The organism is Bacteroides sp. LFL-34, from assembly GCF_027257075.1.
GTDB lineage: Bacteria > Bacteroidota > Bacteroidia > Bacteroidales > Bacteroidaceae > Bacteroides > Bacteroides ovatus.
On the sequence record NZ_JAPQKZ010000012.1, the window covers coordinates 57,672 to 156,211 of the forward strand.

Sequence of the window (98,540 nt, forward strand, 5' to 3'; positions counted from 1 at the left end):
TCATATATTGGAGGCTGGCAAGACTGAAACGAATATCTTTTTCATCGAGAAAGGGATTGCCAGAGCTTATATTCCCGTAGACGGAAAAGAGGTAACGTTCTGGATTGGGAAAGAAGGGTCAACCATTGTCTCATTGAAAAGCTATGTAAATAATCAACAGGGGTATGAGTCAATGGAACTGATGGAAAACTCGGTATTGTATCTATTAAAGCGCAAAGACTTACACGAATTATTCAAGGAAGATATCCATATTGCCAACTGGGGGCGCAAGTTTGCCGAATCAGAGTTCCTGCAAGCAGAGGAAAGACTTATTTCTCTCTTATTCACCACCGCGTCCGAACGGTATATGAAGCTGATACAAAATAATCCGGAGCTATTACAGAGAATACCATTGGAGTGTCTTGCTTCTTATCTGGGAATAACTCCGGTAAGTTTAAGCCGGATAAGGGCGAAATTGAAACGGGTACTTTGAGATAGAAACATGTTTTTCAAAAGCAAACAGAAAGTGATATATTTGTACAACGAATGAATCAAAAAAGAGAAGTCATGAATATCGAAGATTATAGAGAATATTGCCTGTCAGTCAAAGGAGCAACAGAATGTATGCCGTTTGATGAACATACTTTGGTTTTCAAGGTTATGGATAAAATGTTCACTTTTGCTACATTACGTCCTAAAAACGGAAGATTCTGGGCGGATATGAAATGTAATCCTGATAAATCAGAAGAGCTCATAGAACAATACGAAGACATTTTTTGGGGACCTTTTTCGGATAAGAAACATTGGATAACCGTTTACTTGGAAGGAGATGTTCCCGATAAACTCATAAAGGAGTTGATTAGCCACTCGGTAGAAGAAGTTATAAAGAAGTTACCCAAGAAAAAACAAGAGGAATACAAGAACATGATTTAGGATTCGAAAAATAGACATATCCGGCACTACTATTATTGCTAAAAGTAGAGCCGGATAAAATCACTATACACCCCAAAACGCACACACGGATAAAATCATCGTATATTTAAAAACGTATGTCCCAGGAACACTTGCATTCTTCATTCCGGCAATCATGAATCTGGAGAAAAAATAAATGACTAATTTTATTAACTAATGCTTTTTTAGAAGCATTTTTTTAGGTTATTTTGCGGAACAAATATCACGAACTCGTCAAATTATGGATTGGATTGGCCTTGATTTAACATTCCCTATCACCGACCCTACATGGATATTTCTCCTTGTACTCTTGATTATATTGTTTGCTCCGATATTATTGAATAAACTGCGCATCCCTCATATTATCGGTATGATCCTGGCAGGACTGGCTATTGGCGAACATGGATTTAATATCCTGGCACGAGACAGCAGCTTTCAGTTATTCGGGAAAGTCGGACTCTATTACATCATGTTCCTGGCTGGTCTGGAAATGAATATGGGAGATTTCAAAGAGACGCGAAACAAAGCATTGGTACTGGGATTACTGGCTTTTATCGTTCCTATCGGGATTGGATTCATGGCAAATGTATCTTATCTGAAATATGGTGTAATCACCTCTGTATTATTAGCCAGCATGTATGCCTCCCATACGCTCGTGGCCTACCCCATCGTCACCCGCTTCGGCATATCACGCCATCGTAGCGTAAGTATTGCCGTAGGAGGAACGGCCGTAACGGATACACTCACGCTGCTGGTACTGGCTGTTATAGGCGGATTGTTCAAAGGAGAAACCGGAGGATTGTTTTGGATTTGGCTGGTGGTAAAAGTAATCTTTCTAGGGGCACTAATTATTTATTTCTTTCCGCGCATCGGTCGTTGGTTCTTTCACCGGTACAATGACAACGTGATGCAATTTATTTTCGTGCTTGCGATGGTCTTTTTAGGAGCAGGGTTGATGGAGCTTGTTGGTATGGAAGGTATCTTGGGAGCTTTCCTCGCAGGATTGGTACTTAACCGGCTCATCCCCCACGTCTCTCCATTGATGGATCATTTAGAGTTCGTTGGTAATGCACTTTTTATTCCTTATTTCCTTATCGGAGTGGGAATGTTAATCAACTTACGTGTTATTTTCGGAGAGGGGGATGCCTTAAAAGTTGCCGCCGTGATGATAACCATGGCGCTGACAGGCAAATGGATTGCTTGCTGGCTCACTCAAAAGATATATAAGATGTCTGTTCTTGAACGAAATCTAATGTATGGTTTGAGTAATGCACAGGCGGCAGCCACATTGGCGGCTGTATTAGTTGGATACAACATTATTCTGCCCACCGGCGAACGTTTATTGAATGATGATGTACTGAACGGAACAGTCTTGCTTATCCTGGTTACTTGCGTAGTGAGTTCACTGATTACCGAACGGGCAGCCAGAAAAATGGCGATGGATGATTCACAACCTGAAAATGAATCGTCGAAAGAAACAGAGAAGATTTTAATATCCATAGCCAACCCGGACACTATCGAGGACATGGTAAATCTTTCTCTAGTCATACGTGACCCCAAATTGAAAGACAATCTCCTGGCATTAAATGTTATCAACGACGATAATAACTCTGATAATCTACGAATTCGAAGCAAACATTATCTGGAAAAAGCCGAAATGACAGCAACGGAAGCAAATGTACCACTCAAAAAGGTCACCCGGTATGATTTGAATATAGCTTCCGGTATTATCCATTCAGTCAAGGAGAATGAGATTACGAGTATTATCACCGGCCTGCACCACAAGAAAAACATCACAGATTCATACTTTGGAATACTTGCCGAACACTTATTGAACGGATTAAACTGTGAAATAATTATCTCTAAATTTCTGATACCGGTCCATACAATCAAACGGATTGTCGTTGCCGTCCCTCCTAAAGCCGAATATGAATCCGGTTTTCCTCATTGGATGGAGCACTTTTGTCGCATGGGGAGCACTCTTGGATGCCGCGTACACTTCTTTGCCAATGAAAAGACTACCATCCGCCTACAAGCGTGGATAAAGAAAAGGCATAAACAGACGCTTACCGATTTCTCTCTCTTAGAAGACTGGAATGACCTGCTGGTATTGACAGGACAGGTAAGTTACGATCATTTATTGGTTATTATCAGTGCACGACCAGGAACTCTTTCGTATGACAGTTCTTTTGAGAAGTTACCGAGACAGCTCGGGAAATATTTCTCCAACAATAGCTTTATCGTGTTGTATCCCAATCAGTCGGGAGAGCCATTGGATACGTCTTTCTTCTCTAAGCTATATACTGATACCGAAACCCGACATTACGAAAAGGTCGGTAAATGGTTTTACAGGTGGTTTAAGAAAGAGGGATAAAATTAGAATTGAAAAGTTCCGTTTAATTTATAAATATCGACACATTTATCTATATTTGTACCATTAGCAATTTTGCTATAAACACCTAAAGGAAAAGAATGGTATGTCAAACGTCGATTTTTCCAAAATAACAGAAGGAATCTATCATGTGATAGAAACTGAAGAGAAAATACTAACCGGGCTACAAAATGATACGATCACGTTGAAACGTAATAAACAAAATCGTACCATCAAACAGATTCTCGGACATTTGATTGATTCGGCATCAAACAATCACCAACGCATGGTCAGATTGCAATACAGTAAAGATTTGCTTTTCTTTCCCGATTACCGTCAGGATAATGATCTGTGGATAGCATTACAAGATTACCAAAATGAAGATTGGAACAACCTGATTCAACTATGGAAGTTTTTTAACCTGCATATCATTCAGGTTATAAAATCTGTAGACCAGACAAAACTGGATAGCTACTGGTGTGATTTTGAAGGAACAAAGGTTACGCTACAAGACATGATAGAAGGTTATCTAAGTCATTTGCACCTGCATATTCATGAAATCCATGAATTAATGAATGCCTAAAAAGGATAGCGGTTGCAGTTCTTTTATATTCTATAAATATTAAGATGTACCCACATGGCAACTTACACTCATTTCGCAAAACAACCCGATGTACTGAAACATCTGATACTCTGTGAAGTTCTTAGAAATGAAGCCCCACAAGTATATGTAGAAACCAATTCCGCATGTGCCATCTACTCCATGACGCAAACTCCGGAGCAGCAATATGGTATCTATCATTTCCTGGAGAAAGCAGATGATGACAAATCTCTAAAAGATTCCATTTATTACCAACTGGAAAGTACAGAAATGGCAAAAGGAAATTATCTGGGTTCTCCTGCCCTGGCAATGAATGTATTAGGAAAGCAAGCAAAAAGGTTTGTATTCTTTGATTTAGAAAAGAGTGCGTTGGAAAATGTGGGTACCTATGCCAAACAAGTCGGATTAAGTGCATCTGTAGAGATGCATCATGCCGACTCTTCGAGAGGTACCATAGAGCTATTGCCTTCACTTCCTTCATCCTCTTTCATTCATATCGATCCTTACGAAATAGACAAGAAAGGAGATTCAGGAGTAACCTATCTCGATATCCTGATACAGGCTACTCAATTAGGAATAAAGTGTTTATTATGGTATGGATTCATGACCGAAGATGATAAAGAATCTTTGGACAACTATATTGTATCCAGTCTGGAAAAGGCAGGTATCAAGGATTACATAGGTGTAGAGCTTACTATGAATTCAATAAGAAAAGACAGTATATTATGTAATCCGGGCATTTTGGGAAGTGGTATTTTGGCTACAAATTTATCACAAATCTCCAAAGATACCATTCTTGATTACAGTAACAAACTGGTTGATATATACAAAGATGCTAAATACAAAGATTATGATGGAAGTTTATATATTCAGCATCTTTGATATCCACTTATTAATTTAATTACCTAGAACATTACTCTACAAACAGAGCGTCAGAAAGCCGGAGCTTTTAAAATCAGTTTCCGGCCTTTTGGCTATAAATTAACTTATTTCTTTGGCTGATTGTCCACAAACCATCTATTAGCCGTACATTTTTCGTATCGTCATCTTCCACGTTCCATGCATAACCTCCTGAAGGCAGGCCACGTCTCTCCAATATTTCATTGGGCTGATTATTGGAAAAGAAAAGTTCCAGTTGCGTAGAGTCAGGACTAAACACAATAAAGGCAGAAGCATTGCTATCGTCCACCGATTCCGTGCGGATTCCTTTCTCAAACAAGCGGATACAGTCTTTTTGCACTTCACACCATACATATCCGGCAGAACCGATACAGCCATGTTCATCCCGATCACCTCCCACAATCGGAGATTGCGGATACTGAACTAATTTAGAAGCCGGCATTCCCGGTGTATATTTTCCGGTATAGAACACTTCCAGCGTATCATTCAGAAGCAAACCGTTGACTTCATCTTTATTTGCATCCATCGTACTGAACGAAAGGGTATCATTCTTATCAGTAACAATCGTTACCGTATTCATGGTTGCATCACTAACGATTCCTTTTGAGCTTGCCACTTTTGACGAGCAACCTGCCATGAGGCAGAGCGTACCTACTGCTAATAATATTGTTTTCATTTTCTTTAATTGGGGCTTTGTTTTAAAATTAATGCAAAGATAAAGGTTATACAGCCAATATTTCGCTTTTACAAAATAAATTAATTTCCGGGCAGATTGTTCACCAGCTACACACAAAATGCCTATATTGGACAACGATCTATTAGAAAATCAGCCTACCTTTGTGATATGGATAATCAAAAGTAAATACAGAATACCATGAAAGAAACTTTGCAGATTCCCACTCCCGAAACACTGGAAGCCTTGATAGGTAAGGAACTTTATGATATATGGACTTCACTTTGCCAGCTTATCGAGCAAAAGTACAATATGGAACAACTATGGAACCATGGAGGGAAAAAATGGATATACGAATATAAATATCGCAAAGGCGGAAAAACGCTGTGTGCCCTATACGCCAAAGAACAAACGATTGGCTTCATGGTCATTTTAGGTAAAGATGAGCGTGCCAAATTTGAATCTCTGCGAGAAGTATTCTCCAATGAGACTCAAAAGATATACGATGAGACGACGACTTTCCACGATGGGAAGTGGCTTATGTTCGAATTGAAAGACACTTATTTATTTAATGATATGGAGCGACTGCTATCCATCAAACGAAAACCCAACCGATGATTGAATCAGATATAAATAAAAGGTATTGTCAAAGTTGCGGGATGCCTCTCCGCTTTGATATAGAGAAATATCTGGGTACTAACTCCGACGGTTCCCGAAGTGATGAATATTGCTACTACTGCCTGAAAGATGGAAAATATATCGTCGACATTCCGATGTCGGAAATGATTAATATCTGGATAAAATACACCGATAAGTACAATGAATATGCAGATACCGCTTATTCGCCGAAGGAACTTAGACGAATACTCAACGAACGGCTCCCCAAACTGAACCGATGGAAACAGAAGTTGGAAACCAGTAATATCCATCACCAAAAGATTCAGGATATAGTCGTTTACATCAACAATCATTTATTCGATAGTTTAGATGCAGATATACTTAGTACGATAAGCGGACTTTCCAAATATCACTTCAGAAGAGTGTTTCAAACCGTTGCCGGAGAAAATATTGGAAGCTACATACAACGTTTGCGCCTCGAACATATAGCACATCTGTTAGTATCCACCGACTTTACATTAAATCAGATTTCGGAGCAAACAAACTATCAGACTAAATTCAGTCTGGCAAAAGCCTTCAAAAAACATTTTGGAGTGTCAACCTCTCAATATAGGGAGAAGTATAAGCCGATGTATGACGAACAGCATGCGGTTATCACTCCTGAAATCCGGTCGATTCTGCCGATGAAAGTATTTTGTATCGAGGTGGGTGAAAAGTATAAGGATGAACTCCGATACAAATTAATATGGGACAGGCTCACCAACTATGCTAGACAGCGCAATGAAGAAAAGTCGAATGATAAGTTTGTCAGCCTTAGTATGGACGACCCGGCCATCACCCCAATAGATAAATGTCGCTTCTATCTCGGGGTCATAATCGATAACAAAGAAAATGATTTCCAGCCGGGAGTGATAGAAGTTCCCGGTGGTCGTTATGCTATATTCAGGCATATCGGTGACTACTCTTTATTGCATAAATTCTACCGGACTATTTATGAAGAGTGGTTCCCGGAAAGTAAATATCGTCCTCAAAGCACCTTTAGCTTTGAAATGTATATGAACCGCCCTGCCTCCACCCTTAGAACAGAACTAATTACCGACATCTATATTCCGGTCATCAAGAAATAATTAATTATCAACCCTCTAAAAACAATGTATTATGGGAAAAATTTCAGAAATCATGCTATTGAAGCAACCGAAACAGCCCGCTTTGGCTGTTGAAGTACAAACAGATATGAACGGAATGTCGGAAGCTATCGGAAAGAACTTTGTAAAAATAGACTCTTTATTTAAGGAACAGGGTGAAGTCACTACCGACATCCCCTACGTTGAATATCCCAACTTTGAAAGTCTGACGGAACACAATATCAAAATGATTATTGGTCTAAAGTCATCCAAAGAATTACAGGGTGAAGGGGATATACGCTCCATAACGATACCGGAAAGAAAAATAGTTTCCTGTCTGCATAGAGGAACTTACAGCGAACTGGCTGTCCTGTACAACGAGATGATGGAATGGATAAAAGCCAACGGTTACAAACCTTCGGGAACATCCATTGAATATTATTACAGCAATCCTAACGTACCCGAAGAAGAACAGGTGACGAGAATAGAAATGCCACTATTATGAATGTTTTCTTCATCTAGTTATTTCTTTCTTCCTATCAATAACTATCGAAGATACATTCCAGTTTTCGTTTAACTTAAGTCAAACTAACGCTTGACTTAAGTTATTCTTTCGCTTGACTTAAGTCAAACGAAAACTCATTAGGCAACGAAAAAGATATTCCATTCAAGGAAAACAACTAAAAACAGCATAGCGGCAAATTACTTCTTATGCGCTGAAGTACCCCACAAAACAGATTAAACACAACAGATACAGACATCATTTTTGTATCTTTGCCGGATACAGAATAAACATGAAAAAAGAAATCCTATATCAAAAGATAGCCGGCACTATCGCCTGGCAAATAAAAACAGGTATATGGAAAGCAGGCGAGAAATTACCTTCTTTACGTACTATCAGCAATGAATATGGCGTAAGTTTAAATACAGCCATTCAGGTATATTATGAACTGGAAAAGGAAGGATTCATCATTTCCCGCCCCAAATCAGGGTACATTGTCAATTATAAGCCACTAAATTTGTCTGCGCCGGCAACAACGCAGCCTTCCGCTCAATCTCCGGGAAAGGAAGAAGCAGACTTAATCATGGAAGTATATCATTCCATCGAAGATTCGTCTATCACCCGTTTTTCGCTGGGAATACCGGAAGATGTTTTATTGCCTATTGCCAAACTCAATAAAGAACTGACCAAGGCCATGTATTCACTTCCGGGGAACGGCACTAGGTATGAAGACCCTCAAGGAAACATTCGTTTGAGAAACTATATTGCCCGTTTTGCGTATAGCTGGAATGGAAATCTGACCGAAGATGATATTGTTACTACCACAGGAGTAACCAATTCCATCTCTTTAGCATTATCTGTTATTGCTCAAAGAGGAGACACGATAGCTGTTGAAAGTCCTGTTTATTTCGGGATATTACAGTTGGCCAACAGTATGGAGCTTCATGTGCTGGAACTGCCGACCAATCCTGTAACAGGCATCGAACCCGATGCTTTAAGAAAAGTATTGCCGCAGATCAATCTATGCCTGCTTATCAGTAATTTCAGTAATCCGCTTGGGAGTTGCATGCCCGATGAACATAAGAAAGAGATAGTACAGATGTTGGCGGAACACAATATTCCTCTGATTGAAGATGATTTATACGGCGATGTATTCTTCGGACATTCACGCCCTAAGCCATGCAAAGCTTTCGATGAAAAGGGACTTGTGTTATGGTGTGGTTCTGTATCAAAGACGTTAGCTCCCGGTTATCGGGTAGGCTGGATTGCCCCCGGTAAGTTTAAGGATGCTATTATTCGTCAGAAACATATTCATTTAATATCCACTCCTACCCTCAACCAAGAAGCCATTGCCAACTTCATGGAGAACGGCAGGTATGAGAATCATTTACGCAAGTTGCGCCATGAGCTACATTCCAATAGTCTTCATTTGGCACAAGCTATTACCGACTATTTTCCCGAAGACACTAAAATCATCACTCCACAAGGAGGTTTTATGCTTTGGGTGGAACTGAATAAAAAGATTGATACCACGGAGCTATATTACAAAGCGATGCAACATAAGATCAGCATTGCTCCCGGACGCATGTTTACTCTGCACGACCAGTACAGAAACTGTATGCGCTTGAGTTTCGGTCAGCAATGGAGTGCTTTCATTGAAGAACGCTTGCAGGTTTTGGGAAACATTATCAAAGAATCATTTTGATTGACTGATATACTCCTTTACCACTTCGCCGAGGGTTTTAAGTCCTTTCTCTATTTTGTCTTCGGGCATATTAGAGTAGTTGATCCGAAGCGTATTTTCCTTGTTTCCGTTCGGATAAAAGGAGCCTCCCGGAACAAAAGCAATCTTTTTCTCCAGGCTTCTGACTAAAACATCACGTGCCGAAATCCCTTCGGGAAGTTCTATCCATGTAAATAATCCGCCTTCGGGACGAGTAAACTTTATAGTATCAGGAAAATAACGTTCTATACTTTCAATCGCCACATTTCTGCGTTTTCTGTATACTTCTACTATTTTGGCAATATGTTTATCAATATCATAGCGCTTCAGGTATTCGGCGATGGTCATTTGGGCAATAGTGTTGCATTGTAAATCCGTACCTTGCTTGACCAATACGTATTTGCGGATAATCTCTTTATCCCCCGCAATCCAGCCAATCCGGAAACCGGGACAGAATATTTTCGAGAAACTACCTGTACACAGGATATTTCCAGCCTCATCAAAAGACTTTATAGATGGCAAAGACTCTCCTTCAAACCTTAACTCGCCGTACGGATTGTCTTCAATAACCGCAACACCATACTTTGCGGATAATTCAGCCAGCTTCCTGCGTCTTTCCAAACTCCACGTTTTTCCTGTAGGATTTTGAAAAGTAGGTATTGCATATATCAGCTTTATATGAGGAGTATTGCTCAAAACATCTTCCAAAACATCCATCATCATACCGTCCCCATCCGTAGGAAGTTCAATAAAGCTACATCCATACGCTCTGAATGCACTGATTGCAGCCAAATACGTAGGGCTTTCGCAAAGTACGATGTCTCCCTCGTCCAGGAAAACTTTTCCGGATAAGTCCAATCCTTGTTGCGAGCCATGGGTAATCAGAATATTATCTTTATCGAAAGTCGTGCCCAAACGTTCGTTCATCCGGTTGGCAATCCATTCGCGCAAAGGGACATAACCTTCTGTTGTGGTATATTGGAGCGCTTTCGTACCTGCCTCTTTCAATACGATCTGATTGATCTCATTGATTTCATCTATCGGAAAAAGTTCCGGAGCAGGCAGACCACCTGCAAACGAAATCACATCTTCCTGTTCGGTAACTTTTAATATTTCTCTTATTTCCGAAGCCTTTATATAAGACATTCTTTTAGCAAAATTCAACTTCATAACCTTTAAGTATATTAGGAGATTAAAACAACACTGCAAAGTAAATCAAAAAAGAAAGACGAGAACAGATACACTTTTTTATATATTGACAGGTACAGATGACTGACTTTTCAAAGGATAAGTATATGAAGTTAATCTCCCCGATTACTTATTTCGTCATGAGTAATCAGGGCATTCGTCGAATAATCCTATACAGAACCTTGTTTAAACCTACCTTTGCACTGAAAACAAAAGTAATTGATAGTAACTATGGAAGAGCAAATACTAATTTTTCGCACCTCGGTAAAGAATGTACGGGATATCAAACATATCGCAGCGCTGTTCACCCTATGTCCCCAAATCTACAAATGGAATGTAGATATGGAGGACTAGGAAAAAGTGTTGAGAATAGAATGTCAGGGAATCACCCCGACTGAAATATCAAAGGCATTACGCGCTATCAACATTTATGCGCAGGAACTGGAATGAAGGGGCAATGCGCCCCTTAATAAATTCACCATCCACCTTTTTCATTTTCACTCTTCAATCATTAATTCCATCTGTATGTCTCCTCTTTCATAAGTCGTGTGATATTCGGGAAGTTCCTTGAAGCCCAACTTATGATAAATATGGATAGCCGGTTTCAGACGCGTATTGCTCTCTATAAAGATTCTTTTACCACCAAGCTCCTTCGCTTTATTTACAACTGCTTCGCAAAGCAGTACTCCAATACCTTTGCCCTGAACCTTAGGGCTGACAGCCAGTTTGGCCAACTCATAATCATAAAGCGGATGATCCATCTTACACAAAGCACATACACCGACCGGCTCATCTTTATAAAGAGCCACCAAAATAGCTCCTCCCTTATCCAGAATATATTCCTTTGGATGATCCAAAGCCTTGTAATCGGCCTCTTCCATCCGAAAATAAGCAGTTATCCACTCTTCGTTAAGGGTCCGGAAGGCAGATTGATAGCAAGGTTCATAAGGAACTATTTTGATGTCCTTACTCTCTCGTTCCTTTTTCGCTTCCTTCACCCGCTCCAACAGGGATTTATCCAACAAAAGATTCTCCCATTCTTCGATAGCCTCCCAAAGGTCATTCCGGGTTTGCTGCGTGATTTGCTCAATAGCTGCCGTAACATCTATACACTGTTCCGAAAAAGAGTCGGACATTCTTTTTCCTTTGGCAGATAACATGACCATGTTTCTTCTCCCGTCGGATTTGTCCTTTGTCTCCTTCACTAATCCTTTAGCTACCATTTCTTTAATAATATTACTCACGGAAGGATGAGAATGACCAATCTCTTTGGCTATGGACGTAATGGTTTTTGCCTCCCCACGTGATAATACAAAAAATACAGGAAACCATTTCGGTTTGAGGTCTACTCCAAACATTTTATAGATGGCGGCTGCATCTACTGTTATTTTATCGGTCAACATGCGTAATCTGCTACCGATGGCTAATTTGCCTGTCTGATTAAAAAAGTCCATGTTTTTATTAGTTGCGTCACTAAATACGTAATTGATTACGCAAATATATTAGCTTTTTATAATATGAACAAACATTTTTCGCAAAAATACGTAAGCCGTTACATAATTAGTTATATTTATGGATAAACATCAGGAAATTTAGCTTATGTGCAAAGTGCTCCTTTGGATTTTTCCCAATATTTTGGGGAACTGCCAGAAGAACAACAAAGTACAACAAATTGCCGCTGTCGCATCGGATATTGCTTCAGCCGCATATACACCGGCTACTCCCATAAAATGTGGCAATATTAATGCCAATGGGATCAATAGGATTGCTTTGCGCAACAAGGCTATGAAAATAGAAATTTTTGCTTGTCCCAAGGCTACAAACATATTTTGGCAGGCTCGTTGCAATCCGAAAATAGTCATACCACCCAAGAAAACAGGCATTGCCCAGCGGACTGTTTCTATCAATCTTTCATCACTCGTAAAGGCGGAAGCTACTGTTGAGGGGAAAAGAATCATAAACAACATCAGCAGTAAGTTGAATGAGAACATGGTTATCAATGCGACACGGAAACAGTCTTTGACACGTTGTTTATCGCCGTGCCCATAATTATAACTCACAATAGGAACGAACCCTTGCGCAAATCCTGTTAATGGGACACTTGCAAATTGCATCGCACTTTGCAAGATGGTCAATGCGCTGACATAAATATCTCCAAAATCTTTCAGGCTGCTGTTCAGAACAAAGCCGACCAGGCTTTCGGTACTTGCCATAATAAACGGTGATACGCCCAAAGCAAATATAGAAAGTATTATTTCCCGGTTCAACGCCATATAACGTTTTTCTAAAGGGAGAGAGGCGTGCCGGGAGAAAAGGAAAGTTAAAACCCACACTGCACTACATGCCTGTGAAAGCACTGTAGCCAGAGCTGCACCTTTTACTCCCATATCGAGCCAAAAAATGAAAATCGGGTCGAGGACGATATTCAACAGTGCTCCTATTAATACCGAGTACATGGCGATAGCAGGACGCCCTTGTGCATTGATAAAAGAATTTAATCCTGTGGATATTTCTACGAAGATAGTTCCTAATAAATAGATAGAAAGATAGTCGACTGCATACTCCAATGTATTTTCTGAAGCTCCTGTAAAAAGTAGAACCGGCTCCATAAAGGTATATGCGATGAGAGAAGTAAACAAGGTGAATAGTATCAGCAGGATAAAACCATTACCCAGAATTTTTCCGGCACGTGAACGATCCCCCTGTCCGAGTGCGATAGCCGCTAACGGCGCACCGCCACCTCCTACTATCGCTGAAAAAGAAGAAATCAGTATAACAAGAGAAGTCGTTACTCCTACACCCGCCAATGCATCCGTACCAATCCCAGGGATATGACCAATATAAATACGGTCGACCATGCTATAAAGCAAATTAACAAATTGCGCTGCCACAGCCGGAAGTGCCATCTTAAAAACAAGCGGTAACATGCGCTCTGTCCCCAGTCGTTCTTCATATTTATTTATCATCCCAAACTTCTTTTTCTAAAATCAGTTGCAAAGTTATAAGAAAAACAGGCTTCCGATTTAAAACCATTGGATAAAATAAATATAATACATCAGTTATCTCCGTGTAAGAAATCCATAGATATACTGATTGATAAGGTTGTGTTGTTCTTCCGTTCCATTCTCCCCCATATTACTATGCGTTATTCCGTCCAATTTCACAACCTTCATCCGGAATTGTTCCTGCTCCTTTTCAGTGGGTAATACTCCTGAATCCGCATCATAATCGCATCCTCTTAACGTATAAAGTCGAGGATTCCGTGTTCTAGGCATTATCATTCTGCGATGATCCATAGATATGGCTTTATTTATCAACTGCGGATATCGGGTAGCAAATAACATGGTCATATCTCCGCCATTGGAATGTCCTATCAATATAAAGTCATTCCAATTTAATTGTGGCTTCAATTTCTTAAATTCCTGAATAGTAAAAAGAATATTTGCCACTCCCCTTTCCCAATTTGGCATGCGTGTTTCCATGAAATTACCTTCCATGGCCAAAAGAGGATCATCTGCCAATTCATGTTGTATGCTTATTACGTAAAAGCCTTTCTGGGAAAGGAATCGTGTTAGATAGGCATAAGTCTGATTGGACTTATTATTTTTATTTCCATCGTAGCCGTGGCTAAATATAATGACTTTTGTTTTCGAATTCACTTTGTGCGGCTGATAGACGGCTAGCGGTATCACTCTGTTTCTTGAAGCATCAAAAAGGCAAGTCGAAAACTCTATTTGTGAGAAACAAGAGAGTGCTGATAATAAAAGAACAAATACAATAATTAGTTTCTTCATGTCTATGATGTGATATTTATTATTCTATAAATCTAAGAGCAACTGAATTATAACAATGAATGCATAATGTAAGGAAGGGATTATAAAATGATTTTCTCATAAAGTTTGAACCACTCTAAACCGTAATGACCCAATCCTAAATCTACGGTATCAATGTATTCGAACCCACACTTTTCGTACAATGAAATAGCCGGAAGATTTTTCTCGTAAACATCTAACCGCACAGACTTTATCCCCGAACTTTGAGCCAATTCCAATGAATAATCCATTAATGCATGCCCTACTCCTATTTTCAAAAAAGAAGGATGTACAACAAAAGTATGTATCACAAAGATATGACTATAGTCCAGTTCTATTTTCCATTTGACATTCTCATAAGCCTTTTCCGGTTGATGATTTAAAATGACTGAACCGACAATTCTTCCATCATATCTTGCTACGTAAAGCGTTTCATCATTTACACCGGCAACCGCATCTTCCCGAACAGGATAAACACCTTTTATCCACCCGGGATAATTAGTCGTAGCAGCCAGATAATCATTCAGTTCATCATACAGCTTTTCCAGTTCATCTATATCAGCAGAAGTTCCGGGCTCTATTGTAAATTTCATATATACACACTGTTTATCTTTTTATCAGTTCTTCAATCTTTCCACCTGTAATATAAGGTATACATTCGGATATCTTCTCAATACTCCAATCCCACCATTGCAATTTCTGCAATTGGACAATCGTATTCTCATCAAAACGCTTCCGGATTTCTTTGGCTGGTGTCCCACCTACTATCGTATAAGGAGGAACATCTTTAGTAACCACTGCCCGCGACGCAATAACCGCTCCATCTCCGATATGAACTCCTGCCATGATAACAGCTTCATATCCAATCCAGACATCATTACCTATTACTATATCCCCTTTATTATCCCAAGCAGAAGTTACATCTCCTTTATCTAAATTCCATTCCTCAAAAAAGATAGGAAACGTATAATTGGATAAAGAACCCAATGTGTGGTTTGCGCTGTTAAAAAGAAATTTGGCTCCACAAGCAATGGAACAGAATTTGCCAATTATCAATCGGTCTTTATTAATCGGATAATGATATAATACATTGTTCTTCTCAAAAAGAACAGGATCATTTACAAAGTCATTGTATATTGTATAATCACCTACCATAATGGCAGGATTCTTAATCACTGTATTCAGATAAACAGTCTGGAAATCATTGGTGCGAGGATATGTTTTTGAATTCATTGTGTCAGCAGAAGAGGATTTATATTACATAGCAAATATACAAGATAAATTTCAGACTATCACACAACGAACTAAATATGTATCCCATATTGATGCTTCACTTCAGCCATTACAAACGTGCTTTCCAGTGATCCTAAGCTATCAATCGTCCCCAACACATTCAGAATAAACTCCTGATAGTATTTCATATTGGGAGCATGAATCTTCAACAGGTAATCATAACTTCCTGATATGTTATAACATTCGGTTACTTCAGGAATATCCTGTATAATCCGTGTAAACTCGGCTGCTATATCCCTGTTCAGACGTCTAAGCTTCACACTGCAGAATACGACAAATCCCTGATTCAGCTTTTCCGCATCCAATACGGCAATATACTTCTTTATATATCCTCCACTCTCCAACCGTTTAAGACGTTCAAAAACAGGAGTTGAAGAAAGGCTCACCCGTGCAGCCAACTCTTTTGTCGTCAATCGGGCGTTTTCTTGCAAAGTACGGAGTATTTGCAAATCGACTCTATCCAGTTTATCAAAAGTATCCATAAGAAAAATATTCTTCTAAAAGGTGATTTCTAGGAATAGCACAGTTGTATTATTCCATATAATGGCACAAAAATAGCATTATTTTCTATATTTCAGATATATATTGTTCGATATATCTTCATCCAATAACTTTGCAAGAAAATAAAGAAAGAATATTAAACTTAAAAAATATACGATTATGGCAACAAAGAATTTACATTTCGAGACTTTACAAGTTCATGTAGGACAAGAACAAGCAGATCCGGCAACAGATGCCCGTGCAGTACCTATTTATCAGACTACTTCTTATGTATTTCACAACTCCGCTCACGCAGCCGCACGTTTCGGCCTGCAGGACCCGGGAAACATCTACGGTCGTCTGACCAACTCCACTCAAGGAGTTTTTGAACAACGCGTAGCCGCTCTTGAAGGAGGAGTAGCAGGGCTGGCAGTTGCTTCGGGTGCCGCTGCTATCACTTATGCTTTCGAGAACATCACTCGTGCAGGCGACCATATTGTGGCAGCCAAAACTATTTATGGAGGAAGCTATAACTTACTGGCTCATACCTTACCCAGTTATGGCATCACAACAACATTCGTTGATCTAAGTGATTTATCGAACTTTGAAAAAGCCATTCAGGAAAATACGAAAGCCGTATTTATCGAGACATTGGGAAATCCGAACTCAAATATCATTGATATAGAGGCAGTAGCTGAAATAGCCCACCGCCACAAAATACCTTTGATTATTGACAACACATTTGGTACCCCGTATTTAATCCGCCCTATCGAACACGGAGCAGATATCGTAGTACATTCCGCAACAAAATTCATTGGCGGACACGGTTCGTCATTAGGAGGAGTCATTGTAGATTCGGGCAAATTCGACTGGGTAGCTTCCGGCAAATTTCCACAACTAACCGAACCTGATCCATGCTATCATGGCGTACGCTTCGTTGATGCAGCCGGTCCGGCTGCCTATGCCATCCGTATCCGGGCTATTCTGCTGCGCGACACAGGTGCCACCATCAGTCCATTCAACGCTTTTATCCTGTTGCAAGGCTTGGAAACTCTTTCCTTGCGCGTAGAACGCCATGTAGAAAATGCATTGAAGGTAGTGAATTTCTTAAACAATCATCCGAAAGTGAAGAAAGTGAACCATCCGTCATTATCCAATCATCCTGACCATGCACTGTATCAACGTTACTTCCCGAATGGTGCCGGTTCCATTTTTACTTTCGAGGTAAAAGGCGGACAAGAGGAAGCACACCGCTTCATCGACAGCCTGGAGATTTTCTCCCTACTTGCCAATGTTGCCGATGTGAAATCATTGGTGATCCACCCGGCAAGCACTACCCATTCACAGCTCAATGCACAGGAACTCGCCGAACAGGAGATTTATCCGGGCACCGTACGTTTATCAATTGGAACGGAACATATTGATGACCTGATTGCGGATTTGGATCAGGCGCTTGCCAAAATCTAACATTCAATCATTGAACTTTCCATGACTGCAAGATGTTATACCTATATAACATTAAAAACATTGCAGTCATGGAAAAATATTTAATACACAGCAACGAACTGCATCTGATAGACGCAGAGAAAATCCATCAAGCCGTAGAAAAAATGGTGGAATCACTCGATTTAGCCGCAGGATCAACCACTAACTTCGATCTCTATCAGGTTGTGGAAAACTACTTTAAAGATCTCGAGAAAAGGAGAAAAATTAATCATGTACTGGGAATCAAAGAAGATAGATATGAACTAGCCGAAGATTTCGGTATAAAATAAAAAAGAGATTTATTCAATCACACCAGACAAGTTTTCCAAAAAATAAGGGAGTTGCACGTTAAGTACAACTCCCTTATTTTTTGAATTATCAGAGTATAACAATCAATTTCCCTGATGCACAGTAAGCTGTGGGAAAGGAAAGTTAATACCTTTTTCATTGAAGGTTTCGTAAATTGCTTTATTGGTATCGAAATAAACACCCCAATAATCTCCGCTATTTACCCATACACGTACCACCACATTCACACTGCTGGCATCCAGCGCATGAAGAGCTATAAACGGAGCAGGTTCATTCAAGATACGTTTATCTTCAGCCAGAATATCACGAACTATCTGCTGAACCTTATTGTAATCTTCTCCATAATCTATACCAATAATCCATTCTACACGGCGGGTTTCCTGGTGACTGTAATTAATCACTACTCCACTACTTAATGAACCATTCGGTATATAAATCAGTTTATTATCCCCAGTAGTAAGGATGGTATGGAATATCTGAATTTCTTTTACTGTACCGGCTGATCCCTGCTGTGTTTCTATCCAATCGCCAACTTTATAAGGTTTGAACAAAAGAATAACCAGTCCGCCGGCAAAGTTTTGCAGATTACCGGATAAAGCCATACCGACAGCGACACCGGCGGAAGCCAATAAAGCCGCAAATGAAGTTGTCTCAACTCCCAAGGCACCGACAACAGAAATGATTAACAGGATTGTCAACAGAATATTGACCAGACTTCTAACGAAAGTTTTGATACTTACATCTACTTTTCGTTTATCCATCAGACGCCTGATGAATTTGTTGAGCAGCGAGATGAGGAAACGTCCGACGACAAAGACAAGGACCGCAATCAATATACGTTCTCCGGCACGAATACCGAAGTCTATCAATTGTTGAGTAATCAGCGAAAGCTTATCCAATCCGTCAGCATTGGCAATCGCCTCTTTCATTAATTCGTCTGCAGCCACTTGCACAGAGTCCGCAGCTTGTGTTGCTTGCAATAATAGTAGCATAATTAAATATATATTAAGTGAATAAATGCAGTTTTGTTATTTCAACAATTTACAAAGTTATATTGTTTTTAGTGAATCTAAAAGTTTTTTTTGCTTTCCTCCTGCAAAAGCAGTATTTTTGTCACCGATTCACTGGTAGGGGTGCCTTAACATGACGGGCTGAGAACATACCCATAGAATCTGATCCGGGTAATGCCGGCGTAGAGAACTAATTAGTAAGCAAAAATGAAAAGAATTGTATGGATGGCCGTCGCCTTATTGGGCGCAGGTATCACTGTTCATGCACAGACGAGTGCAAAGGATAGTATGAGAGTAGTAAACCTGCAAGAGGTGCAGGTAGTGTCCACACGTGCCACAGCCAAAACTCCCGTGGCATTCACCAATATAGGCAAAGCAGAACTCAAAAAGGTAAACTTCGGACAGGATATCCCCTATCTGCTAAGTATGACTCCTTCCACACTGACCACATCGGATGCAGGAGCTGGTATCGGCTATACGACACTTCGCGTACGTGGAACCGATGGCACACGAATCAACATCACGGTAAACGGCATACCGATGAACGATGCCGAAAGCCATAACCTGTTCTGGGTGAATATGCCCGACTTTTCTTCTTCCGTAAAAGATATGCAGGTGCAGCGCGGAGCAGGTACATCGACGAACGGAGCAGGTGCTTTCGGAGCCAGTGTCAATATGCAAACCGAAGGTGCATCTATGAAACCATACGCCGAATTCAATGGTTCATACGGTTCGTTCAACACGCACAAGGAAACAGTGAAAGTGGGAACCGGCCTACTCAATAACCACTGGACGTTTGACGCCCGCCTTTCCAATATCGGTACGGACGGATACATAGACCGTGCTTCGGTGGACTTGAACTCTTACTACCTGCAAGGAGGTTATTTTGCAGAAAACACATCTGTGAAGCTCATTGCATTTGCCGGAAAAGAAAAAACATATCATGCTTGGGGATACGCAACAAAAGAGCAAATGGAAAAATTCGGCAGACGCTACAATCCTTGCGGGGAAATGTACACTGATGCCAACGGCAAAAAATATTATTACGACGACCAAACAGATAATTATCTGCAAAAGAATTATCAGCTTCTCTTCAATCATACTTTCTCGACAGCCTGGAATCTGAACGTTGCCTTACATTATACCAAAGGTGACGGTTATTACGAAGAGTACAAAGACAGCAGATACCTGATAGAATATGGTTTAAAACCATTTACAATAGATGGAACCGAAGTATCTAAAAGCGATTTAGTCCGTCAAAAGAAGATGGACAACAAATTCGGCGGCGGCGTTTTTTCTCTCAATTACACGGCTAACAGGCTAAATGCGTCTCTGGGAGGTGGTTTGAATCAATACCGGGGCAATAACTTCGGAAGAGTTCCCTGGGTGAAAAACTACGTAGGTTCTCTATCTCCCGACCATGAATATTACCGCAACAAATCCAAGAAGACCGATGGAAATATTTATCTGAAAGCGAACTACGATCTTACTAGAGGACTAAGTGCTTATGCCGATCTTCAGTATCGCCACATCAACTATACCATCGACGGAAACAATGATAAATATGACTGGAGTAAGAATGCGCTGCGTCCACTGGCAGTAGATAAAAAGTTCGATTTCTTTAATCCGAAAGTAGGATTAAACTGGAACATCACTTCCAACCATCGTGTCTATGCCTCTTTCTCGGTTGCTCAAAAAGAGCCAACAAGAAACAATTATACGGATGGTGATCCGGACTCGTACCCCAAAGCAGAAAAGCTGCTCGACTATGAAGCGGGATATACCTTTGCCAACCAATGGCTGACAGCAGGTGCAAACTTCTACTACATGGACTATACCGACCAACTGGTTCTGACCGGAGCCTTAAACGATATAGGTGAAGCACTGACCGAAAACGTGCCGGACAGTTATCGCATGGGAATCGAAATCATGCTGGGAATCAAACCGTGCAAATGGTTTCAATGGGATATCAACGCTACATGGAGCAAAAACCGTATTCAGGATTTCGTAGAGAGCCTGCCGGGCTACCACTATAATGACGACGGTAGCTCTACTTCTCTCCCGACTATTCAGATAAAGCATAAAGACACTCACATTGCTTTCTCACCGGACTTCTTACTCAACAATCGTTTCTCATTCAATTATAAGGGATTCGAAGCTGCCCTGCAATCACAGTTCGTGAGCAAACAGTATATGACAAACGCAGAAGTTGAAGAACTGACTCTTGATAAGTATTTTGTCAGCAACCTCAATCTGGCGTACAGCTTCCGTCCCAAGAAAGTACTGAAAGAAGTCACCGTAGGATTTACTGTATACAATCTGTTTAATGAAAAATATGAAAACAACGGCTGGGCATCAAGTGACTACACCGATACGCTGGAAAATCGGGGAAACTATGCCGGATATGCTGCACAAGCAGGAACAAACGTTATGGGACATGTTTCTTTCCGCTTTTAATCACACAGAGTTATGGAATTGAATTTTCTGGAAATATTCGGTACGATTGTCGGGCTGATCTACCTTTGGTTAGAGTACCGGGCAAGTATCTACCTTTGGATAGCGGGCATTGTGATGCCTGCCATCTACATCTTCGTATATTACAAAGCCGGATTGTATGCTGACTTTGGCATCAATATCTACTACCTGATAGCTGCCATCTACGGCTGGTTCTTCTGGATGTGGGGACACAGGAAAAAGAAAGGTCAACTGACGACAGCAGATGCTTCAACCGGTGACACCCCTAAAGATCTTCCTATCGTACATACTCCGGGAAAATGTTACTTGCCTCTTTTTCTGGTATTCGTCGTTTCTTTCCTCGGTATTGCATGGATACTGATAGCATATACGGATAGCAATGTTCCCTGGCTAGATAGCTTTACTACCGCATTGAGCATTGTCGGTATGTGGATGCTGGCACGCAAATACGTCGAGCAATGGTTTGCCTGGATTCTTGTGGATATTGTCTGCTGCGGACTTTATATCTACAAAGACCTTTATTTTACTTCCGCTTTGTATGGACTTTACTCCATTATAGCTATCTTTGGCTATTTTAAGTGGAAAAAATTAATGAGCATACAATGAAATACGAACACTATACTCCCGAAGCCGTGATACTAGCCAATGGCGAATATCCCAGCCATCCTCTTCCCCTGCAAATGCTGAAAAATGCAGAATTTGTAGTTTGTTGTGACGGGGCTGCCAATGAATATATCCTGCGTGGGCATACCCCCGATGTAATTATCGGTGACGGGGATTCTCTTTCACCGGAATATAAAGAACTTTTCTCCCCTATTGTACATCAGATAGCGGATCAAGAAACGAACGACCAAACCAAAGCTGTTCATTTCCTGCAAAAGAAAGGATTCCGAAGAATTGCCATTGTCGGAGCCACCGGCAAACGGGAAGATCATACATTAGGAAACATCAGTCTGCTGATCGACTACATGAAAGATGGTATCGAGGTACGTACCATTACCGATTATGGTATGTTTATCCCCGCCAAAGACACGCAAGCTTTCGCCTCTCATCCGGGGCAACAAGTTTCTATTTTCAATTTCGGAGCGAAAGGATTGCAAGGAGAGGGATTAGTTTATCCTCTTAGTGATTTTACTAATTGGTGGCAAGGAACGCTTAATGAAGCAACAGCAAATGAGTTTACTGTTCATTGTACGGGAGAATATTTAGTATTCTTAGCTTCTATATAAACTATATTGCAATTATCCGGTTTATGCCACCCTATTGTCACAATTGTGCCACCTTGTTGGCACGACCGTGACACTTCGATGGCACAACCGTGCCAACAAGGTGGCACAAATTCATTCATAGGAAGAAGAGGATTAAAGCGTCAACAAATACTTCTTGAAGTCCGCAAAGTCTTTTGTCATTTGAAGGCTTTTTTTCTCGCCTTTCATAAATTCCTGCAATTTGGCAGGGATTTCTACCGCTTCTCCAATAATGCTTTCCACTGTTTCGAGGAACTTGGCAGGATGAGCCGTTTCAAGGAATACACCTGTTTCTCCCTCTTTCAAGCCTTCTACCAACGCACGATATCCACAAGCACCATGAGGATCAAGGAGATAATGATGTTCTTTCCAGGTTTCCTTCACCGTTTCGCGGATTTGCTCATCGGTATAAGTTGTTCCTGAAATCTCGGCAGAGATATCAGCATGTGAACCACTATATAAATCGAGTACGCGGGCAAAGTTACTCGGATCGCCTACGTCCATAGCATTAGCAATCGTTGCGATAGACGGACGGGGATTATATTTACCTGTCTGCAGATATTGATAGAAAATATCGTTGCGGTTATTGGCAGCAATGAAACGCTTCACGGGTAAACCCATCTTCTTGCCAAACAATCCGGCGGTGATATTTCCGAAGTTTCCACTAGGTACACAGATTACAGCATTATCAGCTTTTCCGGCACGTTTCAATTGTGCATAAGCATAGAAATAATAGAATGCCTGCGGCAAGAAACGGGCTACATTGATGGAGTTGGCAGAAGTCAACGAAAGGTGTTCATTCAATTCTTTATCCATGAAAGCAGATTTCACCAATGCCTGACAATCATCAAATGTTCCGTCCACTTCAAGCGCAGTAATATTCTGTCCGAGCGTAGTGAATTGCTTCTCCTGTATTTCGCTCACTTTTCCTTTCGGATAAAGCACATACACATGAATACCTTCCACACCCAGAAAGCCGTTGGCAACAGCACTTCCCGTATCACCGGAAGTAGCTACCAATACATTGACATTCTTTTGTCCTTCTTTTTTAATGAAGTATCCCAAAAGACGCGCCATGAAACGACCGCCTACATCTTTAAATGCTAACGTCGGTCCGTGGAAAAGTTCAAGTGAATAGATGTTATCTGCCACCTTAACCAAAGGTACATCGAAACTTAATGTATCATATACAATCTGTTTCAGCGTATCGGCAGGAATATCCTCACCGAAGAAAGCATCGGCTACGCGATAAGCAATTTCCTGAAAGGATAAACTATCAATCGTATCGTAAAAGTCCTGTGGAAGAGGTTTGATAGACATAGGCATAAACAGCCCTTTGTCGGCAGCAAGCCCTTTTACCACCGCTTCTTGCAGTGAGGCAACAGGTGCTTGTTTATTCGTACTATAATATTTCATAATCTGTGGTGACTTATTTCATGAATTCTTTTATAAACTCGTCTTCTTTCAGAAGTCCGTAACTACCGTTGCAAGCGGCTATTTCATCATACATCTGCACTTCGTCCGGCTCGATACCCGGATACCAGATAAGAAACGGAATGGGATCAGATGTATGAGTACGAAGCTCACAGGGAGTAGGATGATCGGGCAATACAGCAATGGCTACCGGTTCGTCCCAATCTTTCACTGCTTCATAAATAGGACCTACGGCACGTTTATCAAGATTCTCGATAGTGAGAAGTTTCAAGTCGATGTCTCCTTCGTGTCCGGCCTCATCACTGGCTTCGATATGCAGATAAACAAAATCATCCGTCTTCAATGCTTCCAAGGCAGCGGTCACTTTGTTTTCATAGTTCGTATTATAAAGTCCGGTCGCTCCCTCTACTGCGATGCGACGTAAATCAGCATAGTAACCGATTCCGTTTATCAGATCGACAGCCGAGATGACTACTCCTTTCTTTACCTGTGGGAAAGTCTCGGAGAAAGTAGGCATCTGCGGACGGTAACCGGGGCTCCAGGGCCAAATACTGTTCGCAGGATCTTTACCTTCTGCCATACGTTTCAGATTCAATGGATGATCTTTCAGCAGTTCCTGTGATTTCAGAATCAGGTCGTTAATCAGATCTGCCGTTTCTTGTGCTTCCGGAACCAATGGTTTCACCATCAATGGACGGAAAGGTTTCAAAGGTACATCATGCGGAGGTGTACAATCCAGTTCTTTATTACCTCCCTTGATAACCAATAGATGGCGGTACTGAACTCCTGTATGAAAGCGTACGCGGTCATTGCCCAGCTTTTCTTGCAGATATTGAATCAATACATCTGCTTCTTCTGTAGATATATGTCCGGAGGAGTGATTCTTCAGAATTTCTCCTTCCACACAAATCAAATTACAGCGCATTGCCATCTCGCCCGGTTTCAGATCCACACCAATACTGGCAGCTTCCAGCGGTCCGCGACCTTCATATACCTTTGGCAAATTATATCCCAACACGGACATATTGGCAACTTCACTACCCGGATGGAAACCTTCCGCCACAGTAATCAGGCGGCCGTTACGTCCCATGCGAGCTAGCTTATCCATATAAGGCGTCTTTGCATATTGCAGGAGCGTCTTGTCCCCTAATGACTTTACTGGCCAATCGGCCATTCCGTCTCCCAATATGATAATATGCTTCATAAATTGAAAATTGAGAATTGAGAATTAAAAAATGAAAGAAAGCCTTAGATCCGTTTCCGAATGGTATTTCTCAATTTTTAATTCTCAATTTTTAATTTATTAAACGTTTGCGATACTCATGATGTCGGCAAATACTCCGGCAGCCGTTACGCCGGCACCGGCACCGTATCCTTGAATCATCATCGGATATTCTTTATAGCGTTCCGTAGTGAGCAGGATAATATTGTTGCTGCCTTCCAAGCCGTAGAACGGATGGTTGGCTCCTACTTCCTGCAGGCCGACGGAGGCTTTTCCATTCTCCAGTTTGGCGACGAAACGCCAGTGCTTGTTTTCTTTTTCCAATACCTGGCGACGGGCTTCAAAGTCTGCGTCGAGACTTGGAACACGTTTCCAGAAATCTTCCAGAGAACCTTCGAAGAAGTCATTCGGAACAAAGAGGTTCTTTTCAACATCTTCCTGTTCCAGACGGTATCCGGCTTCACGTGCCAGAATCACCAGTTTACGGATCACATCTTTTCCACTCAAGTCAATACGTGGGTCCGGTTCAGAGTAGCGTTCTTCCTGTGCCATTTTGATGGTACGGCTGAAAGGAATATCGGCGCTGATTTTATTAAATATATAGTTCAGTGTACCGGAAAGCACCGCTTCAATCTTCAGAATCTTGTCACCGCTATGAATCAGGTCATTAATTGTATTGATGATCGGAAGACCTGCACCTACGTTTGTTTCGAACAGATACTTCACACCCCGTTGGCGGGCAATCGTTTTCAGTTCACGATAGTTTTCATAAGCGGAAGAAGCCGCAATCTTATTGGCTGCTACCACAGAGATATTGTGTTGCAGGAAATCTTTGTAAAGCGATGCGATGTCAGCGCTGGCCGTACAGTCTACAAATACAGAATTAAAGATATTCATTCCGATAATCTCGTCGCGGATGGTTTGCAAGCTGCTGTCCTTGCCCTTTTCCAACAGTTCTTCACGGAAGTTGGCGAGGTCGAAACCTTCACGGCTGAACATTGCCTTGGCTGCATCAATGATGCCTACTACATGGAGTTTCAGTCCGTTTTCCATCATCAGCTTTTGTTGCTGGCAACGAATCTGTTCTACCAGACTACCCCCTACCGTACCGACACCACAGATAAAGAGGTTCAATACCTGATATTCGGAGAGGAAGAAAGAGTCGTGGATTACGTTCAATGATTTACGCAAGGATTTGGAATCGACCACAAAAGAGATATTAGTTTCCGAAGCTCCCTGTGCACAAGCGATAACGTTGATACCATTACGTCCCAGTGTACCGAAAAGTTTACCTGCGATACCCGGTGTATGTTTCATATTCTCACCTACAATAGCCACTGTTGCCAGATTTCTTTCCGCCAAAATCGGAGAAATCTCCCCCATCTCTATTTCTTTCGCAAATTCTTCGTTCAGCACTTCACAAGCCAGGTCGGCATCGGCATTACGCACACCGATAGAAGTACTGTTTTCCGATGAAGCCTGTGAGACGAGGAACACGCTGATTCCATTCTTTGCCAATGCTTTAAAAATGCGGTAGTTTACACCGATCACACCTACCATACCAAGACCCTGAACAGTAATCAGACTTGTGTCGTTGATGGAGGAAATCCCCTTGATAGCCTTGCTCTGCGGGTTGGAAACTTCTTGTTTGATAACCGTTCCCACTCCATCCGGGTTGAATGTATTCTTTATTATAATAGGAATATTCTTGTGACATACGGGATAGATAGTCGGCGGATAAACCACCTTTGCGCCGAAGTTACAAAGTTCGGTCGCTTCTACGTAACTCAATTCCGTAATCGTATAAGCAGTCGAAATGACACGCGGATCAGCCGTCATAAATCCATCTACGTCCGTCCAGATTTCCAGACTTGCCGCATCCAGCGCCGCAGCAATAATGGCAGCCGTATAGTCCGAGCCACCGCGTCCGAGGTTTGTTACATCCCCTGTCGTTTTATCCGAAGAGATGAATCCCGGCACCAGCGCTACTTTAGGAATAGACTGGAAAGCCTCTTTCACCAGTTTATTAGTCAATTCTGTATCCAGCGTGTGCTTGCTATGCTTTCTTTCCGTCTTGATAAAAGTGCGCGAATCGAACCATTTTGCTCCGTCAATCAGTTCGGTAACGATGATGGATGAAAGACGTTCACCATAGCTGACGATTGTATCCGAAGTCTTCGGGGAAAGATCTTTAATCAGGTAAATTCCCTGAAAGATATCCTTCAATTCGTTCAGCAGCTCGCCAATCTGACGTTGCAACGATACTTGCTTTTCTCCGGCAGGAATCACCTCCTTAATCATCTCCACATGACGGTAAACGATTTCGCGAAACTCACCCTCATAGGCTGAATCTCCCACTGCCGCCATCTTCGATGTATTTATCAATTTGTCAGTGATGCCTCCCAATGCGGAAACAACTACAATTACCGGCTCATTTGCCGACTCTACAATTCTCTTTACGCTTAAAATGCTGTTCACGGAACCTACGGATGTTCCGCCGAATTTCATTACTTTCATGAAGATACTTATTTAAATGCAATGTCCTGCAGTTTGCTTTTTACAGAACGATTGGTTGTTTACGAATAAAATTGAATTTGAATTTTGCCTGCTTATACAAGCGTGAATCACGTAGATACACAAAAACTATCCATTAACCCCTAAGGGTCATGGTACACATGGATGTGACTGTATGTGGATAGTACTTCATCATAGTCCTTGTTTCTACTCTTGTTTTTGATAAGTGTCGCAAAAGTAATAATAAAAACGTTCAATCTATCACTTTTTTCGGTTTTTTTCTGATAAAAAGAATCTTTCGCCTGCGCTTTATCCGGTCATTCGCCTTCACTTTTATGACATTTTGTTACTTATTTATCAAATCTATTATTATATTTGCGAAAACAATCGCACAAAATCAGCTTATGAACCCATTAAATACTTCCGTATTGTTAATATACACCGGTGGAACAATTGGTATGATTGAGAATGCCGCGACAGGTGCTCTGGAGAACTTTAACTTCGAGCAACTGCAAAAGTATATCCCCGAACTGCAAAAGTTCAATTTTCCAATTGACACCTATCAGTTTGATCCTCCGATGGATTCGTCGGACATGGAACCGGATATGTGGCGGAAGCTGGTACGCATTATTCATGACAACTACAATCGTTACCACGGCTTCGTCATCCTGCACGGAACGGACACGATGGCTTATACCGCTTCCGCACTAAGTTTTATGCTGGAAGGACTGGACAAACCTGTTATCCTCACAGGCTCACAGCTTCCCATCGGCGTACTCCGCACGGACGGAAAGGAAAATTTGATGACCAGTATCGAGATTGCCATTGCACAAAACAAGGAAGGAAGGGCACTGGTGCCCGAAGTATGCATCTTCTTTGAAAATCACCTGATGCGGGGAAACCGTACGACAAAGATGAATGCAGAAAACTTCAATGCATTCCGTTCTTTCAATTATCCGGTATTGGCGGAAGCGGGAATCCATATTAAATATAATAATGTACAAATTCACGGAAATGGTGAAGAACGGGAATTGAAACCGCACTATTTGCTGGATACCAATGTAGTGGTACTGAAGCTCTTTCCGGGCATCCAGGAAAATGTAATTGCCACCATTCTGGGGATTGAAGGTTTAAAGGCGGTTGTGCTCGAAACATACGGTTCGGGGAATGCTCCCCGAAAGGAATGGTTTATACGCCGGCTCTGTCAGGCCAGTGAACGTGGAATTGTGATTGTCAACGTAACACAATGCAGCGCAGGAATGGTAGAAATGGAACGTTACGAAACGGGATACCAGTTGTTGCAGGCAGGCGTTGTCTCCGGATATGACAGTACAACGGAATCGGCAGTCACTAAATTAATGTTCTTACTGGGACATGGATATACTCCGGATGAGGTACGCGACCGGATGAACCGTTCGATAGCGGGAGAGATAACTCTGTAGGCTTCATCTATTTCTATTAGGCAGGGATAACTTATTTCTAATAAATTATCCCTATTTTTGTACCCTACAAGAAGAAAGGAATTTCGATGGCAAAAGAGAAAACCGTATATGTATGCAGTAATTGCGGACAGGATTCACCGAAATGGGTGGGTAAATGTCCGTCGTGTGGAGAATGGAATACGTATGTTGAAGAAATCGTACGGAAAGAACCCACTAACCGCCGTCCGGTATCGGGCATTGAAACACAAAAGCCCAAGCCACTGGCACTTAGCGATATAGAGGCAGACGACGAGCCACGCATCAATATGCACGATGATGAACTGAATCGTGTATTGGGAGGCGGACTTGTACAGGGTTCTCTTGTCCTGATAGGCGGCGAGCCGGGAATCGGTAAATCGACGCTCGTCATGCAGACCGTACTGCACATGCCGGAAAAGAAGATTCTTTATGTATCCGGTGAAGAGAGTGCACGACAGCTGAAACTTCGTGCCAACCGTCTCTCTGACACTTCCAGCGATTGCCTGATCGTTTGCGAGACTTCACTCGAACAGATTTATGTGCATATCAAGAATACGAATCCCGATTTAGTGATTATCGACTCTATACAGACTATTTCCACCGAAAGTATCGAATCGTCTCCCGGAAGTATAGCGCAAGTCAGAGAGTGTTCGGCGTCTATTCTTCATTTTGCGAAAGAAACACATACGCCTGTATTGCTGATCGGACATATTAATAAGGAAGGAAGTATTGCAGGACCTAAAGTGCTGGAACATATCGTAGATACTGTTCTTCAATTTGAGGGCGACCAACATTATATGTATCGTATTCTACGCAGTATCAAGAATCGTTTCGGTAGTACGGCAGAATTAGGTATTTATGAAATGCGTCAGGATGGGTTGCGCCAAGTGAGTAATCCTTCCGAACTTTTGCTAAGTCAGGATCATGAGGGGATGAGCGGGGTAGCCATTGCCTCCGCCATTGAGGGGATTCGCCCATTTTTGATTGAGACACAGGCTTTGGTAAGCTCTGCAGTCTACGGAAATCCGCAACGTTCGGCAACCGGTTTCGATTTGAGAAGAATGAATATGCTGCTGGCTGTTCTCGAAAAGCGGGTGGGATTTAAGTTGGCACAGAAAGATGTGTTCCTGAATATTGCCGGAGGATTGAAAGTGAATGATCCGGCTATCGATCTGCCGGTTATCAGTGCAATCCTTTCTTCCAATATGGATGCAGCCATTGAGCCGGAAGTTTGCATGGCGGGAGAAATCGGATTGTCGGGAGAGATACGTCCTGTGAATCGAATAGAACAACGTATCGGTGAAGCCGAGAAATTGGGTTTTAAACGGTTCTTGTTGCCAAAATATAATCTGCAAGGGATCGATACCCAAAAACTGAAGATAGAATTAGTACCGGTGAGAAAAGTAGAAGAGGCGTTCAGGGCTTTATTCGGATAAGACACTGATGCATAAATAGCCCGTTTTTCTAATTGGATAATCGAAAACAATATCAATAATAACTAAATGACACAAGAATACCAACTCCGTATACTTCCCGAAATCGCAGCAAACGAACAGAAATTAAAGGAATATCTTTCTAAAGAAAAAGGTCTGAATTTACGTGACATCACCGCTACCCGAATCTTGAAACGGAGTATTGATGCACGCCAGCGGACTATCTTCGTCAATCTGAAGGTAAGGGCATACATCAAGGAAATGCCGCAAGAAGATGAGTACGAACGTACTATATATAATAATGTAGAAGGAAAACTGCAAGTGATTGTCGTTGGCGCAGGTCCCGGCGGATTATTCGCTGCTTTACGCCTTGTTGAACTTGGGTTACGCCCTATCGTCATCGAACGTGGAAAAGACGTGCGCGAACGTAAAAAAGACCTGGCACAAATCAACAGGGAACACACTGTTGATCCGGAATCGAATTACAGTTTCGGAGAAGGAGGTGCAGGAGCTTACTCGGATGGGAAACTCTATACCCGTAGCAAGAAGAGAGGAAATGTGGATAAAATCTTGAACGTATTTTGCCAGCATGGAGCTTCAACTTCGATATTGGTGGATGCGCATCCGCATATCGGAACAGACAAATTGCCACGTGTCATTGAAAATATGCGGAACACCATTATCGAATGTGGCGGAGAAGTACATTTCCAGACACGAATGGATGCATTGATTATTGAGAACGATGAAGTCAAAGGTATCGAAACAAATACAGGAAAGACCTTTCTCGGACCTGTGATACTGGCAACCGGACATTCTGCAAGAGATGTATATCGTTGGCTGGCTGCCAATAATGTGACGATTGAAGCGAAAGGAATCGCTGTCGGGGTACGTCTCGAACATCCGGCAATGTTGATCGATCAAATACAATACCATAATAAGAATGGACGGGGCAAATACCTGCCCGCTGCAGAATACAGCTTTGTAACACAGGCAGAAGGCAGAGGAGTATATAGTTTCTGTATGTGTCCCGGCGGCTTTATCGTTCCTGCTGCCAGCGGACCGGAACAAGTGGTAGTAAACGGCATGTCTCCTGCCAACCGTGGGTCACGGTGGAGTAATTCGGGAATGGTAGTGGAAATTCAACCGGAGGATTTGGGAAATGAAGAATTAAAAATGAGGAATGAAAAATTGGCTGCCCAACAAGATGAACAGCTGATGGCACTGAATCCAAATTTGAAAAGTTCACAACTTTCAGAGATTAATTCACAGTTACTATCTGTTCTTCACTTTCAAGAGGAATTGGAACGTCAATGCTGGTTGCAGGGAGGCAGACGACAGACCGCTCCGGCGCAACGCATGCTGGATTTTACCCGCAAGAAATTGAGTTACGATTTGCCCGAGTCATCCTATAGTCCGGGATTGATTTCGTCTCCACTTCATTTCTGGATGCCATCATTTATTAGCAAAAGGTTATCTCTTGGTTTCCAACAATTCGGACGCAGCAGTCACGGATTCCTGACTAATGAGGCAGTAATGATTGGTGTGGAAACACGAACTTCTTCTCCCGTTCGTATCATACGCGATAAGGATACTCTGCAACATGTCACCGTTCGTGGATTATTTCCGTGCGGAGAAGGGGCAGGCTATGCCGGAGGAATTGTGTCTGCCGGAGTGGACGGCGAACGATGTGCAGAAGCAGTAGCCAACTATTTCAATCATTAATTAAACTTACACTAAAATGAATTATCAACCCGAAATAGCAATTGTAGAAGCCAATACATTGACCTGTCTCGGTCTGAAAGGAATCCTGGAGGAAATGATTCCTATGGCAACCATACGGACTTTTCATCACTTCAGCGAACTGATGGACGATACTCCCGATATGTATGCCCACTATTTCATTTCCGCACAGATTTACGTGGAGCACAATGCTTTCTTTCTCCCCCGGAAACGAAAAACGATTGTATTGGCAAGCGACAGTCCGCAATTCCAACTGTCCGGTGTACCCGTACTCAACATTCATGAATCCGAAGAAGAGTTGGTGAAAAACATATTGAAACTTCACCAACATGCTCACCATGACGGTTATCCGGTAAAAGATATGCCACCCATGCCTCCGATGCAGCCTCATCAGGAAATTCTATCCGCCCGTGAAATAGAAGTGCTCGTACTGATAACCAAAGGATTAATCAACAAAGAAATAGCAGATAAACTGAATATCAGCCTGACTACCGTTATCACTCACCGAAAAAATATCACGGAGAAATTAGGCATTAAGTCCGTCTCCGGGCTGACTATTTATGCTGTAATGAACGGATATATCGAAGCTGACCGAATCTGACTTCTTAAAAAATAAGTCATAATCCTAATAAATGAGGATTGACCGTCATCTATATTTGCCGTTACTTTGCACCAGATAAATTAACAGCAGATGAAGACAAAGAAGATTATGATTGCCCTCATGCTCCTGACGACAGGGACAGCATGGGCTGAAGATTTCCCCAAAGACTCACTAAAAATAGTAGACATCGAAGAGGTGGTAGTGATTGCTACTCCAAAAGAGAACCGTAAACTACGTGATCTGCCGGTAGCCGCCACCGTTTTATCGCAAGACAATATGCGCGCCAATCAGGTAAATTCCGTGAAGAACCTGACAGGTATTGTTCCCAACCTGTTTATCCCTGACTATGGCTCCAAACTGACTACTTCGATTTATATCCGTGGAATCGGTTCACGCATCAATACTCCGTCCGTAGGACTTTATGTAGACAATATCCCTTATATCGACAAATCCGCTTTCGACTTCAACTATGCTGATATCGAACGTATTGATATTCTTCGCGGGCCACAAGGTACTCTCTACGGGCGTAACACGATGGGAGGACTTATCAAGGTACATACTAAATCTCCTTTCACTTATCAAGGTACCGATATTCGCATGGGAGCAGCAACTTACAATAATTATAATGTTTCACTCACCCACTATCACCGCACATCCGACCGCTTCGCTTTTTCTACCGGAGGTTTCTACGAACACACAGGTGGCTTCTTTGAGAATTCTGCACGAAATAACGAAAAGGTCGACAAAAGCAACGCCGGAGGCGGACGTTTTCGTGGAATTTACCTACCGACATCTAATCTGAAAATAGATATAGCACTTAGCTATGAATATAGCGATCAAGGTGGGTATCCGTATTATTATATCGGTATTACTCCCAGTGCCATAGCCAAAGCTCAAAAAGACGGTAAAGAAATGACAGAAGACCGGGCAGACTACATCGGTAAGATTTCATATAACGACCGTAGTAGTTACCGCCGTGGATTGCTCAACTCTGGTGTTAACATCGAATACCAAGCCTGTAACTTTATATTAAGTGCCGTGACAGGTTATCAGCACCTGAATGACCGTATGTTTCTCGATCAGGACTTCACAGAGAGGGATATTTTCAACATCGAACAAAAGCAGAGAGCGAACACCATTTCCGAAGAAATTGTCTTGAAAGCCAAACCCGGAAAAAGATGGCAGTGGGCTACGGGCGCTTTCGGATTCTATCAATGGCTACACACTACAGGTCCTGTTCTGTTCAAAGAAGAAGGAGTGAAGTCAGTCATTGAAAACAACGCCAATTCCGCTTTTGAAGAAGTCTCTGCCAAACCCGGAGCTCCCACCATGGGAATGACCGTGTACAACCCGACATTAAGCGTAGGAGGAACCTTCGATACCCCAACCCTTAGCGGTGCACTTTATCATCAGTCCACTTTCAACAATCTGTTCATCGAAGGGTTGTCCGTTACAGCCGGACTCCGACTCGATTACGAAAAAATCAGTATGAAGTATAATTCTCTTAGCACTCCTATTGACTTTGGTTTCGACTTCCACATGGCAATGGGTCCCACGCAAATAAATCTGTCCGATCAGAATATGAAAGCTCCGGCCTCTTTCGTAGGTAAGCTCTCGACTGATTACGTACAACTTCTACCCAAATTTGCTATTCAATATGAATGGAAGAATCAAAATAATGTTTATGCCACCGTTACCCGGGGATATCGTTCGGGAGGATATAACATCCAGATGTTCTCTGATTTATCACAAACTGAATTGAAAAATTCGATGATGAATGCCATCAAAGAAAGTCCGACAATAGGGCAAGATGCCACATGGGGGGCAACCATTATAAAAATGATGGACCAAATGGTACCAGCAAAAGAGATCGACGTAAAAACTTCTACTACTTACAAGCCCGAATATTCGTGGAACTACGAAGTAGGTAGCCACCTTACTTTATGGGAAGGCAGACTTTGGGCCGACGTCGCAGCATTCTACATGGATACCCGCGACCAACAACTCTCCCAATTTGCAGAAAGTGGTTTGGGACGTATCACGATTAATGCAGGAAAAAGTCGCAGCTATGGTGCAGAAGCAGCTCTTCGTGCCAGTGTGACTAAAGAACTTAGCCTGAATGCCAGTTATGGATATACGTATGCCACCTTTACTGATTATGTAATCACCGAAGAGAAAAAAGATAGCACTCCCATAATTACGGATTACAATGGCAAATATGTTCCCTTTGTTCCCAAGCATACATTAAATATCGGTGGAGAATATGCCATCACCTGCAGCCCACGTTCTATCTTCGACCGGGTTGTATTCCAAGCGAACTATAACGCTGCCGGACGTATCTACTGGACTGAACAAAACGACGTCAGCCAATCCTTCTACGGCACACTCAACTGGAGAACGAATCTGGAAATCGGTGATGCAATGATTAGTTTCTGGGCACGCAACTTCCTGAATAAAGACTATGCCGCCTTCTATTTCGAAACAATGAACAAAGGTTTCATGCAGAAAGGACGCCCAATGCAATTTGGGGTAGATCTTCGCTGCCGCTTCTAATCATTTTTACTCATAAGGATATTATTTAGTCTTTTTATTGTCAGCTAAAGATTTCATCCATATAGAATAATGATTTTCAACGTATTAACAGCTGACAATAAGTGCTGACAATAACCCAAAACAGGCTGACAATAAAAGATTCGGACTTTTATTGTCAGCCTGTCTCTTTGTAGATTAACAGCATAGAATACGGGATAGAAGAACGTATGTCCCTATGAAGTTTGCATTATAAAGCCGTTATACTTGATTTACCCAATCGGTATTGTTCTGTCAGAGCTACGCTATTCTTAACTCTCCACGGCCGTGGTAGCATCTCTTCACGGCCATGGGAGGATCTCGTCACAACTGTGGGAAGAAGTTACCACGGCCGTGGGAAGGTAAAGATAGCGGTACCCTCACACAACTATACCGGCACCTTACCGGAACTTTATCAATGCTTCGGCATTAGTTTACCTACTGCTTGCTATCAGTTTGCTTATACCTAAGACTGCTTCGTTCATAATCCAACATGCCTGACCTATACTTCAGTACGATCAGATTCCTCCACCCCACCATGCAAACGCTTCATCTGATAAGCAATACGCTCCGTCCCATTCTTTACATAAATGATGCCGCAACGTTGAAAGCCATACTTTGTCAGTATATGTTGCATGACCTTATTATCCCGATGAGTATCTACCCGGACATTAGGCCAACGTTGAAAACACCAGTCCAGACAAGCTTCTGACACCCCTTTCTGCTTTCCGTTCGTTGCCAACCGGTGAATCACTCCATAAGGTTCGTCATTGAGCCATGCACCTTTATAAATTTGTTGATAAGTAGGATCTTCTCCCAAGATGAAACAAAAAGTTCCCAAGATTTCTCCTTGTTCACCGGTACAGACAAAGCTATGACCGTCTTCAATCTCCTGGCAGATCAATGCTTCCGACGGATAACCGTCAATCCACTGGGTAGTATTCCCGGTTGCACGCATAAAGGCACGGGCATAGTCATAAATCTCCATCACTAAAGGGAGATCTTTTATTTCGGTAGGTCTGATTTCCATCATTTGAAAAGTTATTCAGAAATAAAACAGATAATAAAATCACTCGTTAATCGCTCCACAATGGGGGCATATACCTTTCTCTTTTAGTTTCTCCCCGCAATGTCCGCAACGATACTTATACCCAATGTTTCGATAGACCTTCTTCGCAAAAACCAAAATAAAAAAGGCCAGGAATAGATAACCGATATAGATATGTGTCATCAGGATAAAGAAGAAATAACAGAAAATACAGCAGGACATCAGTCCCAGCAGATAAAAGATAGCCGCAGCGGGAGTCAATTGTCGGAACAAATCATCCAACACCGCCAAAGCTACTATCAGAAACAACCAAATACTCAACAGAAAAACAGAGAGAATGAAAGGAACTTTGAACGGTGACAAAGTTGGATTGAAATAAAAATGTTCCCACGTTTCCGGTACAAAGACCTGCATTGATTCGTAAATCGTTGCACTGAAAGCCATCAATAAACAAAGAAACAGGGGATAAACACTGTCAATATCATTAAAATAAACCATCTGCAACTGCTTCCGACGGAAAGCGCGAAACAAATAAGCTCCAACAAATAAAGCAAAAATAACCACAAAATAAGAGGCATGTGTATCGCTGAAAAGATGAATAGCCTGCGAAATACTATCAGTCGGTACAAATGACTTCTTGAGTTCTTTCTCACGTATCCAGCCCTGTTCATCTTGTGTATGTGCCAGTTTCACCCAAATGCTGTCTACACTATCGGCAGGATGAACCGCAAACTCTGCAACCACTACCCTATCCCCCCTATTCAACTGAATAAAAGTATCTTTTATTGGGAGGCATTCCAAAGAGATGGAATCATCGACTACTTCCAAGTTTGTATTCCATGTATAATGGCGTTCATACAGGTAAGTCAGCGAATCTTTTGTTTTCTTCGACAGCTCCTCCGAATCCAGAGCAGGCGTTTTATAATAACAAGACGAAAGCAGAAACAGACACAATAGCAAGCCCATGACAGACTTCACCATAGAGAATGCAGAGAACACAAAGTTACTATAAGACACGGATGACATAGAAGACACAGAGAACATGGAGAATAATTTTCCATCTCTCTTCCACAAACCGTTCAAACGACCGGTACCGGAAGAATGAGTTGAAACGTTGTCTCCTCTACGTCCTCTGTGACGAATGATTCCGTGATTAATTATCCTCATTGTGCCGCCTTTACTTTCATTTGACAATTCTTACAATCAAATTCCAGACGAAAACGTTTGCCGTCATTCGACACCAAATAATAGGGCTCTTTATAAGGCGAACGTACCTGTTGATGGATAGGACACCAGCCCATACTATAGCGCAAACAATGTTTGCAGAACATCAGTACCGCATCTTCCACTGCTTCTTTTTCGTATGCTGCCGCTACCTGTTGTACCCCATGTTCTTGATAGAAAGAAGCTGCACGGGTATTCATTACATTCCCCAGATATGTTAATGTAGTTTGTGGGAAAGCATGACTCGTTGGCTTCCATACTGCCAATTCCTGACGATAATTGATTCGACGGGCAGTTATCAATTGGTCGATTGCCTGTCTGCGGAAATCGGCTAACACTGAAGCCGGCAGAAACCAGTTCCCGGTAAAGGATATTTCTATTTCTTTTGCTTCAAAAGGTGTATTCCCCAGTTTGGACAGTTGCGTTTTCAGATTGTCCGTCTGTGGAGTGCGGGCAAGTTCTTTCTCACGAGGGAGAGTGATTGTGACGCTATTATCATCTTCATCAGTCAATGTCAGGGAGAAACCAAAATTATTGTCGGCAAGCAAGATTTTCACTGCGATCTTTCTTTCGGTAGATTTGCGGGAAAGGATTCGCTCAAATTCCTGGTCGAAATTACGATACAGTGTAGTGCGGGGTTTGATACGGGGCATTTCCTGCGGATAGAGTTTGTTGCTGTCCACCCGGTTGATACGGAAACCCTGCAAACGTCCCTGTTCGTCGATATAGCAAACACCGTCTCCATTGTTAAAGGATTTAAGTCCGGCAACTGTCAGATAGTTGCCCCGGACCTCTTTCATGGTTCCCATCTCTTCACCCAGCGACTTAGGAGTGTCGAAAGAGAAAATCTCTTTATCACGTCCATTCAGGAAATAATGCGTGAATCCACGACTGAAACTCTTATCGAGTTGTGGTTTAAATTCGAAACTACACGTACCCGAAGAAGCACGTACATATTCCGGACGACGGGCAAAGATCGCATCCAGTTTCTGGCGATAAGCGGCCGTCACATTCTTCACATAAGATACGTCTTTCAGTCGTCCCTCTATTTTAAATGAAGAAGCTCCGGCATCCAGTAGTTGCTCCAATTCGTCGCTTTGATTCATATCTTTCAGGGAAAGCAGATGTTTGTCTTTGACAATCACTTTCCCGTCCGCATCTACCAGACTAAAAGGCAGACGGCAGAATTGTGCACACTCTCCACGATTGGCACTACGACCGAAACAGGCTTGACTAACATAGCATTGCCCGCTATAACTGACACAAAGAGCACCATGTACAAATACTTCCAAAGGTACTTCCGGACAGCTTTCATGAATCTTCTTTATTTCACGCAACGATAACTCCCGCGCCAACACCACTTGACGGAAACCTGCTTCCCAAAGGAACTTCACTTTTTCCGGCGTACGATTGTCCATCTGCGTACTGGCATGAAGTGGTATCGGAGGAAGATTCAGTTTCGTGATTCCCATATCCTGTACAATCAGTGCATCGACACCAATCCGATAAAGTGCATGAATCATCTCCTCCGTCTCTTTCAACTCTTCTTCTTTCAGAATCGTATTGACCGTGACATAAATACGTGCATTATACAAATGAGCATGCTGCACCAATGCTTCAATATCTTCCAATGAGTTCACAGCTGCCGCACGGGCACCGAATTTCGGAGCACCGATATATACAGCATCTGCACCATGGTTGATAGCTTCAATACCACATTCCAGGTTTTTCGCCGGAGCGAGAAGTTCTATTTTACGCTGCTTTATCATTTAATATCATTGATGTTGTAAGGTGTTTCCTGATAAACAAAGTAGTTCAACCAGTTGGAGAACAACAAATTGGCATGAGCACGCCAACGTACCAACGGACCTTTTTCAGGATCATCGTCTACATAATAATTGCGGGGAATCTCTATTGGCAGGCCTTTATCCAAGTCACGGCGGTATTCCGTATCCAGTGTCAGCGGAGAATATTCAGAGTGTCCCGTGACAAAGAACTCACGTCCGCCCCGTGCCATCGCCATATAGACACCGGCTTCTTTCGATTCGGAAAGCAACGTCAGTTCCGGAACTTTCAGAATATCTTCCCTGCGCACTTCCGTATGACGGCTATGCGGCACATAGAAACAATCGTCAAAACCACGGAAGATGGAATGGAAAGGTTCCAGTACACGATGCTCAAAGATGCCGAACATTTTCTCTTCCAACGGATATTTAGGAATTCCATAATGATGATACAATCCGGCCTGCGCTGCCCAACATATATATAAGGTAGAAGTGACATGCGTACGTGCCCAATCAAAGATTTCCGTAATCTCATCCCAATAGGTCACTTCTTCGAAGTCCATCTGTTCTACAGGAGCTCCGGTGATAATCATACCATCATACTTCTCATGACGCATCTGATCGAAATCCGTATAGAACGTTTTCATGTGTTCTATCGGTGTATTCTTCGACGTGTGGCTCTTGATCTTCATAAACGAAATCTCCACCTGAAGAGGTGTATTCGAAAGTAAGCGCACCAAGTCTGTTTCCGTTGTAATCTTCAACGGCATCAGGTTCAGAATCACAATCCGTAGCGGACGAATATCTTGCTGCGTAGCGCGGGAAGTGTCGATCACAAAAATATTTTCTTCCTTCAAAAGCTCTATCGCAGGTAGTTTATCGGGTAAATTTAAAGGCATAATCGCTATATATTAGTAATTTGAGTGCAAAAATACGAAAAATATAGCAGATTATAGGGAGGTTGCTTATTTAGAAGACGTACAAATTAAGTCAATTTAATCATCGAAGCATAACAACTAATCAATAAAAGCCTTATTTTTGCCGAAGAAATTAGTACTAATAATTTAAATCTTAGAAAAATGGCTTACGTAATTAGTGACGATTGTATTGCTTGCGGAACTTGCATTGACGAGTGTCCGGTAGAAGCTATCTCTGAAGGTGATATCTATTCTATCAACCCAGATGTATGTACTGACTGTGGTACTTGCGCAGACGTTTGTCCGTCTGAAGCAATTCACCCGGCTGAATAATACAAGCTACAAAAAATGTACAGGCTGCTTTCTACGGAAGGCAGCTTTTTTTATTTCTTGTCTTCACCACAGATTACACAGATGGACACAGGTTATTTATATTCAACTAAATTGTAATTCCCTCACTACAACATATTGCAGCAAGGGAATTACAATTTAAACATATATTGAACAATAAAAAAATCTTTTAATCTGTGTTCATCCGTGTAATCTGTGGTGAACTCTTATTTCAATTTAGCTAATGCTTCCTTGATACGACGGATAGCCTCTACGATATTTTCATCGCTTGTAGCATAACTCATGCGGATACATTCAGGAGCACCAAAAGAGGTACCACCTACACAAGCCACGTGAGCTTCTTCAAGTAAGTACATTGCCAAATCATCCGAATCTGCAATCTTACGTTCGCCGTTGCTCTTTCCAAAGAAAGTATCGCATTTCGGGAACAAGTAGAAAGCACCTTGCGGAACGTTTACTTCAAATCCCGGAACTTCTTTAGCCAACTTCACAATCAGGTCACGACGACGTTCGAATGCTTTCTGCATCTCTTTTACCGGTTCTTGTGTTCCTGTATATGCAGCTTCAGCAGCTTTTTGAGAAACAGAGCAAGGACCTGAAGTGTACTGACCTTGCAACTTGTTGCAAGCTTTTACAATCCATTCCGGACCGGCAATAAAACCGATTCTCCATCCTGTCATAGCATACGCTTTGGATACACCGTTTACAATCACTGTACGTTCCTTCATTTCAGGGAATTGAGCGATACTTTGATGTGCGCCGATATAATTGATATGTTCGTAAATCTCGTCAGCGATTACGATTACCTGCGGATGTTTAGCCAATACAGCAGACAGTCCGGCCAATTCTTCTTTTGTATATACAGAACCTGTCGGGTTGGACGGGGAACAAAGAATCAACGCTTTCGTTTTCGGAGTAATAGCAGCTTCCAGCTGTTCCGGAGTAATCTTGAAATCTTGTTCGATACCTGCCGAAACGATAACAGGAGTACCTTCTGCCATTTTCACCATTTCCGGGTAGCTTACCCAGTAAGGAGCCGGAACGATTACTTCGTCACCCGGATTTACCAATACAAGAATCGTATTACAAACAGATTGTTTTGCACCATTTGCACACGAAATCTGGGCGGCTGTATATTCAAGACCGTTTTCTTTTTTCAGTTTCTCAACAATAGCATTGCGCAAAGCCGGATAGCCCGGTACCGGAGAGTAGCGGGAAAAGTTATCATCTACGGCTTTTTTCGCAGCTTCTTTGATGTGGTCAGGAGTATTAAAATCAGGTTCTCCTACACTTAAGTTAATAACATCAACGCCTTGTGCCTTGAGCTCGTTGCTCTTTTGAGACATGGCAAGCGTCGCCGACGGCGACAAGCTGTTCAAACGATCTGATAATTGATTCATTTTGTATCTATTTTATTGTTGTTGAGTGAAAATCGCTGCAAAATAAGCGATAATATTTGATATATGAAAACAAAATGGCAATTTACTTATTAAAATGTAAAGTATGTCCCATTCTTTCTTTCTTTGTTCTCAAGTATCGCTCATTATACGGATTAGGAACTGTTTCAACAGGCACATTTTCTACAATCTCCAATCCATAGGCTTCCAAACCAACACGTTTTACCGGATTATTTGTCAAAAGTCTCATTTTGTGTACTCCCAGCTCACGAAGGATCTGTGCACCTACTCCATAATCACGTTCGTCAGCAAGATGTCCTAAGCAAATATTCGCATCAACGGTATCCATACCGTCTTCCTGCAACTTATAGGCTTTCATCTTTTCCATCAGACCGATGCCACGTCCTTCCTGATTAAGGTAAACCACCACACCTTTTCCTTCTTTTTCGATCATTTCCATCGCTTTATGCAGCTGCTCGCCACAGTCACAACGCTGCGAACCAAGGATATCTCCAGTAGCACAAGATGAGTGAACACGTACCAGGATAGGTTCGTCTTCACTCCACGTACCTTTAAATATAGCCATGTGCTCCAATCCGTTTGATTTCTGGCGGAAAGGAATCAGACGGAACATCCCGTGTTCAGTAGGCATGTTTACTTCCACTCCTTTTTCCACAATGGATTCCTGTTTCAAACGATAGACAATCAGGTCATGGATAGAGATCAGTTTCAGTCCATGTTCATCTGCCATCTGGCGGAGTTCGGGCAAACGTGCCATTGTTCCATCTTCACTCATGATTTCCATCAAGGCACCTGCGGGGTAAAGTCCTGCCAGACGAGCCATATCAATCGTAGCTTCTGTATGTCCGGCACGGCGAAGTACTCCTTTTTCTTGCGCGTACAACGGATTGATATGTCCGGGACGCCCGAAAGTAGCCGGTGTAGAAGTCGGATCTGCCAACGCCTGAATAGTAGCGGCACGGTCGGAAGCAGAAACACCTGTTGTACAGCCTTCCAGTTTGTCAATGGTAACCGTAAAAGGAGTTCCCAACACGGAAGTATTGTCACTTACCTGATGCGGCAAATCCAACTCCTTGCAACGAGACACTGTGACAGGTGCACAAAGCACCCCACGCGCATGCTTCAACATGAAATTCACTTTCTCGGGAGTTATCTTTTCAGCGGCAATAATCAAGTCGCCTTCATTTTCGCGGTCCTCATCATCCACTACTATGACAAACTTGCCTTCTTTGAAGTCGGCAATCGCATCTTCTATTCTATCCATTTTAATAGTCTCTTTCATAACACTTATTCATTGATTTTCTGTATGATGAATTGAATTTGTTCATTGTTCTTTATAATCCGTTCCATATCCTTAGCCAGACGAACGCGGAACGCCCAGATGCGGAAATAGAAAAATAAACCGATAGGGAAAATAACTCCGGCTACCAGATTCAACCAATATATATGGAACGGGCGCACATGAGCAGAAACGGAAATAACCGGATAATTGTTTAATGCACCGATCAAAGTGGCAGATTTCGTATTGGACATTTCTTCAACCAACGCTTCCAGCTTCTCATTGATAGCCATTACTTCGTTGTCATCTTCGCTTGACATCCACAATTTAAAGTAATTGGGTGCTTTTTCCAATCGTTTCTTGGCAGCATACGCTCTGCACTCTGCTGTGAGTTGTTCCAAATCACCAGTCAGACGTGGATAATCAGGATCATGGATAATCACTTCTTTCTTAAATATATGGCGTACACTACGGATTCCCATAATCTTCTTGAACCAGTTGATATAGGCATCTGCATTAAGCACAACAGAATCCTTATTCGATTTATAGGTAAGGAAAACTCCTAATGGGGCAAGGACCGCACTACTTGTCCACATTCCCATCCATACTATCCACTTACCGTCACGGGCCATTTTATATCCTGTATTATCAATGATATAGTAAATAATAAATACCAACACGGATACAATTACCGGCATTCCCAACCCTCCTTTGCGGATGATTCCACCCAATGGAGCTCCGATAAAGAAGAACAGCAGACAAGAGAGTGAAATCGTTATCTTCTTATGCCATTCCGTCTTATGTTTGCGAATACTATAATCGTTGTTCTCCATCGTGAATTTCTTGAACCCAAGATCGTTGGCCACATTCTCCGCCCGACTGACAGCAGAAGAAAGCACCTTCTGTTTCTGCGTTAAAGAGGCTACTTCGTAAAGGCTGTCCACATTATATTCATGGATATCCGCCTTTTCTATTTTGACCGTATCTTCTTTTGTCAATCCATAAGAAGGACGGAAATTTCCTTCTGCCACTTCCCTGTAATACTGTCGTCCGATACTGTCTCCCACAACCGTCATCGAGTCAATGGAACTCTGCAACTGCGCCATGTCCTTAGCACTGGACTGCTTACCCATAATCTCACCGTCAACCATATTGAAATCGGAATTAAACTCAATAATGGAATGTTTTTCCCTGAATTCCTCGCGTCGATAAGGTACATTCTCCGATTTCATACTTTGAGCTTTCAGATTCTCAAATAAATCTCCGCTATACAAATGCAGCCAAAGATGCTGTTTATCCGCGGTCATCTCCAAACGCCCGGAATCAGCATATATAATACGTGCTTTCTCAAAGCCATCTTTCATACTATAAATCAGCACATCATATAGCATACCGGTCTTCCGGTTCTTCTTAGCTACCTTTAAATTATAGTCCTTGATTTCAGAATAGAAAACTCCTTCCGGAATGTCCAACTCCGGAGATTTCTGTTTCATCGAAAGAATCAGGGTTCCCAATTTAGCCTGGGCAATAGGACCTACTACATTTTGGAAATAGAATGAGACACCGACAAGCCCGCAAACGAAGAAAGCAAGCGGACGCATGATTTTAAGGAGAGAAATACCTGCGGCTTTCATCGCGAGCAATTCATAACGCTCACCAAAGTTACCGAAAGTAATCAAAGAAGCCAGTAGCACAGCCAATGGCAACGATACTGGCACTAATGTTAATGCAGAATAAAAGAAGAATTGAGCCATAACGCTCATCTCCAACCCTTTTCCGACTAATTCGTCTACATATCTCCACAGGAACTGCATCATGAATATGAACAGACAGATGAAGAATGTACCAATAAAGAGCATCAAAAAACTCTTTACGATGAATATATCTAATTTCTTTATGCGTAGCATCTTAATAGGTTCGTGCAATTAGGATGCAAAATTAGCACAAAAAAAGGAGCATCGAAAATTTTTAGTTGAAAGTTAACTAAAAACCACAAGTTCTTCTTAATTTAGCTACTTGCGACTCCCACAATTCTTTCATATCGGCTACTTCATCCGGCTCTGCGAAATCGGTAATTTCCAACACATAGTCACTAGTCAGCTCATTATAAGTCATCTTGATTTCAAAATAATCGCGTTCGTTTTCATCATCCTGCCAACGGAAGCGGATAAAAGAGAAAGAGCGAATGGCAATAATTTCTGCTTTCCTCTGTTCTGTCTTGCCCCAATGAAACTCTACTATTTTATCGTCAGAAATAACTTTGTCTGCAAACCAGTCCTCCAACCCGGTCGGTGTGCTAATAGCTCCCCAAAGTATATTTTTAGATGTTGCATTCAACAAATACTCCAAATGAATCTTTTCCTTTTTCATAGCAATTTCGAATTGTTTTTACGTGTGCCAAGATAAATACTTTTTTCTAAATACACCGCATAAATCAGACACTTTATTTAATTATTCTTTCATTATCGAGCCTCAAACTCCCTGTTTATAGGGAAAACCAAGACCCGTATTAAAGAAAAAACACAAAAAAGTTATGAATTGTTTTGGAGATTATAAAAAATCATCTATCTTTGCACCCGCAATCGAGAAACGATGGCGGGATAGCTCAGCTGGTTAGAGCGCATGATTCATAATCATGAGGTCCCCGGTTCAATCCCGGGTCCCGCTACTTGATAAGAATAAGGCATTTGGGAGGCTTCCACTTCTGGGTGCTTTTTTCTTTTATACATCAATTGGTGGCGGTTTACACTATGGTTTACACCAGTGCAAATCATATATCAATCAGATTAAACATTATTCATTATTAAACATATCAAATTGACTTTACCCAAACAAGTTCCAGTCAATATTATCCTTCCCACTTATCCATTAAACCATAATACTCCAGTTTCATCCAAAGGGATATTTGAGCAATGATAGATTAACGCTAATAAGCAACTTTACATCATTTATTTAAGATTCCATTCTTACATTATGTTCACCCCCCCTTCTTTGTAATTTTGTAGTAGATAAATCAATCACTAATCTATTAACATTAATTCTAATATGAGAGTAACAGAGAAGACTAACACAATTCATTATTTACCACAAGAGATTAAAGAAACCAAACTCACAGAAGTAACATACCTACCTATTACAAGGGAAATGTTAGAACAACTATTCTCAAATTCAGCTAAGAAGAATAAGCATAAATTAGTTAAGAAGAGAAGGAGGTAATTAATAAGGCAGCAAATGAATGTTACTTCAAATGCTGCCTTTATTTGTTGGATTAAGAGGTCAACCTCTCTTATAGGTCATCTTAGCATAATGTTCAGATGTTTCATCCTTATCATGAAATTCAAGTACTAACTTATTGGAACTGATTTCAAGAACCTTTAAATCATACTGTTCATATTCATCTTCAATAAGAGTTATAACATTACCATTCACTTCCCATTTCTCAATACTCTGCGGGTTACTTGTACCGTCCAAATCATATTCACTGTAAGTACCGTCTTCTCTAAAGGTGAAGTTACCGAAATATTCACATTCATCTTTAGGCGCATGACTCCATGCTTCATCATCTTCGGGATATTCAGAATCCTTAATGAATCCTTCCTCATAAGTAAGTACCCAATGCCCTATAATCTTCTCTGCAAGAGGTCTGTTGTCCTCTTCATCGTCATCACTACAAGCAACGAAATTTACACTCATAATAATGGCTACTATAGCCATACCAATAAATCTTAATGTCTTCATCTTTAAATTGTTTTAGTTAATTAATAAATTATACATTAGGGTTCACCTCATTATCATTTAAATCACCACCGTTGAAATTCATATCAACATTCTCGTTTCCCATTGGAGTATCATCCTCTTTAACTCCTAAAGAAGAATCTGTAGTACCACCATTCACATTTACATTGACAGTAGTCATTACATTGCGTTTTACAGTAATTACCTCCTCAAACGTTTGGGTTGCTCCATTAGCCCGTTTCCATTTTAACCGTATGGTGAAGTCTTTAGTATAGTTCTCTGCTTGCCAACATTCATAAACCTCATAGAAGGTGTACATAGAAGAAGATTCCAATATATTATCGTCTGCTGATACCTCCACATTGGAATTTATGGAATGGTAAGAGTTATCATTTGTTGTAATACTGCTAATATACAGTTTACCGTCTACAGGTGGAGTTACTATAAATTTAAGTCCAAAGGCTGTACGTTTTAGATCTATATTAGCAACTCCGTCTTTAGTAGGAATATAATCGGTTAACTCGCCATAGAATCTATCTGTTTTAGGATAATTGCTTCTGACAAAACTTGACTCCGTACATACGTCCGTAGTACCATATTTAATGTAATCTAAATATCGGTAAGTCGTTGTTGAGACATGGAATTTATTAGTCAGTTGGGTAACTGTGTTTGCGTTATAATCTCCATTATAATTATCTCCAGACATAAAAGGTCTTCCATAATATCCATTCTTATCATGATAAATTATATCATTGTCATTCTGTATCATGGTACATTCAAACTTATACCTATATCCACTAATCAGGGATATAGTCATATCTTGAATGTTGTCAAACAATCCATAGGCATAATTATCATACCACGTATTTCCGTCCTTCTTATAATACACATTAATCCCATATATCTTCTTTGGTGCAACTTCTGTTCTGCTTAAAGGAGTTTCAGAAGTGGAGATAAACTCTCCGCCCAAATTGAATGAGATAGTGTAGGTTTCTTGGTTAGTCTGCTCCTTAGGTGGTAGTTCATCCTCATTATTACTACAAGAGAATAGAGTACTACTTCCTATGAGAAGCATACCAATTAATCTGAATATCTTCATTGTAATAATCTGTTTGTGCTTCTACGTTCCCAATAGAGAGCGTTAATAATTTAGATATAAGTGTGAGGAACACAACACGGAGTTGCACACTTCTTTGATAAAGAACTGTTGAGTAGTAAAATAGACTGCCTGTTTCTTATATACCTGTATTTATGCCAACCTGTTCCCTATAGTTGGTTACTACATACAAGAAGCGTGGGAACTATTGAATATTACCTAATCCGAGGCTCTGGACTGCCCAAACACAAGTAATAAACAATAGCCCACGCCAAACGATATATAGACTATCTAATAAGATAGGTATATAACATTGACGTGAGCGTTCTTGCTTATTATCCTTGTGTTTTGAAATTGTCCAGATTTCAGATTAAGGATAATATCTTAAACGCTCTTCGTTAACTATGTCCCTTCAGCCCTAACACATTAGGTATCTGAAATTGCTACAAAGTTACGAATTTACGTTTGATTAGCAAGAACTGTTGTTTATTAAATGTTGAGAGCTGTCTCTACTCAATAAATCAAGGTTGGTATGAAACTTGCCAAATCCCCATATAAGTAGAAATTCTGAACTTCCATACCAACCTAATTATCAGAAGCTAAGGCAATCATAGGTATTTAATAATTCCTCTTGCCTTAATCCCAAGTATCTCTTAGTAATTGACACACTGGAATGATTGAATAGCTCCATGAGCTTAACAAGTGCAAGCTCTGAATTATCACTGTTCATATTATAGACCTGTCTGCCAAAGGTCTTCCTAAGAGAATGACAACTGAAATTGCCTATATGCAACCTGTACTTCTTCTTAATCTCCTTCAACATGACATTGATTCTCTGAACTGTGTAGACTGTTCCCTTCTGACTTATCAATACAGGAGCATTTATGCCAACTGGATTTATATGCTCATAACAATCTCTGATATGTTGTTGTAGCTGCATGTTAATCCTAATTGTCCTTTGCTTCCCTGTTTTAATCTCTGTAATGGTAAACTCTTCTGCATCTAGTATCAGATTCCACCTTAAGGCAAGAATATCAGAAATTCTTAGACCTGTGAAGCAACCCAAAGCGATAAGAAGTGACATCTTATAATTATTATCTCTTGCCAACTTTCTTATTAAGTTCATTGCTTCGCTCCATTGCAGATAATCTGCTGTTGTACTTGAATATTTAAGTGACATAATGTTCTGTTTTATAGTGAAACTAATATAAGTGAATATTAATTTTAAACTGGAATATCTAACTTACTGATTATTAGCTAAACATTCACTAATTAACAAAGTGAATATTATACTACTAGCTATAGCTAATAAAGAGTACCTATATATAGTATATAGATACCCTTATTAGTACTTCATATACTACCTCAACATAATAATTTGAAATATTGATATATAGTCCAAATAATCATGAAGAAGAATACAATAGGTGAAACCGCACATGCAATAAAGAACATAATAGTCCAAAATATAACAGCGAATAATGCTACTAACATAAATCTCTAATTATTAATTAAGTAATGAATAAATTAAGGGACACCCTTATTATATGGATGTCCCCTATTAAATACTGTATAATACCACTAACTAAGAAACCATTGGTATTTGTCATCACCGTGTAAAGCGGAACATATACCCGTTGCAAGTTCTGTAGCATTATAGGCTCTATCCAAGAATGAATCTATATAGCTACTCTTATTTGCACCTGTGAGCAAGTTGTAGAACTTCCACATAGACAAATCATTCCCCAAGCTGCCAAAGTTCTCATCATTGATATATGCTTTAGCCACATTGTTAACCTGTGTATCAGTAAGCAGCATTTTAGGTATATCTTTCTGATAGCCTTGCGGTAATGACTGATAAAGTCTCATTCTGCCTAATAGTTGGCAGAACTGATGCTCCGTCATACTGGTATTGCCTAAAGACTGCATCAAATGTATGTGTTTGGCTGCATCGTATTTGTGGAACATCTCCAATACCGCTTGATATAAATCCCTTGTATTGGTAACTTCCAAGCAACTAAGATAACCGTCCGTAGATACACATAGATTTGTGCAAACCTTACAAGTAAAGCCAATAAACACTTTAAACCGCTCCGCACCCTTCTTTGAATAAAGATTGGTGTGGTTATAAGCTCTGACACCGCCAATAGTAAGTGTTAGCCTGTTACCGTGTACTGTCTCATAGATAGTAGGAACTTCAATAACAAAAGCGCACCTCTCGTAGTAGATAGTCTTGTCACTCTCTAATAACTGGTTGGCTGGCTTATGAATTGCTTCGGGAATCCTACCCTTGATTACATGAGAAACACGAATATCTGGCGATTCAATTTGTTCACCGCTAAAGAATGTATTGGTTGCATCCTGTACCGCTTCAATGAAAGCCACATGAGATAATGTAGCTTCGTTGTCCTTTGCGAATACGGGTATAATACAATCATTCCTTAGATGCTCCAAACTGGCTTCAATCGTATTGGCTTCAATGAATAGAGGTCGTTTCTGCTTAATAATTGGCTCTTCAATTATTACCGCTTCTTCTGCATATTCACCAAAGTTTCTACTAGTTCTTTGTACTGGCATAATCTGTAATGTTGATTCCATAATCTGATAAATTATTAAGTTAATATGATTAGTAAATACTGCATTTGAGGACAAAATGAGGGCTTAACATGAAGTTCTATTCATTCACTTATCTTTGTGCATCTTTATATGTAGACATATACAAATCGTTGATAAGTCCGCACATTTCAGAAGTTCAAAGCGTTTGTGGACTGAATAGCGATTCATGTTATCCTTTCATTTCTCCAATAATGGGTAAGGGGGTGTTTTAGGGTAACAATAAAGCTTAGCGCATGATATACATCTGATATATGTCAGCCTGTTCACTGACAAATCAAATATTTTACTCTATAGCTGCATAAAGTCTAAATAGAAACACGACCTAAATCTAAAGGGGCGGGGGTATGATTTTAGATACCCTATTCTTGGGTTGGGGTATATAATAAGAAACTCCAAACCGTATTAGTGGTCTGGAGTTTTACTCTTATTCAATCAAAGCCTTGATAGCCTTCTTGGTTCTTGTTCTCCTTAGTTGGCTTAATCCAAGATGCTGATATCCCTGTTCTAATATTGGGTCTCTCTTCATAAGGCTTTCCAACTCCTGCCGCTCGTTATCAGTCAGAGCGGATTTCTCCTTCAAGTCACAGAAGCGTTTGAGCCTGTCTCTGAATTGGGGAGTGGTAAGTATGCCTTTGATAATATTCTCGTCTGCGATACTCCATTCATACGTCTGGACTATTGCCATGCCCAACTGTCTGTAGCCTTCCTGCAATGCTTCTGCCGACCTGTACACTATACGTGTAGTCCAGTGTTGGTAGAGTTTTAACTGGGCAACCATGTCATTGACTTCATACCTGTCACCCTTCTTGATGATATATGTATCAGCCCCCAATTTCTTAAGTTCATCGTCCTGCTGTTTCTTTGCAACTTCCCCTAACTTGCTCTCATTCAATACCTGTACCCGTTCCTCTGCTGCTGCAAGCTCCTTAGCTATCTTCTGCTTCATTTCGTCAAACGGAAGGTAGTAGTTCATAACCTTTGGATTGAAGATATGGACTATCTTGTTTCTGAACGGATTGGACTTGGTTCTGATACGTCCTGCAATCTGGGGAATATCCATATCAATGCTGATTAGGGTATGCTTGTTGTAACCGTTGCTGACAATGAAGCATATTGCCGTTTCAGAATAATAATCCACTCCTTCAAACGCCTTACAGGTTACAAATGTAAACCGTTTGGCGGGAGCTGTTGAACTGGAAATCTCAAAACCTTCCAGTTTGTAATGGTTCTTCTCATCATCCGCACATATAATTCTGCAATCATCATTAGTCAGTCTGGCTTCTTCAAGTATCTCCTTAATCTCTCTTACGCTATTAACAAAGAAGTAAGCTTCTTCACTCTTAATCCCGTCCAGTACAAAGTAACCGTTGTCTTTATAATGCCTTATAATCTTGGCAGCCGTACTGCTTGAGCTCTTACATGGATAGGGGTAGATTGTAATCTTATCCACCGTCTTCCAGTCAGCCACGTACTCTGTCATTTCAGCAAAGACTTTGGGCTTGAACAGTTCTGGGATAGGGGTTGCGGTCAGGAAGCAATGGGATTTGAAGCATTTGAAGTTCTCTATGATTTGATTTATCACCATTGTCCTAAACCCGTACTGTTTTAACAGGTTGTGGTATTCATCCACAAGTATTTTAAATTCCAGTGGATTGATAACAGGAATCAACTTGTCAACCTTGTCATAAGTGCAGATTATCTTCTTCACTCCGTCCTTATCAAGAAACTTCCTTAACTTGATTTGCAATGTCTTAGTGAAACTGCCATACAAGCCGAACAGTCTGTTATTAATAGGACTTACGCCTGCTTGAATCTGTGACCTCTTCCAAGTAATGTCCTTACCATTCTTATCCTTAGGTGGATAACACTTATTAATTACTAACTCTGTCGTAGGTACGGCTATAATGTAATTCTCGTCATTGGTAAGTGCTATCGTAGTAGCACCACATCCTGTCTTCACCTTGTTGAAGATACAGTTCTCTGGGAAGTCCTCCATAATGAGGAAGCCGTCCCGCTCTTGAATTTCTAACTTTACCATAAGTTATCTTTTGTGATTTTAAATATGTTACCTGTGCCCCTAATTATTGGACTTTAAATAATCCTAAACTCTGAATATTGGGGTAACTGACCGTTTTATATAGGGATAATTCACCACTCTTTGGAGATTCCAACTTTATCCCCACTTCTGCTTGGTGATTGGAAAACAGCTACCTGTCACCTCAATAATCAGACTTTAAGTTACTCTCAGCTTCATTTATTAGGGTAACCCGTATTATTATATAATGGAAATTCACCACTCTGGAAGAATCTGGAGTAGAAGAGCCTACCTGTCACATAGGCTCTTTACATGGTCAGACTTCTTCCGCTTCCAGATAAGGAATGTCCTCTGTGTCATCATTGGCGGTCACTTCCTTGCTGTCTTTAATTGAGATGACAGTAGTAGGGCGATTGTACCGTTCTCTTATCTTCTCAAACTGTTCCATTACTAAATTCTCGTCCAGATTTCCGTGTGTATTGAACATTGCCGCCTTGTCGTTCTGTGTAATGGACTGGAATATCTTGACAGCTTCCTTGACGTCTCCTGTAATTGTCTTGATATTATTGAATTGGTTACTTAAGTATCTCTTGGCAATATCCTTGTCATCAAAGCCTTTATCCTTGCAGATTTGGATGAACTTGTTACCTATCTCCATGTTATAGGCTGGAATGATAGGCTTCTTCACCTTCTTCCCCTTCTCATCCTTACCAGAGCATAATAAAGAGAAGTCAGACTTTGATATAGCGTTATTATTGCCACAAAAGATAAGGTTCAGTGTTGAGATTGGATAACCGTCTGGGTTCTTCTCGCTCTTTATTAATTCGTTGTACCGTTGCAGAAATTCATTGTCTGGGTTAATATTGGCTGCACCACGCACATAGTCTGGGGTAGTCCATTCCTTCTTGGTAATATTAATCTCGTTGATATATTCTGCAATAGTTTCATTCCCTTGCAGTTCAACTTCAATGGCGGGTACATTTATTGCTTCCTCTCCGTTCTCCGCTGCCCATTCATTATAGAGGGATGCGGCAATGGTTCTGTGCTGACCGTCCAATACAAGGAAGTATTTGGCTGCATCTTCTGGATTTATATCCTGTCCGTTAATGTCAACCAGACGAATGTCACCTGTTGTGATTACATCTTCTGCCTTAACGACCTGTACCATTTCTGCCTTTCTATAACCCTTGACCTTCATCATGGCTAATATCTTCTCTACATTGCCCAAGTTGATGGCACGGTTAATACCTTTAGCAAAAGCTACGTTTCTTACTTCATTATTTGCAACAACTTTAACTTCTAAATAAATCTTCTTCATGATAGTTTAAATTTAAATTAATAATTAAGTTTATAAATTGGTGCAATCTTCAACTTGGCGCCTTATCGTTTCTGATTACATTGCAAAGGTGAGGAATAGTCGGAAGGTGTGTTATAAAGAATAGAAGGCGATTTGAAGTGCATTCTTTAGATGTAAGAATATCAGCGAATTAGCTAATTTAAAGACATAAAAATAACTACCACGTGATTACATGGTAGTCTGTAAGGATTGGTGGATTATTAATTACCAGAGATGTTCTGTAGACTGATTATTGGGTGAGAAATTGTAGTCTTCTGTCTGTTTGGTCTTCCATTGCGGTTTATAGCCTTGTTTCACCAAATAGGCTATTGCTGCATTGGTGTAGTTCTCATCATTATTGAAACTGCCTGCTTCAAATAATAATTCCATGTAGTCTAAAGTCATACGTATCTGTTCACTCTTGGTCTTTATTGAGGAATATCTTTGTAACAGGTGGAATGTACCATACATGATTAGATTATGGGCTGCATTATTGGCTTTCCTGCCCTTCTTCTGTGAATATACTTCCTTCAATTCCTGTTGGGCTTCTTCCAAACTGTTTACTCCTAAATAGATGTGAAGGTAGTTATCCAATAAATCACTCAGCCAATAGCAAGAGTTATCAAGAGTAATCTTCTTAACTCCGTTATCAATGGTTATAGGACTGAATACCCTTAGCTCCTTCTTCTTGGAAGGTGAGTATCTCTTGGTATTCAGCAACTCATATAGCTTTAGCATTTCTGGACGGACTTGTTCCAGATAAGGCAGTGTGTTCTCTGATATGACAACTTCTGTGTAAAGTTCACCATTCTTATACTTCTCATATATGGCAGCTACAACAAGCATACTTATTCCAATTACTCCGTCATTATCAGTTTCACCATGCTTCTGTAATAAATCAATCAGCCGTTCCAATAAATTATCACTTGGCAGAGTGATAAGTATATTGTGTTCTGAATCCATAATGAAGCTACTTGGATTAAACGCCTTACTGGTAGAAGTCGATTTGGGAGCATACCGTTTATAATCAAATACTCCGTTATCTACTGCGATAGTGTTTAGAAATGAATAGTCTGTCATGTAGTTCTTACAAATATCTTCACTGATTCCGTTGGGATATTCATGGTAGTAAGTAGCTGACAGTTCATTCTCAAACATGGCACGCTTATAGCCAAAGTATTCCGTGAGTATGGGTTCTATCTTCTTTAATTCTGGAATTGGTAGTATGTAATCTCTCATATCGCTTCTTATTAGTGCTGTAAAGTTAACAAGAATAATCCCACCTGCAATAATTGCAAGTGGGATTAATTGAATGTACTATAATAAGTTCTTCATTGCATCATCTATCTGTTCGTTATCGAAACTATCCAAATAAAATTGCGTAGTTGATAAACTCGTATGCCCTAATGCTTCACTTATAATAGCAACATTGACTCCAGAACGTTTCAACACTGTGGCGAAAGAATGGCGGGCAACATAGGTCGTCAATGGAATATTTAACCCTAAAAAGCTACCAATCTTCTTAAGATTCCTATTAACTCCTTTAGTAACCTTACGGATTCTATCATATTGTTGTATCTCCGTTATATGAAATTTCTTATCTAATATTGGGAATATATAATCACTAAGAGAATAACCTTCATTCTTATACTTATTAATTATTTCAATAGTCTGAGGCAATAATCTAAATGTAATACCTTGCCCAGTCTTATGGCGTTTAAAACATATTCTATCATCTATAATATTAGAATAGGTTAAATACGCCATATCTATCATATTAATTCCACACCCAAGATAACTAAACACAAACAAATCTTTACTCAAATATAGTAATGGGCTATAGTAAGTAGTAATATTACTTAAATCCAGTGCCAAGACTTTAGCCATTTCCGACTTGCTGATAGCACGTTTAGTCGTCTTCTTATTAAAATGCGAAACCTTAAACTTCTTAAACGGATAATATTTCTCATCTACAATATCATCCTCTATCGCTTTATTATAGACAGCTCTTAGCGTCCTAAACCGAATCCCCATAGTATTATCAGAATTACCTCGTTCTCTTAAGAATCGTTCATACCGTTTCAACCAAGCAACATCAATATCAGTAAAAGGAATACACAGATTTACAGCGAAGGTCTTCAATGAATTATAGCAATGCGTATAAGATTTAGCATTTCCTAAACGCTTCTCATTAATCATTAATTCTATAATATTCCGTATATATGTATCAACATCTGATTTATTCTCTTTCTTCTCAACTTTACTTATCAAAGTTTGAGGAGTGAAACTCTTACCTAAAGCTCTTAATTCAAATATCAAGTTTAAATATTTCTGCTTCTCTTGAGATACAATCTTTAAAAGCCATTCGTAGTTAGGGTGGCTTCTCTTAGGTTCCTCTTTATTATAATTCCATAAACTATCCAGAACAGACAAACCCAAAGATTTATAAGCCCTCTCCTTCCCTTGAGTTATTCGTATCATTAATGGATATTCACCATTAGATAACTTCTTAGATTTAAAACAAACAATACTTACAGTAGCATCCATATAAGATAATTATTTATTATCAAGATATGGTTTACACTATGGTTTACACCAACAGTAAATTATCCTCATAAATTATTAGTCCAAACTAACAATGCGCAAGACATACCAAACGCTAAGCCATTAATTATAAATAAGTTATATAGCGAAGCTGGTAGCTTTCAAAGGCGTCAGCCTTTGGAAGACGCAGATTCATAATCATGAGGTCCCCGGTTCAATCCCGGGTCCCGCTACTTGATAAGAATAAGGCATTTGGGAGGCTTCCACTTCTGGGTGCCTTTTTCTTTTTATCTCTTCGCGAAATCATTGTGAAATCTTCAATTACATTTCTACCAGAAGCCAACGTTGAACAATAAAAATAGCCTCAACTTACAAAAAATTGAGGCTATCGAAATATCATTTAAAAAGTTTTTCTATTCCCATTCTATAGTCGCATTAGGTTTCGGCGACATATCATAACAAACGCGATTTACATTCTTCACTTCTTTCAGAATACGGTCTGTTATCTTCATCAGGATAGGCCAATCAATCGGCTCAATAGTAGCCGTCATAGCATCCACCGTATTGACAGCGCGAATAATAACCGGCCAATCAAAAGAACGAGCATTATCACGTACACCCACAGATTTAAAATCAGGCACTACTGTAAAGTATTGCCATACTTTTTTATCCAGTCCGGCAAGTTGGAACTCCTCACGCAGAATGGCATCGGATTCACGCACTGCCTCCAAACGATCACGTGTAATAGCACCTAAACAACGTACACCCAAACCAGGTCCAGGGAACGGTTGACGGTAAACCATTTCATAAGGTAAACCTAACTCCAAGCCACAAGCACGAACTTCATCTTTAAATAATTGGCGCAATGGTTCTACAAGTTGGAATTTTAAATCTTCGGGCAAACCACCTACATTATGGTGAGATTTCACCATTTTAGCCGTTTTCGTTCCACTTTCCACAATATCCGGATAAATAGTACCTTGACCTAAGAAATCAATACCGTTCAGCTTACGCGCTTCTTCTTCGAACACACGAATAAACTCGCCACCAATAATTTTACGTTTCTGCTCCGGATCTTCTACACCAGCCAACTTATTCAGAAAACGATCGGTTACATCTACATACACAAGATTTGCCTTCAACTGGTTGCTGAATACCTCAACCACATCTTCAGACTCTCCCTTACGCATCAAACCATGATTAACATGTACGCATACCAGATTGTTACCAATAGCTTTCAGAAGTAAAGCAGCTACCACAGAGCTATCAACTCCACCCGACAGGGCCAACAATACTTTCTTATCGCCCACCTGACGCTTAATCAATTCTATCTGGTCATTGACAAAGTTCTTCATGTTCCAGTTAGCTTCAGCTTTACAAGTATCGAAAACAAAAGACTTTACTGCAGCCTTTATAGCCTCGATATCATCTGTAAATTCTGCCAACTTCACTTCACAAGTTGCTTTATCATGCCCTGCAGCCATGACAGGAATTCCCAAAGTATAGATAGCCGGATTTATATCAATAGCAACGCCATCGATTACATTATTCGGGCCACCATTGATAATAATACCCTTTACATTGGGCAATGCTTTCAGTTCTTCTACTGTGATATCGTGAGGATAAATCTCACTATAAACTCCTAATGCACGGATGGCGCGAGCCAATACCGTATTCTCATGACTACCCAAGTCAAGGATAACAATCATATCCTGCTTCATCTGATTTTGGTTGTTTTTAAGTTATTGTATTGTTATTATTCACTATCATTTTTCAAACGGTCTGCAAATATAAAGATTTTTAGAGAGACTATAATGCATTGATTCTCTAAAGTTTCAGAACAGAGTAACGTTTTTTGCTGTAATATTATTCCAAATAAAAAAATGATGTTACAAACAGGCAGCAAGAACAATATTTTATAAAATAAGGAAAGGGCTATTTCTCTATAACAACATTATTATTGTTGTATGAACTAAAGAAAAAAGTAGCATTCACAAACACTATAGGGTTTGAAAGGCTGCTTTTATCCTAGATATTTTATACATTTGCTGCATAAAACATAATATTTCACCATGAACGAAGAGAAAAGTTCCTTTATAAAAGGTATAAATGAGCAACGCCCAACCGCTTATCATCAGCTTTATAATGAATATTATAAAGCATTGGTGTTGTATGCCATCAACTTTCTCTCTTCCCAACAAGCTGCCGAAGATATTGTACAGGATCTTTTTGCAACTATGTGGGAAAAGAAAATGAGATTCTTATCATTGCCTTCTTTCCGAACTTATCTTTATAATTCTATACGAAATGCCTCTCTTAATTATTTAAAACATCAGAATGTAGAATCTCTCTATCTTGAACGCTTGGCAAGCACTTATCGAGAAATCACAGAAGAAGAAGATACCAATGAAGAAGAAGTATACCGACTACTATTTCGTGCTATCGATAAATTGCCAGCACGCTGCCGGGAAATATTCCTATTGCATATGGATGGAAAAAAGAATGAAGAAATAGCTACTGTACTAGGAATTTCGATCGAAACAGTAAAGACACAAAAGAAAAGAGCTATACAATCTATCAAAGAACAGATGGGCACATGCTACTTCTTGCTCCCCTTATGTGACATTTTGTATAGTTCGAAGTTTTTTTCGTAATCAAAATAATCTTTTTTAGAAAGTTTGTACCTCTTTTTAATCTTCATGTTGTCTTATTAACAAATGATAAGACAATAGATATATGAAAATAAAATCTGGTACAGAAGAATTAATAGCCAAATATCTCCTCGGTGATATTACAGAGCACGAGAAAAAACAACTTGACAATTGGATCAAGACCTCTCCACAACACGAAGAGTTTTTCAATCGTTTACGAACAAGCGCATCGTTTCGTAAGCGTTACGAGGCATATACACAGATTAACTCACACCAGGCATGGAAACATTTCAAAAAGAAATATTACCAAGTATCAGTCACATCAATTCTCCTAAAATATGCAGCTATTTTAATATTACCTATAATAATAACAGCAGGAGGATGGTACTTTTATACTGCTTCTGAAAAACAAATATCTGACAATCTAGCCTTAGGAGATGCCATACAGCCAGGAATTCCTAAAGCGACATTAATTTTAGCCGGGAATGACAAGCAATCACTTACTCCAACATATCCAACACCAGTTAAAGTTAATCATTCCACAACTGCTATAGCTCAAAATGGTGCGCTCATCTATCCATCAACACCCAATATAAATATAGATATACCTCAAAAACAGCAGCCTGAAACAGTAGAAAAAAACACATTAACAACTGAACAAGGAAACGAATTCAGAGTAACCTTTGAAGATGGAACAACCGTACACCTCAATTATAATACAGAAATACGGTATCCTGTAAGGTTTAGTAAGTCTAAACGCATGGTTTATCTAAAAGGGGAAGCCTATTTTAAAATAGCCAAAGATACTCGTCCTTTCTACGTTGTCACTGACCAAGGAATAATCAAACAGTATGGTACAGAATTTAATGTTAATACATTCGCCTCTGGACGAACAGAAGTCGCATTAGTGAAAGGGAGTATCAGTATTATTCCTCAAGGAAGTACACAAGAACAACTCATAGAGCCGGGCCAATTGGCACACATTGAACAGAAAGGTAACAATATATCTATATACAATGTAGACCTCACTCCCTACATAGCATGGAATGAAGGACGACTTATTTTCGAAAATCGTACTTTAGAAAATATTGTCGAAATTCTAGAACATTGGTATAATGTTAATATTTCCTTTGGCACTTCCGAGCTTAAACAACTGCGATTTACTGGTAATATGGATCGTTATGCCACAATCAGCCCGATATTAAAAGCAATAGCACGTACTACGAATTTACAAATAAAAATAGAAGGAAGAGAGATTTTAATCACAGACAATTAATTACTAATTAAACAAGAAGAAAGAATGAGAAAGACAAAAAGTAGAGAAAGAATCCGAATACTTTCTCTGGTAGTAGTATTATTACTATTACCCACAATGATGTTTGCCATTCCAGAAAGTGGCAAAAAAGTAACTTTAAATCTGGAATCTGTCACTGTCAAAGATTTTTTCGATGCTTTAAGACAACAAACCGGATTAAGCTTTGTCTACAATACAGAACAGACAAAGTCACTGAAACCCATCACTATCCATGTAAAAGATGAAACTGTGGATAACGTACTACGTACTGTTCTTAATGGTACAGGGCTTACTTATAGTATGGAAAGAGATATTGTTACCATCTCTAAAGTGGAACAACAAGGGGATAAACGTTCCGCAACCGGTATTGTATCAGATGAAGAAGGATCCCCCCTGCCTGGTGTTAATGTTGTGATTAGTGATCTTCAACGATTTGCCATAACCGACAACAATGGTAAATATAATATAGAGATTCCAACTAATACCGCATGTACTATCACCTTTTCATATATCGGAATGTCTACTCAACAAGTGATGATTAATAGTGGTCGGAATGATGTACGAAAAAATATTACTCTAAAAAGTGATACTAAATTAGATGAGGTTATCGTTACTGGAATTTATACTCGTAAAGCGGAAAGTTTTACTGGAGCAGCAACTACTATTTCGAGCAAAGATCTGATGCGTGTCGGAAATCAGAATGTGTTCCAGAGCTTGAAAAATCTGGATCCTACAATATACATTGCAGATAATTTTGATATGGGCTCCAATCCCAACAGTGTTCCGGATATGTCAATGCGTGGAACTTCCAGTTTTCCAACGACAGAAAGCAGTTCTTTGCGCAGCAACTATCAAAATCAACCCAATCAACCTTTATTCATTCTTGATGGTTTTGAAACAACTGCTGAAACAATAATGGACATGGACATGAACCGAATTGAAAGCATTACAATTTTAAAAGACGCCTCAGCAAAAGCTCTCTACGGTTCTAAAGCAGCCAATGGTGTAATTGTTATTGAAACAAAACGTTTAACCGGAAATCAACAGCGTATTACGTATAATGGTAGTATTTTTTTGGAAATGCCAGATTTAACCAGTTATGACCTTTGTAATGCATTTGAAAAATTGGAAGCAGAACGTTTAGACGGAGTATATACAAGTAGTAGCGCCAATACACAAATCCAATTAGATCAATTATATAATGGACGACGAAAACTTGCATTAGAAGGATTAGATACATACTGGTTATCCAAGCCACTTCACACTGGCATAGGACATAAACATAACCTAAATATAGAATTAGGCGATTCCCAAAATTTACGTGCAATCTTAGACCTTACTTATAATCAGATTACTGGGGTTATGAAGGGATCTGACCGCCGCAATATATCGGGTGATATAAATTTATCATACAGACATAACAAACTATTACTAAAGAATATCCTATCAATCATATCTAACAAAAGTAATGAGTCCCCTTATGGAGAATTTAGCGAATATTCCAGAATGAATCCATATTGGCAAGCAACTGATGAAAATGGGAATATAGTTCAATGGGTAGAACAAATTGGCTCAACATCAACCAAAGTAGCTAACCCTATGTATAATTCTATTATCGGAACCAGCTTTACTTCCAGTTATTTACAATTCACCAATAATTTTTATGCAGAATGGCAAGTTGATAAAAATTGGAAAGCAACAGCACGTATAGGAGTCTCTGAAAAACGAAATGATATGGATGATTTCTATCCCGCCTCACATTCCATTTTTGCAAATGTTAATGATATACTTAAGCGTGGTAAGTATATTATAGAAAATGGTAAATCCAGTTCTATTTCCGGAGACTTGAATATAAACTATAATAATCAATTTGGTAAACATACTATCTTTGGAAATGCCGGTGCCTTTATCTCCGGAGAAAAATCATCAGCATATCGACACACGGCAGAAGGTTTCCCCAATAATCAGAAGGCAGATATTTCATTCGCAAAACAATATGCAGAAAACAGTACCCCTACTGGTTATTCCACAATTAACCGTGAAGCCAGCTTCCTATTAGCCGCTTCGTATGATTATGACAATCGTTATTTAGCCGATGCAACTGTGCGGGAAAGCGCATCTTCCTTATACGGTTCAGATAACCGTTGGGCTAATAGCTGGTCTTTTGGTATTGGATGGAATCTACACAATGAAGCCATCTTGAAAGGTGTTGGATGGATTAAACAGTTAAAACTTCGGGCCTCGATTGGTTTGACTGGAAATCAAAACTTTGATACCAACGCAGCAATTGCTACATATAATTATTACACAGGTGTCGTATATGGAGGCTTAGCTGGCAAATTTACAGGAGCTTATTTAGCTTCCATGCCTAACTCCAAATTAAAATGGGAACAGAAAAAGGATCATAATATAGGAATTGATATGAGAGTTGCCGGATTATCCCTTTCTGTTGACTATTACTCAGCAGATACCAAAAATATGTTAACCGATGTAACAATCCCAACTTCTACAGGATTCGCAATAGTAAAAGATAATTTAGGATTGGTACGTAATTCTGGAGTTGAAGCTAAAGCTAATTATACAATATGGCAAGGAAAAGAAGGTTTTGTAAATGTATATGGAACATTTGCCTATAACCGAAATAAAATAATTCGTTTGTCAGAGAGTATGCGGGCTTACAATGAAAAAATGATGAAACAAGCAGAAGATAATAATACCTCTGCACCTGTATTAATGTATCAAGACGGATTATCTATGAAAACAATATGGGCAGTCCCTTCAGCCGGTATTGATCCACAAACCGGACAAGAAATATACATTAAAAAAGATGGTACCTACACTTATACTTATTCAGCCAATGATATGGTTGCTGCTGGTAACTCCGATCCTAAGTATCGTGGTACAGGCGGTTTCACAGCCGAGTATAAAGGTATCGGATTAAGCGCTACTATAAGTTATCTTGCTGGCTGTCAAATGTATAATTCAACCCTCGTCAGTCGGGTGGAAAATGCAAATATTGCTTACAATGTGGATCGCCGATTGCTAATTGGTCGTTGGACTACTCCCGGACAAGTAACACCATACAAGAAATTTAATTCTGAAACAACCACACGTGCTACCACTCGCTTTGTACAGGATCGGCGTGAATTATCACTCTCTTCCATCAGTGCATATTATGAGTTTCCCAGTTCCATTTATAGGAAATTAAGTATGCAACGCCTGCGTTTATCATTCTATTTAAATGATATTGCAACGTTCTCTTCTATAAAAATAGAACGAGGTTTAACTTATCCTTTCGCAAGAAATATGTCGTTCTCATTAACAGCCACTCTCTAAATTTTATAAAGATGAAAAAATACATATTAATCCTATTAACATCCGTAGTAACATTATCCTCTTGCAGCGACTGGTTCGATGTTACTTCAGGATCTGAAATTCGAGAAAAAGATCATTATAGCACTCTAGCCGGATTCCAACAATCTTTAATAGGTTGTTATATTAGCATGACAGACAATGCCCTTTATGGTAAAGAATTATCCTGGTATGCAATTGAAATATTAGGTCATCAATTTAATCCTGTGACTTCCAATTCAAGTAATAGTAGAGAAATGCAAGAATATGAAAAATTCAATTACGACCACACACAAATATTCTCGGACATCGAAAATATCTGGGCTAAAGCATATTCTGTAATAGCCAATGCCAATGAAGCATTAACTAATATGGAAGGACAGGAGTCAAGTCTGAACGAAGTCTATTATCATGTTATCAAAGGAGAACTTCTTGCCATTCGTGCATATATGCATTTTGATCTGTTGCGCCTATATGGATATGGTGATTGGAAAAACCGTTCCGCAGAACTAAATTCTAAAAAAACGATTCCATATGTAACAACTTTATCATCGATCCCAACTCCTCAACGCACAGGAAAGGAGACACTTCAAATGATTATCAACGATTTGGAAGCCGCAGAAAAATTATTAAAGGAATACGACCCGATCACAAAAAAACATCCGGCTTCTTATTACACAAGTATAGATGCAGATGGTTTCTTCAAAGATAGAACTTTACGACTCAATTATTATGCAGTCAAAGCATTGGAAGCACGTGTATATTTATGGGAAGGCAGTAAAGAAAGCATAGACAAAGCTTTAAATGCTACTGAAGAGATAATCACAGCTATCGGTGATAATGGAATTGTTATGGACGATATGTACACTTACTCCTACCTGTTACCAGAAATTTCTCAATCTAACCGTTCTCTAGCATCCGAAGCTTTATTTAGCCTAAATGTTTCAGACGTTACGTCCAAAATTACCTCATATATAATACCCAACTTCGTCAACACAGACTATACAGCTATGTATATATCTCCAACAGATGTTGAAAATATATATGAAGGCATAAATTCAGATGTTCGTTTCACACGAATGTTAGATCAAACCCAAAGTGATTCCAGAGGATATGTCCCTATGAAAATTCATCAAGCAAGTTTAGACGAATTCAATAAGAACCGCTTGTCTCTAATACGCTTGCCTGAAATATTCTATATTGCTGCAGAATGCTATGCAACAAGTGCAACCCCAAATCTTGACATGGCATTACAAAGGCTAAATAAGATTCGCGAAAACAGAGGTATCAGCACCCCTCTTGAAAATCTAAATGCAGATCAAATCATAAAAGAAATACAAAAAGAATATCACAAAGAATTCATTTCCGAAGGTGTCATGTTCTATTACTATAAGCGAACAGGGTGTAAATCCATTCCTAATTATAGTGAAGAGATGACAGATACGCAATATTTATTGCCTTATCCTACCTTCGAAATACAATCCGGTCGTGTACAATAAACAATATTAATATGAAAAAAATAATTATAAAATCAGTCTTAGCGATAAGCTGTTTCTCTTTATGCCTCATTAGTTGCGGCAAGGAAGAAATACCATATTTTGACAGTCAATATAATGCTGTCAGATTCAATTCTACGAATGAGTACGATGCAGAAACCGACATATTTAAAGGGAATTATTCTTTTCTGGAGAATCCCTTTGATGAATATGGTGAATATGAATTGCCTTTAGTTTTGGTCGGAAATGTATCGACAGAAGACCGTACTGTGAATTATGTAATCAATGCGGAGGAAACCACTGCCCCCGAAAACAGTTATGAAATAACTGCTGCAGTGATTCCCGCAAATAGTTTAAAAGGAACAATAAAAATAAGGCTGTTTAATACTGATGAAATACAAAATGGAGCATCATATAAACTTTATATCCAGCTAAAGGAGTCATCAACTCTAGGGTTAGGACCTAAAGAATATATCACAGCAACAGTAAGTTGGAACAACAATATCATTGCCCCTCCGGCAACTGAACGATATGTATGGATGACATATAATTCACTAATAAAGTCATCTCTAACTCCAACTTCTTATTCTACAACGGCTTATAGTTCCAATGCTTTAAAAACAATTGTAACAGCTTTAGACTGGGATGATTGGGACGATATGACTGCGCATCCTGACCAACCACAGAGACCAACATATTTTACATATAAATATCTCGCCAATTATAGATTATTCGTAACCGACAAATCATATGAAGCTTATGCTGCAAAATTAGCGGATTATCTAAAAAAGTATCAGAAAGAACATCCCGATGCCCCCCTAGTTCATAACGAAGGTAATTTGAAAGGACAAATTATAGAAGCCAGAACATATTAATTTATATAATTCTATAAAATTATGAAGAAAAATAATATAACTCAATTAATAATATTACTGCTGCCTAATATTCTCTGGTTTACTTCTTGTTATGAGGATAAAAGTTCATTTGTAACAAACCTTATTCCAGAAGTACAAATTAGTATAAACGATAAGAATCAAGAAAATTCAATATACGTAGGTTATCAATCTCCTGTCGATATTGTACCATCTATTACCCAAGATGGTTTTGATGGTTCTAATTTGCGCTATGAATGGGCTGTAACCGAGGAACCCTCAACTAGCAATCCTGTTTATGAAATTATTGGTACAGAAAAAGACTTTCATGGTATTATAAATCGTCCTATATCAAATGGAGCCTATACGTTAAAATTGACTGTAACAGATGTAGCAAATGATAACTTACAATATATTTATTCTTGGGAATTATATGTACAAAGTAGCTTTCTAGACGGATTGTTAATCGCAGATAGTGAAAACGGAACAACAACAGATTTTACTTTGATTAACAATTCTCAAATAACAAATCAATATACAAAAGAAGAAAGAATATTTCGTCACATACTAGAAACTGCTAATGGAGCAGCATATGATGAATTATTGACTTCATTAACCTATGAGGTGATGGGGAACACAGCAATACTTGGTAGTTCTCACTTAAATCAGATTTGGGCTATTTCTTCCACAGGAAAAAGCATTCGTTTCAACTGTGAGGACTATTCAATAAACGGGACATGGGAAGATGAAAAAATATTTTTATATTGCCCCACCGATTTCCAAGTAAAATCTTATATTCGTTCTTCACAACTTTTCATCGCTTATACAAATAATGGACTATATTCATTCTTAAACGTAGCAGGTAACAAATTCTCTATGCCTAATTCTGTTTTTAATGGATTTGAAATCAATAACAATGTATATGCAGCAAATTCTTCATTTAGTATTGGTGACAATCATTTAGTATGGTTAGATAAACCCAAAGGTGCCTTTTATTCCTTAAATGGCACGAGTTATAACACATGTACTCCGTATATCTCAAATCCGGATTTCGATCCTAATGACATGGGGAGTCAAACAGCTATTGCCGCAACAAGTTCTCAAGATGGCTCATTGGCCACTTTCTTACTTAAAGACGATAATAGTGGAAATTATGCTATTTACACTTTAAGCCAATATAAAGCAGAAGAAGGCTACTATGAAGATCCTGATAATTGGGATGGATGGGTAGTTACCTCACCAGAACAACCAGCAGCTGCAAAAAACAAATATATTATTCCAGCGGCAGGCAAAAACTTATTAGACAAAGCTGTATCTATTTTCTTCGGACATACAAATAATGTATTATATGTAGTAACAGATGCAGCTATATACTCATTTACTTACGGTATGGGAAATGAAGTATCTGTCTCCACCACCTCACAGTTTACCCCCAGTAACGGAGAAAAAATTACAAAGGCCAAGTTATATCAACAAGGGCAATATACCAATCAAATTAATGTAATGACTGGTAATCCACCAACTATTGCCCCAAATGCATGGAATAACAAAGCCCTCATTATTGTGACCCAATCCGCAGAATTTAACGGAAAAGTCTCAATTGTTCCGATGAAACAGGCCGGTGCAGGAACCTTGGATATTTCTAAAGCCCTAATCTATGATGGTTTTGGTAAAATCCTAGATGTAACAACAACCGGATATTAATCTAATTTCATAAAAATACATTAAAGAACTGATATGAGAAAAAAAATCCTCTTACTTGCAGCAATGGTGGTAGCTTCGTCTACCACCATTGACGCACAACGTAGATTCCCGTTTTTCTGGAAAAAAAAGAAAGCTAAAACAGAACAGATAACTCCGGCTAAAAAAGAAAGTGAATATGACAAACTATTCAAGAAAAAGCATGAAATAGCCAAAGGACTGATTACTCTCCATCTGCTGGATGGAAAAGTATATTTTGAACTTCCTGTGGATTTAATTAATAAAGATATGCTTATTGGTTCCACCGTTACCAGTATCTCTGATAATGGTAATGCAGTAGTTGGTTCCAAGCCGACCGATCTTCTTCACGTAGTATTCACACGCAATAAAACACATGTACAGTTACGTCAGGTAAACACTGACTATATTACTGGTAACACACAAATTGATGAAGCTTTACGCAAAAGTACACTGGGAGCAATTTTAAGCAACCAAAAGATTCAAGCATACAATAATGACTCTACTGCTATCGTTTTTGATATGAGCAGCGTCTTCCTGGGCGACAATAAAAAGATGAGTCCCTTCGACAAAAATTCTATTTATGGAATGTACAATCGTACAGAGAATTATCAATCCGACTGCTCGTACATTTCACAAATCAAGGCTTTCAAAGATAATGTTTCTATTAAAAGCTGTCTGTCATATACATTCTCTGTCAGCAATTCACAAGGAACATCACTCATAAAAGACCGTCCATTCACCGCAGAAATGACACGTTCCATCATGCTGTTAAAAGAAAAGCCTTATCGTCCACGTATGGCAGATTACCGGATCGGTGTATTTTTTACCGGACGCGAACAACTAGGCGAAGGAGCTAAAACGACCGTACCCGTTTACTATGCCAATCGATGGGATATACAACCGTCCGACACCGCCGCCTACTTACGTGGAGAGAAAGTGAAACCCACTAAACAGATTGTCTTCTACATCGATAATACTTTCCCAGAGAAATGGAAACCATATCTGCGGGAAGGAGTCACCCAATGGAATGAATTATTTGAACAGATTGGATTCAAAGATGTTGTAGCAGCCAAAGATTTCCCGACAGATGATCCGGAATTCGATCCCGACAATATCAAATATTCATGTGTCCGCTATGCTCCATCAAGCATTGAAAATGCAATGGGACCATCATGGGTAGACCCGCGAAGCGGAGAAATCCTGAATGCCTCCGTATATCTATATCACAATGTCATCAAACTTATCAGCAACTGGTTGTTCGTGCAAACAGCACAAGCCGATAAAGATGTACGCACAGTCAATATTCCGGATGAAATGGTTGGAGATGCGTTGCGCTATGTACTTTCACATGAAATCGGGCACTGTTTAGGGTTTATGCATAACATGGGAGCTTCTTCCACCTTCCCGGTAGATTCTTTACGTTCACCGGAATTCACACAGAAGTATGGTACCACTCCTTCCATCATGGACTATGCACGCTTCAACTATGTAGCACAACCTGGCGATAAAGAACGTGGCGTTAAATTGACTCCTCCCCGCTTTGGTGAATACGACAAATACCTCATTAAATGGACGTATACTCCAGTATTCAATGTTAATTCTGCAGAGGAAGAAGCAATTATAACAGGCAAATGGATCAGTGATGCCATTAAAGAGAATCCAGTGTACCGATATGGAAAACAACAAGTATATGGAGTTGTTGATCCCCGTTCACAAACGGAAGATATTGGTGACAACTCTATGAAAGCAACTCGATATGGCATCAAGAACCTTAAGTATATCATGAATAATCTGGAAAGTTGGATTTCCGAAGGTGACGATACATACGAATACCGTGAAGATTTATTTATTGGTATCGTAGAACAACTTGCAATGTACGTTACCCATGTAGCAGGCAATGTAGGCGGCTATTTTGTCAACGAAGTTAAAGAAGGGGACACAATGCCACGTTTTGCACAGATCCCAAAGGCACAACAAAAAGAAGCCCTGAATTACCTATTCGAGATTTATAACGATCTGAATTGGCTTGACAACAAAAACTTGTTAACTAAATTCCCAATTTCCGGTTCCCCTAAACAAACTATTCAAAACTTCATGTTGAGATATATACTGCCTGTACCTTTTCAGGTATCACAATACGAAGGATTAGAAAAAGATTCATTTACTGCTGCCGAGGCTTTCAACATGATATACAATTTTGTATGGAAACCGACCATTTCCGGATGTACATTAACAGAATCCCAAATGAATCTCCAGAAACAATATATATACATGATGATGCAAACTGCCGGTTTCACAATCAAAGGAGCTGGGAAAGCATTGGCCGGAGAAAAACCACTTGACATCAATCACCGCCAGTTCGGATATACTTGTTGCCAAGGACATGCTATCAAAGAGGATGTTATACACAACCCTGTAGCAGGTTTTGAATGGAGACCGTTGAATCGTTTTTCTATGACGGCTAAAGTTACACAAGCAGATGTATACGCATATATAGCTAAAGCCAAACAACTGATGAAACAAAAGGCAGCCAGTGCATCAGGGAAGACGAAAGCTCACTATGAATTATTATTAAAGATGCTCGACATCAACTTAAAATAAGGGAGGGACAAAAGATGAAAATACTATTTTTATGGTTGATGCCAATTTTGTTGATTATCGGATCAACAAATGAAGCCAATGCCCGCTCCAAAAAGAAAAAAGGAAAAGCAAAAACCGAACAACAGACTGACAGTGTTCAAAAGAAAAAAAAGAGTGTCTACGACAAGCTTTTCAAAGATAAGAAGAAACATACAGTCAATAAAGGGACAATCACAGTTCATCAGTACGAGGATAAGATTTATCTGGAACTACCGATTGAATTAATGGGACGGGATTTTTTAGTAAACTCTGCCATCACTACTGCAAGTGACATTTCGCTGGCGGGCACAAAAGCTGCTCAAAGCAGGTATCTGATTATTGATAAAACCGATTCATTAATATTATTCCGAGATCCGAAATACAATGTTCGCCTCAACGAACAGGACGATAATCAAGAAGCGGCTTTTGCATTATCTCGTAGTAATGCTATTTACAAAGCATTTCCAATTGAAGGATACACCAGCGATTCAACGGCTGTTGTATTTAATGCCACTTCCTATTTCTCTTGTTCCAATAAAGATGTACTCAATCTTAGCGGACGCAGTTATGGAGGTATGCTCACAATTGCAAGCGCTTCCCCTCAAAGTAAAACATCTTTTGTGGACTCTGCAGATGCATTCGACAATTGTATCAGTATCACTCAAAACTGTACTGCAAAGTTGAGCATCAGCATCATGGGATTCGTCTCCAAAGAACAACCGGAATTAACCATGTCGGTACAAACGACACTAGCCCTACTGTCGAAAGAAAAAATGAACACCCGCGAAGCCAACCCACGTGTAGGAACAGGTTATATCTCATACACGGACTATCGTAATGAAAAACGTTTCAAGAAAGGATATTATGTTACACGGCGTAATATAACGACGCAACAACCTGTTGTCTTCTACATCGACACTCTGATTCAAGATAGCTGGGTAAAAGCCATCCAAAAAAGTGCAGATGAATGGAATATAATATTTGAAGATTTAGGAATAGGAAAACCAATCATAATAAAACCGTATGAGAAAGGTTCAACTTTCCGTGCTAATAACCCAATGATAAATACGATTGCTTTCCTGAATAACAACAACTCGGAAGTTACCGCGTACAATGTCACTGACTTACGCACTGGAGAAATCTTAAGTACCAAGATAGGAGTACCACGCGACCTTGCCGTCAGCGTACGTCGCAATGGAGTATACCAAATGGCAGAGATTGATCCGCGCTTCCGGACTTATTACATTGCCGATGAGGTGATCTGTGAGAATCTAACAGCACGTATGCTAAAAGCATTTGGGATTAGTTTGGGATTGGCAACTAATTTGGCTGGTTCTGCAGCATATTCCCCTGAAGAACTGCGTTCACCCGAGTTTACTCAAAAATATGGTATCACAGCTTCAGTCATGGACAACGTATTATACAATTATCTGGCACAGCCCGGTGATAAAGAAAAAGGAGTGGTATTGATTGTCGACAAACCGGGTGTATGTGATGCATTTACGCTCAAATATCTGTATGCCGCCACCAGTGAAAATGAATCAGACATGTTGAAGAAATGGGCTATGGAACACGATGGAGATCCACGCTATTTCTATGGAAAGCGTTCACCAGCTTATGCTACAGACCCGCGTTGCCAAAACTATGATTTAGGTAATGATCCGATAGCCTCTTTAAATGCACAAATCGCTCATGTGAAGTATGTAGTTAAAAATAGTCCTGCCTGGTTTCACGACAATAATATTCCCAATGATTACCGGGAGTTATTTCCTGATTTTGTGATTATTGAATTAATCAATAAAACATTGTCACCTGTATCTTCTTATATCGGAGGTATTTATATCAATGAAGCCAACGAAAAAAGCAATGTACCTTCATATCAACCGGTATCGGCAGATATGCAAAAGAAAGTCTTACAAAAGATATTCAGTACCTTCTATGATTTAAGTTGGCTAGACTCTAATAAGGATTTTTTGCGTTTAGGTGGTGTCAATCCTGATATGTCAACATGGATTTACAATAACGGGTATCCAATGATGTCATTAATGTTTCGTTTGATGCGCATGGGATTGAGCGTAGAGAAATCAACTAAACCATATACCCAGGAAGCATATTTGAATGATATAGAGAAACAATTATTCAAAGAAACTTTAAATGGGAAACCTTTAAGTGCTCCAATGATTGCACAACTGTCTGTATATATCAGTTCTTTAAAAGGAATGTGTCCTACATTAAAGGCTATTGATAAGGCTGTATCAACAAAAATTACTTCTATTGCTCTCAACGAGCAAACTAATCATAAGTTACAAGCATTAGGATTGCTGACAACTTTAGCCCCTATATCTGCAACAGAAAAACAATCTGGTATGGAACCTATGACTTCTGTTAATTTTTACTCCGGTACAGATATCGAAGCCATTTGCTATGATAAGTTGAAAAGTGCACGTCGCTATTTGATACAAGCTCGTTCTTTGGCTAGTAATGATATTGAACGTGGAAAATGCGATTATTTGATAGCGATGATTGACAGGGTAATTTAGCCTTTCCTCTACCATTCAACGTGTATGTTTATAAAAAGTTTAGTGACAGTAAAATGTATAACAATTAAAAAAAATTATATTATGAAGCAGATTATTTTATTCATTGTATTCATATTTACTATAATGATGTGTTCTTTTGCACAAGAAGCCCCGTCCTCTCCAATAATCAAGGGAAGAGACAATAAAAGTACTGAGTTTTTCAAAAACAAAAAACTTCAATCTCCGATCTCCCCAATGGTCCTTTTCAGTCAGAAAATCACAGGGGTTGTTTATACTGAAGGAGGAAAAGAGGTACTAATAGGTGCGAGCGTTATCGAAGTGGGTAGTACTAATGGTACTATAACTGATATTGATGGAGAATATAGTATAGGCATTTCTAAGGCCGACAAAAAAATTCTCCAAGCAAGTTATCTGGGTTATGAAACAAAACAAGAAAGAATTGGAAGCCGTAGGGTGGTGAACTTCTTCCTAAAAGAAAGTTCACAAGCCTTAGACAAATAAAACCACACACTATCACTAAACTTTTTATAAAACAGCAATATGAAAAAATTTATTTCTATTTTTTTATTGTTATACATTACTTTACCGATAAATGCTCAAGATAAAACAAATGAGCTATCGGGATTTATTATACACAAACAAGAAAATGGATCTAATGGTTCATTAGACGGTGCCAATATCTTTTTGATCTATGCAAAAGACACACTGAAAACAACAAGCATAAATGGAGTATTCCGTTTCAAACCCATAAAAACAGGAAAAGCCAAACTCATTATCACTGCAATAGGGTGTCGGAAAGTTGAAAAAGAATTAAATATAATAGCTGGAAAGAATTCTAATCTTTACATAGAAATTTTGGATGAATCCATCCAACTGGAGGAAGTCACCATCAAGGGCAGAATCCCCATTGTGACCCAAAATGGCGACACGCTAATATTCAACCCGAAGGCAGTCAACGTACAAGAAGGGGATGTCGCTATGAATATAGTCGAGCAACTTCCCGGAACAGAGACTGACGACCATTCCGTCAAAATCATGGGAAAACAAGTAACCAAAACTTATATAGACGGCAGACTAATATTCGGAAGTGACCCAATGGCAGCACTAAAGAATCTTTCTGCAACAGATGTATTAAAAATCAAGGCTTATGATGAATATGAAAATACGAAAACAAAAAAACTAATGTACAGAGGGGATCTCACCAGAGTGCTCAACATAGAAACCAAAAGCAAACTCATCAGCTCATGGAAGGCACACCTATTGGCTAGTACAGGCAGCAACATGGACTCAAAGAACGACAGAGGAAAGTTCCGTAAAGGGCTCGGACTCACCAATAACTTTTTCTCCGAGAAATTTTTACTCACAAGTAATGTATTTCACAATAATATCAACCGAAAATCAAATAATATCAAAAATGTTCTTTCCATTTCCGATCCTGGTAGTACTTACAACGAAACGACTTATGCAGATCTGGCTACGGAACGCTCATGGGACACAGAAAATGGAACATACGGTACATTTAGAGCATTTTACACTTTCGGATATAATCGCGATAATACAAATACACGATCCGAACAACATTATTTTCCTAGCAACAATTATCAGCAGCGCCTTTATGAAGAACAAAATAGCAACAGTGACAGAAAACAAAATCACTATTCCGAATTTTCTTTCTCCAATTCAAATGACAAATGGGGAGAATTCCGTTGGAACCAGCTTATAACATATAACAACAACAAAGATTGGCAATCGCTTTACATCTATAATGAAGAAAACAATCTTCAAACATCGAAAAGCCTGATGCATTACGATAATCTAAACAAGAATTTTCATGTGAAGGAAGATGTCAGTTATGTCAACAGTATTACCGACAGAATCGGATATACATTAGAAAGTTCAGTAGATATAAATAAAGGCAAAAATCATTCATTACGGATAGACACATTAGAAAGTTCGACAACACAAACTTATCTGACTATTCCATCAAAACTCCGCAATACGGAGTGGAACGGCAATGCGCAATTAATATATATACTGAATCCAGAAAATGACACCCAAATATCTTTTGACTATTCCGTTAAATACGAAAACGGATGGAAACACCAATTCGCCTGGAATATGTTGAGCCCCACAAATCCACAAACAGACGAAGCCAATACATATAGTTATAAAATAAATAACCTGACACAAAAACAGGAAGTTTCATTTCACTTTTTTCCCTTTCAAAAAACAAGTTGTGACATTTCAGCCGGACTGAAGGAAAGTACACTTAAGCGGAAAGAAAAAGAAATGGACAACTACCGTAAAACATTCATCTCTCCAACAGTAGCAATATCTTTTGTGCATACAGATATAACAAAGTCATGGAGTGCCGCTTACAGACTGCATAATTTTGCACCAAACATAGTGCAGTTACGCCCACAAATAGATAACAGCAATCCTTACATGCTGCGCAGTGGAAATCCCAACTTAAAACAATCATATCTACATTCGTTCCTCTTCAATTGCAATCGTATGTTAGGAAAACATAACCACACCATAGGTGTTATTATCAATGCCTCTATCCGCCAACATTCTCCTGTTGCAAAGACAACCTATTACAATGCCGAAACTTATCTACCGGAATTGCAATATACAGCACCTGCACACAGTTCTCTAATTAGTTTTGAAAACGTAGAAGGATATTGGGACATAAAAGGCAAATTGATATGGCAGGCGCCTATACGTAGCATAAAATCCAAATATACCTTATCTACCGGATTCAACTACGAACATAACCCATATTATATAGGAGAAAATAAGACAACAACACGTACCTATGCTCCATTGATCGAACATTTCCTACTTTGCAGCCTAACTAAAAGATTAAAAGTAACAATCAGTGCCAATACCCATTATGTACATAGCATCAATACTGAAAATTATACAGGTAAAACATTCTATCAGACGGCAGGAGCAATGTTAGATATAAGCCAAATATGTAAATACTTCTATCTAAGTAGTCATTATAATTTCATTTTCAGCCGTGATTATGGAATCAATAAAGAGATTAATCGCAATCACACCCTAAACTTGAATGTAGGCTGTAAAGTGTTAAATCGCAAAGGAGACATTAGTATTGCCGTATATGATCTACTAAATAGTCATCGGACTTTCAACAGCCAAATGTATTCCAACTACATTCAAAACACGTGGACAAATTATTATGGACGGTTTTTCACCATAAATTTTGCTTATCGGTTTGGTAAAGTGAAATCGAACTACGAAGGTACTACAAATGACGGAAGCATACGCGAATATAGGCCGATGTCCGGCAAAATATGAATCTTATATTAGTTTTTTCTTATATAGGTATACCTATGGAAGTTACAATTAAAGCAAATACAGGTGTCATTAGAGTACAGATGCGTTCTGATGCTCAACAGTTAGATTATACATCTGAAAACTTATTTCCATTTACAAAATCTAATTTTTAAATGTAGCCTTCGATGAAAAATGTAACTTCTATAATCTATATTTCATGTATATTACTCTCTCTGTAATATACACATACTGTATGCTCAAAAGATAACTCCACCAGATTCCACTACTATACAACAAAAGGTTACTAAATATGGAAAAGTAAAGCTGCGCACAAGTATTATGCAAGTAAGTCTTGATGCAGTCAAGGCAAATCTGATATGTGGTAAAGATACATTGAAAGAAGATTATAAAAGTTCAGTTTTTTTCTTTTGGAATAAAGTTCCCGTCGGTATCGCACGAGCCATCGTGTGGGCCGACGGATTCATCGCAGATTCCGATACACTTTATGTACACGAGGGACAAACTACACAAAAAGACTTTTATCTGACCGACCGCGTTATACAATTACAGGCCATAACAGTAAAAGGTAAAATTCCCGCTATGGTATATCGAGGCGATACTATCCGTTTTAATCCACAAGGAATCAACATATTGGAAGATGATGTGGCACGAAATATTCTGGAACAAATGCCGGGAGTAGAAGTTTCGGAACAGAGTGTAAAAGTAGCTGGAAAAGATGTGGAAAAGACATACGTTGACGGCAAAAAGATTTTTGGAGAGAATCCAATGAATGCATTGAATCACCTTTCTGCCAATGATGTTGTATATATATCCGCTTATGATGAAGATGAGCATAAAGAGCAAACACGTAAAAACAGAAAAGGTAAGAAACGCAGAGTTCTGAATATTGAGACAAAAAGCAAATTAGTAAACTCGAAGGAAGGGAATCTAATAGCAAGTATCGGAGGAAATATGGAAAAAAAACAACTTGCAGACCATGATGTACGCTATGGCATAGGAGGTACATTTAACTTCTTCTCCGAGAAAATGTTGGTAGCGATCAATGCCATGCACAACAATTTGAATAGAGCAACCAATCAACCGCAAATGTTCCTCAGTACCAAGAACCCATCGCAAACTTACAGTGAAAATAGCTTTGGAGGCATCAATCTGTCCCGTCGTTGGGAAAAAGAGACAGGATTTTATAAAGAAATAAAAGGCAGCTATCAGTTTGCACGAAGCGCAACAGAAGCAAATACCCGAACTGAACAAGAATACTTCGCTACAGATGCCTTCTGGCAAAAGAGCTATCTAAACCAATATCAGAACACAAATCAGTATAATAAACATACTATGAGTACTGGATTCAGTATGAATGATAAGAAATGGGGCAATCTGATTATTGATTATACATTATCGACTAATCATTCAAAACAACATACATTGCAACAAATAACAAATAGCATAGATGAGATCCAATCTACCGGCATTTTACAACAAAATGGCAATGGTAAATCTCAAGAGATGCAAGGAGCAGTTAGTTGGAATAAATTCTTCGGAGACTGGAACTATTCCGTCAACGCGAACTATTCGAATAGCTCGTCCAACGGAGAAGAAAACCGGGAAAACAAAACACAAAATGAGGCTAGTGGAAGTCTACAAGAGATCATAGCCATTCCAACAAATGGAAGAGGAAATAAATGGGAAGCCAAAACAGGATTAAAGCGCATGTTATCAAAAGATAAATATTCATTCATCGAATTAATATACAATTTTGTATCGGACAATCGCCATATCAATCAGCTTGCATGGAACAAAATAACAGGAGAAACAGACCCTACAAATACATATAATTACCGAAATTCCCTGATAGAACATACCCCTGAAACGACCGTTATTCTACCCGATTTGGGAATCTTCAACATTGATATTTCAGCAGGGTGGAAACATTCCATTATTAAGGATAGAAAAGAAACGGCACAAACAAAATTTGAAAAATCATTTAACGCATTAAAAGGAGAAGTACAAATTTCTTTAGGAGGAAGATTTAGTGAAAAAGCAGAGCACACAATCAAATATACCATAAATAGTCAACTCCCCAATATAGCACAACTACGTTCAGAAGTCAACAACTCTAATCCTTACTTTATCAGCAGTGGAAATCCAAATCTGAAAGCCAGTACCATACATAAAATTTGGTGGAAAGAACAGTATCGCTTTAATGACTACGGACATTTGATAAATTCGGAATTAACTCTAGCTTTCATAAAAAACAGCATCTCCAATAGGAGCACTTATTTTAACAAAGCAACTTACTTGCCTGATTTTAACTATACGGCTATTGCAAATAGTACGCTCAGCAGTTACGACAATCTAAATGGAGCATGGAATATAGATTGGGATATTTCCTGGATGTATCCCATCGTAAAAATCAAATCCAATTTAGATGTTAATATTAACAATAAGTATGAACATTTGCCTTACTACTATGATAATATACGGGATATAACGAAAATAAGCACAACAAGGATAGGAACCAGATTCGCTACCAATCTGATTCCTCGATTACGTGCATCAGCCTATTGGAGCATCCACTATCGACAAGCCTCCAATAAAGTGAATGACCAATCGAACCGGATATTAACAAATCGTTTAACGGTAGACATGACGTGCACTCCCATGTTGAAGTACTTCTTTACAAAGGTATCATATACCTATCAACATCAGAACAACAAAACCTATCATCAAATTGATAAAGAAAATATCTTAAATATTTATGCTGGAGCGAAAGTATTCAACCGACAGGCAGAAGTAAGCATTACAGCATTTGACTTATTAAATTCATATCATAACCGTATTATCCAAATGAAAGATAACCATACCAGTTATATTGACAGAGAGAACTTCGGGCGGTATTTTACCATAAATTTCTCCTGGAAATTCAGAAAAATCAAATCGAACCGGATGGATATTTCAAGAGGGGTTGCATGGTAATATGAATAAGAAATCTATTAATCATTTAAAATAAAAAGTATGAGTACTCCTATTGTCGAAGTCAAGCATTTATCCCATCGTTATAGTGTCGATTGGGCCATTCGCGATATCAATTTTTCTATTGAAAAAACAGGAATATTAGGTCTGTTAGGGTCTAATGGAGCAGGTAAATCCACCACTATGAATATCATCTGTGGAGTTTTAAATCAAACGGAAGGGGATGTATTTATCAATGGCATCGATCTACGAAAAAATCCGGTTGAAGCCAAAAAACATATTGGTTTCTTACCTCAAAAGCCACCTCTCCATCCAGACTTGACTGTCGACGAATATCTCATACACTGTGCCACATTGCGGAGAATAGAGAAATCAAAAGTTCGTGAAGCCGTAGAAATAGCCAAAGAACGTTGCGCTATTGCCCATTTTAGCAAACGGCTGATAAAAAATCTTTCAGGCGGATATCAACAAAGAGTAGGAATTGCACAGGCTATTGTACATAATCCTCCATTCGTAGTACTTGATGAACCTACAAACGGGCTTGATCCTAACCAAATTGTCGAAATACGCAATCTGATTAAAGAAATTGCTGAAGATCATTCTGTCCTACTCTCCACTCATATCCTGTCGGAAGTGCAAGCTACCTGCAATGATATTCGTATGATTGAACATGGTAAAGTCGTATTTTCAGGTAGCATGAAAGACTTTGACAACTATGTGGTTCCAAGTAGTTTCACCGTTACATTTGCCCTTCCCCCTTCTATAGAAGAACTAGCAAAGATAGAACATGTGTTGAATATAGAAGAACTCTATCCCGGTACATTCCGGATACGCTTTGATGACGATGAAAACATAACTGAACGAGTAGTAGCCTTAAGCATACAAAACGGATGGCGGCTGAAAGAAATCACGATGGAACGCTGCTCTCTTGACATAATCTTTGCACAACTATCGGGAAAACTTAAAAATAATATCTAACATGACGGATTTAAAGATTATAATGCGTATTGCCCGAACCGATCTGGCCATTTTATTCTATTCGCCGATTGCATGGTTCATATTGATTGTTTTCTCATTCCTGACAACATCAAGTTTTACGTCATTAATGGAGAATATAGTGACCGACTATGATCTGTCAGGAGGCAAAGAAGTTTCTTTGAGCGGTATCTGCTTCTTAGGTAGTTACGGTTTTTTGTCCTCCGTCGTATCAAACATATACATCTATATTCCATTGTTGACAATGGGACTCATCAGTCGCGAAACGGCATCGGGTTCAATCAAACTGGCATATTCATCCCCAGTCACCAGTGGTCAGATCGTATTGGGTAAATATCTTGCAGCCATCGGATTTGGTTGCTGTCTGATGCTTGTCCCGATAGCCAGTGCTATTTATGGCAGTTTGGTAATCCCTTCTTTTGATTGGGCTCCTGTACTAGTCGCCCTTCTAGGACTCTATTTATTAATATGCGCCTATTGCGCTATCGGGCTCTTTATGTCCTCACTCACGACTTATCAAGTAGTAGCAGCAGTTGGGACACTTATTGTATTAGCCATACTGAATTTTGTAGGAAATATCGGCCAGGAATACGATTTTATACGCGAACTGACTTATTGGCTGTCAATAAACAGAAGAACAATCGATATGCTGAATGGAGTAATTCGGAGTGAAGATGTGATTTATTTCGTGGTCGTAGTAACCCTTTTCCTGACATTTACCACTTTCAAACTTACATCCGACCGACGAACTATCAGTCGTTTCCGGCAAGCAATCAGTTATCTGGGATTTTTTGTCGCAGCAATGGCAATTGGCTATTTCACTTCACGTCCGGGAATGATCAAGGTATGGGATACAACACGCACAAAACTAAACTCACTTACCGAAAATAGCCAACACGTATTAGCTAAATTGACAGGACCGGTAACTATTACCAATTATGTTAACCTACTTGATAACAAATCATATCGCTACCTCCCTATCATGAAGAAAGCGAATGAAACAATCTTCGAACCTTATTGTCTCGCTAAACCGGACCTGCAAGTGAAATATGTCTATTATTATGATTTCGCCCCCAACGGCGTTGCAAATAATCCTAAGTTTCAAGGCAAAACAGTAGATGAGATGCGTGATTATATGACCATGATTTATAACTTGAATCCTCATTTATTCAAATCTCCGGAAGAAATCCGCCAAATCATCGACCTGCGTGAAGAACAAAATACATTTGTTCGCATTATGGAAACGCAAGATGGAAAACGTACCTTCATCCGTGATTTTGAAGATATGGATGCAACGCCATCCGAAGCGGAAATTACAGCAGCCATCAAAAAGATGATTTCAACTCCTCCCACTGTTGCCTTTATCAAAGGAGACGGTGAACGTGAGGTGTCCAAATCCGGTGACCGCGATTATAGCAACTTCTCCATTGAGAAATATTCTAGAGCCGCCTTAATTAATCAAGGCTTTGATGTCTGCGAGATCGACATTTCTCACGGAGACACCATTTCTTCCCTAATCAATATCGTGGTCCTTGCAGAAATGAGAACCCCGCTTACAGAAAAAGGAGAAAATCAACTGGAGGCTTACCTGGCTCGTGGAGGTAATTTATTTATTCTCACCGATACAGGCAGGCAAGAAGTTATGAATCCTTTTTTAAGCAAATTCGGTATCAAAATGGAAGAATACCAACTGGCACAATCTTCCGCTGATTTCTCTCCTAATCTGATTCTAGCCAAGGCAACCCATGAATCGGGAAAACTTACATTCGGATTCAAAGATGATTTTCCCAAATATGATTTACGTGTCTCTATGCCCGGATGTGTAGCCCTTACATGCTCCAACAACGATTACGGCTTCCAATATACTCCGATTCTTGAAACAAATGCCAAAGGTGTATGGATTGAAAAAGAACAAACAGATTTACAGGAATCACCAGTAGAATGTAATGCTTCGGCAGGAGAGAAAGAACAAACCTATATCACAGCCTATGCCCTTTCACGCCAACTGAAAGATAAAGAGCAGCGTATTATCATCTCTGGTGATGCGGATTGCATAAGCAACACCGAACTGACTCTTTCACGCGAAGGATATAGATCAGGAAACTTTAATCTGATTATCGAAAGCTTCCGCTGGCTTTCCGGAGGAGAATTTCCAATCGACATACGCCGTCCCCATTGTACCGACAATAAACTTTCGATCGGAGTGAAAGATATTGGTACAATGAAAACTATTTTCATAATCATTATACCAGCTATCCTCTTACTTATAGGAGTTGGCATCTGGTTTTTCCGCAGAAGAAATTAATAAGAGAAAAAGATGAACTTAAGACTTATACTTAGAATAGCCCGTACCGAACTAGCGGTACTCTTTTACTCACCGGTCGCATGGTTGCTACTGATTGCATTTACATGCCAGGTAGGATTCGATTTTATGAATATCCTGACGGAAATAGTAAAAATAAAAGCATTGGGCAACACGATCACTTTCAGTGTCACAGCCGGTTTTGTCCTTGGTCTCAAAGGAATATATGAAGTAATTCAGGAAACGATCTATCTGTATATTCCTTTATTAACCATGAACTTGATGAGTCGTGAATATTCATCAGGCTCTATCAAACTACTTTATTCATCACCGGTAAATAGTATCCAAATCATTACCGGCAAGTTTGTATCAATGGTGGTATTCGCCCTGATCTTTGTCATCATCCTTGCCCTACCGACAATCGTAATGTTTATCTCCGTGCCGCATGTCGATATTACACTTATCTTGGCGGGATTGTTATCCATGTTTCTGTTGATACTGACCTATTGTTCTATCGGTCTCTTTATGACCACACTCACATCTTACCAGGTTGTGGCAGCTGTCGCCACCCTTTCCGCATTAGCATTTCTCAATTATGTGGGAGGAATTGGGCAGGAGTCCATACTCTTTAGAGAAATTACTTATTGGCTATCCATTAAAGGACGTGCCAGTGAGATGGTTGGAGGATTGATATGTAGCGATGACGTTATCTATTTCCTTGCCGTAATTTTATTATTCCTCTGGCTATCGGTCATTAAACTGAACAACGAAAAAACACACCGTTCACTCCTTTCAAAAACAATGCGCTATGCCTTAGCTGTATGTACCATTATAGTTATCGGCTTTGTCAGTTCCCGTCCGGCAATGATGGGCTTTTATGATGCTACCCGCAGCAAACAACGTACACTTTCGGAAGAAAGTCAGAAAGTGATGAAGCAATTATCCGGACCTATGACAATCACAACTTACGTCAATATTTTCGATAAAGAATTTGATGTCGCTTCTCCAAAAGAGCAAAAAGAGGATATGGCACGCTTCAAAATGTACACACGTTTCAAACCGGAGATAAAGATGGAGTATGTTTACTATTACTCCACACCGAAAGACAGTGCCCTTTATCGCCAATATCCGAATAAGAACATTCGTGAGATAGCTTATGAAGTTGCCAAGAAAAAGAACTTCAATCCCCAAAAGCTGAAAAGTGCCGAAGAACTGAAAGAAAAAATAGACTTGGCAAAAGAAAACTACCGATTTGTGCGTGTTGTTGAGCGTGGATCCGGTGAACAAGCCCGCCTTCGCTTGTTCGACGATATGGAATATCACCCTTCTGAAACAGAAATCTCCGCAGCATTGAAGAAAATGCTTGTTACTCCTGTGAAGGTAGGCGCCATCACAGGACATCAGGAACGTTCCACCACTAAAAAGGGAGATCAGGATTACTCACTTTTTGCCACACATGGACGCTTTCGTTATTCCATGATTAATCAAGGTTTTGATTTGGTGGAACTGAATCTGAAGGATATGAATGATATACCAAGTAATATCAATATATTACTTATCGCTGAAATGCGTTCTTCCATGAGTTCCAAAGAACAAGAAATCATAGATCGTTTTCTTGAACGCGGAGGTAATATGATGATTATGGGAGACGTCGGACGTCAGGAAGTAATGAATCCTTTACTCCGGAAAGTTGGTTTAAAACTGTTGCCGGGAATCATTGCACAACCTTCTGATGTTAATCCCGGAGACCTCGTTCTCGCGAAAGCTACCCAGATAGCCGCCGACAGTATAGGAGGCTTCTACAAACGTATGGTTGACAGGCAGACGCATAGCGCAGTCACCATGCCATCGGCTGTTGCTCTGGAAGTTGTCGATACAACAAAATTCCATCCAATAGTTTTATTACAAAGCAACGCTCAACAAACATGGATTGAGTATCAAACAAAAGATTTTGTGAATGATTCCCTTTCTTTGGACTCTCTTCAAGGTGAAAAGCTAGGAGCCTATCCCACGGCAATAGCGTTAACCCGCAAGATAAAAGGCAAAGATAAAAAACAACGGATCATTGTGTTGGGTGATGCAGACTGTTTCAGCAATGCCGAACTACAAAAAAGCTCAAGACCGGGTATCTATTCATTCAACTTCAATATGATTCCCGGTTCATTCCGTTGGCTATGCTATAATGAATTTCCGGTATCTTCTTCCAGAGCCCCTTATCTCGACAAAGATATCAGCCTGACTCCTATGGATCTATCCACTATCAAAATTATCTATTGCTATGGCATTCCATTTATTATTGGTCTGTGTGGCATTTGGATATGCTGGAGAAGAAGAAAACGATAAAAAGAAAGAATAGAGAAACTTCCGGCAAGCAGATTTTGTGCCTGTCGGAAGTCTAATTCTTTCATAAACTCCTTCAAAACTATGCCTTCAACCGCATCACAAACCGACTTCCCTTCCCCAATTCACTCTCTACCGTCAGCGTACCACCATGAGCTTCCACAAAATCCTTCGAAATAGATAATCCCAAGCCACTACCTTGCACTTTCGTTCCGGGTACACGGAAATAACGGTCGAAGATGCTTTTGTGATAACGCGGGTCGATACCCTTTCCAAAATCCTGAACATAGAGTTCGATCATATTTTCATCCTGTTTGGCACCGATAATCACACGCCCGTTTTCTTTAGAATAACGGATAGCATTACTTAGCAGATTTGTCAATACCCAGGCAATCTTTTCACTGTCGACAAAGAGTTTGCCGATTTTCTCTTCCGGATATTCCACTTCTATCTGGATATTAAACTTATCCGCTTGCACCTGATTAGCTTTGATCGCATATTCGATCAACTCAATCGGTTTGGTGATCTTCGGCATAAACTGTAGTTTTCCGGCTTCCACCTGGGTCATGTTAAGCAATTCTCCGGTGATACTCAACAAACGCTCGCTATTCTCCTTGATACTCTTAGACAGTTGCTCCTGTTCATCATTCAATGCACCGACACGCTTATCTTCCAACAGCTGGAGGCTCATCATAATAGCAGCAATCGGAGTCTTCAGTTCATGAGATATCGTCGAGATAAATGTAGTCTTGGCAGAATCCAGTTCCTTAAATTCCGTGATATTCTTTAATAAAATAACATCACCCAGTTTGCGAGGTTCCCCTTTTTCAGCCTCCGTATTAATGATAGGGACATAAGAGGCCTTAAAGTAACTCTCTTTGTCGTCAGCATATATCTTCAATGGTTCCTTCTGCTCGCTTGGCGTCACCAGTTCACGGATCAACCGCCGCAACAGGTCATTCTTCAAAGCCAGTTCCTCCGCCGATTGACGAATCACATTCTCCCGTTTCAGATTCAAGACATTGAGTGCTTCCTCATTGATAAACAGAATTTCACGCTCCATATTCAAGCCGATCACCGGATCATCTATACTGTTTACAATTGCTTCAATAAATTTCTTTGCAGAAAGAATATCCGACAAAGTACTGGCACGATATTCGGTCAAACGCTCCGCCATCCGGTTAAAACTATCCGCCACATCCCGGAATTCTTCATTATTATTCATCTGCAGACGCTTCTCATAATTATGATTGGCTATTTCAAGAATTCCCTCTTTCAGTTCTTTAATAGGCTTACTGATAGTACGGGGCAACCAATAAAGCAATATCAGTCCGGTCAAGATACAGATTCCTCCCGTTACGGAAATCCATAACAAAGCACGTTCCAATCCGGGCGTAGCAGCAGGACTATCAGGTTCTGTCGCCGTCAGAATTTGAAGATTCACAACTGAAAGTGTTACCAGCAAAATAATCATTCCGGCCAGCATTCCGATACCGAGAATCAGTTTCGTTTTAATATTCATAACGTTCATACGATTAATATTATGCAAGTATAATCAAATCTACATTAGCTTGTGACAAATTATTTAAAAACTTTCTATATCCCAGTATAGAACAAATAGCGTATGGCAACCTTAAATTAGGAGTTCCCATGCAAACAGTCGATATCTGTTTCTCTTTACAAACCTTGACGATGCTCCCCAAAATATCCTTCGACTGCACCTGCACCACCTCTCCCCCAAGTTCCGCCACAAGCTTAAAATGGTTCAACAGATACCGTTGACTGGCTAGATCAATTCTATCCATACTCTCTTTCGGAGTCTGAACATACAGGGCTATAAAAGTAGTATTATACCGGGTTGCCAACTTTGCCGCCTTTCTGATAATTCGCCGAGGTGTTTTCTCATGACTACTGATACAAGCCATAAATTTCTCGTGCCGAAGTCCGACGGCTACTCCCATCACCACCTCATTCTCCACCTTTTTTTCTACCCGCAACGCTACTTCCTTCAAAGCCAACTCACGTAACTGAAGAATATTCTCTGTCCGAAAGAAATTGTCCAATGCCGTCTGAATCTTTTCCGGACGATAGATCTTTCCCGCTTTCAAACGTGCAATCAGTTCCTCTGCCGTCAAGTCAATATTCACCACCTCATCCGCTTCCTGAAGCACACTGTCGGGCACTCGTTCTTTCACTTCAATACCCGTAATCTCCTGCACTTCTTCATTCACGCTTTCGATGTGCTGAATATTGATTGCCGAGATCACATTGATTCCCTCATCCAGCAAAGTTATCACATCCTGCCAACGTTTCTCGTTCAAGCTACCTTCTACATTCGTATGAGCCAGTTCATCCACAATTACAATTTCTGGATGGACACGGATAATCGTATCCAGATCCATTTCTTCCAATTCTTTCCCCTTATAGAAGATTTTGCGACGCGGAATGACAGGGAGCCCTTGCAGCAATGCTTCCGTCCCGGCACGTCCATGAGTTTCGATATAGCCGATTTGCACGTTCACACCGTTCTCCAGCAGTTCATGCGCCTCCTGAAGCATACGATATGACTTTCCCACACCGGCTATCATACCGATATAGACCTTGAATTTGCCCCGGTGGGACTTCTTTATCAGATCCAAAAAATACTGTACACTATGTTCTCTATCATCCATTACGTCAATCTGTTATTTTAAACATCCTAACCCGTAGTAATCATCACGATCACCACGGGTTTCACAAAAATTCATGAGTTTATTTTATGGCCTTAAAGTTACGCCAAATACTAAATGGGCGTCCTCCAAACGTGGATTCCATATAGCCTGTACAAATATAGGCAATGAAAACTTATCATTAAAATTTATTGCTTTCGTTGCTTTCAAAGCTAGGTTCGTCACTGCAAACCCATTCACATTATACTGCGGAGTCTTATAAGGAACCACTCCACAAGTAGCATTCAGATCAACTCCTTTCACACTGAACGGATAATTCAGTTCTACGTAAGAAGAGTATGCCTGCTTTTCCTCCCCCTCATCAGTCGTTTTTCTGTCAGCACCGGCAAACATGGTATACCATGCGATAGATAACGGGAACTTTTCAATAGGAAGCGTATAAGCTAACCCTGCTTCAAAATGATGTCCGGTGTCTCCACTTTTAAAATGGAAATAATTATTGGTAAGTTCTCCATTAGCCACATCAGCTTGTCCGTCCCACCAAAGAGTGGCTACAGAAAGTGTCGGTCCCGCTTCACCAAACTTATAAGCTGCGGTTAGGTCAATTTCTTTATTACTCTCACTCAAACTGGTTGAGCCCCATGCAGTAAGCGAGAAATTACCTACGCTAAATCCCAAAGTCGGCTGAAAGGAAGCGGCTCCCCCCTGATAAATACCACGCCATACATACGAACTTACCAAATCACCTTGTATAGTAAACTCTTGTGCTTGTGCATTGCTAGTTCCCAACATACATACGGCTGCTACAGCCATTGTTCCTAAAATACTCTTTTTACTAAAAAAACTTTTCATACTTCTTATCTAATTCTATTTTATGTTCCTGTAAAAAAGCAGCGCCCCATCCAACCCTGTTAATTTGAACCGCGGCATAACCCAAACGGTCCGGACAGGAACGCTGCTCAATCTTCATCTACTTATTGCTTTCCTCTAAAGCGATATTCAATTTCAAGACATTCACCTTTTCTGTTCCCAACAACCCCAAAAACGGTTTTTCTATGCTTTTATCAACAATCGCTCTTACTTGTTTTTCTGTTAATCCACGTGCTTGTGCTACTCTCTTCACTTGTACATACGCACATTGAGGAGTGATATTAGGATCCAGTCCCGAACCACTGGCCGTAACCATTTCGGCAGGCACATCCGCACGATTCAAATAAGGATGATGTACAAGGAAAGTATCAATACGCGCTTTCACTTCATCCAGATATTCTTGATTCGTAGGCCCTTTATTACTACCTGCGGAACTCGTCGCATCATACCCGTCACCGGCAGAAGAAGGACGTCCCCAGAAATAAATATCTTTTGTAAACATCTGACCCACATTGGCTGCTCCCACTACTTTCCCATCCAGCGTAGCCACCTCGGCATTTCCTTTATTAGGACCTGCTACCTGTGCGAACACCCACAGGATAAGGATATAGAACACGGAGAAAAAGACACAAAAAGCAAGTGTTATTTTTAATGACTTCAATAAAGTTTTCATTGCTATTGTTTTTTAATTAAAAGAATAAACCTACTATTAAATCTATCAATTTGATTCCCACGAAAGGAGCAATCACACCACCCACACCATAGATCAGCAGATTACGGCGAAGCAAAGCACTTGCACCTATCGGTTTGTATTGCACACCACGCAAAGCCAGCGGAATCAGAATCGGAATAATAATCGCATTAAAAATGACTGCCGAAAGAATAGCACTTTCAGGACTATGCAGATGCATGATATTCAGAGCAGCCAGTTCGGGAATAGCGATCATAAACAAGGCCGGAACGATAGCAAAATACTTCGCTACGTCATTGGCGATAGAGAAAGTAGTCAGCGTACCACGTGTCATCAGTAATTGTTTACCGATTTCCACAATCTCGATCAACTTCGTCGGGTCGTTATCCAAATCGACCATATTACCAGCTTCTTTCGCTGCCTGTGTACCGCTATTCATGGCTACACCTACATTGGCCTGTGCCAGAGCAGGAGCATCGTTCGTTCCGTCTCCCATCATTGCAACCAATTTACCAGCCTGCTGTTCCTTCTTGATATATTCCATCTTATCTTCCGGTTTCGCTTCGGCGATAAAATCATCCACACCGGCTTTTTCAGCAATATATTTTGCAGTTAACGGGTTGTCACCTGTCACCATTACCGTCTTCACTCCCATCTTACGCAGACGTTCGAAACGTTCCTGAATACCCGGTTTGATAATATCCTGCAGTTCAATAACACCAGTCACCTTTCTGTTTACACATACTACCAGCGGTGTACCACCATTGCTTGAGATAGAAGAAATAATCTCTTCCACTTCTTTCGGAAATTCATTCCCGTCACCTTCCACCATCTTACGGATGGCATCAAAAGCACCTTTACGAATCTGCGTTCCATCTGCCAGGTCTACTCCCGAACATTTGGTTTCAGCCGTAAACTTAATCATACGTGCTCCTGTTGTATTCAGATTACGCATACGAATGCCCGACTCACGTCCCAATTCTACGATAGACTTACCTTCCGGCGTTTCATCGGATAAGGAAGACAACAGACAAGTCTCCACAAAATCGTGCAAATTGACACCCGGAGCCGTATGGAAATGAGTTGCTTTACGGTTACCGATTGTGATAGTACCTGTTTTATCCAGCAACAACGTATCAATATCACCGGCAGTCTCTACTGCTTTACCGGATTTAGTAATCACGTTGGCACGAAGCGCGCGGTCCATACCGGCAATACCGATAGCAGAGAGAAGTCCACCGATAGTTGTCGGAATCAGACACACAAACAAAGAAATAAGCGAAGCAATGGTGATGACCGTATTACTATAGTCGGCAAACGGTTTCAAGGTAACACACACTATGACGAAAACAAGCGTAAAACCTGCCAACAGAATAGTCAACGCAATCTCATTCGGGGTTTTCTGGCGGGAAGCACCTTCTACCAGTGCAATCATCTTGTCGAGAAAACTTTCTCCCGGTTGAGTAGTCACCATTACTTTTATATGATCGGACAATACCTTCGTACCACCCGTTACAGAACTCTTGTCGCCACCTGCCTCACGAATAACCGGAGCAGACTCGCCGGTGATAGCACTTTCATCAATAGAAGCCAAGCCTTCAATAATCTCACCATCGGAAGGAATCACGTCTCCGGCCTCACAAACAAATACATCTCCTTTCTTCAACTGTGAAGAACTGACAGTAACGATTTTATTGCCTTCCACTTTCTTAGCCGGTGTCTCTTCACGAGTCTTACGCAAGCTATCGGCCTGTGCTTTACCACGTGCTTCGGCAATAGCTTCAGCAAAATTGGCAAACAACAAGGTTGCAAACAGAATGATAAACACGGCAATATTGTAAGCAAACGAACCTTGTGAAGAGTTTACAATGGAGTAGAGCGTTACGAGCAGCATGACCACTGTAGCCACTTCTACTGTAAACATAATCGGGTTCTTTATCATCATCCGCGGGTTCAGTTTCACGAATGACTGTTTCAAACTTTCTATAACTTGCTCCTTTGGAAACAAAGAAGCTGATTTATTATCTTTCATATCTTCTCTAATTCAGTATTACAAACTTAAATGTTCAGCAATTGTGCTCAATGCATGTACCGGGAAGAATGACAGCGCAGCAATAATGAAGATAACCACAAATGTCATGACTCCGAAAGTCAAAGTATCGGTCTTCAATGTGCCGGCACTTTCCGGAATGAATTTTTTCTGTGCCAGTAACCCGGCAATGGCAACCTGTCCGACGATAGGAATAAAACGGCTCAAAATCAGAACGATACCACACGTGTAATTCCAGAAATAAGTATTATCTCCCAAACCTTCAAAACCGGAACCGTTATTGGCAGCACAAGAAGTGTACTCGTAAAGTTGCTCACTTAAACCGTGGAATCCCAAATTGTTCAACCATCCACCTTCACTTTCCACAAAATCAGGGTGGTGCACATAAATATAACTTGAGAGTGCTGTAAATACCAAAATTACAAACGGATGAAGCAGAGCTACAATCGTAGCGATTTTCATTTCGCGGGCTTCCACTTTCTTGCCGAGAAATTCCGGCGTACGTCCTACCATCAAACCGCTGATAAACACTGTAATGATAATAAATGTATAGTAATTCATCCATCCTACACCTACACCGCCAAACCAGGTGTTAATCTGCATATTCAGCATCTCCATCATTCCGGACAGCGGCATAGTAGAATCATGCATACCATTCACAGAGCCATTAGAGGTTACAGTAGTTACAATACTCCATAATGCCGTTGCTCCGGCCCCCAAACGAACTTCTTTACCTTCCATCGCACCATTATCCTGCGCAATTCCCAATTCATCAATGCGTGGATTACCGCCCATTTCCTGACTGACATTAATACATACACCTACCAGAAAAGCGAAAAGCATTACTCCGAATATACTGTAAGCCAACTTCTTTCTGCGGGTATAGAATCCTAGCGCAAATACCATTGCCATCGGGATAATCAGGATAGACCAACATTCTGCCATATTAGTAAGATAAGTCGGGTTTTCCAACGGATGAGAAGAGTTTACACCAAAGTAACCACCACCATTCGTTCCTAATTGCTTGATAGGAACAATTGCAGCCGTAGGACCTTGAGAAACCATTTGTTCCTGGCCTTCCATCGTAGTCACTTTCATCTTACCATCAAATCCCATCGGGGTTCCCTGAAGAATCAGGATAAAACCTACAATCAGAGAAAGAGGCAATAAAATACGTGTACAGCTTATTACCAGAAATTGCCAGAAGTTACCAATCGTTTTGGTTGTTTTTGCAGCAATACTCTTCATAATACCTGCCATAGCAGCCATACCTGTTGCTGCGGTAATAAACTGGAATAGCATGATGACGAACAGTTGAGTAAAATAAGTAAGTCCGCTTTCACCGCTATAGTGCTGCAAGTTACAGTTCACCATAAAACTGATACAGGTATTGAATGCCTGATCCGGAGTCTGCGGTCCGTTGCCGTCCGGATTTAAGGGCAACCATCCTTGTGAAACCAAGAGTACCATTCCCCAGAAAAACCAGAAAGCATTCAAAATCAACAATGCTTTCAGGAATTGTTTCCAGTTCATTTCTTCATTGGGGTCGATTCCACAAACTTTATAAATGACTCTTTCGATAGGAGCCATAAAATCAGACCAGGTCTTTTCTCCTCTGTAGACCTTAGCAATGTATTTTCCCAGTGGATAAGCCAGAATCACCATCAAGGCTATCTGAACAACCACGCCTAAAATTTCTGTATTCATATACTTTTTACCTTAAACTGTGTGTGTTACTTTAAAACTTTTCGGGTTTGACGAGCACGTACATCAAATAACCGAAGATCGCAATACCTAATACGAATAATGCTGTGTACATAATCAATTCTCCTTTTTCTTTAAATATTTTCAAACCAGTCTACACATTTCCAAAATAGCCAGAAACAAGCGAAACCGCTTAACAGGCAGAAAATAAATGATAGTGTTATTCCCATGTTTTTACCTTTTAAATGATTACTATTATTTTTTTACTCGCCACCCTTCATGCCAAATGCGTGCCACAAAAAACGCACAACAGATAACAGACTAATATTCAACAAAATACACATCACAAGAAACTTTCTATCCATCCAACATACCCTTCCATTTTGAAAAAAGGATTCTATTTTGAAAAGCTTTGTACTTTTCCGGAATTTCAGAAGAGAAAAAATAAGCAAATTATCACTTTGAAAGGGGGATTTTCATTTTGAAAAGGCAAGAGAAGGAAACATAATACTTATAATACACTGATAATAAGAGATTAACAACTAATATAGGTCTATTGGTATATGCTTTGCAAAGAGATAGATATGAAACTTTATATTATTGCAAACAGATTACCTGTCAAAGTAGCCGGCACAAACGGTAAATTCGCATTTTCGCGTAGCGAAGGCGGACTGGCAACAGGTTTGGATTCTCTTCAGACTTCTTATGAGAAGCACTGGATAGGTTGGCCCGGAATATGTGCCAATGAAGAAAAGGACCAACAGGAGATTAACGAGAAACTACAGGAAATGAATTTTCATCCGGTCTTCTTGTCGGAAAAGCAAATTGAAAATTACTACGAAGGATACAGTAACAGTACTATCTGGCCTTTATGCCATTACTTTTATGCTTATACCTTATATAAGAACTGTTTTTGGCAATCCTACCAGCAAGTCAACCGTCTTTTCTGTGAGGAGATTTGCCGACTGGTACGTCCCGGCGACAAAGTATGGATACAGGATTATCAGTTGATGCTACTTCCGGGAATGTTGAGGAAAATATATCCGGAACTCTGTATCGGATATTTCCATCATATCCCGTTCCCTTCCTACGAACTTTTTCGTATTCTGCCGGAGCGCGCCGAGATACTGAAAGGTTTATTAGGAGCCGACTTCATTGCTTTCCACACCCACGACTATATGCGTCATTTCATCAGTGCTGTAGAACGTGTATTACATCTCGATTTTAAATTGGATGAAGTACAGATCAACAACCGGGTGACCAGAGTAGAGGCATTACCAATGGGAATCAACTATGAATCTTATCATAAGGCCTCGGAAAATAAAGAAGTGCACCAAGCTATTGAACGTACCCGGAAACTTTTCGGCGAGCATAAACTGATCCTGTCAGTAGACAGACTGGATTACAGCAAAGGCATATTGCACCGTCTTCGTGGCTTTGCCACCTTCCTCGAACATCATGCTGAATATCACGGTAAAGTTACATTGGCAATGGTCATTGTCCCTTCACGCGACCATGTAGGCAGTTATGCGGAACTAAAAACAAAAATTGACGAAGAAATCGGCTCTATCAACGGACGTTACTCCACAATGAACTGGACTCCCGTCTGTTATTTCTATCATGGCTTTTCACTGGAAGAACTGACTGCCATGTACTATGTGGCCGACATAGCCCTCGTCACTCCACTTCGGGACGGAATGAACCTGGTAGCCAAAGAATACGTAGCTACCAAATGCGACAATCCCGGTGTACTTATCCTTAGCGAAATGGCAGGTGCCGCCGTAGAATTGACGGACGCTATCCAAATCAACCCGAACGATACAGAACAAATAGAAAATGCTATTTGCCAGGAGGCACTTGAAATGCCCGAAGAGGAACAAAAACAACGCCTGCAACGTATGCAAAGCATTCTGTCCGTACAGACAGTCAACAAATGGGCAGCCGACTTTGTCAATGAACTGAACGCGACATGTATGAAAAATGATATGTTACGGAAAAAACGCATCGTAGCTGCCACCATCGCACAAATCAAGCTCAAGTATAACCAAGCCAAACAACGCCTGATTCTGCTGGACTATGATGGTACACTGACGGCTCTCAAACCACGTCCCGAGGATGCACAACCTACACCGGAACTCATTTCTATTCTACAACAACTGGCTAGCGATCCCGCCAATCATATTGTTATCAATAGCGGGCGGGATCACTTTACATTAGAAAAATGGCTTGGCTCCCTTCCTGTGTCTATGGCTGCCGAACATGGGGCTTTCTACAAAGAGAACGGGGTTTGGCATAAAAACATAAAGAAGATAGAATGGGGAGCAGGTATTCTCTCTATTCTTCAAATGTTTGTAGACCGTACTCCCCGTTCCCATCTGGAAGTGAAGGAAACTGCCCTGGCATGGCATTATCGTGAAAGTGACGCATGGCTCGGCACATTAAGAGCCCAACAACTCGTCAACACACTGATTTCGCTCTGTACCCGGCAGAAACTACAAATTCTACAAGGAAATAAAGTGATCGAAATCAAATCACCGGATTGCAATAAAGGTTCCGAGGTGGGGCGTCTGCTAGCCAACAGACGTTATGATTTTGTTATAGCGATGGGAGACGACACTACAGATGAAGATATGTTTCAGGCATTGCCGATGAGCGCTATCACCATTAAAATAGGTAGCGTATCCGAAGCCGCCAACTATCACCTGTCTGCCCAATCTGACGTACTTCCTTTCTTACGGTCTTTACTAGGCAAACAAAAAACTGCCACAAAAGAAGGAAGTATTAAGAATCGCCTGACTTTCGCTTTCGACTTTCTCAAAGATCTATTAAAAACTCAATAAAAAGCAATCAATATGAATAATTTAAATTATGGAGTGATAGGTAACTGCCGAACGGCAGCTCTCATTTCGCAGAACGGAAATATCGAATGGCTCTGTTTTCCCGATTTCGATTCTCCTTCTATTTTTGCCAGTATGCTCGACCGGGAGAAAGGAGGAGCTTTCGGATTCGAAGTTTCCGGAGACTATCGCATCACACAAAATTATGTCCCCCACACCAATATTCTTTCTACCCAATTCTCCTCCGATGAAGGAGAATTCGTAGTGCTCGACTATATGCCCTGCTATCGTTCACAAGACGAAACAGGGCATTATTTACCTGCCGAATTATACCGCTACATACATTGGATAAAAGGGAAACCGCGTTTCAAGATCAACTATCATCCGGCCCCGAACTATGCGCAGGGACAAGTGATCCTTAATATCACTCCACAGTATATCGAATCCTACTGCTCCTTTGACAACAAGGACAGACAATATTTATATGCTTCCCTGTCTCTTCAGGACATCAAAGAGAAAAAAGAAATCATTCTTGAGAAAGACGAATTTCTCCTGCTCTCCTATAACGAGAAAGTGATCCCAATCGACATAGAAAGGGAGAAAATAGAATATTGCCGTACGCTGGTATATTGGCTGAACTGGACAGACAGAAGCAAGAAATACACTCTATATAATGACGTAATCGAACGGAGTTTATTGGTTCTGAAACTAATGTCCTACCACAACGGAGCTGTGCTGGCAGCACTAACGACAAGCCTTCCGGAAGCTGTAGGAGAAGTGCGCAACTGGGATTATCGTTTCTGCTGGCTTCGGGATGCTTCCATGTCCATCGAAACCATGTTTCAAATCGGACATACCGGTGCAGCCAAACGCTTTATGAAATTTATCCAATCCACATTCGTTTCCAAACATGATTATCAAATTATGTATGGCATCCGGGGCGAGCACCAACTAACCGAAGTGATACTCGACCATCTATCCGGTTATAAGAACTCCAAACCTGTACGAATAGGAAATGATGCATACCATCAGAAACAAAACGACTCTTTTGGTTACCTGATGGACCTGATTTACCAATATTATCGCCTCATGCCCGGCACACTGGATGAAATTGAAGACATGTGGGAAATGGTAAAGACCATTTTAGCAAAAGTAGTAGAAAACTGGAGAAAGCCCGATAAGGGAATCTGGGAGATCCGGGGAGAAGGACAACACTTTGTTTCTTCCAAAGTGATGTGTTGGGTAGCTTTAGATCGCGGAGCTAAAATCGCCCAAATGCTTAACAAATATAATTATAGCGAACGTTGGCAACTGGAAGCCGAAAAAATAAAGAAAGATGTGATGAAATATGGCTGGAATAAGGAACTTCAAAGCTTCACACAGACATATAATAATCAAGCAATGGATTCCTCATTACTATTGATGGAACCCTATGGATTTATAGAAGCAGATGATATACGCTATCATAAAACAGTGGAAGCAGTCAAGAAAGCCCTTTTCCATAAAGGACTTATGTATCGCTATAACAGCAAAGACGATTTTGGGTTGCCTACTTCTGCTTTTACGATTTGTACATTCTGGCTTATACGGGCATTGTTTGTAACCGGCCATAAAGAAGAAGCACGCTGCCTGTTTGACGAAGTTCTGAAATATTCCAATCACCTCGGATTGTTTAGTGAAGATATTGATTTCGAAACCAAAGAACAGTTGGGCAACTTCCCGCAGGCATATTCACATCTGGCATTAGTAAATACAGCTATTTTATTTGCAGAAGAAGAGAAGAGAAGAGGTTATCTTTTATCCGGCCTTAGAGAAGGCCCTAATTCAGAAGTGATAAAAAACAGAAAGCCCCTTGATTCATTTTGAATCAAGGGGCTTCTTAAAAACGGCGGCTACCTACTCTCCCACTGTTACGCAGTACCATCGGCGTGACGAGGCTTAACTTCTCTGTTCGGAATGGGAAGAGGTGGAACCCTCGTGCTATAACCACCTGAATAAGGTTATGACATGATGAAAAGTAAAATCCTAGTGTCTAGCAAGCTAAACGTATATACCCAACCGGTACATGTCCGAAAGAAAGTGAACGGGCAATTAGTAATGCTCGGCTTTGATGTTACCACCTTTACACCTGCATCCTATCAACGTC

At 40.1% G+C, this 98,540-nt stretch carries 71 protein-coding genes, 1 tRNA gene, 1 rRNA gene, 2 pseudogenes and 1 riboswitch (1 of these 76 only partly in view); of the genes and pseudogenes, 38 read left to right on the plus strand and 37 right to left on the minus strand.

Translation table 11 applies throughout. The features are described 5' to 3' along the window. From N5O98_RS09395 to N5O98_RS09415, 5 genes are all read left to right on the plus strand, one after another. Positions 1-472, plus strand: the 3' portion of a protein-coding gene (locus N5O98_RS09395) for a Crp/Fnr family transcriptional regulator (RefSeq protein ID WP_008640756.1). It extends 101 nt beyond the left edge of the window; 472 of the gene's 573 nt are visible here — the last part of the coding sequence; the start codon falls outside the window, past its left edge; it ends in the stop codon at positions 470-472. Between the two features lie 74 nt (positions 473-546). Beyond that, positions 547-912, plus strand: a complete 366-nt coding sequence (locus N5O98_RS09400) for an MmcQ/YjbR family DNA-binding protein (RefSeq protein WP_004306433.1) — start codon at positions 547-549, stop codon at positions 910-912. Positions 913-1,171: 259 nt separating this feature from the next. Beyond that, positions 1,172-3,304: a cation:proton antiporter gene (locus N5O98_RS09405; protein ID WP_118161423.1), complete on the plus strand. Its 2,133-nt coding sequence runs from the start codon at positions 1,172-1,174 to the stop codon at positions 3,302-3,304. Positions 3,305-3,407: 103 nt separating this feature from the next. Further along, entirely contained in the window at positions 3,408-3,884 is a 477-nt protein-coding gene (locus N5O98_RS09410; protein WP_004299152.1) for a DinB family protein, read from the plus strand. Positions 3,885-3,938: 54 nt separating this feature from the next. Further along, positions 3,939-4,784 (plus strand): hypothetical protein, encoded by an 846-nt coding sequence (locus N5O98_RS09415; protein ID WP_118161422.1) that lies wholly within the window; start codon positions 3,939-3,941, stop codon positions 4,782-4,784. Positions 4,785-4,857: 73 nt separating this feature from the next. Here the strand turns inward: N5O98_RS09415 and N5O98_RS09420 are convergent, their stop codons facing one another. Beyond that, on the minus strand, positions 4,858-5,478 hold the full coding sequence (locus N5O98_RS09420; protein WP_008777379.1) for a hypothetical protein: 621 nt from the start codon (positions 5,476-5,478) through the stop codon (positions 4,858-4,860). A 198-nt stretch (positions 5,479-5,676) separates the two neighbouring features. On the opposite strand from N5O98_RS09420, the gene N5O98_RS09425 reads away from it, so the two are divergent. From N5O98_RS09425 to N5O98_RS09440, 4 genes are all read left to right on the plus strand, one after another. Further along, on the plus strand, positions 5,677-6,093 hold the full coding sequence (locus tag N5O98_RS09425) for a DUF3788 domain-containing protein (RefSeq protein WP_004306427.1): 417 nt from the start codon (positions 5,677-5,679) through the stop codon (positions 6,091-6,093). Further along, positions 6,090-7,220: a GyrI-like domain-containing protein gene (locus tag N5O98_RS09430; protein WP_004306425.1), complete on the plus strand. Its 1,131-nt coding sequence runs from the start codon at positions 6,090-6,092 to the stop codon at positions 7,218-7,220. Before N5O98_RS09425 ends, N5O98_RS09430 begins: the two co-directional genes overlap by 4 nt. A gap of 31 nt (positions 7,221-7,251) precedes the next feature. After that, a complete protein-coding gene (locus N5O98_RS09435; protein ID WP_032845242.1) occupies positions 7,252-7,722 on the plus strand; it encodes a GyrI-like domain-containing protein in 471 nt (156 codons plus the stop codon). A gap of 289 nt (positions 7,723-8,011) precedes the next feature. After that, positions 8,012-9,424, plus strand: a complete 1,413-nt coding sequence (locus N5O98_RS09440; RefSeq protein ID WP_118161421.1) for an aminotransferase-like domain-containing protein — start codon at positions 8,012-8,014, stop codon at positions 9,422-9,424. Here the strand turns inward: N5O98_RS09440 and N5O98_RS09445 are convergent. After that, positions 9,416-10,612 (minus strand): aminotransferase-like domain-containing protein, encoded by a 1,197-nt coding sequence (locus N5O98_RS09445; RefSeq protein WP_004309073.1) that lies wholly within the window; start codon positions 10,610-10,612, stop codon positions 9,416-9,418. The genes N5O98_RS09440 and N5O98_RS09445 overlap by 9 nt on opposite strands. A 249-nt stretch (positions 10,613-10,861) precedes the next feature. Here N5O98_RS09445 and N5O98_RS09450 point away from each other — a divergent pair. Next, positions 10,862-11,080: pseudogene (locus N5O98_RS09450) on the plus strand (hypothetical protein). 47 nt (positions 11,081-11,127) lie between these two features. Here N5O98_RS09450 and N5O98_RS09455 read toward each other — a convergent pair. From N5O98_RS09455 to N5O98_RS09480, 6 genes are all read right to left on the minus strand, one after another. After that, positions 11,128-12,084 (minus strand): bifunctional helix-turn-helix transcriptional regulator/GNAT family N-acetyltransferase, encoded by a 957-nt coding sequence (locus tag N5O98_RS09455; protein WP_004299140.1) that lies wholly within the window; start codon positions 12,082-12,084, stop codon positions 11,128-11,130. A 138-nt stretch (positions 12,085-12,222) separates the two neighbouring features. Then, positions 12,223-13,596, minus strand: coding sequence for an MATE family efflux transporter (locus N5O98_RS09460; protein WP_004309072.1), 1,374 nt, complete (start codon positions 13,594-13,596; stop codon positions 12,223-12,225). Between the two features lie 93 nt (positions 13,597-13,689). After that, positions 13,690-14,424 (minus strand): alpha/beta hydrolase, encoded by a 735-nt coding sequence (locus N5O98_RS09465; protein WP_004299138.1) that lies wholly within the window; start codon positions 14,422-14,424, stop codon positions 13,690-13,692. Positions 14,425-14,504: 80 nt separating this feature from the next. After that, the gene (locus N5O98_RS09470) at positions 14,505-15,035 is read right to left on the minus strand and encodes a GNAT family N-acetyltransferase (RefSeq protein ID WP_004306419.1); all 531 of its coding nucleotides are present in this window, start codon (positions 15,033-15,035) and stop codon (positions 14,505-14,507) included. Between the two features lie 13 nt (positions 15,036-15,048). Beyond that, positions 15,049-15,675: a CatB-related O-acetyltransferase gene (locus tag N5O98_RS09475; RefSeq protein ID WP_004306418.1), complete on the minus strand. Its 627-nt coding sequence runs from the start codon at positions 15,673-15,675 to the stop codon at positions 15,049-15,051. Between the two features lie 71 nt (positions 15,676-15,746). Next, the gene (locus N5O98_RS09480) at positions 15,747-16,217 is read right to left on the minus strand and encodes an Lrp/AsnC family transcriptional regulator (protein WP_004299136.1); all 471 of its coding nucleotides are present in this window, start codon (positions 16,215-16,217) and stop codon (positions 15,747-15,749) included. A 178-nt stretch (positions 16,218-16,395) separates the two neighbouring features. Between N5O98_RS09480 and N5O98_RS09485 the strand changes: the two genes are divergently transcribed. Then, a complete protein-coding gene (locus N5O98_RS09485) occupies positions 16,396-17,682 on the plus strand; it encodes an O-acetylhomoserine aminocarboxypropyltransferase/cysteine synthase family protein (protein WP_118161420.1) in 1,287 nt (428 codons plus the stop codon). 68 nt (positions 17,683-17,750) lie between these two features. Beyond that, complete coding sequence (locus N5O98_RS09490; RefSeq protein WP_004306417.1) at positions 17,751-17,990, plus strand: hypothetical protein; 240 nt, start codon at positions 17,751-17,753, stop codon at positions 17,988-17,990. 102 nt (positions 17,991-18,092) lie between these two features. Here the strand turns inward: N5O98_RS09490 and N5O98_RS09495 are convergent, their stop codons facing one another. Beyond that, positions 18,093-19,001, minus strand: coding sequence for a mechanosensitive ion channel family protein (locus N5O98_RS09495; RefSeq protein WP_004299133.1), 909 nt, complete (start codon positions 18,999-19,001; stop codon positions 18,093-18,095). Between the two features lie 127 nt (positions 19,002-19,128). Further along, positions 19,129-19,225, plus strand: a riboswitch (TPP riboswitch). Position 19,226: 1 nt separating this feature from the next. Between N5O98_RS09495 and N5O98_RS09500 the strand changes: the two genes are divergently transcribed. The 3 genes from N5O98_RS09500 to N5O98_RS09510 are packed head-to-tail and all read left to right on the plus strand — an operon-like array spanning position 19,227 to position 22,723. After that, positions 19,227-21,476 (plus strand): TonB-dependent receptor, encoded by a 2,250-nt coding sequence (locus N5O98_RS09500; RefSeq protein ID WP_118161419.1) that lies wholly within the window; start codon positions 19,227-19,229, stop codon positions 21,474-21,476. Positions 21,477-21,488: 12 nt separating this feature from the next. Beyond that, positions 21,489-22,100, plus strand: a complete 612-nt coding sequence (pnuC, locus tag N5O98_RS09505) for a nicotinamide riboside transporter PnuC (protein ID WP_004306415.1) — start codon at positions 21,489-21,491, stop codon at positions 22,098-22,100. Continuing rightward, positions 22,097-22,723: a thiamine diphosphokinase gene (locus N5O98_RS09510; protein WP_004306414.1), complete on the plus strand. Its 627-nt coding sequence runs from the start codon at positions 22,097-22,099 to the stop codon at positions 22,721-22,723. The genes pnuC and N5O98_RS09510 overlap by 4 nt, the downstream gene beginning before the upstream one ends. A gap of 132 nt (positions 22,724-22,855) precedes the next feature. Here the strand turns inward: N5O98_RS09510 and thrC are convergent, their stop codons facing one another. The 3 genes from thrC to thrA form a co-directional block, all read right to left on the minus strand. After that, the gene (gene thrC, locus N5O98_RS09515; RefSeq protein ID WP_004309069.1) at positions 22,856-24,157 is read right to left on the minus strand and encodes a threonine synthase; all 1,302 of its coding nucleotides are present in this window, start codon (positions 24,155-24,157) and stop codon (positions 22,856-22,858) included. A gap of 13 nt (positions 24,158-24,170) precedes the next feature. After that, the gene (locus N5O98_RS09520) at positions 24,171-25,379 is read right to left on the minus strand and encodes a cofactor-independent phosphoglycerate mutase (RefSeq protein ID WP_004326439.1); all 1,209 of its coding nucleotides are present in this window, start codon (positions 25,377-25,379) and stop codon (positions 24,171-24,173) included. Positions 25,380-25,478: 99 nt separating this feature from the next. Then, on the minus strand, positions 25,479-27,914 hold the full coding sequence (gene thrA, locus N5O98_RS09525; protein ID WP_004309067.1) for a bifunctional aspartate kinase/homoserine dehydrogenase I: 2,436 nt from the start codon (positions 27,912-27,914) through the stop codon (positions 25,479-25,481). 401 nt (positions 27,915-28,315) lie between these two features. Between thrA and N5O98_RS09530 the strand changes: the two genes are divergently transcribed. The 5 genes from N5O98_RS09530 (at position 28,316) to N5O98_RS09550 (ending at position 35,698) form a co-directional block, all read left to right on the plus strand. Further along, entirely contained in the window at positions 28,316-29,353 is a 1,038-nt protein-coding gene (locus tag N5O98_RS09530; protein ID WP_004309066.1) for an asparaginase, read from the plus strand. A gap of 86 nt (positions 29,354-29,439) precedes the next feature. Further along, complete coding sequence (gene radA, locus N5O98_RS09535) at positions 29,440-30,807, plus strand: DNA repair protein RadA (RefSeq protein ID WP_118161418.1); 1,368 nt, start codon at positions 29,440-29,442, stop codon at positions 30,805-30,807. A 66-nt stretch (positions 30,808-30,873) separates the two neighbouring features. Next, a complete protein-coding gene (locus N5O98_RS09540) occupies positions 30,874-32,526 on the plus strand; it encodes an NAD(P)/FAD-dependent oxidoreductase (protein ID WP_004309064.1) in 1,653 nt (550 codons plus the stop codon). A 16-nt stretch (positions 32,527-32,542) separates the two neighbouring features. Further along, positions 32,543-33,145 (plus strand): response regulator transcription factor, encoded by a 603-nt coding sequence (locus N5O98_RS09545; RefSeq protein ID WP_004306407.1) that lies wholly within the window; start codon positions 32,543-32,545, stop codon positions 33,143-33,145. A gap of 90 nt (positions 33,146-33,235) precedes the next feature. Continuing rightward, complete coding sequence (locus N5O98_RS09550; protein ID WP_004309063.1) at positions 33,236-35,698, plus strand: TonB-dependent receptor; 2,463 nt, start codon at positions 33,236-33,238, stop codon at positions 35,696-35,698. Positions 35,699-36,215: 517 nt separating this feature from the next. On the opposite strand, the gene N5O98_RS09555 is transcribed toward N5O98_RS09550, so the two are convergent. Genes N5O98_RS09555 through metA form a run of 4 tightly spaced genes read right to left on the minus strand, consistent with a single transcriptional unit; the run spans position 36,216 to position 40,668 of the window. Continuing rightward, positions 36,216-36,746 (minus strand): GNAT family N-acetyltransferase, encoded by a 531-nt coding sequence (locus N5O98_RS09555; RefSeq protein ID WP_004309062.1) that lies wholly within the window; start codon positions 36,744-36,746, stop codon positions 36,216-36,218. 36 nt (positions 36,747-36,782) lie between these two features. Next, on the minus strand, positions 36,783-37,928 hold the full coding sequence (locus N5O98_RS09560) for a zinc ribbon domain-containing protein (RefSeq protein ID WP_004309061.1): 1,146 nt from the start codon (positions 37,926-37,928) through the stop codon (positions 36,783-36,785). After that, entirely contained in the window at positions 37,925-39,754 is a 1,830-nt protein-coding gene (locus N5O98_RS09565; protein WP_004309060.1) for a peptidase U32 family protein, read from the minus strand. The genes N5O98_RS09560 and N5O98_RS09565 overlap by 4 nt, the downstream gene beginning before the upstream one ends. Continuing rightward, on the minus strand, positions 39,751-40,668 hold the full coding sequence (metA, locus tag N5O98_RS09570; RefSeq protein ID WP_022199591.1) for a homoserine O-acetyltransferase MetA: 918 nt from the start codon (positions 40,666-40,668) through the stop codon (positions 39,751-39,753). The genes N5O98_RS09565 and metA overlap by 4 nt, the downstream gene beginning before the upstream one ends. Before the next feature lie 180 nt (positions 40,669-40,848). Here metA and N5O98_RS09575 point away from each other — a divergent pair, with 180 nt between their 5' ends. Next, complete coding sequence (locus N5O98_RS09575) at positions 40,849-41,019, plus strand: DUF362 domain-containing protein (RefSeq protein WP_002559159.1); 171 nt, start codon at positions 40,849-40,851, stop codon at positions 41,017-41,019. 224 nt (positions 41,020-41,243) lie between these two features. Here N5O98_RS09575 and N5O98_RS09580 read toward each other — a convergent pair whose 3' ends face one another. The 4 genes from N5O98_RS09580 to N5O98_RS09595 form a co-directional block, all read right to left on the minus strand. After that, positions 41,244-42,437 carry a pyridoxal phosphate-dependent aminotransferase gene (locus N5O98_RS09580; RefSeq protein ID WP_008649988.1) on the minus strand — a complete coding sequence of 398 codons (1,194 nt, stop codon included), beginning with the start codon at positions 42,435-42,437 and terminating at the stop codon, positions 41,244-41,246. A gap of 82 nt (positions 42,438-42,519) precedes the next feature. Then, complete coding sequence (locus N5O98_RS09585; RefSeq protein WP_004299085.1) at positions 42,520-43,737, minus strand: bifunctional 3,4-dihydroxy-2-butanone-4-phosphate synthase/GTP cyclohydrolase II; 1,218 nt, start codon at positions 43,735-43,737, stop codon at positions 42,520-42,522. 5 nt (positions 43,738-43,742) lie between these two features. Beyond that, the gene (locus N5O98_RS09590) at positions 43,743-45,641 is read right to left on the minus strand and encodes an LptF/LptG family permease (RefSeq protein WP_118161417.1); all 1,899 of its coding nucleotides are present in this window, start codon (positions 45,639-45,641) and stop codon (positions 43,743-43,745) included. A gap of 76 nt (positions 45,642-45,717) precedes the next feature. Next, positions 45,718-46,104 carry an START-like domain-containing protein gene (locus N5O98_RS09595; RefSeq protein ID WP_008999058.1) on the minus strand — a complete coding sequence of 129 codons (387 nt, stop codon included), beginning with the start codon at positions 46,102-46,104 and terminating at the stop codon, positions 45,718-45,720. A 224-nt stretch (positions 46,105-46,328) separates the two neighbouring features. Between N5O98_RS09595 and N5O98_RS09600 the strand changes: the two genes are divergently transcribed. Continuing rightward, a tRNA-Met gene (locus N5O98_RS09600) sits at positions 46,329-46,402 on the plus strand. A gap of 608 nt (positions 46,403-47,010) precedes the next feature. Here N5O98_RS09600 and N5O98_RS09605 read toward each other — a convergent pair. The 9 genes from N5O98_RS09605 to guaA form a co-directional block, all read right to left on the minus strand. Continuing rightward, complete coding sequence (locus N5O98_RS09605) at positions 47,011-47,472, minus strand: lipocalin family protein (RefSeq protein WP_061448247.1); 462 nt, start codon at positions 47,470-47,472, stop codon at positions 47,011-47,013. 28 nt (positions 47,473-47,500) lie between these two features. Further along, the gene (locus tag N5O98_RS09610; protein ID WP_225483723.1) at positions 47,501-48,568 is read right to left on the minus strand and encodes a hypothetical protein; all 1,068 of its coding nucleotides are present in this window, start codon (positions 48,566-48,568) and stop codon (positions 47,501-47,503) included. A 589-nt stretch (positions 48,569-49,157) separates the two neighbouring features. After that, positions 49,158-49,745: a tyrosine-type recombinase/integrase gene (locus N5O98_RS09615; RefSeq protein ID WP_118161416.1), complete on the minus strand. Its 588-nt coding sequence runs from the start codon at positions 49,743-49,745 to the stop codon at positions 49,158-49,160. Positions 49,746-50,146: 401 nt separating this feature from the next. Beyond that, positions 50,147-51,163, minus strand: a complete 1,017-nt coding sequence (locus N5O98_RS09620) for a DUF3871 family protein (RefSeq protein ID WP_004323047.1) — start codon at positions 51,161-51,163, stop codon at positions 50,147-50,149. A 442-nt stretch (positions 51,164-51,605) separates the two neighbouring features. Further along, on the minus strand, positions 51,606-53,219 hold the full coding sequence (locus tag N5O98_RS09625) for a hypothetical protein (RefSeq protein ID WP_022198964.1): 1,614 nt from the start codon (positions 53,217-53,219) through the stop codon (positions 51,606-51,608). A gap of 313 nt (positions 53,220-53,532) precedes the next feature. Continuing rightward, a complete protein-coding gene (locus tag N5O98_RS09630) occupies positions 53,533-54,534 on the minus strand; it encodes a hypothetical protein (RefSeq protein ID WP_004323956.1) in 1,002 nt (333 codons plus the stop codon). Between the two features lie 243 nt (positions 54,535-54,777). Continuing rightward, positions 54,778-55,791, minus strand: coding sequence for a hypothetical protein (locus N5O98_RS09635; RefSeq protein WP_008646575.1), 1,014 nt, complete (start codon positions 55,789-55,791; stop codon positions 54,778-54,780). A 78-nt stretch (positions 55,792-55,869) separates the two neighbouring features. After that, the gene (locus N5O98_RS09640; RefSeq protein ID WP_008025307.1) at positions 55,870-57,099 is read right to left on the minus strand and encodes a site-specific integrase; all 1,230 of its coding nucleotides are present in this window, start codon (positions 57,097-57,099) and stop codon (positions 55,870-55,872) included. Between the two features lie 410 nt (positions 57,100-57,509). Then, entirely contained in the window at positions 57,510-58,817 is a 1,308-nt protein-coding gene (gene guaA / locus N5O98_RS09645) for a glutamine-hydrolyzing GMP synthase (protein ID WP_004299035.1), read from the minus strand. Between the two features lie 351 nt (positions 58,818-59,168). On the opposite strand from guaA, the gene N5O98_RS09650 reads away from it, so the two are divergent. The 14 genes from N5O98_RS09650 (at position 59,169) to N5O98_RS09715 (ending at position 85,576) form a co-directional block, all read left to right on the plus strand. Then, positions 59,169-59,750 carry an RNA polymerase sigma-70 factor gene (locus tag N5O98_RS09650; protein ID WP_004309044.1) on the plus strand — a complete coding sequence of 194 codons (582 nt, stop codon included), beginning with the start codon at positions 59,169-59,171 and terminating at the stop codon, positions 59,748-59,750. Positions 59,751-59,832: 82 nt separating this feature from the next. Beyond that, complete coding sequence (locus N5O98_RS09655) at positions 59,833-61,023, plus strand: FecR family protein (protein ID WP_022198963.1); 1,191 nt, start codon at positions 59,833-59,835, stop codon at positions 61,021-61,023. 24 nt (positions 61,024-61,047) lie between these two features. After that, on the plus strand, positions 61,048-64,377 hold the full coding sequence (locus N5O98_RS09660) for a SusC/RagA family TonB-linked outer membrane protein (RefSeq protein WP_022198962.1): 3,330 nt from the start codon (positions 61,048-61,050) through the stop codon (positions 64,375-64,377). Between the two features lie 11 nt (positions 64,378-64,388). Beyond that, positions 64,389-65,891, plus strand: a complete 1,503-nt coding sequence (locus N5O98_RS09665) for a RagB/SusD family nutrient uptake outer membrane protein (RefSeq protein ID WP_009040620.1) — start codon at positions 64,389-64,391, stop codon at positions 65,889-65,891. Positions 65,892-65,902: 11 nt separating this feature from the next. Then, positions 65,903-66,763, plus strand: coding sequence for a DUF4843 domain-containing protein (locus N5O98_RS09670; RefSeq protein ID WP_008777360.1), 861 nt, complete (start codon positions 65,903-65,905; stop codon positions 66,761-66,763). Between the two features lie 21 nt (positions 66,764-66,784). Further along, positions 66,785-68,464, plus strand: coding sequence for a PKD-like family lipoprotein (locus tag N5O98_RS09675; protein WP_004309037.1), 1,680 nt, complete (start codon positions 66,785-66,787; stop codon positions 68,462-68,464). A gap of 33 nt (positions 68,465-68,497) precedes the next feature. Continuing rightward, positions 68,498-71,083, plus strand: a complete 2,586-nt coding sequence (locus N5O98_RS09680; RefSeq protein WP_022198961.1) for a zinc-dependent metalloprotease — start codon at positions 68,498-68,500, stop codon at positions 71,081-71,083. A gap of 14 nt (positions 71,084-71,097) precedes the next feature. Further along, complete coding sequence (locus N5O98_RS09685) at positions 71,098-73,641, plus strand: zinc-dependent metalloprotease (protein WP_022198960.1); 2,544 nt, start codon at positions 71,098-71,100, stop codon at positions 73,639-73,641. Positions 73,642-73,722: 81 nt separating this feature from the next. Further along, positions 73,723-74,142 carry a carboxypeptidase-like regulatory domain-containing protein gene (locus N5O98_RS09690; protein WP_022198959.1) on the plus strand — a complete coding sequence of 140 codons (420 nt, stop codon included), beginning with the start codon at positions 73,723-73,725 and terminating at the stop codon, positions 74,140-74,142. Positions 74,143-74,181: 39 nt separating this feature from the next. After that, on the plus strand, positions 74,182-76,965 hold the full coding sequence (locus tag N5O98_RS09695; protein WP_118161550.1) for an outer membrane beta-barrel protein: 2,784 nt from the start codon (positions 74,182-74,184) through the stop codon (positions 76,963-76,965). A gap of 318 nt (positions 76,966-77,283) precedes the next feature. Further along, the gene (locus tag N5O98_RS09700; RefSeq protein WP_195664291.1) at positions 77,284-79,938 is read left to right on the plus strand and encodes an outer membrane beta-barrel protein; all 2,655 of its coding nucleotides are present in this window, start codon (positions 77,284-77,286) and stop codon (positions 79,936-79,938) included. 39 nt (positions 79,939-79,977) lie between these two features. Then, entirely contained in the window at positions 79,978-80,913 is a 936-nt protein-coding gene (locus N5O98_RS09705; protein WP_008999065.1) for an ABC transporter ATP-binding protein, read from the plus strand. 1 nt (position 80,914) lies between these two features. After that, positions 80,915-83,236, plus strand: a complete 2,322-nt coding sequence (locus N5O98_RS09710; RefSeq protein WP_022198956.1) for a Gldg family protein — start codon at positions 80,915-80,917, stop codon at positions 83,234-83,236. Positions 83,237-83,248: 12 nt separating this feature from the next. Next, entirely contained in the window at positions 83,249-85,576 is a 2,328-nt protein-coding gene (locus N5O98_RS09715) for a Gldg family protein (protein WP_004309027.1), read from the plus strand. Positions 85,577-85,655: 79 nt separating this feature from the next. Here the strand turns inward: N5O98_RS09715 and N5O98_RS09720 are convergent, their stop codons facing one another. The 7 genes from N5O98_RS09720 to N5O98_RS27580 all read right to left on the minus strand — a co-directional run bounded on the left by N5O98_RS09720 (position 85,656) and on the right by N5O98_RS27580 (position 93,672). Continuing rightward, positions 85,656-87,095, minus strand: a complete 1,440-nt coding sequence (locus N5O98_RS09720) for a HAMP domain-containing sensor histidine kinase (protein WP_004309025.1) — start codon at positions 87,093-87,095, stop codon at positions 85,656-85,658. A 19-nt stretch (positions 87,096-87,114) separates the two neighbouring features. Next, on the minus strand, positions 87,115-88,245 hold the full coding sequence (locus tag N5O98_RS09725) for a sensor protein KdpD (RefSeq protein WP_004309023.1): 1,131 nt from the start codon (positions 88,243-88,245) through the stop codon (positions 87,115-87,117). A gap of 84 nt (positions 88,246-88,329) precedes the next feature. After that, positions 88,330-89,094 (minus strand): hypothetical protein, encoded by a 765-nt coding sequence (locus tag N5O98_RS09730; RefSeq protein ID WP_004306399.1) that lies wholly within the window; start codon positions 89,092-89,094, stop codon positions 88,330-88,332. 118 nt (positions 89,095-89,212) lie between these two features. Then, positions 89,213-89,785 carry a K(+)-transporting ATPase subunit C gene (locus N5O98_RS09735; RefSeq protein ID WP_004306397.1) on the minus strand — a complete coding sequence of 191 codons (573 nt, stop codon included), beginning with the start codon at positions 89,783-89,785 and terminating at the stop codon, positions 89,213-89,215. 16 nt (positions 89,786-89,801) lie between these two features. Continuing rightward, positions 89,802-91,835 carry a potassium-transporting ATPase subunit KdpB gene (gene kdpB / locus N5O98_RS09740; RefSeq protein ID WP_022198955.1) on the minus strand — a complete coding sequence of 678 codons (2,034 nt, stop codon included), beginning with the start codon at positions 91,833-91,835 and terminating at the stop codon, positions 89,802-89,804. 18 nt (positions 91,836-91,853) lie between these two features. Beyond that, the gene (kdpA, locus tag N5O98_RS09745) at positions 91,854-93,560 is read right to left on the minus strand and encodes a potassium-transporting ATPase subunit KdpA (RefSeq protein WP_004306395.1); all 1,707 of its coding nucleotides are present in this window, start codon (positions 93,558-93,560) and stop codon (positions 91,854-91,856) included. Positions 93,561-93,591: 31 nt separating this feature from the next. Next, positions 93,592-93,672: a potassium-transporting ATPase subunit F gene (locus N5O98_RS27580; RefSeq protein ID WP_073343870.1), complete on the minus strand. Its 81-nt coding sequence runs from the start codon at positions 93,670-93,672 to the stop codon at positions 93,592-93,594. Between the two features lie 448 nt (positions 93,673-94,120). On the opposite strand from N5O98_RS27580, the gene N5O98_RS09750 reads away from it, so the two are divergent. Together N5O98_RS09750 and N5O98_RS09755 are read left to right on the plus strand one after the other, a co-directional pair. Next, positions 94,121-96,397, plus strand: coding sequence for a bifunctional alpha,alpha-trehalose-phosphate synthase (UDP-forming)/trehalose-phosphatase (locus tag N5O98_RS09750; protein ID WP_022198954.1), 2,277 nt, complete (start codon positions 94,121-94,123; stop codon positions 96,395-96,397). A gap of 12 nt (positions 96,398-96,409) precedes the next feature. After that, a pseudogene (locus N5O98_RS09755) lies at positions 96,410-98,191 on the plus strand (glycoside hydrolase family 15 protein); the annotation flags it as partial. Positions 98,192-98,277: 86 nt separating this feature from the next. On the opposite strand, the gene rrf reads toward N5O98_RS09755, so the two are convergent. Next, positions 98,278-98,388 (minus strand): 5S ribosomal RNA (gene rrf, locus N5O98_RS09760). Positions 98,389-98,540 lie beyond the last annotated feature (152 nt).

Bases quoted from the DNA above. Each gene is read 5' to 3' on its own strand.
- N5O98_RS09495 (WP_004299133.1), bottom strand. From the start codon at position 19,001: ATGCTACTATTATTGCAAGCAACACAAGCTGCGGACTCTGTGCAAGTG.
- N5O98_RS09735 (WP_004306397.1), bottom strand. From the start codon at position 89,785: ATGAAAACTTTATTGAAGTCATTAAAAATAACACTTGCTTTTTGTGTC.
- N5O98_RS09565 (WP_004309060.1), bottom strand. From the start codon at position 39,754: ATGATAAAGCAGCGTAAAATAGAACTTCTCGCTCCGGCGAAAAACCTG.
- N5O98_RS09630 (WP_004323956.1), bottom strand. From the start codon at position 54,534: ATGAAGAAGATTTATTTAGAAGTTAAAGTTGTTGCAAATAATGAAGTA.
- N5O98_RS09575 (WP_002559159.1), top strand. From the start codon at position 40,849: ATGGCTTACGTAATTAGTGACGATTGTATTGCTTGCGGAACTTGCATT.
- N5O98_RS09695 (WP_118161550.1), top strand. From the start codon at position 74,182: ATGAAAAAATTTATTTCTATTTTTTTATTGTTATACATTACTTTACCG.
- N5O98_RS09580 (WP_008649988.1), bottom strand. From the start codon at position 42,437: ATGAATCAATTATCAGATCGTTTGAACAGCTTGTCGCCGTCGGCGACG.
- N5O98_RS09480 (WP_004299136.1), bottom strand. From the start codon at position 16,217: ATGGATACTTTTGATAAACTGGATAGAGTCGATTTGCAAATACTCCGT.
- N5O98_RS09425 (WP_004306427.1), top strand. From the start codon at position 5,677: ATGAAAGAAACTTTGCAGATTCCCACTCCCGAAACACTGGAAGCCTTG.
- radA (WP_118161418.1), top strand. From the start codon at position 29,440: ATGGCAAAAGAGAAAACCGTATATGTATGCAGTAATTGCGGACAGGAT.
- thrC (WP_004309069.1), bottom strand. From the start codon at position 24,157: ATGAAATATTATAGTACGAATAAACAAGCACCTGTTGCCTCACTGCAA.
- N5O98_RS09555 (WP_004309062.1), bottom strand. From the start codon at position 36,746: ATGATGGAAATCAGACCTACCGAAATAAAAGATCTCCCTTTAGTGATG.
- N5O98_RS09470 (WP_004306419.1), bottom strand. From the start codon at position 15,035: ATGAAATTTACAATAGAGCCCGGAACTTCTGCTGATATAGATGAACTG.
- N5O98_RS09700 (WP_195664291.1), top strand. From the start codon at position 77,284: ATGCAAGTAAGTCTTGATGCAGTCAAGGCAAATCTGATATGTGGTAAA.
- N5O98_RS09590 (WP_118161417.1), bottom strand. From the start codon at position 45,641: ATGCTACGCATAAAGAAATTAGATATATTCATCGTAAAGAGTTTTTTG.
- N5O98_RS09595 (WP_008999058.1), bottom strand. From the start codon at position 46,104: ATGAAAAAGGAAAAGATTCATTTGGAGTATTTGTTGAATGCAACATCT.
- N5O98_RS09605 (WP_061448247.1), bottom strand. From the start codon at position 47,472: ATGAAGACATTAAGATTTATTGGTATGGCTATAGTAGCCATTATTATG.
- N5O98_RS09610 (WP_225483723.1), bottom strand. From the start codon at position 48,568: ATGAAGATATTCAGATTAATTGGTATGCTTCTCATAGGAAGTAGTACT.
- N5O98_RS09730 (WP_004306399.1), bottom strand. From the start codon at position 89,094: ATGAAAAGTTTTTTTAGTAAAAAGAGTATTTTAGGAACAATGGCTGTA.
- metA (WP_022199591.1), bottom strand. From the start codon at position 40,668: ATGCCTTTAAATTTACCCGATAAACTACCTGCGATAGAGCTTTTGAAG.
- N5O98_RS09430 (WP_004306425.1), top strand. From the start codon at position 6,090: ATGATTGAATCAGATATAAATAAAAGGTATTGTCAAAGTTGCGGGATG.
- N5O98_RS09670 (WP_008777360.1), top strand. From the start codon at position 65,903: ATGAAAAAAATAATTATAAAATCAGTCTTAGCGATAAGCTGTTTCTCT.
- N5O98_RS09640 (WP_008025307.1), bottom strand. From the start codon at position 57,099: ATGGATGCTACTGTAAGTATTGTTTGTTTTAAATCTAAGAAGTTATCT.
- N5O98_RS09620 (WP_004323047.1), bottom strand. From the start codon at position 51,163: ATGGAATCAACATTACAGATTATGCCAGTACAAAGAACTAGTAGAAAC.
- N5O98_RS09460 (WP_004309072.1), bottom strand. From the start codon at position 13,596: ATGATAAATAAATATGAAGAACGACTGGGGACAGAGCGCATGTTACCG.
- N5O98_RS09635 (WP_008646575.1), bottom strand. From the start codon at position 55,791: ATGAGAGATTACATACTACCAATTCCAGAATTAAAGAAGATAGAACCC.
- N5O98_RS09475 (WP_004306418.1), bottom strand. From the start codon at position 15,675: ATGAATTCAAAAACATATCCTCGCACCAATGATTTCCAGACTGTTTAT.
- N5O98_RS09715 (WP_004309027.1), top strand. From the start codon at position 83,249: ATGAACTTAAGACTTATACTTAGAATAGCCCGTACCGAACTAGCGGTA.
- N5O98_RS09680 (WP_022198961.1), top strand. From the start codon at position 68,498: ATGAGAAAAAAAATCCTCTTACTTGCAGCAATGGTGGTAGCTTCGTCT.
- N5O98_RS09560 (WP_004309061.1), bottom strand. From the start codon at position 37,928: ATGAGGATAATTAATCACGGAATCATTCGTCACAGAGGACGTAGAGGA.
- thrA (WP_004309067.1), bottom strand. From the start codon at position 27,914: ATGAAAGTAATGAAATTCGGCGGAACATCCGTAGGTTCCGTGAACAGC.
- N5O98_RS09655 (WP_022198963.1), top strand. From the start codon at position 59,833: ATGAAAATAAAATCTGGTACAGAAGAATTAATAGCCAAATATCTCCTC.
- N5O98_RS09665 (WP_009040620.1), top strand. From the start codon at position 64,389: ATGAAAAAATACATATTAATCCTATTAACATCCGTAGTAACATTATCC.
- N5O98_RS09530 (WP_004309066.1), top strand. From the start codon at position 28,316: ATGAACCCATTAAATACTTCCGTATTGTTAATATACACCGGTGGAACA.
- N5O98_RS09490 (WP_004306417.1), top strand. From the start codon at position 17,751: ATGGAAAAATATTTAATACACAGCAACGAACTGCATCTGATAGACGCA.
- N5O98_RS09650 (WP_004309044.1), top strand. From the start codon at position 59,169: ATGAACGAAGAGAAAAGTTCCTTTATAAAAGGTATAAATGAGCAACGC.
- N5O98_RS09690 (WP_022198959.1), top strand. From the start codon at position 73,723: ATGAAGCAGATTATTTTATTCATTGTATTCATATTTACTATAATGATG.
- N5O98_RS09415 (WP_118161422.1), top strand. From the start codon at position 3,939: ATGGCAACTTACACTCATTTCGCAAAACAACCCGATGTACTGAAACAT.
- N5O98_RS09540 (WP_004309064.1), top strand. From the start codon at position 30,874: ATGACACAAGAATACCAACTCCGTATACTTCCCGAAATCGCAGCAAAC.
- N5O98_RS09420 (WP_008777379.1), bottom strand. From the start codon at position 5,478: ATGAAAACAATATTATTAGCAGTAGGTACGCTCTGCCTCATGGCAGGT.
- N5O98_RS09585 (WP_004299085.1), bottom strand. From the start codon at position 43,737: ATGAAAGAGACTATTAAAATGGATAGAATAGAAGATGCGATTGCCGAC.
- N5O98_RS09710 (WP_022198956.1), top strand. From the start codon at position 80,915: ATGACGGATTTAAAGATTATAATGCGTATTGCCCGAACCGATCTGGCC.
- N5O98_RS09615 (WP_118161416.1), bottom strand. From the start codon at position 49,745: ATGTCACTTAAATATTCAAGTACAACAGCAGATTATCTGCAATGGAGC.
- N5O98_RS09485 (WP_118161420.1), top strand. From the start codon at position 16,396: ATGGCAACAAAGAATTTACATTTCGAGACTTTACAAGTTCATGTAGGA.
- N5O98_RS09625 (WP_022198964.1), bottom strand. From the start codon at position 53,219: ATGGTAAAGTTAGAAATTCAAGAGCGGGACGGCTTCCTCATTATGGAG.
- N5O98_RS09445 (WP_004309073.1), bottom strand. From the start codon at position 10,612: ATGAAGTTGAATTTTGCTAAAAGAATGTCTTATATAAAGGCTTCGGAA.
- N5O98_RS09440 (WP_118161421.1), top strand. From the start codon at position 8,012: ATGAAAAAAGAAATCCTATATCAAAAGATAGCCGGCACTATCGCCTGG.
- N5O98_RS27580 (WP_073343870.1), bottom strand. From the start codon at position 93,672: ATGTACACAGCATTATTCGTATTAGGTATTGCGATCTTCGGTTATTTG.
- N5O98_RS09660 (WP_022198962.1), top strand. From the start codon at position 61,048: ATGAGAAAGACAAAAAGTAGAGAAAGAATCCGAATACTTTCTCTGGTA.
- N5O98_RS09465 (WP_004299138.1), bottom strand. From the start codon at position 14,424: ATGAAGAAACTAATTATTGTATTTGTTCTTTTATTATCAGCACTCTCT.
- N5O98_RS09455 (WP_004299140.1), bottom strand. From the start codon at position 12,084: ATGGACTTTTTTAATCAGACAGGCAAATTAGCCATCGGTAGCAGATTA.
- N5O98_RS09550 (WP_004309063.1), top strand. From the start codon at position 33,236: ATGAAGACAAAGAAGATTATGATTGCCCTCATGCTCCTGACGACAGGG.
- kdpA (WP_004306395.1), bottom strand. From the start codon at position 93,560: ATGAATACAGAAATTTTAGGCGTGGTTGTTCAGATAGCCTTGATGGTG.
- N5O98_RS09545 (WP_004306407.1), top strand. From the start codon at position 32,543: ATGAATTATCAACCCGAAATAGCAATTGTAGAAGCCAATACATTGACC.
- N5O98_RS09435 (WP_032845242.1), top strand. From the start codon at position 7,252: ATGGGAAAAATTTCAGAAATCATGCTATTGAAGCAACCGAAACAGCCC.
- N5O98_RS09500 (WP_118161419.1), top strand. From the start codon at position 19,227: ATGAAAAGAATTGTATGGATGGCCGTCGCCTTATTGGGCGCAGGTATC.
- kdpB (WP_022198955.1), bottom strand. From the start codon at position 91,835: ATGAAAGATAATAAATCAGCTTCTTTGTTTCCAAAGGAGCAAGTTATA.
- N5O98_RS09410 (WP_004299152.1), top strand. From the start codon at position 3,408: ATGTCAAACGTCGATTTTTCCAAAATAACAGAAGGAATCTATCATGTG.
- N5O98_RS09400 (WP_004306433.1), top strand. From the start codon at position 547: ATGAATATCGAAGATTATAGAGAATATTGCCTGTCAGTCAAAGGAGCA.
- N5O98_RS09405 (WP_118161423.1), top strand. From the start codon at position 1,172: ATGGATTGGATTGGCCTTGATTTAACATTCCCTATCACCGACCCTACA.
- N5O98_RS09725 (WP_004309023.1), bottom strand. From the start codon at position 88,245: ATGGATGATAGAGAACATAGTGTACAGTATTTTTTGGATCTGATAAAG.
- pnuC (WP_004306415.1), top strand. From the start codon at position 21,489: ATGGAATTGAATTTTCTGGAAATATTCGGTACGATTGTCGGGCTGATC.
- N5O98_RS09705 (WP_008999065.1), top strand. From the start codon at position 79,978: ATGAGTACTCCTATTGTCGAAGTCAAGCATTTATCCCATCGTTATAGT.
- N5O98_RS09675 (WP_004309037.1), top strand. From the start codon at position 66,785: ATGAAGAAAAATAATATAACTCAATTAATAATATTACTGCTGCCTAAT.
- guaA (WP_004299035.1), bottom strand. From the start codon at position 58,817: ATGAAGCAGGATATGATTGTTATCCTTGACTTGGGTAGTCATGAGAAT.
- N5O98_RS09750 (WP_022198954.1), top strand. From the start codon at position 94,121: ATGCTTTGCAAAGAGATAGATATGAAACTTTATATTATTGCAAACAGA.
- N5O98_RS09720 (WP_004309025.1), bottom strand. From the start codon at position 87,095: ATGAATATTAAAACGAAACTGATTCTCGGTATCGGAATGCTGGCCGGA.
- N5O98_RS09520 (WP_004326439.1), bottom strand. From the start codon at position 25,379: ATGAAGCATATTATCATATTGGGAGACGGAATGGCCGATTGGCCAGTA.
- N5O98_RS09685 (WP_022198960.1), top strand. From the start codon at position 71,098: ATGAAAATACTATTTTTATGGTTGATGCCAATTTTGTTGATTATCGGA.
- N5O98_RS09510 (WP_004306414.1), top strand. From the start codon at position 22,097: ATGAAATACGAACACTATACTCCCGAAGCCGTGATACTAGCCAATGGC.